Source organism: Streptomyces sp. NPDC047079 (assembly GCF_040643755.1).
Classification (GTDB): domain Bacteria; phylum Actinomycetota; class Actinomycetes; order Streptomycetales; family Streptomycetaceae; genus Streptomyces.
The window spans coordinates 1-112,451 of record NZ_JBEYUZ010000015.1 but is presented as its reverse complement, the minus strand read 5'-3'; the positions used below and the strand labels follow the sequence as shown (position 1 = coordinate 112,451).

General features: G+C 71.4%; 104 protein-coding genes, 2 tRNA genes, 7 pseudogenes and 1 riboswitch (1 of these 114 running past the window's edge). Of the genes and pseudogenes, 58 read left to right on the top strand and 55 right to left on the bottom strand.

Annotated elements, in window-relative coordinates:
* Window positions 1–375, top strand: partial view of a MarR family transcriptional regulator gene (locus ABZ823_RS20620; protein ID WP_361662045.1) — the 3' portion only. Its footprint begins 96 nt before the window's first position; the window shows 375 of its 471 coding nt (coding positions 97–471); its start codon lies off the left edge, out of view; the stop codon is at window positions 373–375.
* A 90-nt stretch (window positions 376–465) separates the two neighbouring features.
* On the opposite strand, the gene ABZ823_RS20615 is transcribed toward ABZ823_RS20620, so the two are convergent.
* Window positions 466–2,073 (bottom strand): peptide-N4-asparagine amidase, encoded by a 1,608-nt coding sequence (locus tag ABZ823_RS20615; protein ID WP_361662042.1) that lies wholly within the window; start codon window positions 2,071–2,073, stop codon window positions 466–468.
* Between the two features lie 174 nt (window positions 2,074–2,247).
* On the opposite strand from ABZ823_RS20615, the gene ABZ823_RS20610 reads away from it, so the two are divergent.
* Window positions 2,248–2,817, top strand: a complete 570-nt coding sequence (locus ABZ823_RS20610) for a DinB family protein (RefSeq protein WP_361662039.1) — start codon at window positions 2,248–2,250, stop codon at window positions 2,815–2,817.
* Between the two features lie 131 nt (window positions 2,818–2,948).
* Here the strand turns inward: ABZ823_RS20610 and ABZ823_RS20605 are convergent, their stop codons facing one another.
* Window positions 2,949–3,650: a L,D-transpeptidase family protein gene (locus ABZ823_RS20605; protein WP_361662219.1), complete on the bottom strand. Its 702-nt coding sequence runs from the start codon at window positions 3,648–3,650 to the stop codon at window positions 2,949–2,951.
* 468 nt (window positions 3,651–4,118) lie between these two features.
* Here ABZ823_RS20605 and ABZ823_RS20600 point away from each other — a divergent pair, with 468 nt between their 5' ends.
* From ABZ823_RS20600 to ABZ823_RS20585, 4 genes are all read left to right on the top strand, one after another.
* A complete protein-coding gene (locus tag ABZ823_RS20600) occupies window positions 4,119–5,924 on the top strand; it encodes an ABC transporter ATP-binding protein (protein WP_361662036.1) in 1,806 nt (601 codons plus the stop codon).
* Window positions 5,921–7,702, top strand: coding sequence for an ABC transporter ATP-binding protein (locus ABZ823_RS20595; RefSeq protein WP_361662033.1), 1,782 nt, complete (start codon window positions 5,921–5,923; stop codon window positions 7,700–7,702). Before ABZ823_RS20600 ends, ABZ823_RS20595 begins: the two co-directional genes overlap by 4 nt.
* Before the next feature lie 262 nt (window positions 7,703–7,964).
* Complete coding sequence (locus ABZ823_RS20590; RefSeq protein ID WP_361662030.1) at window positions 7,965–8,435, top strand: DUF5709 domain-containing protein; 471 nt, start codon at window positions 7,965–7,967, stop codon at window positions 8,433–8,435.
* A 34-nt stretch (window positions 8,436–8,469) separates the two neighbouring features.
* Window positions 8,470–8,745 carry a type B 50S ribosomal protein L31 gene (locus tag ABZ823_RS20585; RefSeq protein WP_361662028.1) on the top strand — a complete coding sequence of 92 codons (276 nt, stop codon included), beginning with the start codon at window positions 8,470–8,472 and terminating at the stop codon, window positions 8,743–8,745.
* A gap of 207 nt (window positions 8,746–8,952) precedes the next feature.
* Here the strand turns inward: ABZ823_RS20585 and ABZ823_RS20580 are convergent, their stop codons facing one another.
* Window positions 8,953–9,747 carry a metal-dependent hydrolase gene (locus ABZ823_RS20580; protein ID WP_361662025.1) on the bottom strand — a complete coding sequence of 265 codons (795 nt, stop codon included), beginning with the start codon at window positions 9,745–9,747 and terminating at the stop codon, window positions 8,953–8,955.
* Window positions 9,748–9,892: 145 nt separating this feature from the next.
* Between ABZ823_RS20580 and ABZ823_RS20575 the strand changes: the two genes are divergently transcribed.
* Window positions 9,893–12,406: a DUF3516 domain-containing protein gene (locus tag ABZ823_RS20575; RefSeq protein ID WP_361662023.1), complete on the top strand. Its 2,514-nt coding sequence runs from the start codon at window positions 9,893–9,895 to the stop codon at window positions 12,404–12,406.
* A 19-nt stretch (window positions 12,407–12,425) separates the two neighbouring features.
* Window positions 12,426–13,298 carry an acyl-CoA thioesterase II gene (locus ABZ823_RS20570; RefSeq protein WP_361662020.1) on the top strand — a complete coding sequence of 291 codons (873 nt, stop codon included), beginning with the start codon at window positions 12,426–12,428 and terminating at the stop codon, window positions 13,296–13,298.
* Between the two features lie 50 nt (window positions 13,299–13,348).
* Here the strand turns inward: ABZ823_RS20570 and ABZ823_RS20565 are convergent, their stop codons facing one another.
* Together ABZ823_RS20565 and ABZ823_RS20560 are read right to left on the bottom strand one after the other, a co-directional pair.
* Complete coding sequence (locus ABZ823_RS20565; protein WP_361662017.1) at window positions 13,349–14,338, bottom strand: DUF6397 family protein; 990 nt, start codon at window positions 14,336–14,338, stop codon at window positions 13,349–13,351.
* A gap of 188 nt (window positions 14,339–14,526) precedes the next feature.
* On the bottom strand, window positions 14,527–14,940 hold the full coding sequence (locus ABZ823_RS20560) for a roadblock/LC7 domain-containing protein (RefSeq protein ID WP_361662014.1): 414 nt from the start codon (window positions 14,938–14,940) through the stop codon (window positions 14,527–14,529).
* Between the two features lie 95 nt (window positions 14,941–15,035).
* Here ABZ823_RS20560 and ABZ823_RS20555 point away from each other — a divergent pair, with 95 nt between their 5' ends.
* A complete protein-coding gene (locus ABZ823_RS20555; protein ID WP_361662012.1) occupies window positions 15,036–15,464 on the top strand; it encodes a PPOX class F420-dependent oxidoreductase in 429 nt (142 codons plus the stop codon).
* 4 nt (window positions 15,465–15,468) lie between these two features.
* Here ABZ823_RS20555 and ABZ823_RS20550 read toward each other — a convergent pair whose 3' ends face one another.
* The 5 genes from ABZ823_RS20550 to ABZ823_RS20530 form a co-directional block, all read right to left on the bottom strand.
* On the bottom strand, window positions 15,469–16,074 hold the full coding sequence (locus ABZ823_RS20550) for an ATP/GTP-binding protein (RefSeq protein ID WP_361662009.1): 606 nt from the start codon (window positions 16,072–16,074) through the stop codon (window positions 15,469–15,471).
* Window positions 16,075–16,269: 195 nt separating this feature from the next.
* Complete coding sequence (locus ABZ823_RS20545; protein ID WP_361662006.1) at window positions 16,270–16,683, bottom strand: DUF742 domain-containing protein; 414 nt, start codon at window positions 16,681–16,683, stop codon at window positions 16,270–16,272.
* 19 nt (window positions 16,684–16,702) lie between these two features.
* On the bottom strand, window positions 16,703–17,140 hold the full coding sequence (locus ABZ823_RS20540) for a roadblock/LC7 domain-containing protein (protein WP_361662003.1): 438 nt from the start codon (window positions 17,138–17,140) through the stop codon (window positions 16,703–16,705).
* Window positions 17,137–19,641 carry a nitrate- and nitrite sensing domain-containing protein gene (locus ABZ823_RS20535; protein ID WP_361662000.1) on the bottom strand — a complete coding sequence of 835 codons (2,505 nt, stop codon included), beginning with the start codon at window positions 19,639–19,641 and terminating at the stop codon, window positions 17,137–17,139. Before ABZ823_RS20535 ends, ABZ823_RS20540 begins: the two co-directional genes overlap by 4 nt.
* A gap of 47 nt (window positions 19,642–19,688) precedes the next feature.
* Window positions 19,689–20,462 carry an MHYT domain-containing protein gene (locus ABZ823_RS20530; protein WP_361661997.1) on the bottom strand — a complete coding sequence of 258 codons (774 nt, stop codon included), beginning with the start codon at window positions 20,460–20,462 and terminating at the stop codon, window positions 19,689–19,691.
* A gap of 152 nt (window positions 20,463–20,614) precedes the next feature.
* On the opposite strand from ABZ823_RS20530, the gene ABZ823_RS20525 reads away from it, so the two are divergent.
* Window positions 20,615–21,214, top strand: coding sequence for a class I SAM-dependent methyltransferase (locus ABZ823_RS20525; protein WP_361661994.1), 600 nt, complete (start codon window positions 20,615–20,617; stop codon window positions 21,212–21,214).
* A gap of 40 nt (window positions 21,215–21,254) precedes the next feature.
* Here ABZ823_RS20525 and ABZ823_RS20520 read toward each other — a convergent pair whose 3' ends face one another.
* Window positions 21,255–22,160 carry an oxygenase MpaB family protein gene (locus ABZ823_RS20520; protein ID WP_361661991.1) on the bottom strand — a complete coding sequence of 302 codons (906 nt, stop codon included), beginning with the start codon at window positions 22,158–22,160 and terminating at the stop codon, window positions 21,255–21,257.
* A gap of 299 nt (window positions 22,161–22,459) precedes the next feature.
* Here ABZ823_RS20520 and ABZ823_RS20515 point away from each other — a divergent pair, with 299 nt between their 5' ends.
* Window positions 22,460–23,302: a hypothetical protein gene (locus ABZ823_RS20515; RefSeq protein WP_361661988.1), complete on the top strand. Its 843-nt coding sequence runs from the start codon at window positions 22,460–22,462 to the stop codon at window positions 23,300–23,302.
* Window positions 23,303–23,633: 331 nt separating this feature from the next.
* Window positions 23,634–25,010 (top strand): tannase/feruloyl esterase family alpha/beta hydrolase, encoded by a 1,377-nt coding sequence (locus ABZ823_RS20510; protein WP_361661985.1) that lies wholly within the window; start codon window positions 23,634–23,636, stop codon window positions 25,008–25,010.
* A 4-nt stretch (window positions 25,011–25,014) separates the two neighbouring features.
* On the opposite strand, the gene ABZ823_RS20505 is transcribed toward ABZ823_RS20510, so the two are convergent.
* Window positions 25,015–25,197: a hypothetical protein gene (locus ABZ823_RS20505; RefSeq protein WP_361661982.1), complete on the bottom strand. Its 183-nt coding sequence runs from the start codon at window positions 25,195–25,197 to the stop codon at window positions 25,015–25,017.
* 376 nt (window positions 25,198–25,573) lie between these two features.
* Between ABZ823_RS20505 and ABZ823_RS20500 the strand changes: the two genes are divergently transcribed.
* Entirely contained in the window at window positions 25,574–26,911 is a 1,338-nt protein-coding gene (locus tag ABZ823_RS20500; protein ID WP_361661979.1) for an esterase-like activity of phytase family protein, read from the top strand.
* A gap of 360 nt (window positions 26,912–27,271) precedes the next feature.
* Here ABZ823_RS20500 and xylA read toward each other — a convergent pair whose 3' ends face one another.
* Complete coding sequence (gene xylA / locus ABZ823_RS20495; protein ID WP_361661976.1) at window positions 27,272–28,438, bottom strand: xylose isomerase; 1,167 nt, start codon at window positions 28,436–28,438, stop codon at window positions 27,272–27,274.
* A gap of 197 nt (window positions 28,439–28,635) precedes the next feature.
* On the opposite strand from xylA, the gene xylB reads away from it, so the two are divergent.
* From xylB to ABZ823_RS20460, 7 genes and pseudogenes are all read left to right on the top strand, one after another.
* The gene (xylB, locus tag ABZ823_RS20490; RefSeq protein WP_361661973.1) at window positions 28,636–30,081 is read left to right on the top strand and encodes a xylulokinase; all 1,446 of its coding nucleotides are present in this window, start codon (window positions 28,636–28,638) and stop codon (window positions 30,079–30,081) included.
* A gap of 17 nt (window positions 30,082–30,098) precedes the next feature.
* A complete protein-coding gene (locus ABZ823_RS20485; RefSeq protein ID WP_361661970.1) occupies window positions 30,099–31,307 on the top strand; it encodes an ROK family transcriptional regulator in 1,209 nt (402 codons plus the stop codon).
* 482 nt (window positions 31,308–31,789) lie between these two features.
* Window positions 31,790–32,353 (top strand): N-acetylmuramoyl-L-alanine amidase, encoded by a 564-nt coding sequence (locus ABZ823_RS20480; RefSeq protein ID WP_361661967.1) that lies wholly within the window; start codon window positions 31,790–31,792, stop codon window positions 32,351–32,353.
* A 160-nt stretch (window positions 32,354–32,513) separates the two neighbouring features.
* Window positions 32,514–33,830: a GAF domain-containing protein gene (locus ABZ823_RS20475; RefSeq protein WP_361661964.1), complete on the top strand. Its 1,317-nt coding sequence runs from the start codon at window positions 32,514–32,516 to the stop codon at window positions 33,828–33,830.
* 194 nt (window positions 33,831–34,024) lie between these two features.
* Window positions 34,025–35,548 (top strand): aldehyde dehydrogenase, encoded by a 1,524-nt coding sequence (gene adh, locus ABZ823_RS20470; RefSeq protein WP_361661961.1) that lies wholly within the window; start codon window positions 34,025–34,027, stop codon window positions 35,546–35,548.
* Between the two features lie 977 nt (window positions 35,549–36,525).
* Complete coding sequence (locus ABZ823_RS20465) at window positions 36,526–37,746, top strand: cytochrome P450 (protein WP_361661959.1); 1,221 nt, start codon at window positions 36,526–36,528, stop codon at window positions 37,744–37,746.
* A gap of 143 nt (window positions 37,747–37,889) precedes the next feature.
* Window positions 37,890–38,267, top strand: a pseudogene (locus ABZ823_RS20460) (ABC transporter transmembrane domain-containing protein); the annotation flags it as partial.
* A gap of 284 nt (window positions 38,268–38,551) precedes the next feature.
* Here the strand turns inward: ABZ823_RS20460 and ABZ823_RS20455 are convergent.
* Window positions 38,552–38,804 (bottom strand): annotated as a pseudogene (locus ABZ823_RS20455) (transposase); the annotation flags it as partial.
* Here ABZ823_RS20455 and ABZ823_RS20450 point away from each other — a divergent pair.
* Window positions 38,796–38,981, top strand: a pseudogene (locus ABZ823_RS20450) (transposase); the annotation flags it as partial. The pseudogenes ABZ823_RS20455 and ABZ823_RS20450 overlap by 9 nt on opposite strands.
* A 9-nt stretch (window positions 38,982–38,990) precedes the next feature.
* On the opposite strand, the gene ABZ823_RS20445 reads toward ABZ823_RS20450, so the two are convergent.
* From ABZ823_RS20445 to ABZ823_RS20430, 4 genes and pseudogenes are all read right to left on the bottom strand, one after another.
* Window positions 38,991–40,376, bottom strand: a complete 1,386-nt coding sequence (locus tag ABZ823_RS20445; protein WP_361661956.1) for an MFS transporter — start codon at window positions 40,374–40,376, stop codon at window positions 38,991–38,993.
* Between the two features lie 205 nt (window positions 40,377–40,581).
* Window positions 40,582–41,037 carry an RpiB/LacA/LacB family sugar-phosphate isomerase gene (locus ABZ823_RS20440; RefSeq protein WP_361661954.1) on the bottom strand — a complete coding sequence of 152 codons (456 nt, stop codon included), beginning with the start codon at window positions 41,035–41,037 and terminating at the stop codon, window positions 40,582–40,584.
* A 343-nt stretch (window positions 41,038–41,380) separates the two neighbouring features.
* Entirely contained in the window at window positions 41,381–42,376 is a 996-nt protein-coding gene (locus ABZ823_RS20435) for a LacI family DNA-binding transcriptional regulator (RefSeq protein WP_361661951.1), read from the bottom strand.
* 1,077 nt (window positions 42,377–43,453) lie between these two features.
* Window positions 43,454–43,569, bottom strand: a pseudogene (locus ABZ823_RS20430) (transcriptional regulator); the annotation flags it as partial.
* A gap of 613 nt (window positions 43,570–44,182) precedes the next feature.
* On the opposite strand from ABZ823_RS20430, the gene ABZ823_RS20425 reads away from it, so the two are divergent.
* From ABZ823_RS20425 to ABZ823_RS20415, 3 genes are all read left to right on the top strand, one after another.
* Entirely contained in the window at window positions 44,183–45,394 is a 1,212-nt protein-coding gene (locus tag ABZ823_RS20425; RefSeq protein ID WP_361661948.1) for a S8 family peptidase, read from the top strand.
* Window positions 45,395–45,534: 140 nt separating this feature from the next.
* The gene (locus ABZ823_RS20420) at window positions 45,535–45,738 is read left to right on the top strand and encodes a hypothetical protein (RefSeq protein ID WP_361661945.1); all 204 of its coding nucleotides are present in this window, start codon (window positions 45,535–45,537) and stop codon (window positions 45,736–45,738) included.
* Between the two features lie 114 nt (window positions 45,739–45,852).
* Window positions 45,853–46,086, top strand: coding sequence for a hypothetical protein (locus ABZ823_RS20415; protein WP_361661942.1), 234 nt, complete (start codon window positions 45,853–45,855; stop codon window positions 46,084–46,086).
* A 4-nt stretch (window positions 46,087–46,090) separates the two neighbouring features.
* On the opposite strand, the gene ABZ823_RS20410 is transcribed toward ABZ823_RS20415, so the two are convergent.
* From ABZ823_RS20410 to ABZ823_RS20400, 3 genes and pseudogenes are all read right to left on the bottom strand, one after another.
* Window positions 46,091–46,528 carry a pyridoxamine 5'-phosphate oxidase family protein gene (locus tag ABZ823_RS20410; protein WP_361661939.1) on the bottom strand — a complete coding sequence of 146 codons (438 nt, stop codon included), beginning with the start codon at window positions 46,526–46,528 and terminating at the stop codon, window positions 46,091–46,093.
* Window positions 46,529–46,626: 98 nt separating this feature from the next.
* A pseudogene (locus tag ABZ823_RS20405) lies at window positions 46,627–46,812 on the bottom strand (CbtA family protein); the annotation flags it as partial.
* Between the two features lie 10 nt (window positions 46,813–46,822).
* On the bottom strand, window positions 46,823–46,948 hold the full coding sequence (locus ABZ823_RS20400) for a hypothetical protein (RefSeq protein ID WP_361661936.1): 126 nt from the start codon (window positions 46,946–46,948) through the stop codon (window positions 46,823–46,825).
* A 483-nt stretch (window positions 46,949–47,431) separates the two neighbouring features.
* Between ABZ823_RS20400 and ABZ823_RS20395 the strand changes: the two genes are divergently transcribed.
* Window positions 47,432–47,569, top strand: a complete 138-nt coding sequence (locus tag ABZ823_RS20395; protein ID WP_361661933.1) for a hypothetical protein — start codon at window positions 47,432–47,434, stop codon at window positions 47,567–47,569.
* A gap of 113 nt (window positions 47,570–47,682) precedes the next feature.
* On the opposite strand, the gene ABZ823_RS20390 is transcribed toward ABZ823_RS20395, so the two are convergent.
* A complete protein-coding gene (locus ABZ823_RS20390; RefSeq protein ID WP_361661930.1) occupies window positions 47,683–48,069 on the bottom strand; it encodes a hypothetical protein in 387 nt (128 codons plus the stop codon).
* 150 nt (window positions 48,070–48,219) lie between these two features.
* Between ABZ823_RS20390 and ABZ823_RS20385 the strand changes: the two genes are divergently transcribed.
* The gene (locus ABZ823_RS20385) at window positions 48,220–52,623 is read left to right on the top strand and encodes an HAD-IC family P-type ATPase (RefSeq protein ID WP_361661927.1); all 4,404 of its coding nucleotides are present in this window, start codon (window positions 48,220–48,222) and stop codon (window positions 52,621–52,623) included.
* Between the two features lie 68 nt (window positions 52,624–52,691).
* Here ABZ823_RS20385 and ABZ823_RS20380 read toward each other — a convergent pair whose 3' ends face one another.
* Window positions 52,692–53,696 (bottom strand): hypothetical protein, encoded by a 1,005-nt coding sequence (locus ABZ823_RS20380; RefSeq protein WP_361662216.1) that lies wholly within the window; start codon window positions 53,694–53,696, stop codon window positions 52,692–52,694.
* A gap of 605 nt (window positions 53,697–54,301) precedes the next feature.
* Between ABZ823_RS20380 and ABZ823_RS20375 the strand changes: the two genes are divergently transcribed.
* From ABZ823_RS20375 to ABZ823_RS20350, 6 genes are all read left to right on the top strand, one after another.
* Window positions 54,302–55,192: an LLM class F420-dependent oxidoreductase gene (locus ABZ823_RS20375; protein WP_361661924.1), complete on the top strand. Its 891-nt coding sequence runs from the start codon at window positions 54,302–54,304 to the stop codon at window positions 55,190–55,192.
* Window positions 55,193–55,269: 77 nt separating this feature from the next.
* Window positions 55,270–55,836, top strand: a complete 567-nt coding sequence (locus ABZ823_RS20370; protein ID WP_361661921.1) for a cysteine hydrolase family protein — start codon at window positions 55,270–55,272, stop codon at window positions 55,834–55,836.
* 122 nt (window positions 55,837–55,958) lie between these two features.
* Window positions 55,959–56,315: a hypothetical protein gene (locus tag ABZ823_RS20365; protein WP_361661919.1), complete on the top strand. Its 357-nt coding sequence runs from the start codon at window positions 55,959–55,961 to the stop codon at window positions 56,313–56,315.
* 219 nt (window positions 56,316–56,534) lie between these two features.
* Window positions 56,535–58,298, top strand: coding sequence for an NAD-dependent malic enzyme (locus ABZ823_RS20360; protein ID WP_361661916.1), 1,764 nt, complete (start codon window positions 56,535–56,537; stop codon window positions 58,296–58,298).
* Between the two features lie 89 nt (window positions 58,299–58,387).
* Window positions 58,388–60,235: an FUSC family protein gene (locus ABZ823_RS20355; protein ID WP_361661913.1), complete on the top strand. Its 1,848-nt coding sequence runs from the start codon at window positions 58,388–58,390 to the stop codon at window positions 60,233–60,235.
* A gap of 4 nt (window positions 60,236–60,239) precedes the next feature.
* Window positions 60,240–61,166 carry a LysR family transcriptional regulator gene (locus tag ABZ823_RS20350; protein ID WP_361661911.1) on the top strand — a complete coding sequence of 309 codons (927 nt, stop codon included), beginning with the start codon at window positions 60,240–60,242 and terminating at the stop codon, window positions 61,164–61,166.
* 229 nt (window positions 61,167–61,395) lie between these two features.
* On the opposite strand, the gene ABZ823_RS20345 is transcribed toward ABZ823_RS20350, so the two are convergent.
* Window positions 61,396–61,469, bottom strand: a tRNA-Pro gene (locus tag ABZ823_RS20345).
* A gap of 98 nt (window positions 61,470–61,567) precedes the next feature.
* Between ABZ823_RS20345 and ABZ823_RS20340 the strand changes: the two genes are divergently transcribed.
* Window positions 61,568–62,092 carry a DUF309 domain-containing protein gene (locus tag ABZ823_RS20340; RefSeq protein ID WP_361661908.1) on the top strand — a complete coding sequence of 175 codons (525 nt, stop codon included), beginning with the start codon at window positions 61,568–61,570 and terminating at the stop codon, window positions 62,090–62,092.
* Window positions 62,093–62,148: 56 nt separating this feature from the next.
* A complete protein-coding gene (gene cobF / locus ABZ823_RS20335) occupies window positions 62,149–62,919 on the top strand; it encodes a precorrin-6A synthase (deacetylating) (protein ID WP_361661905.1) in 771 nt (256 codons plus the stop codon).
* Here the strand turns inward: cobF and ABZ823_RS20330 are convergent.
* Window positions 62,879–63,682 (bottom strand): cobalt-precorrin-6A reductase, encoded by an 804-nt coding sequence (locus tag ABZ823_RS20330; RefSeq protein WP_361661902.1) that lies wholly within the window; start codon window positions 63,680–63,682, stop codon window positions 62,879–62,881. The genes cobF and ABZ823_RS20330 overlap by 41 nt on opposite strands.
* An 82-nt stretch (window positions 63,683–63,764) precedes the next feature.
* Here ABZ823_RS20330 and ABZ823_RS20325 point away from each other — a divergent pair, with 82 nt between their 5' ends.
* Window positions 63,765–64,547, top strand: a complete 783-nt coding sequence (locus tag ABZ823_RS20325) for an HAD-IIA family hydrolase (RefSeq protein WP_361661899.1) — start codon at window positions 63,765–63,767, stop codon at window positions 64,545–64,547.
* Window positions 64,548–64,732: 185 nt separating this feature from the next.
* Here ABZ823_RS20325 and ABZ823_RS20320 read toward each other — a convergent pair whose 3' ends face one another.
* The 4 genes from ABZ823_RS20320 to ABZ823_RS20305 form a co-directional block, all read right to left on the bottom strand.
* Entirely contained in the window at window positions 64,733–65,791 is a 1,059-nt protein-coding gene (locus ABZ823_RS20320; RefSeq protein ID WP_361661897.1) for an LLM class flavin-dependent oxidoreductase, read from the bottom strand.
* On the bottom strand, window positions 65,791–66,297 hold the full coding sequence (locus ABZ823_RS20315) for an SRPBCC family protein (RefSeq protein WP_361661894.1): 507 nt from the start codon (window positions 66,295–66,297) through the stop codon (window positions 65,791–65,793). The genes ABZ823_RS20320 and ABZ823_RS20315 overlap by 1 nt, the downstream gene beginning before the upstream one ends.
* Window positions 66,298–66,385: 88 nt before the next feature.
* A complete protein-coding gene (locus tag ABZ823_RS20310; protein WP_361661891.1) occupies window positions 66,386–66,886 on the bottom strand; it encodes a helix-turn-helix domain-containing protein in 501 nt (166 codons plus the stop codon).
* A 192-nt stretch (window positions 66,887–67,078) separates the two neighbouring features.
* A complete protein-coding gene (locus ABZ823_RS20305) occupies window positions 67,079–68,266 on the bottom strand; it encodes a thiolase family protein (protein WP_361662213.1) in 1,188 nt (395 codons plus the stop codon).
* Window positions 68,267–68,412: 146 nt separating this feature from the next.
* Between ABZ823_RS20305 and ABZ823_RS20300 the strand changes: the two genes are divergently transcribed.
* From ABZ823_RS20300 to ABZ823_RS20245, 12 genes are all read left to right on the top strand, one after another.
* Window positions 68,413–68,694: a WhiB family transcriptional regulator gene (locus ABZ823_RS20300; protein ID WP_361661888.1), complete on the top strand. Its 282-nt coding sequence runs from the start codon at window positions 68,413–68,415 to the stop codon at window positions 68,692–68,694.
* Window positions 68,691–69,173, top strand: a complete 483-nt coding sequence (locus ABZ823_RS20295; RefSeq protein WP_361661885.1) for a DNA starvation/stationary phase protection protein — start codon at window positions 68,691–68,693, stop codon at window positions 69,171–69,173. The genes ABZ823_RS20300 and ABZ823_RS20295 overlap by 4 nt, the downstream gene beginning before the upstream one ends.
* A gap of 51 nt (window positions 69,174–69,224) precedes the next feature.
* Window positions 69,225–69,563: a DUF3140 domain-containing protein gene (locus ABZ823_RS20290; protein ID WP_361661882.1), complete on the top strand. Its 339-nt coding sequence runs from the start codon at window positions 69,225–69,227 to the stop codon at window positions 69,561–69,563.
* A gap of 7 nt (window positions 69,564–69,570) precedes the next feature.
* Complete coding sequence (locus ABZ823_RS20285; protein ID WP_361661879.1) at window positions 69,571–70,227, top strand: endonuclease; 657 nt, start codon at window positions 69,571–69,573, stop codon at window positions 70,225–70,227.
* 114 nt (window positions 70,228–70,341) lie between these two features.
* Window positions 70,342–70,435: riboswitch (TPP riboswitch) on the top strand.
* Window positions 70,427–71,893, top strand: a complete 1,467-nt coding sequence (locus ABZ823_RS20280; RefSeq protein WP_361661876.1) for a cytosine permease — start codon at window positions 70,427–70,429, stop codon at window positions 71,891–71,893. (Overlaps the previous riboswitch by 9 nt.)
* A complete protein-coding gene (thiD, locus tag ABZ823_RS20275; RefSeq protein ID WP_361661873.1) occupies window positions 71,890–72,687 on the top strand; it encodes a bifunctional hydroxymethylpyrimidine kinase/phosphomethylpyrimidine kinase in 798 nt (265 codons plus the stop codon). Before ABZ823_RS20280 ends, thiD begins: the two co-directional genes overlap by 4 nt.
* Before the next feature lie 105 nt (window positions 72,688–72,792).
* Window positions 72,793–74,049 (top strand): arsenic transporter, encoded by a 1,257-nt coding sequence (locus ABZ823_RS20270; RefSeq protein WP_361662210.1) that lies wholly within the window; start codon window positions 72,793–72,795, stop codon window positions 74,047–74,049.
* A 189-nt stretch (window positions 74,050–74,238) separates the two neighbouring features.
* Window positions 74,239–75,678 (top strand): NADP-dependent phosphogluconate dehydrogenase, encoded by a 1,440-nt coding sequence (gene gndA, locus ABZ823_RS20265; protein ID WP_361661870.1) that lies wholly within the window; start codon window positions 74,239–74,241, stop codon window positions 75,676–75,678.
* Window positions 75,679–75,874: 196 nt separating this feature from the next.
* Window positions 75,875–76,801 carry an NmrA family NAD(P)-binding protein gene (locus tag ABZ823_RS20260; RefSeq protein ID WP_361661867.1) on the top strand — a complete coding sequence of 309 codons (927 nt, stop codon included), beginning with the start codon at window positions 75,875–75,877 and terminating at the stop codon, window positions 76,799–76,801.
* On the top strand, window positions 76,798–77,550 hold the full coding sequence (locus ABZ823_RS20255; RefSeq protein ID WP_361661864.1) for a hypothetical protein: 753 nt from the start codon (window positions 76,798–76,800) through the stop codon (window positions 77,548–77,550). The genes ABZ823_RS20260 and ABZ823_RS20255 overlap by 4 nt, the downstream gene beginning before the upstream one ends.
* A gap of 283 nt (window positions 77,551–77,833) precedes the next feature.
* A complete protein-coding gene (locus tag ABZ823_RS20250; protein WP_361661861.1) occupies window positions 77,834–78,352 on the top strand; it encodes a GAF domain-containing protein in 519 nt (172 codons plus the stop codon).
* Window positions 78,313–79,050, top strand: a complete 738-nt coding sequence (locus ABZ823_RS20245; protein WP_361661858.1) for a PP2C family protein-serine/threonine phosphatase — start codon at window positions 78,313–78,315, stop codon at window positions 79,048–79,050. Before ABZ823_RS20250 ends, ABZ823_RS20245 begins: the two co-directional genes overlap by 40 nt.
* A gap of 25 nt (window positions 79,051–79,075) precedes the next feature.
* Here the strand turns inward: ABZ823_RS20245 and ABZ823_RS20240 are convergent.
* The 12 genes from ABZ823_RS20240 to ABZ823_RS20185 form a co-directional block, all read right to left on the bottom strand.
* Window positions 79,076–79,149: transfer RNA gene (locus ABZ823_RS20240), tRNA-Pro, on the bottom strand.
* Between the two features lie 103 nt (window positions 79,150–79,252).
* Window positions 79,253–79,612, bottom strand: a complete 360-nt coding sequence (locus ABZ823_RS20235; RefSeq protein WP_361661855.1) for an MmcQ/YjbR family DNA-binding protein — start codon at window positions 79,610–79,612, stop codon at window positions 79,253–79,255.
* Between the two features lie 41 nt (window positions 79,613–79,653).
* Window positions 79,654–80,184: a GNAT family N-acetyltransferase gene (locus ABZ823_RS20230; RefSeq protein ID WP_361661852.1), complete on the bottom strand. Its 531-nt coding sequence runs from the start codon at window positions 80,182–80,184 to the stop codon at window positions 79,654–79,656.
* Window positions 80,181–80,753 (bottom strand): XRE family transcriptional regulator, encoded by a 573-nt coding sequence (locus ABZ823_RS20225; protein WP_361661849.1) that lies wholly within the window; start codon window positions 80,751–80,753, stop codon window positions 80,181–80,183. Before ABZ823_RS20225 ends, ABZ823_RS20230 begins: the two co-directional genes overlap by 4 nt.
* A gap of 229 nt (window positions 80,754–80,982) precedes the next feature.
* Window positions 80,983–81,888 carry a LysR family transcriptional regulator gene (locus ABZ823_RS20220; protein ID WP_361661846.1) on the bottom strand — a complete coding sequence of 302 codons (906 nt, stop codon included), beginning with the start codon at window positions 81,886–81,888 and terminating at the stop codon, window positions 80,983–80,985.
* Between the two features lie 31 nt (window positions 81,889–81,919).
* Window positions 81,920–83,119, bottom strand: coding sequence for a glycine C-acetyltransferase (locus tag ABZ823_RS20215; RefSeq protein WP_361661843.1), 1,200 nt, complete (start codon window positions 83,117–83,119; stop codon window positions 81,920–81,922).
* A gap of 67 nt (window positions 83,120–83,186) precedes the next feature.
* Window positions 83,187–84,215 carry an L-threonine 3-dehydrogenase gene (tdh, locus tag ABZ823_RS20210; RefSeq protein WP_361661841.1) on the bottom strand — a complete coding sequence of 343 codons (1,029 nt, stop codon included), beginning with the start codon at window positions 84,213–84,215 and terminating at the stop codon, window positions 83,187–83,189.
* Between the two features lie 260 nt (window positions 84,216–84,475).
* Window positions 84,476–85,057: a GAF domain-containing protein gene (locus tag ABZ823_RS20205; protein ID WP_361661838.1), complete on the bottom strand. Its 582-nt coding sequence runs from the start codon at window positions 85,055–85,057 to the stop codon at window positions 84,476–84,478.
* The gene (locus tag ABZ823_RS20200; protein WP_361661835.1) at window positions 85,054–85,656 is read right to left on the bottom strand and encodes an ATP/GTP-binding protein; all 603 of its coding nucleotides are present in this window, start codon (window positions 85,654–85,656) and stop codon (window positions 85,054–85,056) included. Before ABZ823_RS20200 ends, ABZ823_RS20205 begins: the two co-directional genes overlap by 4 nt.
* The gene (locus tag ABZ823_RS20195; protein WP_361661832.1) at window positions 85,634–86,005 is read right to left on the bottom strand and encodes a DUF742 domain-containing protein; all 372 of its coding nucleotides are present in this window, start codon (window positions 86,003–86,005) and stop codon (window positions 85,634–85,636) included. The genes ABZ823_RS20200 and ABZ823_RS20195 overlap by 23 nt, the downstream gene beginning before the upstream one ends.
* A gap of 2 nt (window positions 86,006–86,007) precedes the next feature.
* Complete coding sequence (locus ABZ823_RS20190) at window positions 86,008–86,442, bottom strand: roadblock/LC7 domain-containing protein (protein WP_361661829.1); 435 nt, start codon at window positions 86,440–86,442, stop codon at window positions 86,008–86,010.
* A gap of 56 nt (window positions 86,443–86,498) precedes the next feature.
* Complete coding sequence (locus tag ABZ823_RS20185) at window positions 86,499–88,571, bottom strand: ATP-binding protein (RefSeq protein ID WP_361661826.1); 2,073 nt, start codon at window positions 88,569–88,571, stop codon at window positions 86,499–86,501.
* A gap of 515 nt (window positions 88,572–89,086) precedes the next feature.
* Here ABZ823_RS20185 and ABZ823_RS20180 point away from each other — a divergent pair.
* Both ABZ823_RS20180 and ABZ823_RS20175 read left to right on the top strand, forming a co-directional pair.
* Window positions 89,087–89,473, top strand: coding sequence for a MarR family transcriptional regulator (locus ABZ823_RS20180; RefSeq protein ID WP_361662207.1), 387 nt, complete (start codon window positions 89,087–89,089; stop codon window positions 89,471–89,473).
* A 76-nt stretch (window positions 89,474–89,549) separates the two neighbouring features.
* On the top strand, window positions 89,550–91,271 hold the full coding sequence (locus ABZ823_RS20175) for an MFS transporter (RefSeq protein ID WP_361661823.1): 1,722 nt from the start codon (window positions 89,550–89,552) through the stop codon (window positions 91,269–91,271).
* Between the two features lie 44 nt (window positions 91,272–91,315).
* Here ABZ823_RS20175 and ABZ823_RS20170 read toward each other — a convergent pair whose 3' ends face one another.
* Window positions 91,316–91,483 carry a hypothetical protein gene (locus ABZ823_RS20170; RefSeq protein WP_361661820.1) on the bottom strand — a complete coding sequence of 56 codons (168 nt, stop codon included), beginning with the start codon at window positions 91,481–91,483 and terminating at the stop codon, window positions 91,316–91,318.
* A gap of 149 nt (window positions 91,484–91,632) precedes the next feature.
* Here ABZ823_RS20170 and ABZ823_RS20165 point away from each other — a divergent pair, with 149 nt between their 5' ends.
* From ABZ823_RS20165 to ABZ823_RS20145, 5 genes and pseudogenes are all read left to right on the top strand, one after another.
* A complete protein-coding gene (locus tag ABZ823_RS20165; protein ID WP_361661817.1) occupies window positions 91,633–92,331 on the top strand; it encodes a hypothetical protein in 699 nt (232 codons plus the stop codon).
* Window positions 92,312–92,599, top strand: a pseudogene (locus tag ABZ823_RS20160) (hypothetical protein); the annotation flags it as partial. The gene ABZ823_RS20165 and the pseudogene ABZ823_RS20160, both read left to right, overlap by 20 nt.
* Window positions 92,600–92,779, top strand: coding sequence for a hypothetical protein (locus ABZ823_RS20155; protein WP_361662229.1), 180 nt, complete (start codon window positions 92,600–92,602; stop codon window positions 92,777–92,779).
* A 29-nt stretch (window positions 92,780–92,808) separates the two neighbouring features.
* Window positions 92,809–93,201 (top strand): (2Fe-2S) ferredoxin domain-containing protein, encoded by a 393-nt coding sequence (locus tag ABZ823_RS20150; RefSeq protein ID WP_361662204.1) that lies wholly within the window; start codon window positions 92,809–92,811, stop codon window positions 93,199–93,201.
* A gap of 4 nt (window positions 93,202–93,205) precedes the next feature.
* Complete coding sequence (locus ABZ823_RS20145) at window positions 93,206–93,565, top strand: metalloregulator ArsR/SmtB family transcription factor (protein WP_361662201.1); 360 nt, start codon at window positions 93,206–93,208, stop codon at window positions 93,563–93,565.
* Window positions 93,566–93,704: 139 nt separating this feature from the next.
* On the opposite strand, the pseudogene ABZ823_RS20140 reads toward ABZ823_RS20145, so the two are convergent.
* Window positions 93,705–93,800: pseudogene (locus tag ABZ823_RS20140) on the bottom strand (L28 family ribosomal protein); the annotation flags it as partial.
* A gap of 84 nt (window positions 93,801–93,884) precedes the next feature.
* Here ABZ823_RS20140 and ABZ823_RS20135 point away from each other — a divergent pair.
* Window positions 93,885–94,445, top strand: a complete 561-nt coding sequence (locus ABZ823_RS20135; protein ID WP_361661814.1) for a GNAT family N-acetyltransferase — start codon at window positions 93,885–93,887, stop codon at window positions 94,443–94,445.
* Between the two features lie 63 nt (window positions 94,446–94,508).
* Here the strand turns inward: ABZ823_RS20135 and ABZ823_RS20130 are convergent, their stop codons facing one another.
* The 5 genes from ABZ823_RS20130 to ABZ823_RS20110 all read right to left on the bottom strand — a co-directional run bounded on the left by ABZ823_RS20130 (window position 94,509) and on the right by ABZ823_RS20110 (window position 101,323).
* Complete coding sequence (locus tag ABZ823_RS20130; RefSeq protein WP_361661811.1) at window positions 94,509–95,276, bottom strand: class I SAM-dependent methyltransferase; 768 nt, start codon at window positions 95,274–95,276, stop codon at window positions 94,509–94,511.
* An 85-nt stretch (window positions 95,277–95,361) separates the two neighbouring features.
* Window positions 95,362–96,588: an aminotransferase class V-fold PLP-dependent enzyme gene (locus ABZ823_RS20125; protein ID WP_361661808.1), complete on the bottom strand. Its 1,227-nt coding sequence runs from the start codon at window positions 96,586–96,588 to the stop codon at window positions 95,362–95,364.
* Complete coding sequence (locus tag ABZ823_RS20120) at window positions 96,585–97,922, bottom strand: pyridoxal-phosphate dependent enzyme (RefSeq protein WP_361661806.1); 1,338 nt, start codon at window positions 97,920–97,922, stop codon at window positions 96,585–96,587. The genes ABZ823_RS20125 and ABZ823_RS20120 overlap by 4 nt, the downstream gene beginning before the upstream one ends.
* On the bottom strand, window positions 97,919–99,418 hold the full coding sequence (locus ABZ823_RS20115; RefSeq protein ID WP_361661804.1) for a Y4yA family PLP-dependent enzyme: 1,500 nt from the start codon (window positions 99,416–99,418) through the stop codon (window positions 97,919–97,921). The genes ABZ823_RS20120 and ABZ823_RS20115 overlap by 4 nt, the downstream gene beginning before the upstream one ends.
* Before the next feature lie 669 nt (window positions 99,419–100,087).
* The gene (locus tag ABZ823_RS20110) at window positions 100,088–101,323 is read right to left on the bottom strand and encodes an MBL fold metallo-hydrolase (protein WP_361661801.1); all 1,236 of its coding nucleotides are present in this window, start codon (window positions 101,321–101,323) and stop codon (window positions 100,088–100,090) included.
* A gap of 384 nt (window positions 101,324–101,707) precedes the next feature.
* Here ABZ823_RS20110 and ABZ823_RS20105 point away from each other — a divergent pair, with 384 nt between their 5' ends.
* Window positions 101,708–102,871: a Glu/Leu/Phe/Val dehydrogenase dimerization domain-containing protein gene (locus ABZ823_RS20105; protein WP_361661798.1), complete on the top strand. Its 1,164-nt coding sequence runs from the start codon at window positions 101,708–101,710 to the stop codon at window positions 102,869–102,871.
* Between the two features lie 14 nt (window positions 102,872–102,885).
* Window positions 102,886–103,503, top strand: a complete 618-nt coding sequence (locus ABZ823_RS20100) for a TetR family transcriptional regulator C-terminal domain-containing protein (protein WP_361661795.1) — start codon at window positions 102,886–102,888, stop codon at window positions 103,501–103,503.
* 346 nt (window positions 103,504–103,849) lie between these two features.
* Here the strand turns inward: ABZ823_RS20100 and ABZ823_RS20095 are convergent, their stop codons facing one another.
* Window positions 103,850–104,635 (bottom strand): SGNH/GDSL hydrolase family protein, encoded by a 786-nt coding sequence (locus tag ABZ823_RS20095; protein ID WP_361662198.1) that lies wholly within the window; start codon window positions 104,633–104,635, stop codon window positions 103,850–103,852.
* Between the two features lie 181 nt (window positions 104,636–104,816).
* A complete protein-coding gene (locus ABZ823_RS20090) occupies window positions 104,817–106,889 on the bottom strand; it encodes an alpha-galactosidase (protein ID WP_361661792.1) in 2,073 nt (690 codons plus the stop codon).
* Window positions 106,890–107,103: 214 nt separating this feature from the next.
* Between ABZ823_RS20090 and ABZ823_RS20085 the strand changes: the two genes are divergently transcribed.
* Complete coding sequence (locus ABZ823_RS20085) at window positions 107,104–107,901, top strand: tyrosine-protein phosphatase (RefSeq protein ID WP_361661789.1); 798 nt, start codon at window positions 107,104–107,106, stop codon at window positions 107,899–107,901.
* A gap of 38 nt (window positions 107,902–107,939) precedes the next feature.
* Here the strand turns inward: ABZ823_RS20085 and ABZ823_RS20080 are convergent, their stop codons facing one another.
* From ABZ823_RS20080 to ABZ823_RS20060, 5 genes are all read right to left on the bottom strand, one after another.
* On the bottom strand, window positions 107,940–108,059 hold the full coding sequence (locus ABZ823_RS20080; RefSeq protein ID WP_361661786.1) for a DUF6126 family protein: 120 nt from the start codon (window positions 108,057–108,059) through the stop codon (window positions 107,940–107,942).
* Window positions 108,056–108,673, bottom strand: coding sequence for an XRE family transcriptional regulator (locus ABZ823_RS20075; RefSeq protein WP_361661782.1), 618 nt, complete (start codon window positions 108,671–108,673; stop codon window positions 108,056–108,058). Before ABZ823_RS20075 ends, ABZ823_RS20080 begins: the two co-directional genes overlap by 4 nt.
* Window positions 108,674–108,745: 72 nt before the next feature.
* Complete coding sequence (locus ABZ823_RS20070; RefSeq protein ID WP_361661779.1) at window positions 108,746–110,143, bottom strand: aspartate aminotransferase family protein; 1,398 nt, start codon at window positions 110,141–110,143, stop codon at window positions 108,746–108,748.
* Window positions 110,140–112,035, bottom strand: a complete 1,896-nt coding sequence (gene dxs, locus ABZ823_RS20065) for a 1-deoxy-D-xylulose-5-phosphate synthase (protein ID WP_361661775.1) — start codon at window positions 112,033–112,035, stop codon at window positions 110,140–110,142. Before dxs ends, ABZ823_RS20070 begins: the two co-directional genes overlap by 4 nt.
* 29 nt (window positions 112,036–112,064) lie before the next feature.
* Window positions 112,065–112,451 (bottom strand): flavodoxin-dependent (E)-4-hydroxy-3-methylbut-2-enyl-diphosphate synthase (locus tag ABZ823_RS20060; protein WP_361661772.1); only part of this gene is annotated, 387 nt, incomplete at its 5' end.

The following is a 112,451-nucleotide window of genomic DNA, read 5'->3' as shown; positions in this document are numbered from 1 at the left end:
GATCTGGGTATCACTCCGGCCCAGTCCCGGCTGCTGCGCACGCTCGCCCACTTCGGCTCGCCGCCGCGCATGGCGGACCTGGCCGAGCGTCTGGAAGTGGTACCGCGGGCGGTGACCACACTGGTCGACGGCCTGGAGGCGAGCGGCAGGGTGCGCCGGGTGCCCGACCCCAGCAACCGGCGGGTGATCCGGATCGAGGTCACGGACAAGGGCAGAGAGGCGCTGCGCGCACTGCGAGGCGCGCGCAGATCCGCGGCCGAGGAGATCCTGGCTCCCCTGACGGGCGATCAGCGCAAGGTGCTCGGAGGTCTGCTCAACACGCTGATCGACGGCGGCGAGGCTCCCTTCGCCCCCGGAGGGGAGCATCGCTGCTGACCGTCCACGCAGACGCCTGAAGCTCCGGCGGCGCATGCCACGGGCGGTGCCCCCGCTCCGTACCGCCGAAAGCGGGAGCACCGGACTCCCTCAGCAGCCGTCGCGGTCCTCGGTGAGCATGCCCTGAACCGTCGTCAGCCGGCGGTCGTAGCAGCCCTGCGAGCCGTACAGCCGGTAGCGCTCGCTCGTCGTGCCGACCGCGTGCCGCTGGTCACGCGGCACATCGGCCGTGTAGGTGGCATCACCGGTGTAGGTGTCGTCGAGCCGGGACCACGCGCCGCGCCGGCCGTCCCGGGTCTCGACGACCGCGGCCCGGTCCCCGAGCGTCAGGACGGTACGCAGCCGGCCGTTCGCACCAAGGGTCGTGGTGCCCTCCATCGTGTACGCACGGTCGGTGCGCGTCACACGGGCCGGGCCGGGTCCGTCGACGGTGACCGCCTGGTCGTCCGTCCAGATGGCGTCGAGACTGTCCCGGTTCTCCCCGTCGGTCCAGCGGTGCACGGAGGTGTTCGCCACCGTCCGGCTGACCGTGGTGGTCACCCGGCCGTGCGAGGTGTCGACGTATCCCGCGACCGTGAGCCGGTGACCGCCCTCTGTATCCAGCCGGTGCTCCGTGCCCGGGGTGTAGACCGGTGAGCCGGCGGGCTCGCCCGCCTGGTGCGCGGTGAGCTTCCCCGTGACGCGGGCGCTCTTCGCGTCCTGCCAGACCAGGACGTTCACGGGCGTGCTCCAGCCGGTCTGCCCGGCGGGCACGCCCGCGACAGAGACCTCGATTCGGTGCGGTCGGCCGTCGTCGAGTATCCCGGCGAAAGGCGTGAGGTCATAGGTGATCGGCTTGATGTCGAAGGCACGCGGCCCCGGGATCACGTACCAGAGGAAGGGGTTGGACCAGCCTCCGGTCCACACGGTCGGGAACGGCGCCGCGATACCGGCGAGCCGGCCGTCGACCGTGATCTGCACCTCCCGGTAGTGGCCGCCCGCCGCCTTGCAGGAGTACGGCGCCGAATCGGGCACGGTGAGGTACCAGTACTCCTCGCAGCCACCGCCCGAGCCGGTGGCGTAGACCTCGGCGACGAGGCGTTCGCTGTTGGGGGGCGTGGTCAGCGTGCCGTCCTTGAGGGTGAGGACACGGTCGGGGGTGCGGGCGGAGCCGCCCGTGTAGAACGTCAGCGTCACCTTGACGTCGATGACTCCTGTGTAGGTGTCGTCGACGACGTTCCCGATGAGCATCTCCACGTCACGGTTCTGCCGGAACGTCTCGCTGTAACGGGTGACGTCCTTCTCGACGGACCACTGGACGCCGTCCGGTGACGGCTCCGGCGTGGACGTGCGAAAGATCTCGACCCCGCCGACGTGCAGATAGCCGAGGCGGTCGAACTGCCGTCCTCCGACCTTGCCGTCGAGGCGCAGCACGACCTTGCTCCAGCGGTCGCCGCACGCGCTCGGCGGGGTGTACGCGCCCCGGTACGGAGTGAAGTCACGGAACTGCGCCTCGGCGAGGGTGACCTCGCAGGACCGGGAGTCCGGCCGCGAGACCGGCGGGGCCGCGGTCAGCGGGTCGTGCCAGTCGGTGCCGAACTCGGAGGGCGGGACCACAGCGGCCGAGGGAGTGGCGGCCGAGACGGGGCCCGCTCCGAGGAGGAGACTCACCGCCAGCGCCAGTGCGGTGAGCATGGACATGATTATCCGACTTCTCATATCCAGTGTCTCTACGGGGAGTCGACGCGGCCCGCAATGAGTACTCCGGACCACCAGTACCGGACTGGCCTGCTGGACGGCCTCGTCGCGGAGACCGGCACCTCGTCCTGCTGCCGCCATGGCGTCACCTAGAAGCGAGAACTCGGTGGCGAACTCGGGCCGTTACAGGCGAACATGCAACGCATGAGTGGCCAACCCGCGCGATGGAGCCAGGCGACCGTCTACCCCGACATGTGGGCCGATCCGGACGACGACCCCCGCAACAGCAAAGGTCCCAGTCCGGACGGCGAGCTTGCGACGCTGCAGGACTTTCTGACGAACTACCGCATGACCCTGCGGATGAAGTGCGAGGGCCTGGACGCGGCGCAACTGGCCCGTCGGTCGGTTCCGCCGTCGACGATGTCGCTGCTCGGCCTGGTTCGGCACCTCGCCGAGGTGGAACGGGACTGGCGCGGCTGGATCAGCGACGGTGACCCGCTGCCGAAGCTGTACGGCGAGGGTGGCGCGGACTTCGACGGAGCTGTCGGCGAGCAGGCCGTGGTCGACGCTGCGTACTTCGATCTGGAGCGTGAGCAGGCCGCGACCGACGCCGCACTGGCCGAGCACCCCGACCTGGGCGAGCGTGTGGGGAAGGACAGGATCTCAGTTCGGGAGCTGATGGTGCACAGGATCGAAGAGTATGCCCGTCACTGCGGGCACGCCGACCTGTTGCGCGAGCGCATCGACGGAAGGGTGGGCCAGTGACGAGAAACCGGAGCTCACACCCGGCCCCACCAGACGGCATCTGCCCAGCCAGGGCGGCGTGACGGCCGTTGGAGCGATCACCGCACCGTCGTCACCGACACCCGCTTGCCGCCTTCTGCCGAACAGCCCACCTAGGCCTTCAGGACCTCCCTGTTCCCCATCACCACCACGGGATACTGATCCGGGTCGAGCGTCCGCAGCAGGTACTCCATACCGGCCTCGGGCAAGGTGACACACGCCGACGTACCGTCACCGTGGTCCAGGTGCAGCCAGATGCCGCCACCCTTTTCATCACCGTTGGGCCGGGTCGGGTCGTTCGGCGGAGTGCCCCTGACCCGGTTGTAGTCGACGGCGATGACGTAGTCGAAGTCGTGCCGGTGCGCCTCGCCCCAGGCCTTCGGCACTTCATAGGACTTGCCCTGGTCGTACGGAAGCAGGGTGCCCGGGTCGTCGAGGACCCCACCGGCGTCGCTGAGTGTGAAGACGCCCACGGGGGTGCGCAGATCGCCTTCATGGTGATCCACCGTCCAGCCCTCCCTGCCGTTGTGTCCCCGCCACCGCCCCGCCTTCTTCCAGGCGTCGTCTTCGTCCTTCTCATAGAGCACGATGGTGGAGTCCGGCGAGTCCTCGCCGTCCCCGTAGACCGCCAGAACCTGGCGCGACGTCTCGGGGATGAGCTGGTGCAGCCGGTTGCCGACGCCCGGGACGCGCCACGGTTCGGCCATGGGAGTGGACTTCGTCGGGGGGCTCGGATCCGACGGGTCCTGCGGCGTACGCCCGGCGGTTCCCGCGTCCGACGACGGCGCGGCTCCCCCGGGAGCTCCCGGCTCCACTGACGGCGCGGCTTGCCCCGCAGACCCCGGATCCGCCGACGGCGCGGCTTGCCCGCTGCGCCCCGGCTCCGCCGTGGGGGCGGACGCTCTGCCGGCACTGCTTCCCGGGCCGCCGCCCTTCACTCCGTGGCCGCCCGTCTCCCAACCGCCGCACGCCGACAGGGACATCACCAGTACGCCGCAGGCCGCCGCCACGGCTGTCGTACGCACCGCACCGCACACCTCACCCGTACCCATGCGACATATAGTCACATTATCTTCCTAATAAGTGTGTTCCCGTCCCCGCTTTTCACCCGCCTGCCGCACGGACCGGATCTCGCCGTCTGAGCCCGAAAACCGTTTGCCTTCACCCACCCTCCGACGCGACCCTGTCACCGCTTGTTACGGACCGGCGTTGACGTGGGGGACATGCGCCGGCCCGTGCACCGCAGCCCCCGTCCATGCCCTGACACGAGCCACTGGGACGCCATGCAGATTCAAGACCTTCCGTATCCGGACCCAGGGGTGCCGGACGCCCGCTCGGGTCCCCGATTCCTGTGGTGGCTCGGCCGGAACCAACTGGGCGGACAGCTCAAGTCCCTCGCCTGGGGGCTGCTGCACTTCCTGTCCGTCTCCGGAATGCCGTTCTGCGTCGGTCTCGCCGTCCAGTCTGTCGTCGAACGCTCGGGCGTCCGGCTCGCGATGACCGGAGGGCTGCTCCTGCTGTGCGGCGCGGGCATCGCGCTGGGCGACACCATGCTGCACCGCACCGCGGTCACCAACTGGATCACCGCCGCGGCACGGGTCCAGCAGCTTCTGGCCCGCCGGACCGCCGAGCTCGGCGCCACCCTGACCCGACGCGTCGCGGCCGGTGAGGTCGTCGCCGTGTCCACGGGCGACGTCGAGAAGATCGGCTGGTTCGTGGAGGCCCTCTCCCGCTTCACCGCGGCGGCGCTCACCGTCGTGGCCGTCTGCGTCGGGCTCGTCGTGTACCAGCCCGCGCTCGGTGTCGTCGTGGCCGTGGGCATGCCGGTACTGGCGCTCGCCGTGCTGCCGCTGCTGCCCCGGGCGACCCGCCGGGCCGACACCCAGCGCGAGAAGGCGGGCCGGGCCACCGAACTGGCCTCGGACACCGTCGCGGGCCTCAGGGTGCTGCGAGGCATCGGCGGCGAGGAACTGTTCCTGGAGCGCTACCGCAGGGCCTCCCAGGAGGTCCGGACCGCGGCCGTGCGAAGCGCGCGCATGTGGTCGCTGATCTCGGCTATCCAGGTACTGCTCCCGGGACTGCTGATGATCACGGTCGTCTGGCGCGGTGTACAGCTGGCACACGAGGGCCGGATCGCCGTGGGTGAGCTGGTCACCGTGTACAGCGCCGTCATGCTGCTCACCTACCCCCTGCGGCATTTCGAGGAGATCGCCATGGCGTACTCCTTCTCACAGCCCTCCGCCCGGCGTGCGGCCCGGGTGCTGTCGCTGGAGCGCGCCACGGAAGTGGGCGGTTCCCACGAGGCCGGCGTGCCGGACGGGGACCTGTACGACCCGCGGACCGGGCTGCTCGCGCCCGCGGGGCGGCTCACGGCCGTGGTCTGCGGCGACCCGGACGCGGCGGGCGTGCTGGCCGAACGGCTCGGCGGACACCCCGCGGAGAAAACGGAAGGAGTCTCGGTGCTCCTGGGCGGTGTGCCGTTGGACGAGCTGCCGCTCGACTCCGCCCGGACCGCGGTCCTCGTCCAGGACAAGGACCCGGTGCTGTTGTCGGGCTCCCTGCGGGAACTCTTCGATGTGCCGGCCTCGGGCGCGGTCGACGCCCGGGAGGCGCTCGCCGCCGCGCAGTGCGGAGATGTCCTGGACGCACTCGTGCAGGGGTCACCGGCCGCCGAGGACCCGATGGACGCGCGAATCACCGAGCGCGGCCGGTCGCTGTCCGGCGGCCAGCGCCAGAGGCTCGCCCTGGCCCGGTCGCTGATCACCGACCCGCGGGTTCTCGTCCTGGACGAGCCGACGTCGGCCGTCGACTCGCACACGGAGGCGCGGATCGCCGAGGGGGTCCGGAGGCTGCGGACAGGCCGTACGACGGTCGTGTTCACCTCGTCGCCGCTGCTCCTGGACCGTGCGGACCGCGTCGTGCTGGTGCAGGAGGGCCAGGTCGCGGCGGTCGGTCTGCACCGTGACCTGGTGCACAGCGAGCCCCGCTACCGCGCGGTCGTGACCCGGGAGACAGACGCCGAGGCCGCCGCGCACGGCGACGTCCTGGCGGAACTGGAAGAGCTGGAAGGGATCGAGGAGAGCGCATGATCGGTGTGGCGCCACCGGCGTACGACCCGGCGGCTCCGACGGCGGCGACCACGCTGCCCGTCGGCGCCCCCACGACCGTACGCGCCTATGTGGCCGAACTGTTCCGCCGGCACCGCCGGGCCTTCCTGCTCCTGATCGCTGTCAACACGGTCTCCGTCGTCGCGTCGATGGCGGGCCCGTATCTGCTCGGCGCTCTCGTGGAACGCCTGTCGGACGGCGCGCGGGAACTCCACCTGGAGCGCACCGCCGCGCTCTTCGTCCTCGCCCTGGTGATCCAGGCCGTGTTCGTACGGCTGGTACGGCTCCACGGGGCCGTTCTCGGTGAGCGGATGCTCGCCGATCTGCGTGAGGACTTCCTGGTGCGCGCGGTGGGGCTGCCGCCGGGTGTCCTGGAGCGGGCCGGAACCGGCGATCTGCTGTCCCGGATCACCACCGACATCGACCGGCTGGCCAACGCGATGCGCGAGGCCGTGCCGCAACTGGCCATCGGTGTGGTGTGGGCGGCGCTGCTCCTCGGCGGCCTGACCGTGACGGCTCCCCCGCTCGCCCCGGCCGTGCTCGTCGCGGTGCCCCTGCTGGTGGTCGGCTGCCGCTGGTACTTCAGGCGTGCCCCCTCCGCCTACCGCTCCGAGGCCGCCGGGTACGCCGCCGTGGCCGCCGTTCTCGCCGAGACCGTGGAGGCGGGGCGCACCGTGGAGGCCCACCGGCTCGGCACCCGGCGGATCGAACTGTCGAACCGGCGGACCAGGGAGTGGACCGCCTGGGAGCGGTACACCCTGTGGCTGCGGTCTGTGCTGTTTCCCGTCGTCAGCGTGACGCATGTGACGGTCTTGTGCTCGGTCCTGATGATCGGCGGGGTGTTCGTCCTTCAGAGCTGGATCGGCATCGGCCAGCTGACGACGGGCGCGCTCATCGCGCAGATGCTCGTCGACCCGGTCGGCCTGATCCTTCGCTGGTACGACGAGCTCCAGGTCGCCCAGGTTTCGCTGGCCAGGCTGGTCGGGGTGCGCGACATCGAACCGGAGGCGGGCGATGCGTCGGTGGCCCCCGACGGGCGCGACGTCGAGGCCGACGAGGTGCGCTTCGGCTATCTCCAGGGCGTCGACGTACTGCACCGCGTCTCCCTGGAGGTCGCGCCCGGTACCCGGCTCGCGCTGGTAGGCCCCTCCGGCGCGGGCAAGTCCACGCTGGGCCGGCTGCTGGCCGGAATCTACGCGCCCCGGGAGGGCCGGATCACCCTTGGCGGCGCCGAACTGTCCAGGATGCCGGCGGAGCGGGTGCGCGCACATGTGGCCCTCGTGAACCAGGAGCACCACGTCTTCGTGGGCTCCCTACGCGACAATCTGCTGCTGGCGCGCACGCACGCCGTCGACGCCGAGCTGTGGGCCGCGCTGGGCGCGGTGGACGCGGACGGCTGGGCACGTGCACTGGAAGACGGTCTGGACGCCGAGGTGGGCTCGGGCGGTGTGGCACTCACCCCGGCACAGGCCCAGCAGATCGCGCTGGCCCGCCTGGTGCTCGCCGACCCTCACACTCTGGTCCTGGACGAGGCGACCTCTCTCTTGGACCCGCGCGCGGCTCGCCACCTGGAGCGCTCCCTGGCCCGTGTCCTGGACGGCCGCACGGTCGTCGCGATCGCCCACCGGCTGCACACGGCTCACGACGCCGACATGATCGCTGTCGTAGAGGACGGACGGATCAGCGAGCTGGGCAGCCACGACGATCTAGTCGCCGCGGACGGGGCATACGCGGCGCTGTGGCGGTCCTGGCACAGCTGATCCGGCCCACCGCACCGCGTGGGAGGCGCACCGGGTGCCGGTCGGGCACGACCGGCCGTCCCGCGCTGTCTTCCACGCCCCTGGCCGCCGTGTCGCCCCTGCCGTTGCGCGGTGGCGAAGGGCAGTGGAAGGCTGGATCTCGGTAGCGGCGAGGGGGCCGAGCCCACCGTCCGGTTCGTGTGGCGCGGCCACAGCCCAGCAGTCCCCCGTGTCCGCCGCCGTGTGGCGGCGCTCGGTCCGTGCCAACACCTGGAGGTGACCCGTGGACAGCACCGACGGTTGGGGAGACGACGTCTACCAGCCCGACGGATCCGAGGTGCAAGACGACGCGGGGCTGCTCGACGCCGAGGACACCCTGGAGAACGACGGAGTGAACAACCCCATCGAGCGTGGCTGGTCACCACCGGAGCGGCCGTGGGCGGTGGACCACGTCGGCGTGACCGCGGCCGAGGGGCACGACGGCGAGACGCTGGACCAGCGCCTCGCCGAGGAAGTCCCGGACATCACGGTCCCGGACGGCGACGGCATCGGGGACTGGCCCGATGGTGAAGGCGAGCCCTTGGACGACGAGGTCGGCGGCCCCCGCTCCGGCCGCCTCGTCGCCCCTGACGAAGGGGCGCACGAGGACGAGGAGAGCGGGCTGATCGCCACCGATGTCGGCATCGACGGCGCCGCGGCCTCGGCGGAGGAGGCGGCCGTGCATGTCGTGGACGAGGAAACCTGGTCCGGCTGATCCCGCCGGCGCCCGCCCTACGCGAGGAGCAGCCATGCAGCAGGACAAGCACCCCGACTACCACCCCGTAGTCTTCCGCGACCGCTCCGCCGGATACGCCTTCCTCACCCGGTCCACCGCGACCAGCGATCAGACCATCGAGTGGGACGACGGCGAGACCTATCCGGTCGTGGATGTCGAGATCTCCTCCGAGAGCCATCCCTTCTACACGGGCAAGGCACGGACGGTGGACTCGGAGGGGCGCGTCGCGCGATTCGAGCGGCGGTACGGCGGCTCGGAAGGGGCGGCCGGCGGGGAGGGGACGGGCTGAGTCCAAGCCGGGTGCGTCGGAGCTCTGCTGCGGGCCGGTGAGCCGAGCCGGTGAATCGGGCCGGTCAGCCGGGCCGGTGAGCCTGCCGAAGGCACCGGCTCGGCCGCCCGTGACCCTGCGGTTCCACGCGTCTGCGCCCCTCGGAAGGCCGGGCAGGAGCGACAGGTCGCCGTGACAGGGCGGGCGCCCGCCATGGCGGGGCCGTTCTCAGATGACGTTGAGCGCCGCCGCGCAGCCCACCCCGCCGAGAAGCATGAACGCCGGCATCAGCACCTTCAGCTCGACCCAGCTGCCCGCCCGGAACCGCATCGCCTTCGGCGGGCCCACCGGGTACCAGCGCTTGCGGCCCACCGGTATCGGCCAGAGGATCGGGCAGCCGGAGACTGTCAGCGCATCCCCGATGTCGTGCACCAGGGCGCCCAGGACGATCGGCAGGCCGAGCCAGAGGTACTGCTGGCCAGGCGCGGTGAACAACCAGTCGGAACCATTGCCCGGTTTGTCGAGTATGCCCGCGAGGATCCAGGCGCTCGTCGCAGCCAGCAGCCACACCAGCACATCGCTGCTCGAACCACGCGCCGCCCGCCACAGCAGTCCCTCGATGGCCAGCACCATGTGCACGAAGAGAATCCCCAGCACCGCCCACCGGCCGCCGGTGATGGCCGCGACCGAGGTGCCCCCACCTATCAGCACCGCCCACAGCCAGGTGTGGGTCAGCGTGCGATGTCCGCCCGACCGGCGGGCGTCGCCCGGTTTCCTGGTCGCCCTGTACACGGCGTAGGACAGCTTGTCGACGATCTCGCACACCCAGCGGGAGACGGGGCCGAAGGCCCGCGAGATGGTGGCCGCCTTGTGGTCCAGGTCCGGGGCAAGTGCGGCACCGGCGCAGAGCAGCGCGCCGACGAGGAGGACCGGCCAGGGCATCGGGTGACCAGCAGCGGCGGCCGCCGCCCCCGCCCCGAGCCAGGCTGCGGCCCCCGACAGTGAGTGTGCTGGTCCCATCATGGCCGCTTCCCGCCCCATTCCTCTTGCAGCGCTGGCCGGTTGCCCCCGTGCGCTGACGCGTCATCGGCGCCACAGCGTAGCGTTCGTGATCTTCGGGAGAACATCCGATTCCCCCATCGGGTGGGAGGCCAGGCAAGATGGGGGCGTGACCCTCATCGATCAGCTCCCGCAGACCGCAGACCCCGACGCCCTCTACGAAGCCTTCGAGTCGTGGGCCGGGGAGCGCGGCCTCACCCTCTATCCGCACCAGGAGGAGGCGCTGATCGAGGTGGTCTCGGGAGCGAACGTGATCGTGTCGACTCCCACCGGCTCCGGCAAGAGCATGATCGCCGCGGGCGCTCACTTCGCGGCACTCGCCCGGGACGAGGTCACCTTCTACACCGCGCCGATCAAGGCGCTCGTCTCGGAGAAGTTCTTCGAGCTGTGCAAGCTCTTCGGCACCGAGAACGTCGGCATGCTCACCGGTGACGCCTCCGTCAACGCCGACGCCCCTGTGATCTGCTGCACGGCCGAGGTCCTCGCTTCCATCGCGCTCCGTGACGGCAGGCAGGCCGACGTGGGCCAGGTCGTCATGGACGAGTTCCACTTCTACGCCGAGGGCGACCGCGGCTGGGCCTGGCAGATTCCGATCCTCGAACTTCCCCAGGCACAGTTCATCCTCATGTCGGCGACGCTCGGCGATGTGTCGATGTTCGAGAAGGACCTGACCCGCCGCACCGGCCGCCCCACGGCGGTGGTCCGCTCGGCGACCCGTCCGGTGCCTCTGTCGTACGAGTACCGGCACACCCCGCTGACCGAGACGCTCACCGAACTCCTTCAGACCCGGCAGGCTCCGGTCTATATCGTCCACTTCACCCAGGCCCAGGCGGTTGAGCGGGCCCAGGCGCTGATGAGCATCAACATGTGCTCGCGCGAGGAGAAGGAAGAGATCGCCGAGCTGATCGGCAACTTCCGCTTCACCACCAAGTTCGGCCGGAACCTCTCCCGTTACGTGCGGCACGGCATCGGCGTGCATCACGCCGGCATGCTGCCCAAGTACCGCCGCCTGGTGGAGAAGCTGGCCCAGGCCGGTCTGCTGAAGGTCATCTGCGGCACGGACACCCTGGGCGTCGGCGTCAACGTCCCCATCCGGACCGTGCTGTTCACGGCGCTGACCAAGTACGACGGTAACCGCGTCCGCACCCTGCGCGCCCGTGAGTTCCACCAGATCGCGGGCCGCGCCGGGCGCGCGGGCTTCGACACGGCCGGCCTCGTCGTGGCCCAGGCGCCGGAGCACGTCATCGAGAACGAGAAGGCGCTCGCCAAGGCCGGCGACGACCCGAAGAAGCGCCGCAAGGTGGTGCGCAAGAAGGCCCCGGAGGGCTTCGTCGGCTGGACGGAGAACACCTTCGAGAAGCTGATCCAGTCCGAGCCGGAGCCGCTCACCTCCCGCTTCCGGGTCACCCACACCATGCTGCTGTCGGTGATCGCCCGGCCCGGCAACGCCTTCGAGGCGATGCGCCATCTGCTGGAGGACAACCACGAGCCGCGCAAGCAGCAGCTGCGGCACATCCGGCGGGCGATCGCGATCTACCGCTCGCTGCTGGACGGCGGCATCGTCGAGAAGCTCGACGAGCCGGACGCCACCGGCCGCATCGTGCGCCTCACCGTCGATCTCCAGCAGGACTTCGCGCTCAACCAGCCGCTGTCGACCTTCGCCCTGGCCGCGTTCGAACTCCTCGACCCGGAGTCTCCCTCCTACGCCCTCGACATGGTGTCCGTGATCGAGTCCACGCTGGACGACCCGCGGCAGATCCTGGCCGCCCAGCAGAACAAGGCGCGCGGTGAGGCCGTGGCCGCGATGAAGGCGGACGGCGTCGAGTACGAGGAGCGCATGGAGCGGCTCCAGGACGTGACATACCCCAAACCGCTGGAGGAGCTGCTCTTCCAGGCGTACAACACGTACCGCAAGAGCCACCCGTGGGTCGGTGACCATCCGCTGTCGCCGAAGTCGGTCATCCGCGACATGTACGAACGGGCACTGTCCTTCACGGAGTTCGTCTCCTTCTACGAGCTCGCCCGCACCGAGGGCATCGTGCTGCGCTACCTGGCCAGCGCCTACAAGGCCCTCGACCACACCGTCCCGGACGACCTGAAGTCGGACGACCTGGAGGATCTGATCGCCTGGCTCGGCGAGATGGTGCGCCAGGTCGACTCCAGCCTCCTGGACGAGTGGGAACAGCTCGCCAATCCGGAGGAGTTGACGGCCGAGGAGGCGCAGGAGAAGGCCGACCAGGTCAAGCCGGTCACCGCGAACGCGCGCGCCTTCCGCGTCCTGGTCCGCAACGCCATGTTCCGCCGTGTGGAGCTCGCCGCGCTCGACCAGATCGAGCAGCTCGGCGAGATGGACGCCGAGGCCGGCTGGGACGCCGAGGCGTGGGGCGCGGCCATGGACAAGTACTGGGACGAGTACGACGAACTCGGCACCGGCCCCGACGCCCGCGGCCCGAAGCTGCTGATGATCGAGGAGGAGCCGCAGAACCGGCTGTGGCGGGTCCGCCAGATCTTCGCCGACCCTAACGGCGATCACGACTGGGGCATCAGCGCCGAGATCGACCTCGCGGCCTCCGACGCGGAGGGCCGTGCCGTGGTCCGCGTCACCGACGTCGGCCAGCTGTGAGCACAGGAGAAGCCCACTCATGACGAACCCGGCCGAGAGGCTCGTCGATCTGCTCGACCTCGAGCAGATCGAGGTCAACATCTTCCGTGGGCGCAGCCCAGAGGAGTCCTTGCAACGGGTCTTCGGCGGCCAGGTGGCCGGCCAGGCGCTGGTCGCGGCCGGCCGCACGACGGACGGCGAACGGCCCGTGCACTCCCTGCACGCGTACTTCCTGCGCCCGGGCATACCGGGCGTACCCATCGTGTACCAGGTCGAACGGGTCCGTGACGGAAGGTCCTTCACGACCCGCCGGGTCACGGCCGTACAGCAGGGCCGCACGATCTTCAATCTGACCGCTTCCTTCCACAAGCCTGAAGAGGGGAGTTTCGAGCACCAGTTGCCGCCGGCCCGCAAGGTCCCTGATCCTGAGTCGCTGCCGACGGTGGTGCAGGAGGTGAAGGAGCATCTGGGCGGTCTGCCCGAGACGCTGGAGCGAATGGCCCGGCGTCAGCCCTTCGACATCCGCTATGTGGACCGGCTGCGCTGGAGCGCCGAGGAGATCAAGGACGCCGAGCCGCGCAGCGCCGTCTGGATGCGAGCCGTGGGTCCGCTGGGGGACGACCCGCTGGTGCACACCTGCGCGCTGACGTACGCGAGCGACATGACGCTCCTGGACGCCGTACGCATCCCCGTCGAGCCCCTGTGGGGGCCGCGTGGCTTCGACATGGCGTCGCTGGACCATGCCATGTGGTTCCATCGGCCGTTCCGCGCGGACGAGTGGTTCCTGTACGACCAGGAATCCCCGATCGCGGTGGGTGGCCGCGGTCTGGCCCGTGGTCGCATCTATGACCTCAAGGGGGGCCTGCTCGTCTCGGTCGTTCAGGAGGGGCTGTTCCGCAGACTCGAGCGCTGAGGTGACGGACGCGCCCACTGGTGCGCGGCAGACCGTCCGCGCCGTACCGGTCAGGTGTCTCCGCGGCGCAGCCACCCGAGCATGCCTCGCGACCGCGTCGGTTCCCCTCCGGTGGCCGGGGCTTGAGCAGACAGGACCGTCCGGGGAAGGCTCACGGCCTCGCCGATGGCCGCGGGTGGGTGGGAGGGCAGGGTGAACTGCCCGTCCGGCAGCGCCGACGTCGGCCTCGGCGCGGGCCGGTGTCGGCGGGCCTCGATGAGCGCCTGCGCCAGTTCCGCCTGGAGCCAGTCGATCTCGTCGGCGTCTTGTGCGGTCGTGATCCGTGCGGCGATCAGGGCCGCGGGCGAGTCGGGCGCCGGGTGCTCGGGCCGGGTGGGCCGGAGACGGCTCAGATGGGCCCGCTCGTGCGGGTCACGGACGATCTCGGCGATCCGGGCCGGGTCCAGCAGGGACGCCAGGACGGCGGCCTTCGCCCATGGGTCCTCCAACTGGCGCAGCTCGAATCCGATGTGGCGTCCACGCCAGTTGCGGGGCCGCAGATCCACTCCCGCCTCCAGTTGGCCGCGCAGTCCCTCGGGAGTCCGGCCGGTGAGCAGCCGGGCGTTCTCCCGCGCCGCTGCGAACTGCCGTACCTCCTCCGCGAGATAGAGCCAGACCACCGCACGGTAGCGGTTCACGTACCAGTTCACCGGGGTCATCAGGCCCAGGCGGGCGAACCGGGTGAACCTGCCGGGGGTCACCCCCATCAGGCCCGCCCCGTCCCTGGTGCCCACTGTCTCGACCCGCCCCCGCAGCGCCTCGGGGAACCCGTCCTCCGCACGCACGCGGTCGATCTCCGCGCGTGTGACGCGGCGTCCCCCTCCTCCCTCGTCCGGAACGGTCCGCACGCATCCGAGCCGGATGGCGAGGTCGAACTCGCCTCGCCTGAGGTCCAGTTCCCGTGCCGCGCGGCTCAGCGCCAGCGAAGACCGGCGGGAGGTGCGCCCTGCGCAGGTGCTGGCAGCTTCGGCGCGAGCGGGTGTGATCGTGTTTGCGGACATGGCGGTCTCTCCCCCATGGAATCCCTCGCGGACACCGTGTGCATCCGCTTCGGAAAAACCGTAGCCGGATCGCCCGATCTCGGAGACTGCCTGTGGATAACTCCGCCCCGTGCTTGTTTCGCAGGTCAAAGCACATCAGGACGTCGGTCGCAGGCATCGGCTGCTCAAGGCCCGGTCGGCGTGTGCGGTCAGAGATCCACGGTCGGCGTCTGGTCCCGCTGCCTCTCGTCCACGGCCAAGTGCTCGCCGACCTGGTTCACGAGAAGCGTCATCTCGTAGGCGATCTGCCCGATGTCGGCCTCGGCGGCGCTGAGCACGCACAGACAGCTTCCGGTACCGGCCGCGGTGACGAACAGGATCGCGTCGTCGAATTCGATCATGGTCTGGCGGACCTGGCCCGCACCGAAGTGGCGCCCCGAGCCTTTGGCCAGGCTGTGCAGCCCGGACGACACCGCGGCGAGATGCTCGGCGTCCTCGCGCCGCAGTCCGGTGCTTGTGCCGGTCACCAGTCCGTCGTTGGACAGCACCATCGCGTGCCGTATGGGTTCCACACGTTCGGTCAGGTCGTCCAGGAGCCAGCCGAGTCCGGTGTTCTGCGCCATGGTCCTCTCTCCCCGTGATGTCGCTCCCCCCTGGCCGGAGGATCCGGTCAGCCAGCCTTCACCACAGCCGCCCTCGCGGCAAGCAGGATGGACGCATGGCACAGAAGATGACCGACGAACAGTGGCGGGCCTTCGTCTCGCAGGGCACCCGCACCGGGAAGCTTTCCACGGTCCGTTCCGACGGCAGTCCGCACGTGGCACCGATCTGGTTCCTGCTGGACGGTGACGATGTGGTCTTCAACACGGGAAAGGAGACGGTGAAAGGACGGAATCTGGCCAGGGACGGCAGGGTCGCCCTCTGCGTGGACGACGACCGTCCCCCGTACGGCTTCGTCGTGTTGCAGGGGACGGCCCGGCTGTCGGAGGACCTGGACGAGGTGAGGCACTGGGCGACCCGGCTCGGCGCCCGGTACATGGGCGAGGAGCGGGCAGAGGAGTTCGGTGCCCGCAACGGCGTCCCGGGCGAACTCCTCGTCCGCGTGCGGATCGAGAAGGTGCTGGCGTACTCGGCGGTCGCCGAGTAGCCGGTCAGCTCACGGAGTCGAGCAGTCGGGCGGTGTGCATCCGCCCGGCGTACTCGACGAGGCGGATCAGCACCTCTTTCCCGGAGTCGCGGTCCCGCGCGTCGCAGAGCACCACGGGCGTCCCGCGGTCGAGGTCGAGGGCGCGCGACACGTCGTGGGCGCCGTAGGAGCGGGCTCCCGCGAAGCAGTTGACGGCCACCACGAACGGGATGTGCCGGTGCTCGAAATAGTCGACCGCGGGGAAGCAGTCCTCGAGTCTCCGGGTGTCCGCGAGGACGACGGCACCTAGGGCGCCCTGGGAGAGTTCGTCCCACAGGAACCAGAAGCGGTCCTGGCCCGGTGTGCCGAAGAGGTACAGCGAGAGCCCGGACCGGATGGTGATGCGTCCGAAGTCCATGGCGACCGTCGTCGTGACCTTCTGGTCCACGCCGTCGGTGTCGTCCACGGACTGTCCGGCTTCGCTCAGCAACTCCTCGGTGCGCAACGGCCTGATCTCGCTGACCGCGCCCACCAGGGTCGTCTTGCCCACGCCGAATCCGCCGGCGACCAGTATCTTCAACGCCAGGGCGGCCGTCTCGGCCTCGGGGGCGTCGGGAAGCTCGGAGACCATCGATCACTTCTCTCGGGAGTGCCGACAACGGTCGACATCAGTACATCTGTGCGGGGTTCAGCATCATGGCAACTGCGGCCGGTCTTCGAGGGGTTGGACCGCTAATTCACCGATCTGACCAGTTCTCGTCCATTCGGTGCCCGAACGGGTGCACAACGCGGCACGCGACCGGCCCGTGCGGTTGCGGCTCATCGTCTACAGCGCCCTCAGACCCGCGATGACCTCGCGCAGAATCCGTTCGTCGGGCAGTTGGGCCGGGGGTACGGGGCGGCTGACCCTGACGCAGCCCAGTTCCAGCAGGTCCCCGACGAGCACCCTGACGACACCCACGGGCAGATCGGCGCCCGTCGCGAGCTCGGCCACGGACTGTGTCTCGATGCGGCACAGGTCCAGCAGAGCGCGGTGCTCAGGGCCCAGTGAGGTGTCGTCGTCGATGTCGGGGGCGCCTGTCTCCAGCGAGACGAGGGCGATGAGGTCGAACCGCACGCCCGTGGGCCCCGGCCTGGTGCGGCCACCGGTCATCGCATAGGGGCGGACGAGCGGCCCCGCCTCGTGGTCGTACCAGTGGCTGTCCGGCCGGTGCTCGATGCCTGTCCTGTCCTCGGTCATTGCCGACCGCCTTCGGCCCTCATCCGGCGGCCGGCGGATGCACGACCGCCCGCGGCGGTGTGTAGAGGTGCTCGCCGACCCGCTTGACCAACCGGGCCATCTCGTAGGCCACCAGACCGATGTCCGCCGTGGCGGCGGTGAGAAGGGCCAGGCAGGAGCCGTCGCCCGCGGCGGCGACGAAGAGGAACCCCTCGTCCATCTCCACCAGGGTCTGGCGCACTCCGCCGACACCGAAGTGGCGTCCCGCCCCCTTGGCGAGGCTGTGGAACCCGGACGCGACGGCGGCCAGATGCTCCGCGTCCTCGCGGCTGAGATCGCTGGACGCGCCAACCGCCAGCCCGTCGTTCGAGAGCACCACGGCGTGCCGCACCTCGGCCACGCGCAGCACCAAATCATCCAGCAGCCAGTCGAGTTCACCCGACGGCTGGGCCGCCCTCATGCTCGGGTCCTGGATCATGCGGGGTCTCCTTCACTGCTGTCACCGAGGGAGCCGGTCTTGCGGCCGGGGGCGCGGCCGCCGCCACGTGCCCATCCGTCGCGGTAGGCCGCCATGCGGTCCCGTACCAGTTCGGGGGTGCGCTCGTCGTCGTGACGTGTGCCCGAAACACCCGCGGTCTGCTCCTGGGGGCGCTCTCCGCGCAGTTGAGGGGCGAGGCTCGCCTGCCGTACGCGGCGTGGGAGGTCCTCGGAGGTGCCGGAGACGTCCGGGGCCCGGTGCAGCCGCAGGGGCGCGACCCCGGGCGGGGTGCCGGCAGGCGCTTGCGTCCCGGCCCGCGCCGGAGCGGGCCGTTCCGCGGCCTGTTCGACGGGCTCCTTGGGTTCCGCGCTCGCGGCCACGCGCGCGTACTCGCGTTCCTCGTGCCGTTCGGCATCGGCTGGACGCGGGGCGTGTTCGGTGGCGCCGCTGTCCAGCAGGGCGGTCGGCAGGAGGACGACGGCGGTCGTGCCGCCATAGGGCGAGGTCCGCAGATGCACCTTGATGCCGTGCCGGGCGGCGAGCCTGCTGACGACGAAGAGGCCCAGCCGGTCACTGTCGAACAGATCGAGGGCCTCGGACTGCTCGATGCGCCGGTTGGCCTCGGCGAGCGTCTCCTGGCCCATACCGAGTCCCCGGTCCTCTACCTCGACGGCGTACCCGTTGCCGACGGGCTCTCCGCTGACGCGCACGCGCGTGTGGGGCGGCGAGAACTGGGCGGCGTTCTCGATGATCTCGGCAAGAAGGTGGGTGAGGTCGGCGACCGCGGCGCCGGTGACCGAGGCCTCGGGGAGCTGTCGTACTTCCACGCGCGCGTAGTCCTCGACTTCGGAGACGGCCGCGCGGACGACGTTGGTCAGTGAGACGGGCATGCGCCAGGCCCGGCCCGGCGCCGACCCGGAGAGGATGATGAGGCTCTCGGCGTGACGGCGCATGCGCGTGGTCAGATGGTCGAGCCGGAACAGGTCGCTCAACTCGCTCGGGTCCTCGGAGCGGCGCTCCATGCTGTCGAGGAGACTGAGCTGGCGGTGCACCAGGACCTGGCTGCGCCGGGCAAGGTTGACGAAGACGCCGGAGATGCCGCTGGCCAGTTCCGCGCGTTCGGCGGCGGCCCGCAGGGCGGCGCGGTGCACGGTACCCAGGGCCTCGGCGACCTGTCCGGTCTCGTCCTCGGCGGGCGGACCGGGTGGTGCCTCGGCGTCGAGGTCGATCTCCTCGCCCGAGCGCAGCTTCCTCATGGCGTGCGGGAGTTTGTGCCGGGCGATCTCAAGGGCGCTGTTGCGCAGACTGACCAGTTCGACGACGAGTCCGCGTCCGATGCGCACGGAGATGACGAGCGACGCGGCGACGGCGAGGAGCCCCAGGAGAACGGCGGCGCCGGCCGGGGTGAGAAGCCCGCGGGTGAACGGGTCGGCTCGGCGCGCCACGCCCCGCCCCGCGTCCGCCTCGATGGTCCGCATGCCGTCCTGCACGCGCGCGTGCGCCGGGTTCCATACGCCTTCCAGAGCAGCGTCGGCGGCCGCCGCGCCCGGCCGGGCGGCCAGGATCTTGTCCTCGGCGGCGCCGACCTCGGCGTAGGCGCCGCCCGTCGCGAGCCGGTGCCAGGCGGCCCGTTCGCCGCCGCGCAGGTCGGCGACGGCGGAGGCGGTCAGGGCGCGGCGCGTGTCGACTGCGCCGGTGAACAGGCGGAGGCGTTCGCCGTCCAGCTTGCGCGCGAGACGGGCGCTGGAGAGCACCGCGTCCTCTTGGGCGAGCGACTCTCCCGCGCGGGAGAACTCGAGCAGTACGCGCGCGTCGGAGCCGAGACCGGCGTACGGGACGCCGGTGAGGGCGCCGCTCACCGAGAAGGCCGAGGCGATGGTGCCCGTGTACTGTCCGTACGTCTCGTCCCAGCCGACCCGTCGGGCGAGTACGTCGCCGCGCAGGGAGCGCAGTCGTCCGGCCCTGGTGACGAAGTCTTCGAGACGGTCGGGCACCCCGGAGGGGAGGCCGGTGCCGTCGGCGACGGTGTTGTGGCGGCCGAGCCGCAGTCTGTCCACGGCCCGGTCGGTCCGGGCCGCCAGGTTCTTGAGGTCGCTCTGCGGTTCGGCCGCGGGGTCGGTCGCGTAGCGCACCGCGGCCGCGCGTTCGCTCTGGAGGGCGGTGACGGCGTCCGCGAGCGGGGCGCGCACGGCGGAGTCCACCTGTTGCACACGACGCAGCCCGGCGACGTCCTGGGCGGTGCTGACGGTGGCGTACGCCCAGAGGGCCAGCAAAGAGATCACGGGCACCATCAGCAGGCAGACGATCTTCGCCCGGACGGTGCGGGGACGCACGTGCCACCGCCGGGCGCGTACGGGGGTGGGGGACGGCTCGGGGCCACCGGCCTCATGGGGCTGGACGCGCTCGGCGGCCGGCCGGCCGGCGTGTGCGCGCCGGCCACGGACCGGATGCCGGGGCGGCGCCTCGGCGGCGGCCGCGGGGATCCTTCGGGGTGTACGCATGGCCTCCTCGCTCGGAGTGGGTCGGAACGTGCCGTAGGGGGCCGGTGTCAGCGGGCGACGCGGTCGACCGGTCGCTGCACCGACGCGGAGGCCTCGCGCTCGCCCGCGGTCGGCGACAGTGCGACGAACGCGGAGGTCAGAAAGAGATAGGAACCGAGACCGACGGCGAGGGGGAAGATGAACTGCATCGCCGTGGCCCCCGCGAGGGCCTGCCTGGACGGGGCGACATGAACGCTCACCGCGAACATCCCGGTGTAGTGCATGCTGCTGACCGCCGCCCCCATGACGAGCGAGGCGACGCCGACCGCGACAGGTGAGGTGATGTTGAGGCCCGCCCACAGAGCCGCGGTCGCCGCGACCACCGCGATCAGGACGGAGGCCGCGACCAGCGCCGGTTCGTAGCGCACGGACCCGTGCAGGCGCAGCGCCGCCATACCCAGGTAGTGCATGCTCGCCACACCCAGGCCGGTGGTGAGTCCGCCGAGGAGCAGTGCCCGGGTCCGGTCCCGGCTGTAGCCCACGGCGAAGACGCCCACTCCGACGACGACCACGGCGACGAGCAGACTGAGGATGGTCAGCGGTACGTCGTAGCGGATCTCGGTGCCGCTGACGCCGAATCCGAGCATGGCCACGAAGTGCATGGTCCAGATGCCGGTGCCGATCGCGGAGGCGGCGGTGAGGAGCCAGTTGCGGCGCGATCTGCCGGTGGCGCCGAGCGCTCTGACGGTGCAGCGCAGCCCGAGGGCCGCGCCTATGCACGCCATCACGTACGACAGCACGGGGGGCAGCCAGCCGAATGTGGCGTGGTCCAGGTGTCCCATGGCTCGGGGACGCTAGTCCCGGCGAGGGAGCGCACAGGGGGTGCATTTCGAAAGGTGTTGGAATCTGATTCGGACAGGCCCTGGAACGATCGCCTCACGCTCGTACATGTGCGCAGGGGCATCCCTCGTGGAGGTGAGGAATCATGCGGAACATGAGCGACGACCACACACACGTCCAGGCCTTCTTCACCGCGCGGGCAGCCGCCTGGGACACGCGGTTCCCCGACGACGGCCCGGCCTACGCCGCAGCGGTCGCCGCTCTCGGGCTGCACGAGGGTGACCGCGTGCTCGATGCCGGGTGCGGCACGGGCCGGGCCCTGCCGCCACTGCGCGCGGCCGTGGGGCCCTCGGGAGTGGTCCTGGGGGCCGATCTCACTCCCGCGATGCTGGAGGCCGCCACCGCGGCCGGACGGGACCGTGACGGACGGCTGCTGCTCGCCGACGTGGCCGCGCTGCCGTTGCGCACGGAATCCCTCGACGCGGTGTTCGCGGCGGGTCTGATCGCCCATCTTCCCGACCCGGGCGGGAATCTGAGGGAGTTGGCCCGCGTGGTGCGGCCCGGCGGTCTGCTGGCGCTCTTCCATCCGATCGGCCGGGCGGCCCTCGCGGCCCGTCAGGGCCGGCAGATCTCGCCCGACGATCTGCGCGCCGAGTCCAACCTCGGCTCTCTCCTCGCGGGTTCCGGCTGGCGCATGACGTCGTACGTCGACGAGGACGCCCGCTTCCTCGCCCTGGCCCAGCGGGAGGGCTGAGCCCGGTCGCCTCCCGCCCACTGGACGGACGACGCCGGAATCACTCGGCGGGGGTGGTCGCCGAGCCGCCTTCCCGTCGCACCGGGCAGCCCTTCACACCCGGGACTGGATGTGTGCCGAGGTCGGCGATGCGATAGCCGTCGGGATAACCCTTGATTTCCCAGTTCTGCCGTGCGAAGTGCGGAGAGCGGCGCGGGGGCATGAGACGGACGAGACGGCCTCGGGCGCGGACCGCTCGGCGCACCAACGCACGCGTGGCCGCGCTCGGCGGCTCGTACCGGAAGGCGCGCAGGAGTGAGTCGTCCAGCAGCGCGAGCGTCGCACGGCGGAGCAGGGGTGCGAGCGGGCTCGGATACCAGGAGGCCATGAGCTTCAACGTCGCGTCCGACACGCGCCGGGCCGCGGGATCCCAGGCGAAGTGGGCCTCCTCGTAGGCGTCGAGGCAGGCTTCGAACTCCTCGAACGTCTCCGGGAGGTCCTTGATGCCCATGTGTCTGCCCAGTGTTCGGAAGTGCACGGCGGAGGCGATGGCCTCGTGCCGGGACAGTCCGCGCCATCCGTAGGCGTCGATCCACCGCTTGGGCATCACCACGAAGGTGCAGAGCACGTACCGCATGTCGTCGTTGCTGATGTCGTAGCTCCGGTGCATCCGGTTGATGCGGCGGATCGCGGTCCGGCCCTCGTCGCTGTCGAAGCCGTACTCGACGACGGCGTCGAGGAGCAGTGAGGTGTCGTCGTAGCGCTTCTGCGTACGATCGGTGAGTTCCGCGGTCTCGGCGAGCAGCCGGCCGATGGAGGGGACGGCGTAGGTGCGGTAGAGGGCCAGCTCGAGGGCGCGGGTGTAGTCCCAGGGGAACTCGTAGGCGGCGCTGAGCCGATAGATCTCCAGGGCGTCCTTCTCGGGGTCCAGGCGCCGGATCCGTTCGAGCCGCTCGAAGCGCTTCACTGTCCCCTCCCCCTTCGCAGCCGCGGCTCCAACTCTACGGGGGAGCGCAAGAGCACGTCGGCGAAAATCGCCCGGAAAGGTGGCGGGGGTCATCGCCCCGGCACGGGAGCGCGGCCGGTCGCCGTCGAGGGTCGCGCTCACGCCGCCGGGTCCGCCCACCCTCCGAAGCCGGGTCCCACTCGGCCGTTTCGCCCCGTTCCGGCCGGAGAACCGCACTTCCTCGTGTGATTCGCACTCGTGACAACCGGCCGACGGGCGCATTAGGGTGCGCCGACGAACGAACCCAGAGGGAGGACGGCATGGCCGGGACGGACGAGGACGCCGTCGCCGCCGAGGACGACGCGCTGTACGTGCTGACGGCGGCTCTGCTGACACCCGCGCAGTTCCCGAGCGTGCTGGGCGACGACTATCCGGCGGCCTGTGCGGCGCTCGACCTGCCGCCCGCGGCCGACGGGTACGGCCTCGTTCTGGGCCAGGACGGCGACGGCGCGCGCTGGACCGTGGTCATCGACGATGTGTCGCTGGTGGCCGTGGCGATCGCGTCCTGGGACTGCGGCATGGAGTACGAGCTGTCCCCGGACGAGCGGACGGTCGTCGCCGCACTGCCGGGGTGGCCACTGGCGGTGGCGGTCGCGGCACCGGGTCTGCCCACGCCGCACGACCCTGCTCCCGGACTCGCCGACCGCGAGCCGCTCTCCCCGCCGGACACCAGTGTCTGGGGTCCCGCGCAACGGCGCCTGGGAGCCGACGAGATCGCGCTCCAGTGGTCGGTGTGGCGCGGGCAGCTCGGGGACGACTTCTTCGCATCCGCAGTCAGCGAAGCATCGGCCGGGGAAGAGGGACAGAACGCCGAGGGCAGCGCCGGGCAGAAGTTCCGCGTAGACATAGGCCGCGTCCTCGCGGAGGCACACGCGTATGTGGACACTCCCCCGCCGCTGGGCCGTGTCCGCTCCTCGTTCGCACCGGGCAACGCCCGCACCCTGCGCGCCGACGGACCCGGCTGGTCCATGGTGGCCAGGACCGACGACATCGCGTTCCTGCTGCTCGACGAGAAGCCCGGCGAGGTTGTACCTGTCGGCCGCGGCGATAGGTTGCCCGGGCTGCTCGAGGCGCTGGACAAGTTGGCGGTCCGCCCCGCCTGAGGCGGGCCGGCCGCGGAGCGTCGCGGGCCGGTGGAAGCGCCGTAGGCCCGTCGCAGCGTCGTGGGTCGGTCGCGGCGCCGTAGGCCCGTCGCAGCGTCGTGGGTCGGTCGCGGCGCCGTGGGGTCGGTCGCGGCGTTCGCAGTCTCGCGGACCAGGCCATGTGTCATGCACCCGGTGCGGCGCTGGGGGCCGGGCGCAGTGCGACTGGCGGGAGGTGCGTCTTCCGACCCCACACTCCCTTCGGTCCCCATGTGGCCCGCGCCTATGGTCGGCGGGCTTCAGCGGTCGCAGCATGGGCAGCCGTCCCGCTCCCGTCATCTCGGAGGCCCCCGTGCGCTTGTCCCGAAGCATCGCGCTCTTCGCAGCCGCCCTGCTGACCTCGGCCCTCACCGGCCCCGTGGCGGCCGCCGACGGTGATCACTGCGGGCGGCAGGAGAAGGTACGGGTACCTGGTGCGGCGCTCCAGCGGAGCGCCTGTCTGGGCGATCTGACCACGTCCGGGCTCGCGGGGACGCCCTATACGGACCTGGCCGACCAGGCCGGACTGACCGCCAAGGCGACCCGCAATCCATCGGGCGTTCCGGGACTTCAGATCGACGGGTACTTCCCGGACGACTCGTACGCCAACACCACGCACGGCTGGCGGCACGACGCCCAGTTCGTGATCCGGCTGCCCGACCGGTGGAACGGCGGCCTCGTCGTGACGGGAGCCCCCGGTACGCGCAAGCAGTACGCGACCGACACGGCGATTTCCGATCGGGTGCTCGCCCAGGGCTACGCGTACGCGGCGACCGACAAGGGCAACAGCGGGCCGGACTTCTACCTCGACGGGGCCCGGCCCGGTGATGCCGTCGCCGAATGGAACCGCCGCACGACCCAGCTCACGCTCGCCGCGAAGAGTGTGGTGGCCGAGCGCTACGGGAGCGCTCCCCGGCGCACGTACATGACCGGCATCAGCAACGGCGGCTACCTCACGCGCTGGCAGCTGGAGCACCACCCGGAGCTGTACGACGGCGGCGTGGACTGGGAGGGCGCGCTGTGGACGGCCGAAGGGCCCAGCCTCCTGACGTCGCTGCCGGTGGCCGTGGCCCGGATGCTGGGCTCGGCCCGAGACGAGGACCTGTACGCCGCGGGCTTTCCGCGCGGGTCGGAATTCCTGTGGCCGTACCACGAGAAGGCCTACTGGGGTGTCACCCAGAAGATCTACCGCGCCGAGTTCGATCCCTCGTACGACACCGCGTGTCCCGGTCCGTCCGCCGGGTCGACGGCGGAGCAGATCCTTGCTCCCTGCTCCTCGGACGCGGCGTACGCCTATGCCGCGCGGCCCGCATCCGTGCACCGCGCGGTGGCCCGTGTCGCGCTCACCGGGCGGATCGGCAAACCGCTGATCACGCTGCACGGCGATCTGGACGTGCTGTTGCCCAAGGCCACGGACTCGGACGTGTACGCGCGCATGGTGCGCAAGAGCGGGCGAGGGCCTCTGCACCGCTTCTACACCATCCAGGGCGGCACCCACGTGGACGGGCTGTACGACTCCTATCCCGATCGGCTGCGACCTATCCTGCCCTGCTACCGGGCTGCTTTCGACGCGCTCACGGCGTGGGTGGAGCGCGGCGAGCGACCGCCCGCGGACCGAACCGTCGGCAGGCCCGCGGGTGGCGACGTGGTCGACTCCTGCGCACTGGGGGCGCAAGCGGTGGCTCGCTGACCCCTCAGCGGCCGAGCTCCTTCCGTGTCACTCGGCGCAGCCTGCGCCGCTGGGAAGGGTCCAGGGTGAGGTAAGCGGCCGTGGGGACCCCAAGGATGATCAGGAGGACGGCCCACCAGGGGAGCCATATCCACAGGACGAGCCCGACCAGCACTCCCCCCGTGGCGATCTTCGCGTTCTTCGACATGTGTCGCCTCCTTCGCGGCCAGTGCCGCTCTTTGTTGTGAGAACGGGTGAGTCCTGCGCACGGTTCCGCGCCCTGCCCCTGAGAAGACCCTGAGCCGCGCCCCTCACTCGCCCCTGAGAGGCGGCCCGCTCGGCCCTCCCGACGGAACCGCTCAGCCCCGTCAGGAACGCCCGATCATTCAGACCCCGCCAGGCCGCCCGATCATTCCGTGGCCGTTCCGCTCGGCGCGCGTTCGCACGGGTTTCCGGGGCGGCTCCCGGGCGGGGCGCCGACACGATCCGTGGCCGACTCCTCGAGTTCACCCGGCCGTCGCGCGGCGTACCGGCCCGGGGCCAACTCTGGCCGCTGTCAACGAACTTGCGCCTCAGGAGGCCCGATGTCCCCGCATACAGCCGGTCGACGCCGTGTGCACCGCTTCGTCGCCGCGGGCGTACCGCTCGCGGTCCTGGCCGCCCTCGCGGTCTCCGGCACCGCCAGCGCGCACAGCGACCAGCCGGAGGTGACGCGCACCGCCACGCTCGGGGAGATCCCGTTGGGCGCGTTCAACAACGCCTTGCTGCCCGGCACGGTGGACGACGACCACGGCGTCGACCTCGGCGGGATCGGCAGCGACATCTACCCCGCCGGCGGCAAGGGCGAGTTCTGGACCGTGACGGACCGGGGTCCCAACGGCCAGATCAAGGTGGACGGCAAGAAGCGCCGGACCTTCGCCGTGCCCGGTTTCGATCCGGCGATCGTGAAGATCCGCGTCTGCGGTGACACCGTGAAGGTACTCGACGCGATCCCGCTCACCACCTCCTCCGGCAAGCCCGTCACCGGGCTGCCCAACCAGCAGGGCCGGGACGAGGCGCCGTACTCCTACGACGCGCAGACGGCGCTCGCGTACAACCCGAACGGCCTCGACACCGAGGGCATTGTGCGGGCAGAGGACGGCGGTTTCTGGCTCGTCGACGAGTACGCGCCGTCGCTGATCCACGTCTCCGCGCGTGGGAAGGTTCTCACGAGGTACGTGCCCAAGGGCCTCAATCTGACAGGCACCGACTACCCGGTCGTCGAGGCGCTGCCGTCCGTCCTGCTGCACCGGAAGATCAACCGGGGCTTCGAGGGACTCGCGCTGCTCCCTGACGGCGATCTGGTGATGGCCCTGCAGAGCCCGCTGTCTCTGCCGGACGGCGACGCGGGTGGCGCCTCGCGCACCACACGTCTGCTGCGGTTCTCCCCGAAGAAGCGGGCTGTGACCGCGGAGTACGCGTACCGGTTCGACCCGGTGGACGTGGTGGACCCCGGCGAGGAGGACACGTCCGAGCTGAAGATCTCGTCGGTGGTGGCCGTCGGAGGCGACCGGCTGCTTGTCGAGGAGCGCACCGACAAGGCGGCTCGACTCCAGCTGGTCCGGCTCACGCGGAGTGCGAACATCCTGGGCGGACGCTACGACGACGACACCACCTCCCCGTCCCTGGAGCAGTTGGACGACCCGGCCGCCTCCGGCGTTCCGGTGCTGGACAAGCGGCTGGTCGTCGATCTCGGCAAGGTGGAGGGGGTGCCCGGGAAGATCGAGGGCATCGCCCGGGTGGACCACAACACCCTCGCGGTCATCAACGACAACGACTTCGGGATGACGGACGGTTCGGGAGCGTTCGACGCGCAGGGCCGGCTGGTCGACAGCGGAATCGAGACGATGGTGGTGTACGTGCGGCTGCCGAAGGGGATCTGAGCCGCTTCGTCGTCCGCCACGCGCGTGTGCTCCGCGCATCGGGATGCACGCGTGCGTGGCGCACACGGCCCCGACGACCCGGACCCGCTACCCGGCACCTGCGGCCCTCAGCGGGCGGCGGACCGCAGCCCTTGGGTCGCCCCTCCGACGGCGCTCCCGATTCCCACGGAGGCGCACCGTAGCCCCGGGAGGGAGGCCACGGCCCCGGTGGGAGCAGCCCCCGGAGCGGGACCGTGGCCTCGGGGCGACGGGCCGAACCGTCACCGTCCGAAGGTGGCGCCGCCATGCCACCCCGGCCGGCCGGTGGCCCGCGCCGCCCCTTGCGCGCGGGGCCCGACAAGCGGCGAAGGGCCGCGGTGATCAGCCGCGGGCGCCGAGCAGATGGTCCATGGCCAGCTGGTCCAGGCGCTCGAAGGCCATTCCGCGCGCGGCGGCCGCCTCCACGTCGAACTCCTCGAAGGCACCGCGGTCCGCGAGCAGCGCCTGGAGCCCGTCCGCGGCGGTCGGCTGAGCCAGCTGGTCCAGACGGGAGGCGCGCAGGGCCTGCTGGACCTCGGGGTCCGCGCGGAAGGCGGACGAACGCTCCTTGAGGATGAGGTAGTTGCGCATGCACCCCGCCGCCGACGCCCACACTCCGTCCAGGTCCTCGGTGCGCGGCGGCTTGAAGTCGAAGTGGCGCGGCCCGCTGTAACCGGCGCTCTCCAGGAGGTCGACCAGCCAGAAAGCCGCTCGGAGATCGCCCGCCCCGAAGCGCAGGTCCTGGTCGTACTTGATGCCGGACTGGCCGTTGAGGTCGATGTGGAAGAGCTTGCCCGCCCACAGTGCCTGGGCGATGCCGTGCGGGAAGTTGAGCCCGGCCATCTGCTCGTGCCCCACCTCGGGGTTGACGCCGTACAGCTCCGGGCGCTCCAGCCGCTCGATGAAGGCGAGGGCATGACCGACCGTCGGCAGCAGGATGTCACCGCGCGGCTCGTTCGGCTTGGGCTCGATGGCGAAGCGCAGGTCGTACCCCTGGGAGGTGACGTACTCACCGAGGAGGTCGAAGGCCTCCTTCATACGGTCGAGTGCGGCGCGCACGTCCTTGGCCGCCCCGGACTCGGCACCTTCCCGGCCGCCCCAGGCGACGTACGTCCGGGCGCCGAGCTCCACCGCCAGGTCGATGTTGCGAATGGTCTTGCGCAAGGCGTAGCGGCGGACGTCCCGGTCGTTGGCGGTGAAGGCGCCGTCCTTGAAGACGGGGTGGGTGAAGAGGTTGGTCGTGGCCATCGGCACGGTCATCCCGGTCGTGTCGAGCGCCTGACGGAAGCGCTTGATGTGCGCCTCGCGCTCGCTGTCCGAGGAGCCGAAGGGGATCAGGTCGTCGTCGTGGAAGGTCACGCCGTAGGCCCCGAGCTCGGCGAGGCGCTGGACCGTCTCGACCGGGTCCAGGGCGCGCCGGGTGGCGTCACCGAACGGATCCCTTCCCTGCCAGCCGACGGTCCACAGGCCGAAGGTGAACCTGTCTTCGGGGGTGGGCTGGTAGCTCATGCCGCGGCTCCTCGTTCGCTGGACTATTTCGTCATGGCGCTTAACAAATTAGTATGCGGAGGCGTCTCTGGGAAGAGACGGTGTGTCCTCGTACGGAGACTGCGTACGGTGACCAGGGGCGGATCCCGGGCCACGTCGGCCCCGGCACGCTCCGCCAACAGGCCAGATCCCGCGAGCCGCGGAAGAGGGAGAGCCCGATGTCAGCAGCCGAGGGTCCGCTCGTCGTCGGGGTGGACTCATCCACCCAGTCCACCAAGGCCCTGGTCGTCGACGCGTCGACCGGACGGGTGGTGGCGAGCGGCCAGGCACCGCACACCGTCTCGTCGGGGGCGGGCCGCGAAAGCGATCCCCGTCAGTGGTGGGACGCCCTGTGCGAGGCGCTGCACCAGTGCGGTGAGGCGGCTCGTGAGGCCGCCGCGGTGTCGATCGGCGGCCAGCAGCACGGTCTGGTCACCCTGGACGCACAGGGCGATCCGGTGCGTCCGGCCCTGCTGTGGAACGACGTACGGTCCGCCCCGCAGGCCCGCCGGCTGGTGGAGGAGCTGGGCGGCCCCAAGGTCTGGGCGGAACGCACCGGAAGCGTGCCGGGACCGTCCTTCACGGTCACGAAGTGGGCCTGGCTTGCCGAGCACGAGCCGGAGGCCGTCCGCGCGACGGCGGCCGTGCGGCTGCCCCACGACTACCTGACCGAACGCCTCACCGGTCAGGGCACGACCGACCGCGGTGACGCGTCCGGCACCGGCTGGTGGGCGTCCGCGACCGAGTCGTACGACGAGGAGATCCTCGCGCATGTGGGCCTGGATCCGGCCCTGCTGCCGCGCGTGGTCCGGCCCGGCGAGGTCGCGGGCACCGTACGCGACGCCCATGACCTGCCCTTCTCGAAGGGCACCCTGGTCGCTCCGGGCACCGGTGACAACGCCGCGGCGGCGCTGGGCCTCGGGCTGCGCCCCGGGACCGCGGTCATCAGCCTCGGCACCTCCGGCACGGTGTACGCCGTCTCCAAACGACGCCCCACCGACCCGACCGGGACCGTGGCGGGCTTCGCGGACGCGCACGGCGACTGGTTGCCGCTGGCATGCACCCTGAACTGCACGCTCGCCGTCGACCGGATCGCCGCCCTGCTGGGCCTGGACCGCGAGGCCGTGGAGCCGGGTACGGGAGTGACGCTGCTCCCCTACCTCGACGGTGAGCGCACCCCCGCCTTCCCGCACGCCTCGGGCCTGCTCCACGGCCTGCGCCACGACACGACGGCGGGGCAGCTGCTCCAGGCCGCCTACGACGGCGCGGTGCACTCGCTGCTCGGCGCCCTCGACCTGGTGCTCGACGCGGACGCGGACCGCACGGCTTCGCTGCTGCTCATCGGCGGCGGCGCGCGGGGGACGGCGTGGCAGGAGACCGTACGACGGCTTTCCGGGCGTCCGGTGCAGGTGCCCGAGGCCAGGGAACTCGTCGCCCTGGGCGCCGCCGCGCAGGCCGCCGGACTGCTGACCGGTGAGGACCCTGCCGCCGTCGCCCGGCGCTGGGACACCGCCCGTGGCCCGGTGCTGGAGGCCGCGGAGCGCGACGAGGCGGCCCTGGCCCGGATCGCCGGGGTACTCTCCGACGCGGCCCCGCTGCTGGAGCGGGAGCCGGACGGGAACTGACGGGATCCGAGGGAGGCATGACCGCACCGCTGCACGAAGCCCATCCGTCCAGCCCCGGCCGCCGGCTGCCCGACACCCAGCAGGGCATGCGCCGCCGGAATCTGGCACGCGTCATGCACACCGTGAGCGCCGAGGGGCCGCTGTCGCGCGCCGCGGTCGCCTCACGGATCGGACTGACCCGGGCGGCGGTCTCCACCCTGGTCGACGAGCTGATCCGGTCGGGACTGCTCGAAGAGCTGGGGCCTGAGCGACCCGGCCGGGTGGGGCGCCCGGGGTCCGCCCTGGCCGTCAGCGGACACGGTCCGGCGGGGATCGGCGCGGAGATCGGGGTGGACCACCTGGCGGTGTGCGCGGTAGATCTGCGCGGGGTCATACGGGCGCGGGCGGTGCGCCACGGCATGAACCGAGGCCGTTCCCCGCAGCCGGTGCTCGGCGAACTGACCGACCTGGTGGGGCAGGTCGTCGCCGAGGCGGAGCGGGACGGCCTGTGGCCCGCGGGCCTCGCGGTCGCGGTGCCGGGTCTGGTGGCACGCGACGCCCGGACCGTGGTCCGCGCACCCAACCTGGACTGGCACGACGTCGACCTGGGCCCGCTCCTGCCGCCCGTACTGCCCCTGACCGTGGACAACGAGGCCAACTTCGGTTCGCTCGCGGAACTCTGGCTCGGCGACGACACACCACGCGACTTCCTGCATGTCTCGGCGGAGATCGGCATCGGTGGCGCCGTCGTGGTGGACGGGCGGCTGCTGAGGGGCACACGCGGTTTCGCGGGCGAGCTGGGCCATGTGCCCGTGCGGCCGGAGGGGCCGCCATGCGCGTGCGGCGGGCGCGGCTGTCTGGAGCAGTACGCCGGCGAGGAGGCCGTGCTGCGTGCGGCCGGGCTGCCGCCAGGCAAGGGCGGCGTGGAACTGCTGGCCGAGCGTGCCACGCAGGGCGACAGGGACGTACGCCGTGCGCTGCGCGGTGCCGGGACCGCGCTCGGTATCGCGCTGACCGGTGCGGTGAATCTGCTGGACCCTCAGGCCGTCGTGCTCGGCGGAGCGCTGGCCGCGCTCGCGCCCTGGCTCCTGCCGGCGCTGCAACGGGAGTTGGCGCGCCGTACGGCCGGCCCGGCGTGCGCCGTGACCGTCTCACGGCTGGGACCGGAGGGGCCGCTGCTCGGTGCCGCGCACTCGGTGGTGCGGGCGGTGCTCGACGATCCGGCGGCGGTGGCCGGGCGGAGCTGAGGCGATCACCCGACCGGTGCCACTCGGGCCTCGACCGGGTCGCTTTCCCCTCTCGACTTCGGCGGGAGGGATCGCCGTCCCTCCTACGGGTGGCGGAGTTATCCACAGTTCCGCCTTTGTCCACCGCGGACACCGGGCTCCCCCTGCGCGACCGCCCGGCACCGTAACGTGATGCACACAAGACGCGGCCGCCCGACGGCGGTTGTGCACGAGTGTCAGCGGGGGTTCACATGACGAACGAGACGGGTCACGTCCACGACGGCGATGGCACGTGCGAGAGCCGCTCCGGTCGGGGGACGGCTCGGCGCACACACGACGCAACGCGAGAGCCACACCCGGTCGCGCGAAACGACGGCCGCGCTGAGGCGTTGAGTACACGAGACACGAAACCGGTACATTTCGAAACCTCTGGTACGGAAGGCGTCCCCTTCGTGAAGCGAGCCAAGTCACAGGGAGCAAGCTCATGCACCAGCAGACGAGGGTTGCTGAAGGGCGCGGTTCTCGCCGCGGTGCCCTATGTCCTGCTCCCGTCGGCTCCGGCTCGTGCCCGGCCCCGGACCGTCGACCACCCCAACGCCGACTGGCTCTCGGCGCACCCCGCCAACTACACGGCCGGGGACCGGCCCGCAAGCCAGTCGCTGGACTACGTCGTCATCCATGTCACGCAGGCGACGTACACCAACACGCTGGGCATCTTTCACAACCCGCGGAAGAAGGTGTCCGCGCACTACGTCGTCCGGTCGGCGGACGGGCACATCGCGCAGTGCGTCCGCGAGCACGACATCGCCTGGCACGCGGGCAACTGGGACTACAACACACGCAGCGTCGGCATCGAGCACGAAGGGTGGGTGGATCAGCCCGGGTACTTCACGGACGCCTTGTACGAGGAGTCGGCCAGGCTCACGGCGTCCATCTGCGCGCGGTACGGAATCCCGAACGACCGGGCGCACATCATCGGGCACTACGAGGTCCCCGGGACGGACCACACCGATCCGGGGCCGAACTGGGACTGGGAGCGCTATATGAGAATCGTCAACCGCAACTGAACCTCCCGGTCCGGAAGGCAGCGCCGCGGGGCCGGCGTAGCGCGTGGTCACGAGTGCGGGTCCGAGACGGGTCGCCGGGACTCGCGGGGATAGACGGCTGTGGTCCCGATCGGATGGATGGCTGTCGAGACGGTTGTCGGCGCCCCCCTCCCGAGTGACGATGTCCCCGACCGCATCGCCGTCCCGGGAGGCCCCATTGACCGATCCGTGGGTGGCCCTGGAGCCGGGGGCCGATCCCGTCCAGCGGGTGCAGGAGCTGCGTCGCGCCCACGAGTCGTTCACGGCGGCGGGCACGGTCGCGCGGAGGGTACGTCCCGTGGTGGCCGACTCGTGGCGGCGTTCGGCTCGGGCGGGCGTGGGGCCGGACGGCACGGCGCGCGTGGAGCTGACGGACGGCGACCTCGGCTCCTACCGTGCGGAGCATCCGTTGGCACGCGTGATGCCGCTGATCCGCGAGCTGATGGGCCCGTTCGCGGCGGACGGCGAGCATCTGCTGGCGGTGTGCGACGCGCAGGGAAGGCTGCTCTGGGTCGAGGGCGACCCGGCGACACGACGGCGGGCGGACCGGATGAACTTCGTGCCGGGAGCGCGCTGGGCGGAGTCGGCGGTGGGGACGAACGCACCGGGGACGGCCGTCGCGGTGGACCGGCCGGTGCAGGTGTTCGCGGCCGAGCACTTCACTCGGCGGGTCCAGCCGTGGACGTGCGCGGCGGCGCCGGTGCACGATCCGCGCACCGGACGGGTGCTCGGCGCGCTGGACATCACCGGCGGGGACGGGCTCGCGCATCCGCACAGTCTGGGGTTCGTCCAGGCGGTGGCGCGAGCGGCCGAGTCCCACCTGGCGCTGCTCGCACCGGCCGAGGCTCCGGCTGACACGCTGGAGCTGACCGCGCTGGGCCGCGACGAGGCGCGGCTGCGCACACGCGGCCGGCGGATCCGGCTCAGTCGCCGCCACAGCGAGATCGTGGTGCTGCTGGCCCGGCATCCGGAGGGGCTGAGCGGGGACGAGCTGCTGTGCGCGCTGTACGAGGACGAGTCGGTGACACCGGTGACGCTCCGCGCCGAGCTCGCGCGGCTGCGCCGGATACTCGGCCCCGGTCTGCTGGCTTCGCGTCCCTACCGGCTGACGGCCCCAATCGAGTCCGATGTCGCGGTCGTGGAGCGCCGACTGGCGGCGGGGGCGGTCGCGGAGGCGGCGGCCGCGTATCCGGGGCCGCTGCTGCCGGGTTCGCTGGCACCGGCGGTGGCGCTGCTGCGGCGCAGGCTGGCCGACGGGCTGCGGACGGCGCTCATCGCCCGCCGCGACCCCGACCTGCTGGCCGACTGGGCTCACGCACCGTGGGGGGAGGACGACCTCGACGTCTGGCGGGCGCTCGCGGCGGTCCGGCCGACGGCGACCGTGCGGGCGCGCCTCGACGAGCTGGAGTCGGAACTCGCGGCACCGGCGGGGTGGGCACGGCAGGCGGCAACTCGCTGAGGCGTCGGGCGACAGGCCCGTCCGTCGTCAGCCTCGCCGCGCGATGGCGGCGAACTCGGCGAACTCGGCGAACTCGGCGAACTCGGCGAACTCGGCGAACTCGGCGACGCAACGTACTCGCAACGTCCGCGTGCCTAGCCTCGCGCCGAGAGCTGCCCAACGGCGGGCAGCGCTTTCCCGGGAGGCAGACCCGTATGACCCGTTACGCAGCGCCCGGCACCGATGGCGCGATCGTCTCCTACCAGGCGCGCTACGACCACTTCATCGGCGGTGAGTACGTACCGCCGGCCCGCGGCCAGTACTTCGAGAATCCGACTCCGGTCAACGGCCAGCCGTTCACGGAGATCGCGCGGGGTACGGCCGAGGACGTGGAGCGCGCGCTGGACGCGGCACACGCCGCCGCGCCCGCCTGGGGCCGTACGTCGGTGACCGAACGCTCCGACATCCTCCGAAAGATCGCCGACCGGATGGAGGCCAACCTGGAGCGGCTGGCGGTGGCCGAGAGCTGGGAGAACGGCAAGCCCATCCGGGAGACCCTGGCCGCGGACATCCCGCTCGCCATCGACCACTTCCGCTACTTCGCGGGCGCGATCCGGGCGCAGGAGGGCTCGCTGGGCGAGGTCGACGACGACACGGTGGCCTACCACTTCCATGAGCCGCTCGGTGTGGTCGCGCAGATCATCCCCTGGAACTTCCCCATCCTCATGGCGACATGGAAGCTGGCTCCGGCCCTGGCGGCCGGCAACGCGGTCGTCCTCAAGCCGGCCGAGCAGACCCCGGCGTCCATCCACTACTGGCTGAGCCTGGTCGCCGACCTGCTGCCGCCGGGCGTGGTGAACATCGTGAACGGGTTCGGTGTGGAGGCGGGCAAGCCACTGGCCTCCAGCCCGCGCGTCGCCAAGGTCGCGTTCACGGGTGAGACGACGACGGGCCGGCTCATCATGCAGTACGCCTCCGAGAACATCACCCCGGTCACCCTGGAGCTCGGCGGCAAGTCCCCGAACATCTTCTTCGACGACGTCTGGTCGGCGAACGACGACTTCCGCGACAAGGCGCTGGAAGGCTTCACGATGTTCGCCCTCAACCAGGGCGAGGTGTGCACGTGTCCGTCTCGGGCGCTGGTGCAGCGAGGGCAGTACGCGGAGTTCATGGAGGCGGCCGTCGCCCGCACCGAGCTGATCAAGACCGGGCATCCGCTGGACACGGACACGATGATCGGCGCCCAGGCCTCGAACGACCAGCTGGAGAAGATCCTCTCGTACCTGGACATCGGCCGGCAGGAAGGTGCGAAGGTCCTCGCGGGCGGGGAACGCATCGAGCACGACGGCGAGTTGAAGGGCGGTTACTACGTCCAGCCGACGATCTTCGAGGGCGACAACCGGATGCGGATCTTCCAGGAGGAGATCTTCGGCCCGGTGGTATCGGTGACGTCGTTCCACGACTTCGACGACGCCATCAAGATCGCCAACGACACCCTGTACGGGCTCGGGGCCGGTGTGTGGACCCGGGACGTCAACACCGCGTACCGCGCGGGACGCGCCATCCAGGCGGGCCGCGTCTGGACCAACTGCTACCACGCGTACCCGGCACACGCCGCGTTCGGCGGCTACAAGGGCTCGGGCATCGGCCGGGAGACCCACAAGATGATGCTGGAGCACTACCAGCAGACGAAGAATCTGCTGGTGTCATACTCGCCGAAGAAGCTCGGCTTCTTCTAGAGGCACGAGGAAAGGCGCCTGACCTGGGTTTTCACCCGTCAGGCGCCCTTCGTGCAACCCGCTCTCGACCGGGCCCGACTTGCGCGCTAACTCCCAATTCCTCCCACGACTGCACCCCTCCTGACCAGTGCTTCCGGACCAGTCACGGACCAAACCCCCGGTTCAGCCCTCGGGTACGTCACCGCGGATCGGAATACGTTGCGCCGGGGCCGGGCCTCGATGACCCAGCCGTCGGCCAGTGCCCGGATCAGTGCGGTCTCGCTCAAACCCGTCGGCCTATCTCGCATGCCTCGGCATTCTGCCTCCTCGCGCGGCAGGGCCGCAGATCATTTACGGCACAGGAGGATCGGGTCTCCGTGAAGAGTGGTTCAACAGCGGTACAGGGGCGCGGTCCGGGCCGTCGGGCCGGGCGTGTCGACCTCCGGCATCCGCTATGCGCCGCGTGCCCAAGGGACGACGTAACCCCAGCCGTTAAGGGTCTCCAGCGGACGAAACACAGGGGCCGGCCGACGCGATCGGAGAACGAGGCCGCGCCGTCCGTCACGAACACCCCGAGCCCGTTGTCACTTAGCCGGTTCAGATCGCGTGCAACGACACGCTCGGAGATGGCGCCCCGCGTGATGGTGTAGGCGATCACCGTGCGGGTGTGCGCGGGCGGATGCCCGGGGCGTGCATCCGGTGACGGTCTCCGCTCCCTGCGCATGGGGCAGCCACTGTGCAACTCTCCATGATGAACAAGCAGTCCGACGCAGGAGGTGCGCGGTGGCCTTGTCCCAGGCCACTTCACCTGGGGAGCCGGCCCGCACAGCTGCCCGGCCAGATCGCACGCGTACCTCATCGCCGAAGGCGCCATCCTCCACGTCCTCGACGCTCTGCCCGAGATGGACCCCGACGGCCACCGGGACGACGTCGTCTGGCGCCCCGCTCCCTGTTCGCACTGCCCGTCACCTTCGCCACGAGCTGAAAGAGACCCAACCGTGTCCGAACAGCAGATACTCGTCCTCGACCCGACCGGATCCGACCCGGATGCCGAACACCAGGCCCTGCGCGAGCGCGGCCCGGCGACGCTGGTGGACATCCTCGGCGTGCGCGCCTGGTCCGTCTCCGACCCGGCCCTCCTCAAACAGCTCCTGACCAGCAAGGACGTCTCCAAGGACGGCCGCGCCCACTGGCCGGCCTTCGCCGAGACCGTCGCCACCTGGCCGCTGGCCCTGTGGGTCGCGGTGGAGAACATGTTCACCGCCTACGGCAAGGATCACAGCCGCCTGCGCCGCATGGTTGCCCCCGCCCTCTCCGCCCGCCGCACCGCCGCCCTCCAGGCGGACATCGAGGCCCTCGTCGACGGCATCCTCGACGCCCTCCCGGTCGGCGAGACGGTCGACCTGCGCGAGCACCTCGCCTACCCGCTCCCGATCGCTGTCATCGGCACGCTCATGGGCGTCCCTGCCGACCAGCGCACCGAATTCCGCACCGTGGTGGACAACGTGTTCGCCACCCACCTCTCCGCCGAGGAACAGGCCGCGAACACCGCCGCCCTCTACGGCCTGCTTGACGCCCTGATCGAGACCAAGCGCACTGAGCCCGGTGAGGACATGACCTCGCTGCTGATCGCCACCCGCGACGAGGAAGACGGCTCCGCCCTCCGCCACGCCGAGCTACGCGACACGCTCCTGCTGATGATCAGCGCCGGATACGAGACCACCGTCAACGTCATCGACCAGGCCATCACCACCCTGCTGACCGATCCCCAGCAGCTCGCCCACATCCGGGAAGGCCGCTGCACCTGGCAGGACGTCGTCGAGGAGACCCTGCGCCACCAGCCCGCGGTCAAGCACCTTCCCCTGCGCTACGCCCGCACCGACATCCCTCTCCCCGACGGGCAGACGATCAAGGCCGGCGAGGCGATCCTCGCCTCCTACGCCGCCGCCAACCGCCACCCCGACTGGCACAAGGAGGCCGACCGTTTCGACGCCACCCGCCCCAGCAAGGAACACCTCGCCTTCGGACACGGCGTTCACTTCTGTCTCGGTGCCCCGCTCGCCCGACTCGAAGTCGCCACCGCGCTGCGCCTGCTCTTCGAACGCTTTCCCGACGCCCAACTCGCCACGGAGCGAACCGCGCTGAAGAGGCTGCCGAGCCTCATCAGCAACGGACACGCCTCCGTCCCCGTGCGCCTGCGCCCGATGTCGAGCCACTGACCGATACCGACCAGGAAGACCACCATGACTGCCCCCGCTCCGACCACGCCGCTCACCCGGCCGAGAGGCGCATCGCCCAGCACGCGGTGAACTGCCTGCTGGCACGCCAGATCGCCGACGCCCAGACGTTGTCGCACCACACGGTCCGCGCATCCGAACAGATGCAGGACTCGGTTGGCGCCATTGCCGCCGACCTGGAACGCGCCCTCGGCGCCCTGCCGATGGTCCGGGTGCACCGCGCCGAGGAGCGCGAGGCGGCTTGCATCGGCGCACGCGTCGAGGCGGCCTACGGCGCGGGGGTACGCACCGCGAAGCTTGCTTCTGTCATGAGCCTCGCCGTCGAACTCGCCGTTCAGGGCTCCTTCCTCTTCGTCCTGGTCGTCGGCGGCCTGCGCGTCAACGGCCGGGCCGGCTCCCTCGGCGACCTGGTCGCCTTCCTGCTGTACGCCTCGTACCTCGTCCTGCCGCTGTCCTCCGTCTTCCGTGCCGTGGGCCTCATCCAACGCGGGATGGACGCCTACCGAACACCTGCAGCAGCGACTCTGACCTGCATGTCGAACCCGCCAGGCAGTCCTTCAACCCGGCTCGCGTCCAACGCGGTTGCGACCCGACGGCAAGTCGAGCTTGTCGAGAGCCGCCTGCTCAGCCTCGACGTTTCATGACGGTCCGCCGACGGAGTCGGTGGACTGTTGTCGTGCCGTCGGCAAAGGCTGTGCAGGCCGAGGGCACGAGTGTCGCCTCGTGGTGGCGCCAGGTTCCACTGCTCCCGCTGTTGAACTGCTGTCGTAGGGACGGGAAAACCTGGTCAGCCGGGGTTCGGCAGGATTCGCGGACTGTTCGAGAGCGGCGGTGATGTGGCTGGTCCAGGGCCGGTGCCGGGCCAGGCGGAGGATCCGGCGGCGGCCGGTGGTGACGAGCTGTCCGGCCGTGGTGAACAGGCGGAGCCGCAGGCGGCGGGGTTCCCAGAGCCTGGCCTTGCCGGTCAGCGCGAGCATCGGCATCCAGGCCAGCAGGTCCAGCGCGATCTGCACGATCTCCAGCCGGATCCGGTTCTGCGCTTGCTGGACGCCGGGGTGGAGGCGCCGTGGGTGACCGGCGACGAAGCCTACGGGCAGGACCCTCGGCTTCGTGCCGGCCTGGAAGCGCGCGGCATCGGCTACGTGATGGCGGTCGCCTGCTCCACACGGGTGCGGATCAACTCAGGCCGCACCCCCATCCGCGCGGACACCGTCGCCGCGACGAGTTCACCGAGAGCCAGGCGAGGGCGGCAGGACGGCATTCACCGGAGTGCCGGCCGCGGTCTGAGCATGGCCTTCTTCTGCAACGAGGCGGAGCACGCGCTCCCGCTCCTGGCGGCCCCAGGTCTCCTTGGTCGCGAGGATGCCGACGAGACCGATCAAGGCCGCGCCGAGGTAGAGCAGCGCCGCGCCCGGCCACCCGAAGGCGCCTACCAGGGCGGCGGCGAGCAGTGGTGCGAAGCCGCCGATGGCCGCGGCGACTTGGTAGCCGAGCGAGGCGCCCGAGGTACGAGTGGCGGTGCGGAACTGCTCGGTGAGCAGAGAGCCCTGGGTTCCTGTAAGCGATGCGTGGATGAGGCCGATGCCGATGATGAACACCGTCACCACCAGGGCGGGTTGGGCGGAGTTGGTGAGCAGATACATGGGGAAGGCGAAGAGGATCGCCGCCGTACAGGCCGTTATGTAGATCGGGCGGCGTCCGATGCGGTCGGTGAGTGCGCCGGCGAGGAAGGTGACTGCCATGGCGAGGACGCTGGCGGCGGTGATCGCACTGAGGGCCACGGGCCTGAGGTCGGGGTGGCGTTCGGTGATGTAGTTGAGCAGGTAGGTCGCGGTGGAGTAGTAGGCGAAGGATTCCACGACCCGCAAGGCGATGACACGCAGGATGCCGCGCCAATCGCCGGCCAGGGTCGCGAGAAGCGGGTTCTTCTCGGTCTTGCCGCTTGCCTGGGCCTCCTGGAATTCGGGGGATTCCGTGAGACGGGAACGTACGATCAGCGCGGCGATCACAAGGACGGCGCTGAGCAGGAAGGGCGTCCGCCACTGCCAGTTGCCGTCGAGGGTGTCACTCCACGCGAACACGCCGCTGGCCAGAGCAATGCCCAGAGGGTTGCCGGACTGGGGGATCGCGGCGAACATGCCGCGGCGGTGCCACGGCGCGTGCTCGTAGGCCATGGTGATCGCACCGCCCCATTCGGCACCGAATGCCAGGCCCTGCAGCATGCGGAGGGCCACGAGCAGGATCGGTGCGAGCACGCCGGCCTGTTCGTAGGTCGGCAGCGCGCCGATGAGGAAGGTGGCGGCACCCATGACGAGCATCGCCGTGACGAGGACGGGTTTGCGGCCGACCTTGTCGGCGAAGTAGCCGCCGATGGCTCCTCCGAGCGGTCGCATGACGAAACCGACGGCGAGGGTGGCGAAGGAGAGCAAGGTGCCGACGAACCGGTCGCTCTCGGGGAAGAAGACCGCTCCGAAGTAGAGCGCGGAGGCGGTGCCGTATGCGATGAAGTCGTAGTTCTCGACGCTGGTGCCGAGGCCCGCGGCGACTGCTGTCTTGACGCGGTCCTTGGAGCCGAGCACGCTTCGCCGTCCGGCGGGGGCGCTGGTGGACATGGGGGATCTCCTTGGTGGGTCGCCGGAGAGAAGCCGGCGTCTGCGCAGTGAGGAGGATGGGGCCGCACGAGGAGGAGGCCGGATCCTTTGACTGGGTGCTTCTGGGCATGACGAACAGGCGCCCGGCGCAGTCGTTCGCGGGCGGGGCACATCGGTGTCAGCGGAAGAGGGAGTTCACCCTCTCAAGGGGTGTGTGGGCGGCTTGTCAGGAGGCCGAGGTCAGGGCGTCGAGCGCGTTGAGCTTGGCGACCCGGCGGCGGGTTTCTTCGTGGTCGTCGAAGACGGCACCGAGGAACTCACGGACGATGTCGGGCACGAGTGCGTGCGGGACCAGCCAGGCCCCGATGGCGATGGCGTTGGCGTCGTCGTGCTCGACTGCTTGGTGGGCGGAGTAGGGCTCGTGGGCGAGACCGCAACGGACGCCGGGCAGTTTGTTGGCGGCCATGACGGCGCCCTGGCCGGTGCCGCATACGAGCACCGCCCGATCGGCGGAGCCAGAGAGCACCACCTCGCAGGTGCTGCGGGTGATGTCCGGGAAGTCGACAGGGTCGCGGCTGTGGGTGCCGCAATCGATCACCTCGTGACCGAGAGCCTCAATGGCCTGGCGGACGGCATCTTTGAGCGGATATCCGGCGTGGTCCGCGCCGAGGGCGACCTTCATCGGTGGTTCCTTTCAGGACGGGCGCACTGCCTGCCGTCGGACTGGGGACGGAGGTTGTGGTGCTGGGTCTGGTGTGACAGCGACGGTGAGTGCGTGGTGTGCGTGTTGGTCGCACGCTGCGCGATCCGTAAGCGCAGGCGATGGCCTTGCCGGGCATTGCACGCTCGGCGCCGGGCCCCGAGGGGTGCTCTCCACCTGGTCGCGGGCGAGGAAAGCGGCCAGGGCGGCATCACCGTCGACGGCGTCGGCCTCGAGGTGGACTGCACAGTTACGCCTTGACGACGCGGATGGCCGAGGAAGCCGGCGTCCTCGGTGGGGGCGGCGCCGAGGGCGACCCGCATGCTCATCGGATGTCCTGCGCGGACCTGTCGGCGAACGTGGTGGGGACACGCTGTCCGAGCGCGGCGCGGCCGGCGATGAGGTCGACGAGCCCGCGTACACCGAGCCGGCCGATCGACGACGCGTCGTTGCGGACCGCGCTGATGGGCGGAGAGGCGAACTCGAACCAGTCGAGGTCGTCGAAGGAGACCACTTCGATACGGGCGGCCTGCTCTGCGCCGAGCCGCTCACGCAGGGCGCGCACGGCTCCCAGGGTGGTCAGACCGTTCGCACCGAACACGGCCGTGAACGTGACGCCACGTTCGAGGATGCGGGACATGGCCTCGGCCGCTCCGCCGGCCAGGAAGTCACCGGCGTCGAGCAGCCTGTCGTCGGTGCTGATGCCGTGTGCCTGGCGCCCGGCGAGGTAGGCGGCGCGGCGCTCGGCGCCGGTGGAGATCGAGTCCGGGCCTCCGATGAAGGCGACGTCGCGGTGGCCCCGGCGCTGCAGCCAGGCAAGCACCTGCTGCACGCCCTGAGCGTTGTCCGTGCCGTACAGCGGGGCGTCGACGCCCTCGATCGTGCGGTTGAGGAACACAACCGGCAGCCCGGACGCGAGCATGGCGGCAACCTGCGGCGAGACGGTGCTCTGCGGTGAGAACAGCAGGCCGTCGATGCGCTGAGCGGCGAAGGTCCGAAGGTATGCGTCGGCCTGCTCGGCGTCCTCGTTCGCGTTGGCCAGCAGCACGGTGTATCCGTGGCGGCGCGCCTCCTGCTCTGCGGCGTGAGCCAGCTCGGAGAAGAACGGGTTACGGATGTCCGAGACGAGCAACCCCAGCACATCCGTACGGGCACGCCGCAGCGAACGGGCGGGGCCGTTGGCGATGTATCCCAGCTCGGCGGCGGCCGCGAGCACACGGGCACGGGAGTCGGCCGAAGTCTGACTGCTGCCGCTGAGCACACGGGATGCGGTACCCAGCGCGACGCCGGCTCGTGCCGCGACATCCTTGATCGTGGCCATCCACCCCACCTCCTTATGGAAACGTTTCCATGAACGGAATGAGACTAAGATCGCACATCGATCGCGAGATGAGCAAGGGTCGAAACAAATGCAGCAACGAGCTGCTGCCCCTGCTCGACAGGGCGCCGGCGGTGGACCGCGTCGTCGGACGACCCCGGCGATGACCCTGGCGAGGGTCGGCGAGGGCTTCGATGGTGTCCGTGTCGTGTGCGCGCACAGCTCGAGAGCCCGCTTGCCGAGCATGTCCCTTCTCGAAGCGGACGAGGCGCTTCGTCCCGTTCCGTCATAGAACCTGTGTGCGTGCGCCGGTCACACGGGTCGGCGTGGTGTTCAGTTGGCCGGGGTACCGACCCGCTCCGTCAGAAGGGTGGGGGCGTCAATGCCTGCGGGCAGCAGCGGGTCTGGCTCCAGGTCGTCCCCCGTGACGCGCAGCGGCAGAACGCCTGCCCCAGGCCGAGGCGAGCGTCCGCGTCGGCGCCGTCGTCCGGGGCTCCGGTACGTATCCTGACGAACGCCTCGTCCAGGGGGAGAGCGAGCAGCGCCGTTACGGCGAGTTCCGCATGGCTGGGACGGCGGGCGTAGTCACACTGGCCGGGCGTGGCTTGCTCGGTCAGGCGGCGCAGGCCGGCGAGTTCCCCGTCGGGGTTGCTTGATGCGGACGGCTCCGGGGGTGACGCCGTGTGGCCAAACGCACCGGCGTCGCACCGGGCCGTCAGCTACGGGTTCCCGTCTCACTGGACCGGTATCGGCAGGTGGCCACCGCGCATAAAAGAGTGAGCGATTGCAGCAGGTCGCCTTTCTTCCCACCTCCTGGTCGATGCGGGTCCGGGCGGCCACACAGTCCGAGGAACCGCATCTTCCAAGATCCGGGCCGTTCCCGGGCCGGCGAACCCGCCAAAGCTCAGAGCGGCACCGTCCGCGCTGGTCAGCGACGTGTAACCCCTGTACCACCAGCAGACGAAGAACCTCCTGGTGTCGTACTCGCCGAAGAAGCTGGGCTTCTTCTAGAGGCACGAGAAAAGGCGCCTGATCTGCGTGTTCACCCGTCAGGCTCCTTTCGCTCAGCCGCATTTCGCGGGAGACGTTGCGGACTCGGCCGCGTTCCGGACGCGTGTAGTGGTCCATGCTCACCCCGGCGAGCTGTGCCAGTTCCTTCCGGCGCAGACGGGCAGCCCGACCTCGGCAGGCTTGATCCTGGCCTGCCGAGACTGCGGGGCACCGCTCGTCGAAAACCGTGACGAAGGCCGAGCAACAAGGGCGACAGCGGCGGCGTCGCGCGAGCCGGTTGACGCAGGACATCCCGCACGGTGGTCCCCGGCAACTCGATCAGCGCCTGGGTCAGACGTATCCGCGTGAGCCACGGCTTCGCCTACGCCGATCACCGTAGAGGGCGCCGGCAGTGGTACGGCCGGTGATCGCCGCCTTCCAGGTGCCGACCGTCTCAGGGAACGCAGTCCCGAACGGCGTCAGCCGACGGTGCGGCGACTGAGGCCTCGGTCGACGCGAGGCCGCGGCCAACTCAACGTCTCTTGATCCGACTCGGCCTGCTCCCCATCGCGTGCTGTACCTGATGCACGGCCAGGCACGCCAAGGATCTTGCCTCTTCGCGCACACTACCTCCACCCGCACAGTCACCCCTGACCGCACGCTCACGTTTTGGAGCTCCCTGACTTGGACATGCCATGGTGCAAGGCAAGTACCTGGAGTAACGCCCGGCGGAGCCCAGCGCACTGCGACCGCGTTGAGCCGCGGGAAACACCCACCCTGCCTGCATGCCCCGGTCAACGAAAGGTCACGGTGCATCGTATGAGATCAACCTCCCGTCGACTCCTCGCTCTTCTGCCTACTGCCGCGCTACTCGCGGCCGGACTTCAGTTCGTCGCCACGCCCGCACAGGGCGCCCCGCTCGCCGACCTGCGTCTCGCCCCGCAGGCAACGGCCGTTCCGAACAGCTGGATCGTCGTCCTCAAGGACGGTTCCACCACCAAGGCGGCAACGCCCGCCACGGCCCGCGAGATGGTCGCGGAACATGACGGCAGCCTCGGCCACCTCTACAGCAGCGCTCTCAAGGGGTTCTCGGCGAAACTGACCAAGACCGAGGCGGCGGAGCTGGCGCGGGATCCGAAGGTCGCGTACGTCCAGCAGAACCAGACGATGCGGATCAACGACACACAGTCCGGCGCAACCTGGGGCATCGACCGCATCGACCAGCGGGACCTGCCGCTCAACCAGACCTACACGTACAACACGACGGCCTCGAACGTCACCGCATACATCATCGACACCGGGATCCGCACCTCCCACAGCGAGTTCGCGGGTCGCGCGAGCGTCGGCACCGACACGGTGGGCGGCGGTCAGAACGGGCAAGACTGCAACGGGCACGGCACGCATGTCGCGGGGACCGTGGGCGGTAAGACGTACGGCGTGGCCAAGGGCGTCAAGCTGGTCGCCGTGCGGGTACTCGACTGCCAGGGCTCCGGCACCACCGCGGGCGTGGTCGCGGGCATCGACTGGGTCACCGCGAACGCCGTCAAGCCGGCCGTGGCCAACATGAGCCTTGGCGGCGGCGCCGACACCACGCTCGACAACGCCGTGAAGAGGTCCATAGCCTCCGGCGTCAGTTATTCGATCGCTGCCGGCAATGGCAACATCCTCGGCATGCCGCAGAACGCCTGCAGCACCTCCCCCGCCCGTGTCCCCGAAGCGATCACGGTCGGCGCCACCGACTCCTCCGATCAGCGGGCATCGTGGTCCAACTACGGCACGTGCCTGGACCTGTTCGCGCCGGGCGTCAATATCACCTCGGCGTGGCGCGACAGCGACACCGCCACCAACACCATCAGCGGTACATCGATGGCGACGCCGCACACCGTGGGTGCCGCGGCGCTCTATCTGGCCACGCACCCCACCGCGACGCCCGCACAGGTGCGGGACGCACTGGTGAACGCCGCCACCACCGGCAAGGTGACGAATCCGCTCACCGGCTCCCCCAACAAGCTCCTCTACTCGCTCTTCTGAGCGGGAACAACGACTGGACAAGACCTTGCACCTGGCCGGCCGGAGCTCGAAGGGCCCCGGCCGGTGGTCTTCCTTGTGATCCTCAGGAAACCGACGACACCACGCCCCTTACGGCGCCCACCACCTACGCCTACGACACCTTGGGCCGGAACATCGCCGCAGGCTCCACCTCCCTCGCCTACTACGGCACGGACAACGTCGTTGCCTCCGACGGCACCACGAGCTACAGCCATGATGCCTCTGGCGCCCTGACCACAGAGTCCTCGGCGACCGGCACCACCCTCGCGCTGACCGACCTGCACGGCGACCTCATCGGCCAGTTCCCGGCCCCGGCACGACGCTGACCGGCTCCGCGAGCTACGACCCGTGGGGCGCCACCGCCACACGCTTCCTCCTCCGCCGCGGGTCACTCCAGCGCCACGACGAGGCGTTACGGCATATGTGCCGAGGTCTGGTCGATGTCCTGCCAGCGGCGCTACGACAGGACCGACACCGGCAGCAGGAGCGGCGGCAGCCCGCCGCGCAGCGATCGGCGCCCACGCCATCAAGATCACGGCGTCGATCGACAACCCAGTGACAAGCAGGCCGAACTGGTCGAGAGCAGCCTCACCGAGGCCGGGGTGGACGTGCGGACCGGCGTGCGATCCTGCCGGGCCCGCACCAAGGCGCAGAAGAACGACGAGACGCAGTAGACGATTACGGTCCGACGGAATAACTGAGGTCCTTCGCGGTGAGCGAGGCAGGCGCCAAACGCAGCCATGCAGTGCCTCGTTCGCCCGGATCGTCGTACAGGTAGTGCACGAAGCGTGCGTCCCACAGAGTTTCGTTCGCCCCCAAGTAGCGGGCAAGCTTACGCCGCCCCCTCGGCACGTCGAAGGGCACAAGCTCGGCCTGCCCACGGGCGATCACCTGCCGGACACGGCCCGTCGCGAGATCGCATTCGTCCACCACGAGGGCGATGCTCGGGTCCTCCTGCACACGGTCGAACAACCGCGCCCATGGACCCGTCACGGTCCAGAAGGCGCCCTCTTCCCAGAGAAACCAGACAGGGCGCACCGTCGGCCCGCTCGTCGCGATGCGAGCGGTGAGCGGCTGCTGAAGGAAAGAGTCCACGTCGAAATCGAGAGATGCCACAGCGCCAATCTTCTGGCGCAGCAAGTCACTTGACCACCGACCTACGACCTACGACCGGAGCCCCATACGCCCTCGTCCCCTCAGGGCGTTTGCAGGGTGGCCGGGTACTTCAGGAACGGCACGACGTACACGGCGAGCAGCGCGCAGCCGGACAACGTCAGTGCCGTGGCCCGCGGGCTGAAGCGGCCGACGCGACCGAGGGCGAAGCAGGAGGCGAGCGAGGCGGCAACGCCGCCGAAGGCGACCCCTCAGACCAGGACACCGCCGGCCCGGCCGGCGGTGGTTCCCCGTCGGCTATTCCGCCACCGGTATGGATCGCAGGGTGAGCGGGGTCTCGGACTCGACGCGGGTCAGTGACGGTCCGGCCGGACGTCGTACCGGCGAGCGGTGTTTGCCGAGCCACCGGGCGCGTATCGTCATCGATTCTTCTCCTGTCCTGGACGCATTACGGACCGGTCTCTTTCTCCAGGAGCGTCACATCCAGGGTACGAAGGTGCGAAACACCGCTTCGCGCCAGCGCCCGGCCCGGTCGGAGGCGGACAGCGACTGGGTGGACAGGACGATGGGCACGGGGTCCTCCACGGTCAGCGTGATCAACCGGCGGTGGGAGCCGGTACCGTCATGGCAGCAGCTCCGAAGCCGCAGAACTTCCCCGCCGAACGTCACGGGGTCCGGGCGGTGTCCCCTGCCCCGCTACCGTGGCCTGCGGGCACGACGTCCGCCGGAACGTCCTCATCGCCAGGGCCGTCGCCCTCGGTACGCCCGCGCGGCCCTGGCCGACCTTGACGCTCTTTGTTCACCAAAGCGACATCGAACGTACGGGCGCACGGCACCCATCAACGAGGAAACGGCTGCATGGTCGGATATCGGACATCCGCAACCGAGCACAGAAAGTCAGCCGACATGGGCGAAATTCTTGTAGCCGTGGCCGCGAAGATCGGTCTCGCGCTGGCCGAGACGATCATCCTGCGCCTCGCGTGGCAGCTGTGGGCCGCGTACTCCCGTCACCTGCGCGCGACCGCCGCCCCGGCCACCGCCTGACGCACCGAAGCGTCGATGGATCGAGGCGTGAACGCCTCGATGCCCGACGCGCGACGTGCGGCACCCGGCACACATCGACGTCGCGCGCCGTCAAGTGACAGCGGCCGCCGGCCTCAGCCACCGCTGCCGGTCATGCCATGGCCTTCGCCGTACCTTTCGGTTCTCGATTCGGCATCCTCGCGCCGCTTCCTGCCGCCGCGCAGCAGCCAGGTGGCTCCGCCGACGGCCAGAGCGACCGGCCATTCCAGAGCCCCCGCCACGGCCATCGCGCCGAGACCCCCGTAGAACACGATGTCCTTGGTCGACGGCATGCCGGGCACCCGTGACGTCGCCGCCCTCGCCGTGCTCGCCACGTCGTCCCTGGTGATGTAGGGAAGCTTCAGCGACGGGTGCAGCGTGCGCGTATGGAGGTGCAGGCCGCCACCCTCGTGCGCCTGGGTTTCCCTGGGCTGGTTCTGGGACGTTTCCTGCTGGGAGGTGGTCCCCACTGTCTCGACCATCCCACTGCCCTCCTCTCAGAGAGAGATGTGCGTTAATTCCATTCTCACCCTCTTGGGGCAGTATGAGGATTTCGCCCGATTGAAACCTACGATCTGTGGCTACTCGTGCTACCGGAGTCAACCGCCGGGCCCGGGAGCAGGTGATACGTGGTGGCACTGCCGGGAGGCGCGCTGCTGCGGGCCGTCGTGTCCTCCGCCGTCGCCGTGGTGCGGGGCGACACGCAACAACGCGTACGGCACTTCGACGGGCGCGCGCACGTGGCCGTACGCGGGCTGCGGGAAGGTGACCTCCCCCCGGCCAGGGCCAGGAGGCTCGCCGAGGACGTCGAGCGGCGGCTCGCCGAGGTGCAGGGGGTGGCCTGGGCGGCGGCCAACACGGTGCTCGGGCACGTCGTCATCGCCACCGAGGGCGGGTCCGACGTCGAGGACATCGTCGAGGCCCTGACGGAGACGGTCGAGACGGTCGAGGAGGCCCACGACGTCGATCTTCCTCTGCCCGACCACCCCCTCTCCGGCAGGAGAACACGGCGCGCGTACGCGGCCATGACGCTGCACCTGGCGGCCGCACCGCTGGCCGCCGTGGCGGGCCTGGTGCGTCGCGCTCCCGTCCCGTCCTCGGTCGCGGCACTCGTCCCGCTCGTCGACACGCACCCGCGGCTGCGATCCCTGGTGGACCGGGCGGTCGGCACCGACAACGCCGGACTGCTCCTGGCCGCCCTCACGGCACTGGGCCAAGCGGGCTCCGGCGGAGTCATCGGCGTCGCCGTGGACACCGTCCGGCATGCCCTGCGGGTGCTGGAGGCGACCGCCGAGTGCGATGCCTGGGCCGCGGCCGAGCCGCGCCTTGCGGGCAGCCCCGAGGCTTGCGCCCATCGCGGCGAGCCCCCGCTCCCCCGCGAGACCCCGCTGAGGCACGGACCCGTCGAGCGCTACGCCGACCGGGCGCCCCTCGTGGGGGCGGCGTCCTTCACCGGATCGCTCCTCGTCACCCGGCGGCCCCGCAAGGCGGCCGGCGGCGCGCTGGCGGCCATCCCCAAGGCGCCGCTGCTGGCCCGCGAAGGCTTCGCCTGCGCACTGGGCCGGGGCCTGGCGCACCGGGGGGTCCTCGTCGCCGACTTCCGCGCCCTGCGCCGACTGGACCGGATCGGCACGGTGCTCCTCGACACGGATGTCCTGGCCACGGGATCCCACGTCCTGGCCGATCTGGCGACCCTCGACGGCGACGCGCCCGCGGGAGAACTCGCCGCGCGGGCCCACCGGCTCTTCGACGGTTCCGCACCCGAGCGCCTGTCCCGGGAGGACGAGTGGACGCTCGGGCCCCTCGAGCACCTGCCGCTGGACGGGCGTGCGGACGCGCGGGCCCGGGAGCGACTGGAACGCGAGGGCGCGCGGCTCGTGCTCGGACTGGCCCACGGGCGGCAACTGCGCGCCCTGGTCAGCGTGGTGCCGCAGATGCACCAAGCCGCCGGGGCCTTTGTGCCTGCCGCCCACGCCGCCGGACTCACCGTCGTGGCCACGGGCGGGTACACCCGCGACCCGGCGGTGCGGGAGGCCGACGCGGTGCGCGACACGGACGAGAAGGTGGCCGACGCCGTACGGGCCCTCCAGCGCGACGGCACCGGCGTGCTGCTGGTGTCCGACGACTCGACCGCGCTGCGGGCCGCCGACGTGGGGGTGGGTGTCGCGGGACCCAAGGACTGCCCGCCCTGGGGTGCGGACGTCCATGTGGACGGCAATCCGGCGGCGGCCCTCCTCCTGGTGCAGGCCTGCCGCGGCGCACGCGACAGCGCCCAGCGCGGAGTGCGGCTTGCGCAGGCGTCCGCCGCGGTCGGCGCGACGGCGGCGGTGGCCGGGCAGTCGCGGCGGGCCGCGACACACGGCACGACGGCGTTCAACGCGGCCGCCGCCCTCGGAACGGCGGTCGGCGTCTGGTCGGCGACACGGCTGCTGCGGCGGCCGCTGCCGGTGACCGCCGAGTCCCCGCACCCCTGGCACGCCATGGACCCGGCCACTGTGCTCGTGAGGACCGGCAGCAGGGACGAGGGGCTGACCGCGGAAGAGGTACGGGAGCGGGGCACCGCCCCCGACGAGGAGACGGGGACGGTATCGCTCGGCAAGGCCTACCTGACCGAGATGGCCAACCCGCTCACGCCCGTCCTGGGTGCCGGCGCGGCCATGTCCGCGTCCGTGGGCGCCGTCCTCGACGCCGTCGTCATCGTCGCCGTCACCGGGCTGTCCGGGCTCTTCGGCGGGTTCCAGCGCCACCGGACCGACCGGGCGGTGGCCCGGCTGCGGCGCGAGTCGGCCGTCATGGCGAAGGTGCTGCGCAACGGCACGAGCACCACCGTCCCCGCGCAGAACCTGGCCGTGGGCGACGTGGTGCAACTGAACGCCGGCGACGTCGTGCCCGCCGACGCGCGACTGCTGGAGGCGCACCACCTGGAGACGGACGAGTCGGCGCTCACCGGCGAGTCGCTTCCGGTGGCCAAGGATGTCGCGCCGGTGCTGGCCTCGGACCTCGCGGACCGTACGTCGATGGTCTACGAGGGCACCACGGTCGCGGCCGGCCGTGGCCGCGCGATCGTGGTCGCGACCGGCGGCGCGACCGAGGCGAGCCGGGCCGCGGCGGTCGGCCGGGGTGCCGCCCCCGCCGTCGGGGTCGAGCGCAGGCTGGCCCGGATCACCCGCAGCACGCTGCCGGTGGCGCTCGGTTCGGCCGCGGCGGTGATGGCGGTCGGCACGCTGCGCGGACGCCCGGCCCGGGACACCGTCGGCGCCGGGGTGGGGCTCGCTGTGGCGAGCGTTCCCGAAGGTCTGCCTTTCCTGGTGTCAGCGGCCCAACTGGCCTCCGCCAGAAGGCTTTCCGCGAGGGGTGCCCTCGTCAGGGACCCCCGCACCATCGAGGCGGCCGGCCGCACCGACGTGCTGTGCTTCGACAAGACCGGAACCCTCACACACGGGCGTATCTCCCTCGTGGCCGTCGCGGCGGACGGCGCCAGCAGGCGCCTCGACGCGCTCGGCGACGAGCAGCGCTCCGTCCTCGCCGCCGCGCTGCGGGCGACACCGCGCCCGCACGGCCCGAACGGGCTCGAACACGCCACCGACGGCGCGGTCACCTCGGGGGCGGAGGAGGCGGGGGTGCGGCGGACGACGGGTGCACCGGGCTGGCAGCGCCTGTCCGGTCTGCCGTTCGAGCCGAGCCGCGGCTTCCACGCCACCCTGTGCCAGTCCGAGGGCCACCGGATCCTGTCGGTGAAGGGAGCCCCGGAGGAGATCGTCGGGCGCTGTGCCACCCGCGGCGGCCGACCGCTGGACGCCGAGGGCCGGGCGGACATCCTCGCCGCCGGAGAGAGGCTGGCGGCGGAGGGCCACCGTGTGCTCGCGGTCGCGGAACTCCGGGACGCTCCCGAGGGTGACCTCACGGACGAGGCCGTGCAGGGGCTCGACTTCGCCGGTTTCCTGGCGTTCGCCGACCGCGTGCGCAAGACCGCCGCTGCCGCGGTGCGTCAACTCGCCGACGCCGGCGTGCACATCGTGATGATCACCGGCGACCACCCGGGGACCGCCGGCTCGACGGCCGCCGAACTGGGCGTCCTGAACGGCAGGCGCGTGGTGACGGGCGCAGAGCTCGACGACCTCGACGACCCCTCGCTCGACGCGCTGCTGCCCGACGTCGGCGTCGTCGCGCGGGGCACCCCGGTGCACAAGGTGCGCGTCGTGCAGGCGTTCCAGCGCCTCGGCCGCACGGTCGCGATGACCGGCGACGGCGCCAATGACGCGCCGGCCATCCGGCTCGCCGACATCGGGATCGCGTTCGGCAGGCGGGCCACCCCGGCCGCACGGGCGGCGGCCGACCTGGTGGTCACCGACGACCGGCTGGAGACGGTACTGGCCACCCTGGTGGAGGGACGCGCCATGTGGGCCTCGGTACGCCGGGCACTCGCGATCCTGGTCGGCGGCAATCTCGGAGAGATCGCCTTCACTCTGCTCGGTGCGGCCGCCACCGGCACCTCGCCACTGACGGCCCGTCAACTACTGCTGGTCAACCTGTTCACGGACCTCGCGCCGGCCATGGCCGTGGCCCTGCGGCCTCCCCCTCCCGAGGCCGCCGAACGCATGCTCCACGAAGGCCCCGAGGTCTCGCTCGGTACCGCGCTGACCGAGGAGACCGTGTGCCGCGCCGTGGCCACCACCCTCGGCGCGACCGCCGCGTGGCTCCCCGCGCGGCTCACCGGGCGCGGCGCCCGCGCCCGCACCGTCGCCCTGATCGGGCTGGTGTGCTCCCAGCTCGGCCAGACGCTGTTGGCCGGGGGCCTGAGCAGGTCGATCGTCGTCTCCTCCGTGGGCTCCCTGGCGGCGCTGGCGGCAGTCGTCCAGACCCCGGTGCTCAGCCAGTTCTTCGGCTGTACGCCCCTCGGCCCCGTCGCCTGGGCGATCGCCCTGTCCGCGGCGGCCGCGGCGACGGCGGTCTCACCGTTCCTTCCGGCCCTGGTGCACCGCCTCCGCACCTTGGCGGCGCGACCGCAACCGCGTCCGGCCACCGCAGTCGGGTAGCCGACGGCCGTGGGCGTCCCTCCCGCGGCCGAGGGAAACCCGGACCGTCGCGGCGGCCGTCCCACGCCTCACGGCTGCTCCGGGGCCGCCCTGCGGAGCGCCGCGATACAGGTACCGATGGCCGTCTGCAACTGCTCCAGACGCTGGAGCATGTCGTCCTCGTACAGCTCGTCGAGGTCCTCCGCGTCGTCCAGGGTGAGTTCCTCGAAGACCTTCGTCGCCCGCTGGAGGCTGCCGTAGAACTTCGTACGGCGTTCCTGTCGGCGCAGTTCCGGGTCGGCCTCGACGGCCTGGACCACGAGTTCCTTCACCGTGTCGTACGCCTCGGCGGCCCACTGTCCGGCATCCTCGCCGTCGTCCAGCTCATCGATGAGGGACAGATGGCGCTCGGCCTCCGCACGGAGTCCGACGGGCGCGTCGATCGTCTGCCCGGCAGGCGTCCTGACCTGCCCGTTCTCCACGATCTGCCGGACGTAGCCAATGCGGTCCGCGGCCCGGCTCTCGGTGGCCACCGCCTTCTTCAACTCGTCGGTGCGGGCGACGTCACGGGCCAGTTCCGTCTGGAGGACCGGGTCTTCCCTGAGCCGGTCGAGAAGCGCGGCCCGGGCGGTCCGCGCGGTGGCGGGGTCGGCGAGGATGGCGGCCCGCAGCGCGGTGGGGTTCTCGGCGACCTCCAGCGCCTTGGTCGGCCGGATGCCCTCGGCCTCGGCCGCCGCGGCGATCGCGGTCCCCCGCTCGGAAAACGCGCTGGAGCGCGGCGTGTAGTACGCGTGCCACACGTCGGAGTCCGGCAGTTCGATGTCCTGGCCCGGGACCAGGATCTCGAAGTGCGGGACCAGGCCGTCGTCGGCGGCCTTGTCCCACGCCTTGTAGTAGCGCATGATCCGCTCCGGGGAGCACCCCGCCAGCTCGGCGAACCTCTTGGCGGAGATCTTGGGTGTCTCGCCCGCCGGCTCTCCGCCGGGCCGCACGCTGCGCGCCACCTTCAACGCGAAGGCCCAGCCGCCGGTCCGGGCGTACACGCCGAATTCGCGGGCGTCCCGGGCCACCGCCTCGGCCACCTCGGGCTCCACCGGGACGGAGGCCGCGTCACCGGCCGCCGCGGGCTCCGACGGGACAGGGGCCGCGTCACCGGCCGCCGCGGGCTCCGGCGGGACAGGGGCCGCGTCACCGGCCGCCGCGGGCTCCACCCAGTACCCGTCGCCGTCGGGCTCCGGCGCGATGACGGGCGCGTCCCCGGGCGATGCCCCGGGTGCGGGCCGCTCGTCGGGCGAACCGGCCGTGTCGTACGGGGGGATCGCTACGGTCACAGGGACTCTCCCGGGCGCTCGCGGACTGTGGGGACCGAGGCGAGCAGCCTATATGAACCCCTTGCCATGGCTTTGCACCTCCGCGCCCCCACCCCTGCACCCTCGCTGCGGCGCTCCGGTAGCACCAGGCGACCTGATGCGGCGTCAGGGACGGTGCCGCGCGGTTCTTGCGAAGTCAAGGGGCACGCCGTGCGGGGACGGGACGCGGCGGATGCCAGGGGGCCGAGACTCCCTGTGAGGTACCTCCGGCGTGGAATACGCCGCAAATCCCGGCCGTTGGGCTCTCCTGTAATCCAGGTGATCACCGATCCAGGTGATCCTGGACAGGACGCAGTACCGAATACCGGAGTACGGAGGAACCGCAACTCATGGGCGACGTCACGGGCATCGACCGCGCAGGCTCCCTGAAGGAAGCCGTCGGGCGGTACGGCATCTGGAGTATCGGGCTGCGTGCGGAGGATGCGGCCAGGCGCGGGGAACTCGCAGAGGCCGCCGCCGAGCTGGAGGAACTCGGCTTCGGAGCGGTCTGGCTGGGCGGCAGCAGCACGGTACGCCACGCGGTGCCGCTGATCGAGGCGACCTCGCACCTGATCGTGGCGACCGGCATCCAGAGCATCTGGCAGTACGAGGCGGCGGAGACCGCGGCACACTTCGCCGAGCTGGAGAAGACCCACCCGGGGCGCTTCCTCCTCGGACTCGGCGTGAGCCACGCCAAGATGGCCCAGGAGTACCGCCGCCCGTACTCGGCCATGGTCCGATATCTGGACGCCCTGGACGCGGCGGGTGTGCCGGCCGGGCGCCGCGTCCTCGCCGCGCTCGGTCCAAGGATGCTGGAACTGTCCCGGGACCGCGCGGCCGGCTCGCACCCCTACCTGGTCACGACCGAGCACACGGCCAGGGCCCGCGGCATCCTGGGGGACGCGCCGCTCCTCGCGCCGGAGACCAAGGTGGTGCTGGACAGGGACCCGGACAGCGCCCGGGCGACGGCGCGCGAGACCCTCGCCTTCTACCTGGAGCTGCCGAACTACACCAGGGCCCTCGCGCAGTTCGGCTTCACCGAGGACGACTTCGCCGACGGCGGCAGCGACCGCCTGGTCGACGCGCTGTTCGCCTGGGGCGATGACGACCGCATCCGGGAACGGCTGGAGTCCTTCCATGCGGCGGGCGCGGACCATGTGGCCGTCCAGGTGGTCCACGGCGGGCCCCGCGACGCCCTCCCCCGTGACGCCTGGCGCCGCCTGGCGGAGCTGCTGCGCTGAAATCCCCTCCGCGTTGTCGGTGGCCGCCCGTACGGTGGGGTTCGATGTGGCCCCACCGAGAGGAAAGCCGAGTCCCCATGACAACCCTGCCCGACCGGCCGAACACCGCGCTGCTCGTCATCGACGTCCAGCACGGGGTGGTGGCCGGCGCCCACAACCGTGACAGCGTGATCGAGAACATCAACACCCTGATCGGCAAGGCGCGGGCGGAGGACGTGCCCGTGGTCTGGGTGCAGCACTCCGACGAGGACCTCGAACGGGGGAGCGAGAGCTGGCAGTACGTGCCGGAGCTGGTCCGCCACGACACGGAGCCGCTCGTCCACAAGCGGTACGGCGACTCGTTCGAGGACACGGAGCTGGAGGCGCTGCTCGCCGGGCGCGGAGTGGGCAGCCTCGTCGTCACGGGCGCCCAGACCGACGCATGCATCCGCTCGACCCTCCACGGGGCCCTCGTACGCGGGTACGACGTGACGCTCGTGGGCGACGCGCACACCACGGAGGACCTCACCGCCTACGGCGCGCCGTCCCCGGAACAGGTGATCGCGCACACCAATCTGTACTGGAAGTACCAGAACGCCCCCGGCCGCCGCGGGGGCACCGTGGACACGGCGGACGTGAGCTTCACGCCGGCCGAGGCGGGCTGAGCGACGACGGGCCCGTAATCGGGGATCTCGAGCGCGATCTCGCGCACCGGCTGTTCGATCGCGACACGCACCACGTCACGCTCGCCCCGGCCGGATCGGCACTGCCGCCGATCGCGCGAGACGTGCTCGAGCAGGTCCACTCCATACCCTGGCGGCTGTGCGAGGCGATCCGCCCCCGGCGCAGCACCGCGCTCATCGGCATGCCCCCCGGCGTGCACCTACGGCTGCGGGCGGGCGCCGAAGCGCTCGCCGAGCGGGTCCGCGAGCGGTACGAGCTCAAGCGCCGGCCCGGCGTCACCCCCGCTCTGGTCCCCGCCGTACGCGAGGGCAAGGTCGCCCTGACACTGGCGCGGCTCCCGGTCAGCGGCCGGGCACTGGGCCAGGTGCTCCTCATGTCGGAGCGACTCGGCGCGGTCGTGCCGGCCGACCGGTTCGCCAGCCGTTCACGGATTTCCACCCCCATCTGGACACCGCCCTGATGTGGCTCCGCGACCGCGCCGAGGGCGGCGACCTGCAAGAACTCATCGAGGCCGCCCGCGAGGTCTTCGCCGAACCTCTCCGAACCCGACACCTGGCGATGGAGAGCCGCCGGTCAAGATCGCGCGGTCTGCGCCGCCAGGCCGCCTCCGCGAAAAGCGCAGGTCAGACACTCTCATTCTCTGCAGTCATGGATTCCACAGTTCTCAGGCATTGGACGCATGCCGCGTGTTCGCCGACCCTGGTTGTCATCCGGTTCCAAGGCCGACAGGGAGTCGATCGTGAGCACGAAGTGGAACGCGGCGGAAGGCCGCCTCGAGACCACCGCCCGTGGGCGTGCGGTGCTGAACGACCCCCGTCTGAACCGGGGCACCGCCTTCACCGAGCAGGAGCGCCGGGAGCTGGGCCTCGTGGGACTGATCCCGCCGCAGGTGCTGACCCAGGACCAGCAGGCGGCACGCGCGTACGAGCAATACCGAGCGCAGCCGACCGACCTCGCCAAGAACGTCTACCTCACGGCATTGCACGACCGTAACGAGGGACTGTTCTACCGCCTCATCGGTGATCACCTGGCGGAGATGCTGCCGATCGTCTACACCCCGACGGTCGGCACGGCGATCGAGCGCTACAGCTACGAGTACCGCCGCCCCCGCGGCGTGTACCTGTCGGTCGACGCGCCGGAGGACATCGAGCGGTCTCTGCGCGCCACCGGTCTGGGCCCGGACGACCTCGACCTGATCGTGGCCACCGACGGCGAGGCCATCCTCGGCATCGGCGACTGGGGCGTGGGCGGCATCGACATCGCGGTCGGCAAACTCGCCGTCTACACCGCCGCCGCCGGGGTGCACCCCCAGCGGGCGCTGGGCGTGATGCTCGACGTCGGCACCAACCGCAAGGAACTGCTGGAGGACCCGCTGTACCTCGGCAGCCGGCACCCACGTGTGGACCGGGACACGTACGACGCTTTCATCGACGCCTATGTCACCGCCGCGACGAAGCTGTTCCCGAACGCCATGCTCCACTGGGAGGACTTCGGCCCGGCCAACGCCCGCCGCATCCTGGATCGTTACCGCGAGAACGTCTTCACCTTCAACGACGACATCCAGGGCACCGGCGCCGTCAACCTCGCCGCCGTGCTCGCCGGTGTCAAGGCCAGCGGCGTCCCCCTGCCCGAGCACCGCATCGTCGTCTTCGGCGCCGGCACCGCCGGCATCGGCGTCGCCGACCAGCTCCGAGACGCCCTCGTCGGGAACGGCCTGTCACCGCAGCAGGCCACCGCCCGCATCTGGGCCGTCGACCGCCAAGGCCTGCTCACTCAGGACCAGGACGGCCTGCGCGACTTCCAGGTCCCCTACGCCCGCCGCACCGCCGAGGTCGCCGACTGGCGGCACGACGAGGAACTCGGCGGCATCCCGCTCGCCGAAGTCGTCCGCAGGGCCCGGCCCACCGTCCTGATCGGAACCTCAGGCCAGGGCGGCGCCTTCACCGAGGACATCGTCCGCACCATGGCCGCGCACGCCCGGCGCCCGATCATCCTGCCGATGTCCAATCCGACCCGGCTGGCCGAGGCCGTCCCCGCCGATCTGCTCGCCTGGACCGAGGGCCGTGCCCTGATCGCCACCGGCAGCCCCTTCGCGCCCGTCCAGTTGGAAGGCACCACCTACGAGATCGGGCAGGCCAACAACGCCCTCGTCTTCCCCGGTCTGGGCCTGGGCGCCATCGTCGCCAAGGCGGATCGCGTCACCGACCGCATGCTCGTCGCCGCCGCCCACGCGGTCGCCCGGCGGACCCGGCCCACCGAGCCAGGCGCAGCGATCCTGCCCCGCATCGACCGGCTGCACGACACGTCCGTCGCCGTCGCGGTCGCCGTGGCCCACGCCGCCGCGCACGACGGCGTCTCCCACGCCCCCGTCGACGACGACATCGAACAGCGCGTCCGCGCCGCCGTGTGGCAGCCGGACTACCCGCCCGTCAAGGCCGTCTGACCCTCCCCTCCATCAGCTTCCTCTCATCACTTTGCCGCCGATCACGAATCTGATCGCTGGCCCCGCCCGCCCCGAAAGGACACGGCCGGATGGCCCAAGCAGCGAACACGCCTCGGGGACGCGCACCGCACACGACCCCGAGGGCACGGCTGCGCCACCGCCTGATCAGCACCGTCGGCGCCTTCCCGGTCGCGGCGGCGCTGCGGGGGGCTGTCGCCCTCGCCCTCCCGCTGCTCGCCGGGGTGGCGACGGGACGCACGACTCTCGCGGTGATCGCGGCGATCGGCACCCTGTGGGGAGTCAGCCAGGACGGCTCCGACCCCTACCGGACACGGGCGCGACGACTGTGCTGGATGGGGCTGGCCAGCGCCCTCGGGCTCCTCGCCGGTGAACTCGCCCTGCGCACCGGCCAGACGGCGGCCGTGACCGTCTGCCTGGTCGTCTGCGCCCTGGTCGGCGGCGCGATCAGCCTGCGGGAACGGACCGCCTCCGTGGCCGGCATGCACCTCCTGCTAGGCGCCACGATCGGCGGCGGCATCCCGGTGCCCGGACCGTGGTGGCAGGCCCCGATCGCCCTGCTCACCGGTGTCGGCCTCATGCTCGTGCTGTCCGCGACCCCCTGGCTGTGGCGGCGCCACCTTGTCGAGCGGGCCGCCGTACAGGCCGTCTACCGGGCCGCCTCAGAGGCGCTCGCGGCGGCCGGAACCGGGGCCGCCGAGGACGCCCGGCGACGGCTCACGGACGCCCTGGACGACGCCCACCACATGATGGGCCGTTACCTGACATCCGCTGGCCCGCGCCGCCTGGACCCGGAGGCCGACCGGCTCCTCAGGGCGTTCCGCGTCGCCGCGCGGCTGGGAGAGGCGGTGACCACGCTGTTGTGGGAAAGGCGTCCGCTCCCGGCGACCGTGGTGAACATGCCCCTGCTGATCGCCCGGCGGCTGCTGCCGGACGACAGGGACGCGGCCGTACAGCAGCTGCTCCCGGACGACAGGGACACGGCCGTACGGACGCTGCCTGACGCCCCGCGCCCGGCTGCACCTGTGCCGCCGGCCGCCGATCCGGACTCCCCGGGCCTGCGCGCCCTCGCCGATCTGCGCACCGCCGCCGACGCCGAACGGATCGACGACGTGGCCCTGTCACTTCCGGCGCGTCCCCGGCAGAGCCGGTCGGTACACCTGCGCTACGCCGTCCTGTTGGCGACGTGCGTCCTGGCCGCACAGCTGTGCGCCCTGCTGCTGGACGGTCCACGCGGCTACTGGCTGCCGATGACCGTCGCCTTCGTCTACCAGCCGGACTTCGGCCCCCTCTTCCGCCGGGCACTGCACCGCTGCATCGGCACCGTCGTGGGCGTGGCCGCCATCGGCACGGTGTCCCTGCTGACCGAGAGCACCTACGCATTCATCGGCGGGGTGGCCCTCTTCGGCGCCCTCATGGCCGTCGGTGTGCGCCATCACTACGCCGTGGCCACGACGGGCCTGACCGCGATCGTGTTCGTCCTCGTCGACCTGCTCGGCGACCACCGGGCGCTGTACGGGCCGCGCATCCTGGACACCGCTGTCGCGTCCGCCATCGTGCTCGTCGCGCACTTCGCCCTGTGGCCGCGCTCCACTGCCGGCCGCGCCGACGCCCTGACCGAGGCCGCTGTGGCCGCGGCCCGCCGCTACCAGGACCTCGCCCCGACTGCCGCGCCGACCCAGCGGCACGCTCTGCGCCGCGCCGCCTACCACCAGCTGGCCGAGGCGCGACGGGCGGCCGCGAACGCACGTCGTGAACCGGTCCGGCCCGGGCATCGGCTCCCCGACTGGGAGCAGACCGTCACCGAGGCCGAACAGCTCTGCGACACCGTGACCGCCCGGTCCCTGTCCGTGCGCTCCCACCCGCGGTCCCTGTGTGGAACGCCTGGAGATCCGGTGACCGATACGGCGGCAGAATGAGGTAATGGATCTGCAAGTGCTGCGCTCCTTCCAGGCCGTGGCCGAGGGCGCGACGGTCACCGACGCCGCGGCGGAAGCCCGCGTCACCCAGCCCGCCCTTTCCCGCGCCCTGAACCGGCTCGAGGACGAGGTGGGTGCGGAGCTGTTGCAGCGCGTCGGCCGGGTGCTGCGCCTCACCCCGGCCGGACGGGTGTTCAAGGAGTACGTCGACGCCGTACTGGACAGCTACGACCGCGGGTGCCGGGCGGTGGCCGAGGTCGTCGACCCGGAAGGCGGCGTGATCTCGCTGGCCTTTCTGCACACGCTGGGGACCTGGCTCGTGCCGAGGCTGGTGACCGGCTTCCGGGAGGCTTCCCCCCAGGTCCGGTTCGAACTGCACCAGGCCGACGAGAAGGGCCTCACCCAGCGTCTCCTCGACTCCACCGCGGACGTGATCATCACCAGCAGGGACCCGGGCCACCCCCTCATCAGATGGCGGCGGCTGCTGGTCGAAAGCCTGTGGCTCGCCGTCCCCCTCCGGCACCGCCTGGCCCAGCGGCAGCGGATCCGGCTCGCCGAGGCGGCCGCGGAACAGTTCATCATGCTCAAGCCCGGCTACGGGCTGCGGAGCGTCACGGAAACGCTGTGCCGGCAGGCCGGCTTCAGCCCGCTCGTCGGCTTCGAGGGCGAGGAGGTCGAGACCCTGCGCGGCCTGGTCGCCGCCGGCCTGGGGGTGTCCCTGATCCCCTTGTCCCGCGAAGCCGCAGGCGCCCAGGAGACCAACCCGGACCTGCCCATCCGCTACCTCGAGGTCACGGATGTGCACTCCGCCCGCGACATCGGCATCGCCTGGCTGGCCGCGCGCACCCTACCGCCGGCCCCTCAGCGGTTCGTCGACCACGCGCTGAGCGTGACGGCCGACGCGAACCCGGCGGGTGCGGCCCCGGGCTGACGGCAGCCTCGTCGGCCGTGCCGTTGCGGGGGCACGAGGCGCAGCCGCGGTGTGTGTCCGGTGCCGGGGTGTGGCCGGCCAGGCATACCCCTGGCCGGCCACTGCCTCACGACGACGTCGGCTGATGTTCGTGGCTTCCGTAGGACGACGGCCTCCGAAAACGATCGAGGGCCCCGTCTCATCGAAGTGAAACAAGGCCCTGACCTGGGCTCGAAGCCCTCTTGCACCGTCGGGACGACAGGATTTGAACCTGCGACCCCTTGACCCCCAGTCAAGTGCGCTACCAAGCTGCGCCACGTCCCGGTGCGTCTCCCGCGGTGGCCCGCGTGATCGCGCTTACAGAACTCTACCCCACGCCGGGAACTGCCTCGAAGGGGCGGGCGGCGGGGGACAATCGGGGTATGAACGACGCATCGGAACCCGGACCGGGCCGGAAGCGCGACCGGGACGCGGAGGGACGGGCCCGCAACGCCCGGCCGCGGGACGGACTGGGGCGGCCGCTGCCGTACGGTTCGCCGGGCGTGGCGCGCCAGCCGGAAGGCCTCACACGGACCCCGCAGGACACCGTCGACGAGGCACAGGCGCTGCTGGACGGGGGGCGGCCCTTCCATGCCCACGAGGTGTTCGAGGACGCCTGGAAGACGGGGCCCGTCGAGGAGCGTGCCCTGTGGCGGGGGCTCGCCCAGCTGGCGGTCGGCCTCACCCATGCGGCCCGCGGCAACGCGTCGGGCGGTGCCCGGCTGCTGCGGCGCGGTGCCGGGGCCCTCGAGGAGTGGGCGAGGGAGGTCGGCCAGGAACGGCCGTACGGTATGGAGGTGGCGCAACTGATCGCCTGGGCACGGGAGTCGGCGGCGGTCGTGGAACGGGAGGCGACCCCGCTCGACGCGCGGGCCTGGGCGCCCCGGCTGCGCGGGGAGCGGCGATAGGCGGACCGGGGCAGGGGTGTGCGCGGGCTGTCGGTGGCGTACGGCAGACTCGGGGCGTGCGAAAGATTCATGTCATCGGCATAGGGGCGGGCGACCCCGACCAGCTGACCCTGCAGGCGGTCAAGGCGCTGAAGAGCACGGACGTGTTCTTCGTGCTCGACAAGGGCGAGGTGAAGTCGGACCTCGTGCGGCTGCGCCGTGAGATCCTCGACGCACATCTACCGGACGGCACATACCGCCTGGCCGAGGCGCGCGACCCCGAGCGGGACCGGGCCGCGGGTGGCGCCGCCTACTCCCCCGCCGTCGGCGACTGGCGCTCGGCGCGCGCCGACATCTACGAGCGGCTCATCACCGAGGAGCTGGGTCAGGACGACACCGGCGCCTTCCTGGTCTGGGGGGACCCCGCGCTCTACGACAGCACGCTCGGCATCCTGGAGGAGGTCCTGGCGCGCGGCACGGTGACGTTCTCGTACGACGTGGTGCCCGGGATCAGCAGCGTCTCGGCACTCGTCGCCAGGCACCGCACGGGCCTCAACCGGGTGGCCCGGCCCGTGCAGATCACCACGGGACGCCGCCTGTCGGAGGGTTTCCCGGAAGGGGTCGACGACGTGGTCGTCATGCTCGACGCCCACCAGGCCTTCCGGCAGTACGCCGACCAGGACATCGACATCTACTGGGGCGCGTACATCGGCACCCCGGACGAGATACTCGTCTCCGGCCCCTTGGCCGAGACGGCGGAGCGCATCGAGCGGCTGCGTGCGGAGGCCAGGGAACGCAAGGGCTGGATCATGGACACGTATCTGCTGCGCCGGCATCCACCGGCTTAGGCTGCGGCCGGCCGTTGCCGCCGGGGCCGAGCCCCAGCCGGGCGAGTGCTTCCGAGACGTCCGGCACCGCGGTGACCCCCTCGGGCAGGGGCGGACGACGTACGACGACCACCGGGAGCCCCCGTTCCCGCGCCGCCGTGAGCTTGGCCGCCGTCGCCGCTCCCCCGCTGTCCTTCGTCACCAGCACCTCGATGCCGTGCGCACGCAGCAGCGCGGTCTCGCCCTCGACCGTGAAGGGCCCCCGGGCGAGCACCACTTCCATGTCCGGCGGCAGGGGCGGCTCGGGCGGCTCCACCGACCGTACGACGAAGTGAAGGTCCGTCAGATGGGCGAAGGCCGCGAGGCCCAGCCTGCCGGTGGTGAGGAACACCCGTCGGCCGAGTGGCGGCAGCAGCGCCGCCGCGTCGGCCATCGAGGCCGCCTCGTGCCAGCGGTCGCCGGGGCCCGCGCACCAGCCGGGCCGGCGCAGTACCACGGCGGGGACACCGGCGGCCGCCGCGGCCCGCGCCGCGTTCGCCGTGATACGGGCGGCGAACGGGTGCGTGGCGTCGGCCAGCGCGTCCACCTGGTGCGTGCGGATCCAGGCGGCCAGCCCCTCCGCGCCGCCGAACCCGCCGACCCGTACGTCCCCGTCGGGCGTCTTCGGCCGGGACACCCGCCCGGCCAGGGAGGTGGTCACCCGCACGCCGGGACGGGCCGCGAGCGAGGCGGCCAGTTCGCGTGCCTCGGCGGTGCCGCCGAGGACCAGGACGTGGCGGGACATGGCCATGAGGGTACGGGCTGCCCCGGCTCCCTCCTCCCGCGGCCTCACGGCGGTCGGGCCCTTCGCTCGCTAGGGTCCTGGTATGGATGCTGTGCGCGCCGTCCTCATCGACATCGACGGGGTCCTCACCGTCTCGTGGCAGCCCCTGCCGGGCGCGGTCCGGGCGCTGCGGGAGATCCGCGCGGCGGGCATCGCCGTCGCCCTGGTCACCAACACGACGTCCCGCACCCGCGCGTCGGTCGCCGAGACCCTCTCAGGGGCCGGTTTCCCGGTGTCCGCCGAGGATGTCCTGACCGCGCCCGCCGTCACCGCCGGGTATCTCGCCGACCGCTGTCCGGGCGCGCGCTGCTCGCTGCTCAACAGCGGTGACATCCGGGAGGACCTGGTCGGCGTCTCGGTCGTGAACGACGAGGAGACCGTCCCGGACGTCGTGCTCCTCGGCGGGGCCGGACCCGAGTTCGACTACGCGGCGCTCAACCGCGCCTTCGGCCATCTCCAGCGCGGTGCGCGGCTGGTCGCCATGCACCGCAACCTGTACTGGCGCACCGACGAGGGGCTGCAGCTCGACTCGGGGGCGTTTCTGGTCGGCCTGGAGCGGGCCGCCCGGGTGGAGGCCGAGGTGACGGGCAAGCCGTCGCCCGCGTTCTTCGAGGCGGCGCTGACCCGTCTCGGGGTCGGCGCGAACCAGGCGCTCATGGTCGGCGACGACATCGAGAACGACGTGCTCGCGGCCCAGCGCGCCGGGATCACCGGGGTGCTCGTCAGGACCGGCAAATACCAGCCGGAGACCCACCGGGCCGCGAGCGGCGAGCCCGACCACGTCCTCGACTCGTTCGCGGACCTCCCCGCGCTGCTGCGCCGGTGAGGGCGCATCCCGCGCATCCCATGGCCGGTGACCCGCACACCACGGGTCGGGGTGTGCGGTAACCGTGGAGTGCAGCGCACACCGGCCCCGCTCCGGCACCTTGCATTTGGGAAGTGGACGAGCTGTTCGGGCGGGACGAGGGGCGCGATCGGCTGAGGGCAGCCCGCGTCGACCGTCTTGGATCGTCAAGACGCGCCGTCCACCTCTCGTACCAGTTCGATCGCCCTGGCCAGGGTGGCGAGCCGTGCTTGCAGGGTCTCCCCGGCCGGGTACAGGCGCACGGTGTCGACGCCGGCGTCGCGCCACACCCGGAGCCGCTCGCGCACCATGGTCTCGGTGCCGATCAGCGTCGTACCCAGTACCATCTCGTCGGTCACCAGCTCTGTCGCGCCGTCCCGGTCACCGGCCCGCCACCGCTCGCGCACCTCCGCTGCGACCTCGGCCCATCCCTGGCGGCTGTAGGCGTTGTTGTAGTAGTTGGTGGACGCCGAGCCCATGCCGCCCAGGCTGAAGGCCAGTTCCTTCCTGCGCCCAGCGATCATCGCGCCGAGGGCCTCCTCATCCGCCGCGAAGGCGACCTCTGCGCCCTGGCAGACGTCCAGGGCGGCGCGGGCCCGGCCGCTGCGGGCCAGACCGTCGTCGAGGTGGGTGAAGTAGGCGTCCTCCGCACCCTCGGGTACGAAGCTGGTTCCCAGCCAGCCGTCGGCTACTTCGCCTGTGAGCCGCAACATGGCCGGCGACAACGCGGCCAGATACACAGGGACTCGGTGCTCGGCCCGCATCGACAGCCGCATCGGGACTGCTTCACCGCCGGGCAGCGGGATGGTGAACTCCGTGCCGGAGTAGGAAAGTTTGCCGCCGCCGAGCAGCCGCTGGACAATTTCGACGGTTTCCCGCATACGGCGCAGCGGCCGGGCGAACGGCACTCCGTGCAGCCCTTCGATCACCTGCGGGCCCGAGGCGCCCAGGCCGAGCAGGAAGCGTCCGCCGGAGAGATTGGACAGCGTGATGGCGGTCTGCGCGACGGCGGCCGGCGTGCGTGTGCCGAGCTGTATGACGCCGGACCCCAGGAGCATCCGGTCGGTGAGCGCCGCGTAGTAGCCCAGCGCGGAGGGAGCGTCGGAGCCCCAGGCCTCGGCGACCCAGCAGATGTCCAGGCCCAGTTTCTCCGCCTCGACGACGAAGTCCGCCGTCTCGGCCCAGTGCTCGCCGCCCGAGGCCTCGATCGTGGTGGCCGTGCGCATTACGCCTCCGCCCGCTTCTTGATCTGCTCGAGGGTCAAGGCGATGTTCCGCTCGAACTCGCGCAGCCGCACGAACACGATCTTCTGTTCCTTGTCCGGCATCCTGTCGATCGCGAAGGACAGCCCGGAACGACCCGGGCCGAGCTGCACGCACTCCGACAGTTCCGTCCCGCCGTTCTCGGCCCGAAGGCGGAAACGCCAGATCGCGGAGGGGGCGGCGGGGTCTTCCACGGCCCAGGCGAGAAGCCGTTGCGGTTCGCACTCGATCACATGTGAGGTCGTCGACCACTCGCCGAACGCCTCGTGCCTGCTGTGGCCGACGAACCTGGCGCCCACGGTAGGTGCGTCGGCGCCGTCGAGCCAAGCGACCGACTGGAGTTCCTCACTCATGGCCGGCATCAAGGCGATGTCGGCCACCAGGGCCCACACCCTTTCCGGCGGGGCGTCGATCCAGGTCCGCACCTCGACCGTGGGTTTGTCCGCGTAGCGCGCGCCCGTCCACTCCACGTCCACCGGCCTCCTCGTCTCAAGGATGTGGCCATAAGAGTTGCTTTATGAGACTTACCTGTCAAGACGCTGTGCTCGGGGGCCGCGCTCAGGCCGTACCGAACCGCCGCCGCACATCCGGCCGGCGCTTGAGCCGTTCCGGGTAACCGGGCCCCATCCGCATCGACGTCTCCTGGGCCACCAGGGGCTTGCGACAGGCGGAGCACACCACCTCGGCCGTGGTGTCGTGGTCGCACGCGTCGTGGTGGAGCACCACCGGGACGCCCTCCTCGCCGGCCAGCCATCGGTCGCCCCACCGGGACATCGTGGCCAGCACGGTGAAGAGGTCACGTCCCTTCTCCGTGAGGACGTAGTCGTAGCGCGGCGGCTCGGTCTCGTAGAGCCGCTTTTCCAGCACCCCCTCGTCCACCAGGCGGTGCAGCCGATCGGTCAACGTGTTGCGGGCGATGCCCAGTTCCTGCTGGAACTCGTCGAAGCGGCGGATGCCGTAGAACGCCTCGCGCACGACGAGAGGCGTCCAGTGGTCACCCAACAGATCAAGGGTCCGCGCGATGGAGCACGGCCAGTTGGCGAACGACGTCCGTTTCATACTGCTGATGATAGATAGTCTCGCAAAGAAACTCAGCAGCTGAAGAGGGGATGAGCGCCGGGCCAAGAGCTTACGCGGGCTCTTGCGCGACACTCGTGGCCGCGCGCGTGCGGAAGTCGGCGCGCAGCTGGGTTCGCCGCTGACCGAGCGGGGGCCACCGTGGACTGTCGCCGGGGCGTGGGAAGCATTCGGCTAGGGCCGTTCCACGAGCACCGTGCTGCCCTGCCCGACCCCCACGCACATCGTGGCGAGCCCGCGTGACGCCCCGGTGCGGCGCATGCGGTGCAGCAGGGTCGTCAGGATGCGGGCACCCGAGCAGCCGAGCGGATGCCCGAGTGCGATGGCGCCGCCGTCGGGGTTGACCAGATCCGGGTCGATGCCGAGACGGTCGACGCAGGCGAGGGTCTGGGCGGCGAAGGCCTCGTTGAGTTCGGCTTCCTCGATGGCGCCGATCGTCCAGCCGACGCGGGCGAGGGCCTTCTCGGTGGCGGGGACGGGTCCGATGCCCATGACGTCCGGGTGGACTCCGGCCGAGGCGCCCGCGACATAGCGGCCGAGGGACTCGAGGCCCAGCTCGTCGAGGGCCTCCTCGCTGACGAGAAGAAGTCCCGCGGCGCCGTCGTTCATGGGCGAGGCGTTGCCCGCGGTGACGGTGCCGCCTTCGCGGAAGACGGGCTTGAGTCGGGCGAGCTTCTCGTACGAGGTGTCCTCGCGCACGCTTTCGTCGGCGGCGACCAGGACCCCGTCCGGCCTGGCGACGGGCAGCAGTTCGCCGTCGAACCACCCGTTCTTGCGGGCGTCCGCGGCACGCCGGTGACTGCGCAGGGCGAACTCGTCCTGGCGCACGCGTCCGACGCCGTACCGCTGCGCGACCTCCTCCGCGGTCTCCCCCATGGAGAGCAGTCCGTGGAGGTCCTTCATCGCGGGGTTGACCAGTCGCCAGCCCAGGCGGGTGTCGGCGGTCTCGATGCGGCGCGGGAGCGCCTCGTCGGGGCGGGGCAGCACGAAGGGGGCACGGCTCATGGACTCGGAGCCGCCCGCGAGCACGATGTCGGCCTCCCCGGCGGCGATCGTGCGGGCGGCCGTGGTCACCGCCTCCAGACCGGAGGCGCACAGCCGGTTGACCGTGGCGCCCGGGACGGATTCGGGCAGGCCGGCGAGGAGGGCGGCCATGCGGGCGACGTTGCGGTTGTCCTCGCCGGCCTGATTGGCCGCGCCCCAGTAGACGTCGTCGATGCGCGCCGGGTCCAGGCCGGGCGCATCCGCGACCAGAGCTCGGATCACCGCGGCGGCGAGGTCGTCGGGGCGTACGGAGGACAGGGCGCCGCGCAGCTTGCCGATGGGGGTGCGGCGGGCTGCCGCGAAGTGGACGGTACGCACCACGGGACTCCTGATCGGCCTCAACCATTAATTAGCACCGCTAGTTTTGAACTATAGACCGCGGACGGCCCACCGGGAAGCTCCCGCCCCGCTCCCGGACTTCCCCACCGGGTTTTACCGCATGCGTCCCGGGCACCCGGGCGGCCATGGAGTGGTTGCGGCACGCGGCATGCGAGGGCGAGGACCCCGACCTGTTCTTCCCGGTGGGATCGACGGGGCCCGCGGCGGAGGAGACCGCCGCCGCCAAACGCGTCTGCCGCCGCTGCCCGGTGATCGGCGAGTGCCTTGACTGGGCGCTGCGCAGCGGGCAGACGGCGGGCGTGTGGGGTGGCACCGGTGAGAGAGAGCGTGCCGAGCTGCTCCGGACCTCGAAGGACCGACAGACACACCGACAGACACACCGACCGACAAGGAGTAGCGCGCGATGACCGTGGTGCGCAGCACCCTGCCCGAGCCCGCACGTCGAATCACGGGGGACGCCCTGCAAGAGACCCTGGTGGATCTGCTCGGGCTGTCACTCGTCGGCAAGCAGGCCCACTGGAACATCGTCGGACCGAGGTTCCGGTCGATCCACCTCCAGCTGGACGAAGTGGTGGCCACAGCACGCTCGTACGCCGACACGGTGGCCGAGCGTGCCGCCGCGCTCGGCGTCGCGCCGGACGGGCGGCCGGAGACCATCGCGTCCACCTTCGGGCTGCCGGGTACGAAGGAGGGCTGGCTGCGCGACACGGACGTCGTGCGGCTGATGGTGGAGTCGCTGGAGGCGGCGATCGGAAGGCTGCGCGCTCGGATCGACGCCACGGAGAAGGCCGATCCGGTCACCCAGGACCTGCTGATCGGACTCACCGCGGAGCTGGAGAAGCAGCGCTGGATGTTCGAGGCCGAGAACTGGCCGCGGGAGGACTGAATCCCCAAGGGCAGGGCCTGCCGGGCCACCGAGGGCGAAAAGGAGTACGCGATGACCGACGCCCTGGAGATGGACGCGCTGTGGGACGAGTTCCACAGCGTGGTCAACATGACCTCCCAGGAACTCGCGGCCTGGCTGCGGGTCCGGGACGCCGACGAGGACACCGAGCCGCTGCCCGAGCAGGCGGGTCCGCCGACCGGGCGGCACGTCCTCGCGATACTGCAGAAGCGGCGCATGGATCTGACCGACGACGACATCCGGGTGATGCGTCAGGTCGTGGAGACCGTGACCGCCCAGCAGGACCTCTACAACGAGCCGGAGGCCGAGGACGACGACCGGCGCCACCGGTTGATGTCGATCGGCCACGACCCGCTCAAAGCGGGGAAGTGAGGCCGCCGTGTCCCGCAGCGAGAGGGCGGACCGTGTCGTCGGGGAACTCGTCCACGAGCACGGTCGCACCTACGCGGAGGAGGCGGGCATCCCGCTCAAGGACGCCCCGCAGCCGCTGTACCGGCTGCTGCTGATGGCCCTGCTGCTCAGTGCCCGCATCCGCACCTCGATCGCCCTCGAAACGGTGCGGGCGCTTCAGGAGGCGGGTCTGCGGGATCCGCGGCGCATGGCCGGGGCCGACTGGCAGGAGCGCGTGGACGCGCTGGGGCGGGGCGGCTACCGGCGCTACGACGAGCGCACGGCGACCCAGCTCGGCGACGGCGCCGAGCTGCTGATGGAGCGTTGGGGAGGCGATCTGCGGCGGCTGCGGAAGGAGGCGCACGGAGACGTTCCGACGCTGCGCGGGTTGCTTCAGGAGATACCGGGGATCGGGCCGGCCGGTGCCGACATCTTCCTGCGGGAGGTGCAGCGGGTGTGGCCGGAGGTGGCCCCTTACCTGGACGCCAAGGCCCTGTCCGGAGCGGAGCGGCTCGGGCTGCCCAAGGACCCGGGGAAGCTGGTGAGGCTCGCCGGGGACAGCGAACCTGCGGTGCTGTCCGCCGCGTTGGTGCGGGCGGCCCTGGACAAGAAGGTGGCGCAGGGAGTCCTGGAGCACGCGGCGTAGGGCCGCCGGGCGCTGAGCGCTGACACCGCGCGGCCACAGGAGCAGGGCTGCTGCCGGATCCGGCAGCAGCCCTTCCGTATGGCACATCCCAGGGCTCGGGTTAGTCTTGCCGCCGTACCGGACACGGGGTGCCCCGCCGAGGGCTGAGATCACACCCGTCGAACCTGAACCAGTTCGTACTGGCGGAGGGATGTCTTCCATGCCTTGGGCGCATGTTTCCGGCGGGCTGTCCGCCGACAGCCGGCAAGCCGTCTTCGACGGACGGATGCCCACCGCTCCCGGCGATCTCCGCATCGAGGGGCACGGCATCGAGCCGGTCCCCGAGGAGCATCGCTACGGAGGCGCGGGCCGCCTGTTCACGGTCTGGTTCGCGCCCAATCTGACCATGACCGGCGTGTTCACCGGCACCATCGGCATCGCGCTCGGCCTCGACTTCACCACCGCGCTCGCCGCGGTCGTCCTCGGCACGGTGCTCGGGGCGGTGCCGACCGCGTATCTGAGCACCTGGGGCAGCCGCACGGGCGCCGGTCAGCTCCCGCTCGCCCGACTCGCGTTCGGGCGCGCGGTGGCACTGCCCGGGGTGCTTCAGTGGCTGTCGTCGGTCGCCTGGGACGCGCTGATCGGGCTGTTCGGCGGGGACGCGCTGGCCCGGCTGTGCGGCTGGCCGTTCTGGCTCGGTGTCCTTGTCGTGATGCTCGCGCAGGGAGCCCTGGGGGTCCTCGGCTACGAGGCGATCCACCGTCTCCAGATCGTCATGACCTTCGTCCTCGCGGCCGCCTTCGCGCTGATCACCCTGCGCATGTCCGGCAGCGTGCATCCGGCCGCGACGGGCAGCGCGCACGGCGCCGACCGCGCGGGCGCGTTCGTGCTGACCAGCACCATCGCGCTCAGCCTGGCCCTGTCGTGGGCCCCGTACGCCAGTGACTTCAGCCGCTATCTGCCGCGTGCCACCTCCCGCTCCCGGATGTTCTGGTGCACGCTGCTCGGGCTCGTGGTGTCCTTCGTGGCCGTGCAGGTCCTCGGGCTGTGGGGCGCCTCCGCGCTCACCGATCAGACGGCGGCGGGGGTCGAGGCGCTGCTGGGCGGGGGCACGGCGGGTGCCTTCGGGCTGCTGGCCGTGGCGCTGGCGGCACTGTGCAGCAACGCGATGAACGACTACAGCGGCTCCCTGGCGCTCCAGACCGTGGGCGTGCGCGTGCCGCGTCCGGTGGCGGCCGCGCTTGCCGTGGTGCTCGGCTTCCCGCTGGTGCTGTGGATGCACGCGGCCGACACCACGGCCCGTTTCCAGAACGTCCTGCTGTTCGTGAGCTACTGGATCCCCGGGTTCGTGGCGATCGTGGTCGTCGACTGGCTGGCCCGGCGCGGCACCCATATCGATCTCACCGCCGAGACGGCCCGGCCGCGGCCGGCGTGGCCCCCACTGCTGGCGTTCGTCGTCGCCTTCGCGGCCGCGGTGCCGTTCATGGACACCGGCCTGTACGTGGGCCCGGTCGCCCGCGCGCTGCACGGCGCCGACGTCTCGTACTACGTGGCGTTCACGGTGGCACTCGCGGTGTACGCGCCGCTGCGTGCCCGAGAAGCCGGAAGGAACCGGAAGACCGAAGTGCCGCAAGGGACCGGACGGGCCCAAGGGAGCGGAGAGACCCGAGAGGAGGGTCGCGCATGACCGCGCCGCCCCGTGTGCTGACCATCGCCGGATCCGACTCCGGCGGTGGTGCGGGCATCCAGGCCGACCTGAAGACCATGCTGGCGCTCGGCGCCCACGGGATGAGCGTGGTCACCGCGGTCACGGCGCAGAACTCCGTCGGGGTGCAGGGCGCCTGGGAGCTGCCCGTGGAGGCGGTGCGCGCCCAGTACCGCAGCGTCGTCGACGACATCGGTGTACAGGCCGTCAAGACGGGGATGCTCGCTTCGCCCGCCCTGGTCACGGCGGTGGCCGACCTGCTCGCGGACGGGGCGGCCCCGGTCGTCGTGGACCCGGTGAGCGTCTCCAAGCACGGGGACCGGCTGCTCGCCGACGACGCGCTGGACGCCGTGCGCACTCGGCTGCTGCCGCTCGCCACGGTCACCACGCCCAATCTCGACGAGGTCGCGGAGCTGACGGGTCTGGAAGTGACCGACGAGCCGGGCATGCGCCGCGCGGCCGCACGGCTGCTGTCGTACGGGCCCCGGTGGGTCCTCGTGAAGGGCGGGCATCTGCCCGGGGCGGCCGTGGACCTGCTGACGGACGGCCACGAGGAGCACTGGCTGCGCGCCGCGCGCCACGACAACCGGCACACCCACGGCACGGGCTGCACCCTCGCCTCGGCCGTCGCGGTCGGGCTCGCGCAGGGACTCGCGGTGCCCGAGGCGGTACGACGGGCCAAGGAGTACGTCACGGCGGCCATCGCGGCGGGGTTCGCGCTGGGCGCAGGCATCGGGCCGGTGGACCACGGCTGGCGGCTGCGGGAGCGTGGCTGACGGTGGTGGGGGGCATCGGTGCCCGGGGCACCTCGCGTCGAGGGACGCTGACCGGCCTGGTGTGATGGAAGGGCAGCACCGACCCCGCCTGAGGAAGGACACTCCCTGAACACCCCGCTCGCCGAGGCCCTCTCCGTCCTTCTGCTCGTCGCCGTCCTGGCCGGTGCGGTGGTCCGTCCCTTCGGGCTTCCGGAGGCGGTCGTGGCGGTGCCCGCCGCCGGGATCGTGGTCGCGACCGGCGCGATCTCGCTGGACCACGCGCGAGCCGAGGCGGAGCGGCTGGGGCCTGTGGTCGGCTTTCTGGCCGCCGTCCTGGTGGTGGCGCGCTTCTGCGACGCGGAAGGCGTGTTCCGGGCCTGCGGGGCATGGATGGCACGCTGGGCGGCGGGCCGTCCCGGACGACTGCTGACCGCCGTCTTCGCGCTCGCGTCGGTGATCACCGCCGTGCTCAGCCTGGACGCCACGGTCGTTCTCCTGACCCCCGTGGTGTTCGCCACGGCGGCCCGGATGGGCGTACGCCCGAAGCCGCATCTGTACGCCTGCACGCATCTGTCGAACACGGCCTCGCTGCTGCTGCCGGTCTCCAACCTGACCAACCTGCTCGCGTTCGGCGCGGCCGGGCTGAGCTTCACCCGGTTCGCCGCCCTGATGGCCCTGCCGTGGCTGGTGGCCATCGGCGCCGAGTACCTCGTCTTCCGGCGTTTCTTCCGCCGTGACCTGGCCGCCGGTGCCCTGGCCGTGGACGCCGGGGAACCGCCTCGGCTGCCGCTGTTCGCGCTGGTGACCGTCGCCTGCACGCTCGCCGGGTTCGTGGTCGCCTCCACGGTGGGCCTCGATCCGGCGTGGTCGGCGCTGGGCGGGGCGCTGGTCCTCGCCGGCCGTGCGCTCGTCCGGCGCCGGGCCACTCCGCTGACGGTGCTTCGGGCCGCGGCGCCGTCCTTCCTGGCATTCGTCCTGGCCCTGGGCATCGTGGTGCGCGCCGTCGTCGACAACGGGCTCGCGGACGCCCTCGGCCGGCTGATCCCGGACGGGACGGGGCTGCCCGCCCTGCTGGGGATCGCGGCCCTGGCGGCCCTGCTGGCCAATGTGATCAACAACCTGCCGGCGGTCCTGGTCCTCCTGCCGCTGGCCGTCCCGTCCGGGCCCGGCGCGGTGCTCGCCGTCGTGCTCGGTGTGAACATCGGCCCCAATCTCACCTACGCGGGATCCCTGGCCACGCTGCTGTGGCGGCGGATCGTCCACCAGCACAGCCACGGCGTCGACCTCGGGGAGTTCACCCGGCTCGGGGCGATCGCGGTACCGACCGCGCTGGCGGGCGCGGTGGTGGCGCTGTGGGTGTCCCTCCACGTCGTCGGGCTGTGAGCACCGGCCCCCGGGCCACCGCACGGCCGCACCGGGCGGAGCCCTCGCGGATCGCGCTCCCCGAGGTGAGCAACCCGCGCCCCGCCGTCCGTACTTGACCGGTACAGCGGTACGAGCCGTACCGAGCGACATCCGCCGCACCCGCCGAACGCGCGGGCCCGGGGCGGATCCGGACCCGAGGAGCACAGCATGCAGGCGACCGCGCAGATCGGCGTCACCGGACTCGCGGTGATGGGCCGCAATCTGGCCCGGAACTTCGCCCGGCACGGGTACACCGTCGCCGTGCACAACCGCACCCCGGCCAGGACCAAGGCGCTGGTCGAGGAGTTCGGACACGAGGGCGCGTTCGTGGCCGCCGAGACGGCCAAGGAGTTCGTGGCGGCGCTGGAGCGTCCCCGCCGCCTCATGATCATGGTGCAGGCGGGGGCGGCCACCGACGCGGTGATCGAGGAGTTCGCCCCGCTCCTGGAGCCCGGCGACATGATCATCGACGGAGGCAACGCGCACTTCGCGGACACCCGGCGCCGTGAGCGGTCCCTGCGCGAGCGCGGCATCCACTTCGTCGGTGCGGGCGTCTCCGGAGGCGAGGAGGGCGCGCTGCACGGACCGAGCATCATGCCCGGCGGTTCACCGGAGTCGTACGCCGCGCTCGGCCCGATGTTCGAGAAGATCAGCGCGAAGGTCGACGGCGAGCCCTGTACGACGCATGTCGGTACGGACGGCGCGGGGCACTTCGTGAAGATGGTGCACAACGGTATCGAGTACGCCGACATGCAGCTGATCGGCGAGGCGTACGACCTGCTGCGCCAGGTGGCCGGATTCTCCCCCGCCGTGATCGCGGAGATCTTCCGCGAGTGGCACAAGGGACGCCTCGACTCCTATCTGATCGAGATCACGGCCGAGGTGCTGTCCCACGTCGACGCGGCTACCGGCACGCCCTTCGTGGACGTGGTCGCCGACGCCGCCGGGCAGAAGGGCACCGGGCGCTGGACCGTGCAGACCGCGCTGGAGCTGGGCTCGCCGGTGACCGCCATCGCCCAGGCCACCTTCGCCCGCGCCGCCTCCGGCCAGTCGGCGCTGCGCGGCGCGTACCGCGGACTGCCCGGGGGCACCAGCTGGGACCTGACCCCGTACGAGGCCGAGCGCTTCACCGCGCAGGTGGAGCAGGCCCTGTACGCCTCGAAGCTGATCGCCTACGACCAGGGTTGGAAGATGATCCTGGACGCCGCCGAGGAGTTCGGCTGGACCATCGACCTCGGCGCGGTCGCCCGGATCTGGCGCGGCGGCTGCATCATCCGGGCCGCCTTCCTCGACCGTATCCGCGCCGCCTACGCCGCGGACCCCGGTCTGGTCAGCCTGCTGTCCGACGCGGGTTTCGCGGCCGAGATCGCGGACGCGCAGGTGCCGTGGCGCGAGGTGATCGCCACCGCGGCGCGCCGGGGGGTGCCGGTACCCGCCTTCTCGGCGGCGCTGTCGTACTACGACTCGCTGCGCGCCGAGCGTCTGCCGGCCGCGCTCACCCAGGGCCAGCGCGACTACTTCGGCGCCCACACCTACCGGCGCGTCGACCGCGAGGGCAGCTTCCACACGCTGTGGGGCACGGCCGACCGCGTCGAGACGCGGGCCTGAGCGGACGGCGGCGGGCACACGACCGGGCTGCCGCGGCGGGGCGCGCGGGAGCCGGGTCGCCGTCTCGTCGTTCGGCCCGTTCGTCCGGTGCGGCATGTCGCCGGTTCGTCGCCGAAGTGCCGTGCAGCCGGGTCGAGCTTAGGCTGACCAGGTCCGGCACCGGCCGGCCGGTCGACCGACTGAGTCAGGAGCCATCGTGGTCGACAGTCCACTGATTCTCGTGACCGGCGCGGCCGGGAGTGTGGGGTCGGTGGGGCGCCGGGTGGTCGACCACCTGCGGCGCCGGGGGTATGCGGTGCGCGCGCTCGTGCACCGGGAGGACGAGCGCGCCGATGCGCTCCGCGCCATGGGCGCGGAGGTGGTGGCGGGAGACCTGACGCGCCCGGCGGACGTGGTGGGAGCTCTGGACGGCTGCCACCGCATGTATTTCGGCATGGGCGTGTCGTCGCAGTACCTGGAGGCGGCACTCGTCACCGCCGCCGCGGCGCGCGCCCACGGCCGTCTGGAGGTGTTCGTCGACATGTCGCAGATGACCGTCACCCAGATGGACCTCACCAGCACGGAGGAATCGACACAGCAGCGTCAGCACTGGCTCACCGAGCAGGTGCTCGACTGGTCCGGTCTTCCCGTCACCCATGTGCGGCCGACGGTCTTCATGGAGAATCCGTTGTTCCGGCTGTTCTGCTTCGCCTCGATCGCGCGGGACGGGACGATCCGGCTTCCTTTCGGGCAGGCCCGCACCTCCCCCGTGGCGGCCGAGGACGCCGCGCGTGTCGTCGCCGCCGTCCTCGCCGACCCCGCCCCGCACATCGGCCATGTGTACGAGCTGACCGGGCCGGTCTCGCAGGACATGGGGGCCATGGCAGAGGAGTTCTCCTCCGCTCTGGGCCGTCCCGTGACCTACGTCGACCCGCCCTTCGAGCAGTTCGAGGACGAGGTGCGCCGACAGGGCCTTCCGGACCATGTCGTCGAGCACCTGACCACCATGGCCCGGTTGCACGCGCGAAACCGCTATGACCGCGAGACCCACGGCGTGGAGGAGGTCACCGGCCGGCCGGCGGCGGGCGTACGGGAGTTCGTCGAGGACAATCCGGAACTGTTCCGGTCCGCAGAAGCGTCATGAACGACTTGGCGGCCGACGTCCTCGACTCTCATGGCGGACTCAAGTGCTGGCACCGGTGGAGCACCGTGACCGCCACGATCGTGAGCGGCGGTGAGCTGTTCCTCGCCAAGGGACTGCCGCAGGATCCCACACCTCGTCAGATGACCGTTTCCCTGCACGAGGAACACGCCTCCGTCCGGCCCTTCGGCGCCGACGACCAGCGGACGGACTTCACTCCCGACCGCATCGCGGTGGAGAAGCTCGACGGCACCGTGGTCGCCGAGCGCAGAAATCCACGAGACGCCTTTCGAGGGCACATTCTCGAGACTCCCTGGGACCCCCTCGACCGTGCCTACTTCAACGGCTACGCCCTGTGGACGTATCTGACCACCCCGTTCCTGATCAGCATGCCGGGGTTCGCGGCCGAGGAGGCCGAGCCGTGGCAGGAGGGCACCGAACGGTGGCGGCATCTGCGGGTCACCTTTCCGGACGGCATCGCGAGCCACTGCGGGACTCAGGACTTCTACTTCGGCGAGGACGGGCTGCTGCGGCGTCACGACTACCACGTGGACATCGCCGGAGGGTTCGCGGCCGCCCAGTATGTTCACGACTTCGTCCGCGTGCAGGGGATCTCGCTGCCGACAAAGCGCCGCGCCTATCTGCGCGACGTCGCGGGGCGTCCCGTGCACGAGCATCTGATGGTGTCCATCGACCTGAGCGACGTGCGCTTCTTCGCTTCGACTTCGCGCGGCCGTGGGGCCCGGTCTTGACTTCCGGGCCCTTGCCGTCGGGGCCACCTGAGTCACAAGCCCTCCGTGGATACACGGTTCGGTGGGCTCGGCCGGCCGGTCGTGCGGGAGGCACCGTTCCGTGGGGGCGTGTTCGGAGTGATGCAACCTGTGTGTTACCCACGCCGACGCGCGGTGTGCTTAGGGTGGTGAACGTGGCGGGAGGGTTCGAGTCGTTTCCCAGACCGGCGATGGCGGAGCCGCCGCGTCTGGTGGCGTACCTGCGCCGGGCAGCGGCGTCCCTTCCCGGCTGAGTGCGCTGCGCTTGGCAGCGGCGCGGATCGGCACCACGCTCGATGAGGACACCACCTGCGCGGAACTGGTCCGGGAGGTCGCCGGGCAGGTGGGAGGCGCGGCTGCCGTGCTGCGCGGCGGCGGAGAGGGGCGCCCGCGGTACCAGGGCGTCGCCGGTAACTCGGCCGTGCTGCCCGGCCCCTGGTCGGCTGCGGCCGCGGTTCAGGAGGCGTCGGGCCCGCGAGAGAGCGGACTCGCGTATCCGGTACCCGGGCATGCCGGGGTGGCGCTCTGCGTGCCGCTGGCCGCGAACGGTCACTGCTACGGCGTGCTGGTGAGCGCCCGGGAGGGGACACCGTTGACCTACGAGGAGACGGAAGTCCTGGCGCTCCTCGCCGAACGTGCCGCCTCCCACATCCGACACGCCCGGGAACATGACGCGGGGAGCGGCATCGTCGGAAAGCTCGTGCTCTGCTGTCGGAACCCGGACGGCCGCATCCCAATCTTGACGTGGCCATCCGCTACCTCCCCGTCGGGCAGAGCGCGCTGATCGGCGGAGACTGGTGCGAGACCATCCGGCTGCACTTCGGCCGCACGCTGCTCGTGGTCGGCGACGTCATGGGGCACGGTCTGGAGGCCGCCGTCGACATGACCGCCTATCGCTCGTCCCTGCGCTACATGGCCTCCGCGGAGCTGCCGCCGCACCGCGTGCTGCGCCAGCTCGACGACCTCGCCGCCAGGGAGCCGGACCGCAGGCCCGCGACCTGCCTCATCGCCCAGATCGATCCCAATCGCGGCCAGGTGACGATCACCAGCGCGGGCCATCTGCCCCCGGCCGTGATCGACGGCCAGGGCCGCACCTCCCTGTTACCCATATCGGTCGGCCCGCCTCTCGGCACCGGCCTGGGCGGCTACGAGCCGGTCACCTACCGGCTGGATCCGTCCCAGACGCTGGTCCTGTTCACCGACGGGCTCGTCGAGCGCCGGGGCCAGGACATCGACCAGTCCCTGCGCCGACTCGCCGGGGTCGGCTTCGAGGCCGGCTCGGGTGTCGAGGACGTCCTTGACACGGTGCTGGCCCGCCTCGACGCCCGGCACGCGGAGGACGACGTCGCGGTACTGGGCGCCCGGCTGCATCATCGCTCCGTGCAGCACACGGCATGCACGCCTGAACCGTCGGCCTCGCATCGGGAAGGGCGCGGACTGCGCCCACCAACGCGGCAGGGGCCCTCCGAAGAGAGCCCCTGATCCGCGGAAACTTCCGACCTCACAGTCGGGACGACAGGATTTGAACCTGCGACCCCTTGACCCCCAGTCAAGTGCGCTACCAAGCTGCGCCACGTCCCGTTGCCCGCTTGACCTGGGGTTTCCCCCGGCCGAACGTGCACAGAAACAATACCGCACTCGGGGCGGTGGTCGCGCACCCGTTGATGCGCCGTTCCCTGGGTGGTCACCCTCCGGCCGGCAGGCCCAGCTCCGGGTGGTGGTCGAGGAGCCGGGGCGGGGCCGCCTGGCGCCAGGAGTCGGCCAGGATGTCCCGCAGCTCCGCCTCGTTCTCCAGGGCGGCGAGGCGCACCCGGATCCAGGCGAACTGTGCCTCGTGCCCGGCGACCCAGAACTTGCCGGGCTCGGCGAGCACCAGCTCGTCCCGCTCCTCCTTCGGGCAGCGGACCGCCATGGATGTCTCGTCCTCGGGCAGCGTGGCGAACATCTTCCCCGCGACCCGGAACGTGGGCATGCTCCAGGCGGTCTTCTCGGCCGTCTCGGGCAGGGACAGGGCGATACGGCGTACGTCTTCGGCGTCCGGCATGCTCCGCACCGTAGCCAATGCCACTGACAGTCCGTCCGCGCTCAGGGTGAGGAAGTCCCGACCCGCTTGTAGAACAGCGTGGTCGGACGCAGCTCTCCGGCCGGTGTGGTCGCGTAGTCGGGTATCACTCCTGCCCGGGTCCAGCCCGCGGAGCGGTACAGGGACTCGGCCGGGCTGCCGGTCTCCGTGTCCAGGTGGAGCAGGGTGATCCCGGCCTCGGCCGCGGCCCGCTCCGCCGTGGTCAGCAGCCCGCGCGCAAGGCCCCGGCCGCGGGCGTCGCGGTGCACCATGAGCTTGACGAGTTCGGCACGGTGGCGGCTGTTGGCCTTGTCCGGGAAGGCGAGGCTCACGGTGCCCGCCACCCGGTCCTCCACCGACGCCACCCACACCGCGAGACCCCCCGCGTCGACCGCGGCCGCCTGCTTACGCCACCAGGCCAGTGCCTCGGCACGTTCGAGCGGGGCGAGGAATCCGACGGAGGCCCCGCCCCGGACGGTGTCGGTCAGCAGGTCGGCCAGTTCCTTGGCGCGGGCGAGCACGTCAGAGCCGCCGAGCCGGGTGATCGCGGTCATGGGAGCACCACCACGAGGGCGTAGCGGACATCGCCCGGGCCCGGGCAGTGGAACCGCGTGGGGCCCCACACCCGCAGCCTCAGGCAGTCACCGGCGGCGAGCCGGTGCTCGACGTCCTGGGCGGTCACCTCCAGCGTTCCGTCGACGACCCAGATGTGCTGTTCGAGTCCGGGCACGGGCGGCCGGTCGTAGGCGATGTCGGCGCCTGCCGTGAGCCGCCCCTCGACGAGTTCGCCGCGCAGCCCGGGGTGCGGAGGGGACACGGACCGCCGTACGAAGCCGGAGGCCGCGTCCTGCCATACGGCCTGACCGGCGGCGCGTACCACCTGGGCGGGCTCCGCCTCGACCTCGCTCAGCAGCTGCGACATGGTGCGGCCGTAGACGCCGCACAGCCGGTTCAGCATCGAGGCGGTGGGGCTGATCTCGGCGCGTTCGGCCCGGGAGAGGGTGGAGCGGCTGACTCCGCTGCGGTCCGCCAGCTCGCCCAGCGACCAGCCGCGCTCCGCCCGCAGCTGGGCGAGGCGCGCGGCGAGCCGGGCGTCGACGGGGTCCATGGCGTCATTTCCCATGACGGAGACCCTATATCCCAGATGAGGGATCGCATCCCGAATCAGGGACGCTGGCGGCGTCGGCCGGCTCCGACCGTTCGGCCCCCGGACCCCGGACCCCGGACCGGCCTGCGGAACAGCCCCCGATGGCGTTCGACGGCCGCGCGCCGCCGACCTCATCGAGAAGATGCAGGCCTGGGCCTTGCCCGCCGCAGCCGGGGGGCAGGCAACACCGTCCGGGGCCGGGCCGTCAGTCCACCGTCGCGGCCTCCGCCAGCGCGTCCAGCACCGGACGTATCAGCGGGTGCCCCTCCGCCCCACGGCGCACGGCCGCGAAGACCCGGCGGGTCGGCGCGACCCCGTCGACGGGGCGCACGACCACACCGGTGAGGTCCATCCCGCGCAGGGCCGAGCGGGGCACGAGAGCCACCCCCGCGCCGGCCGAGGCGAGCGCCACGACCGCGCGGAAGTCGTCCGAGGAGTGCTCGAGGCGGGGCTGGAACCCGGCGTGCTCACAGGCCAGGACGACGACGTCGTGGCAGGGGTTGCCCGGGTACGGTCCGATCCACGGGTCCTTGGCCAGCCCGGCCAGCGGGACCTCGGGCGCGTCGGCGAGGCCGTGGGTGACCGGAACCACCGCGTCGAAGGGTTCGGCGTAGAGCGACACGGGTGTGAGCCGGGGGTCGTCCGCGTCGGGCGCGCCCCGGTACTCAACGGCGACCGCGACGTCGACCTGCCGGTCCAGGACCATCGGCAGGCTCTCGTCGCCCTCGGCGTCCTGGACCCGGACCCTGATACCGGGATCGGTGCGCGTGAGCCGGGCCAGCGCGGGGGCCACCACCAGGCCGATACCGGTGGCGAAGGAGGCGAGGGTCACCGTGCCCGCCGATCCCGCGTCATAGGCGGCCAGCTCGGCCTCGGCACGCTCCAGCTGGGCGAGGACCGCGTGGGTGTGGCCGAGCAGGATCTCGCCGGCGGGGGTCAGTCGTACGCCCCTGGCGCTCCGCTCGACCAGCCGGTGGCCGGTCTCCTGTTCCAGCGCGGTGAGCTGCTGGGACACGGCGGAGGGCGTGAGGTAGAGCGCGGCGGCAGCGGCCGTGACGGTGCGGTGGTCGGCCACCGCACGGAGGATGTGCAGCCGCCGCGCTTCGATCATGCGAACGATTATCGCAAGACGTACGGGTCCGTCAGCCCTCCAGCTCCGCCCGGGCCGCCACGAACGCGTCGACAGCGCGGTTGACGTCGTCCGTGGAGTGCGCGGCGGACAGCTGCACCCGGATGCGGGCCTGCCCCTGCGGGACCACCGGGTAGGAGAAGCCGATGACGTACACGCCGCGCTCCAGCAGCAGCTCGGCCATGCGTCCGGCCTTCGTCGCGTCGCCGATCATCACCGGGGCGATCGCGTGGTCGCCGGGCAGGACGTCGAAGCCCTCCTCGGTCATCCGGCCACGGAAGAGAGCGGTGTTCTCGGCCAGCTTCTCGCGCAGGTCGCCCGCCGACTCCAGCAGGTCCAGCACCTTGAGCGAGGCCGCCGCGATCACCGGGGCGAGCGTGTTCGAGAAGAGGTACGGCCGTGAGCGCTGGCGCAGCAGGGCGACGATCTCGGCGCGGGCGGCGACATAGCCGCCGGAGGCGCCGCCGAGCGCCTTGCCGAGGGTGCCGGTGATGATGTCGACGCGGTCCATGACACCGTGCAGCTCGGGGGTGCCGCGACCGCCCGGGCCGACGAAGCCGACGGCGTGCGAGTCGTCGACCATGACCATGGCGTCGTACCGGTCGGCGAGGTCGCAGATCTCCCGCAGTGGCGCCACATAGCCGTCCATGGAGAACACACCGTCGGTGACGACCAGCTTGCGGCGGGCGCCGCCCTCGGACGCCTCCTTCAGCTGCCGCTCCAGATCCGCCATGTCGCGGTTGGCGTAACGGAAGCGGCGCGCCTTGGACAGGCGGATGCCGTCGATGATCGAGGCATGGTTGAGGGCGTCGGAGATCACCGCGTCCTCCGGGCCGAGGAGCGTCTCGAAGACACCGCCGTTGGCGTCGAAGCAGGAGGAGTACAGGATCGTGTCCTCCTGGCCGAGGAACGCGGACAGCCGCGCCTCCAGCTCCTTGTGCACCTCCTGGGTACCGCAGATGAAGCGCACGGACGCCATGCCGTAGCCCCAGCGGTCCAGCGCCTCGTGGGCGGCGGCGATCACCTCGGGGTGGTCGGCGAGGCCGAGGTAGTTGTTGGCGCAGAAGTTGAGCACCTCGCCGGGACGGCCGCCCGCTACGACGTTCACCGTCGCGGACTGCGGGGTGTCGATGACGCGCTCGGGCTTGTGCAGCCCGGCGGCCCGGATGTCGTCGAGGGCGGCGCTCAGGTCGGCGCGCACGGAGTCGAACATGGTGAAGCTCCTCAAAGTGCTGACGCGGGAAAGCGGGATATACGGGGGGCGAGACGCGGGACGGGGGCTACGCGGTCCAGTCCAGGATGATCTTGCCGCCCCGGCCGCTCGCCGCGTCCTCGAACGCCGCCTCGTGGTCGCGGTAGTCGTAGCGGCCCGTGATCACGGGAGAGAGGTCGAGCCCGCCCTCGAGCAGGACCGACATGGCGTACCACGTCTCGAACATCTCCCGGCCGTAGATGCCCTTGATCGTGATCATGGAGGTGACGATCCGGGCCCAGTCGACGGCGAACTCCTGGGACGGCAGCCCGAGCATGGCGATCCGTCCGCCGTGCGTCATGTTGGCGATCATGTCGCGCATCGCCTCGGGGCGGCCGGACATCTCCAGGCCGATGTCGAAGCCCTCACGCAGACCGAGTTCGCGCTGGCCGTCGGCGATCGTCGCGTCGGAGACGTTCAGCGCGAGGCTGACACCGATCTTGCGCGCCAGCTCCAGGCGCTCCTCGCTCACATCGGTCACGACGACGTTGCGGGCGCCCGCGTGCCGGGCCACGGCCGCGGCCATCAGACCGATCGGGCCGGCGCCGGTGATCAGGACGTCCTCGCCCACCAGCGGGAACGACAGGGCGGTGTGCACCGCGTTGCCGAACGGGTCGAAGATCGCGGCGACATCGAGGTCCACGGGGACGCGGTGCACCCAGACATTGCCCGCGGGCAGGGCCACGTACTCGGCGAACGCGCCGTCGCGCCCCACACCGAGCCCGACCGTCGCCCGGCACAGATGGCGGCGCCCGGCCAGGCAGTTACGGCACTTCCCGCACACCAGATGACCCTCGCCGCTGACCCGGTCGCCCACCTTGACGTCCGTGACGTCACGGCCGGTTGCGACGACCTCGCCGACGAACTCGTGCCCGATCACGAGGGGAGTGCGGATCGCCTGCTGCGCCCAGCCGTCCCAAGCCCGGATGTGCAGATCGGTGCCGCAGATCCCGGTCCGCAGGACCTTGATCAGGACGTCGCCGGACCCGATGACGGGTTCCGGGACGTCCGCGAGGCGGAGTCCGGGCTCCGCCTTCTCCTTGACCAGCGCCTTCAACGCTACGGCTCCTGTGAGTGAGGTCCCGGTTCCGGGCACGCCGAAGGAGCCCGCACCGGGGAGAGGAGTGGAATCGCGTAGCAATCTGCCGTACGGCGAGCCGCCGGTCCATCGAGGATTTCTTAAGCGCCGCCACAGCTTTCCTTCACACCTCCTCCGTCACCTGCGGGTTCGTCCCCGCCCGCCTCGCGTGACCGGCGCCGGCTCACACGGGGAACACCCCTCCTACGACACTCGTGCGACGTGGACACGACGTGGCCTCAGCTTTCGTCGTCCGGCCGTCGTTCGATCCTCTCCTGCCGTCGTTCGATCCCCTCCGCCAGCTCCGCCGCCAGCGCCTTGATGGTCTCCAGACCCGCCCGGCCCCAGGGGCGCGGTTGCACATCGGCGGCGCAGACCGTGCCGAGGGCGGTGCCCGTGCGGTCGACGAGCGGCGCGCCCAGGTAGGAGCGGATGCCCACCTCGTCGACCACGGGATTGCCGGCGAAACGCGGATAGTCGCGGACGTCCTCGAGGACGAGCGCCTTGCGCCGGAGCACCACATGCGGGCAGAAGCCGTACTCGCGGCCCAGGTGACGGGTGGTCGGCGCCCCCGCGCCCTCCGGGCCGGCGGCTGCGGTCAGGGGGCGGTCGTCGGGCTGGTGGAGCCCCGCGAAGAACTGCCGGTGCTCGCCGACGAAGGTGACCATCGCGTACGGCGCCGCGGCGAGTTCCGCCACCCGGTCCGCGAAGGCGTCGAACTCGGGTTCGGCGCGCTCGCCGAGACCGAGCCGGCGCAACCGGCGTACGCGCTCGGGAGCGTCCCGGTCCTCGGGGGTCAGCAGCAGTCGCCTCAGGGTCATGTGCGGGCTCCGGGCCTCGGGGCCGGTGTCGCGGGGGCGTGCGCGAGGAGGTGGCGGACGAGCGTGAGCAGGGTCTGCACCCCCGAGCTGGAGATACGGGCGTCGCAGCGCACCACGGGGATCCGCGGGTCGAGGTCGAGGGCACCGCGCACCTCCTCGGGGTCGTAGCGGTGGGCGCCGTCGAACTCGTTGACGGCGACGATGAAACCGAGTCCGCGCTGCTCGAAGAAGTCGACGGCGGCGAAGCAGTCCTCCAGACGGCGGGTGTCGGCGAGGACGACCGCTCCGAGCGCGCCCTCGGAGAGCTCGTCCCACATGAACCAGAACCGTTCCTGTCCGGGCGTGCCGAAGAGGTACAGCACATGCTGCGGATCGAGGGTGATACGGCCGAAGTCCATCGCCACGGTCGTCTCGACCTTGTTCTCGATCCCGTCGAGGCTGTCGGTCGCGGCGCTGACCGTGGTCAGCAGTTCCTCCGTGCTCAGCGGCGCGATCTCGCTCACCGCGCCCACGAAGGTCGTCTTGCCTACTCCGAAACCTCCCGCCACCAGGATCTTCAGCGCGGTGGGAAAGGGGTCAGAGCTGTCGTCGTAGTCCATCGAGCACTGCCTCCAGAAGAGACCGGTCAGTGGGGTTGTGGTGGAAAGCGGGGGGTCTGGTGGTGAGCGCCCCGCAGTCGACGAGGTCGGACAGCAGCACCTTGGTCACCACCGCGGGCAGCTTCAGGTGCGCTGCCACCTCGGCGACCGAGACGGGGGCCAGGCACAGGCCGAGGGCCTGGGCGTGCTCGGGGCCGAGATGGCCGAGGGGCGTGGTCCCGGTGGCCCTCACCTGGGAGAGCAGATCGAGGGCGGTACTCGGTCGGGTGCGGCCGTTGCTGACCGTGTAGGGGCGGATCAGTCGTCCGGCCGCGTCATCGAGCCAGGGGCCGTCGCCGGCCGCGGTCACGCTCAAGGCCTGGTCGCCGACGGCTGCGTGGCGCTCCGTCGGGGCGCGGTGGCCAGATAGGGCCGCACGCTTTTGACCAGCATGGCCATCTCATAACCGAGGACGGCCGCGTCGGCCTCGCGGTCGGCAAGGACGGCGAGACAGGTGCCGGAACCGGCGGTGGTGACGAAGAGCAGGGTCGCATCGAGTTCGACGACGACCTGCCGTACGTCGCCGCCGTCCCCGAAGCGGGCGCCCGCGCTGCGGCCGAGCGAGTAGAGGCCGGAGGCCAGGGCGGCCATATGGTCGGCGCTGTCCGTGTCGAGGCCGTGCACGGACTTCACCAGCCCGTCGCACGAGAGGAGGACCGCGCTCCTGGTGTGGGGTACGCGCTGCACGAGGCCGCTCATCAGCCAGTCGAGATCGGAAACTTGGGCGGTCGGCACGTCGCTCGCCATGGTGGATCGACTCCTTGGGGTACGCAGGTCCTCGAGAGCGGGTGGGGTGGGGGCGGTCATCCGGCGGCCGGGTTCCCCTGGTGACGCCCCGTCAGGTCTCGGTCGAGCGAGCGCGGGTCGGCGGCGCTCCCCTGATGACGCGCCGTCAGGTCGCGGTCGGGCGTGCGCGGCTCGGCGGGCTCCGGGCGGGCGGCCGTCTCGGCGGGGCCCGGCTCCGACTGCTGCCGCGCCTCCGCGAGGAGGATGCCCCGCTGGAATGCGGCCATCAGGCCCGGGTCATGGCCGGCGAGCTGGTCGGTCCCCTGACGGACGGGCACGGCGGGGCCCCCGCGGAGCTGGGGCGCGATGTGTTCCTGGGCGCGTCTGCGGGGCAGTTGCGGCTTGCTGACGGTGCCGCGCACGACGCCCGTCCGCGGCGCCGGATGTCCGCCCGTGGTCTCGAAGTGCCCGCCGGCGAGCTCCACATGTCTGCCGGTGTTCTCCACAACGGCCGGACGGTCGCCGGGGCGGACGCCGGGCCGTGCCTCGGCGGGGTTGGAACGCGGGGCGTCGGCGTCGCGCACGGGCAGCGGCGACCGCGCCCCGCCGGCCGGGACCGCCCGCTCCCGTGACTGCCGGAGTTCGGGTGGCACGGGATGCTCCGACGCGCCGGGCGAAGGGCGCAAGGCCCGGCTGTCCCATGGCGGCGGTGCCGGGGCATGCGTGGCCGCGGCATCCCCTTCCCCCGCGCTGGTGACGCCGGAGGGCGCGAGCGGTGCCCTCCCGGTGCGCGTCCCTGACGACACGACCGGTGCCGTGCCCGTATGCGTCCCTGACGACACGACCGGTGCCGTGCCCGTATGCGTCTCGTGCCCACCGGGCGCTGCCGGCCTCAGGTCCGTCCTCGGCGGCACGGCCGGCGTCATGGCTCCGGCCGCGCCGGGAGCCGTTCCGAGCAGGCCCTGCGGCAGCACGAGGACCGCTTGGACACCGCCGTAGATGTTGGTCTGCAACCGGACGTGGATGCCATGGCGGCGGGCCAGCTGGGAGACCACGAACATGCCGATGCGGCCGTCCGCCAGCAGGCCGGCGACGTTGACCTGATCGGGGTCGGTGAGCAGGGCGTTCATCCTGTGCAGCTCGGCCGGTGGCATGCCGAGCCCGCGGTCCTCGACCTCCACGGCGAGCCCCGAGGTGACAAGGCCCGCCCGCAGCAGCACCTGGGTGTGCGGCGCCGAGAACACCGTGGCGTTCTCGACGAGTTCCGCGAGCAGGTGGATCACGTCGGCGACGGCGTGCCCGCGCAGGGTGCCCTCGATCGGCGGCACGAGTCTGACCCGCGCGTACTGCTCGACCTCCGCGGTCGCCGAACGCAGCACCTCGGTCATGGGCACGGGGGTGGTCCACTGGCGGCGGGAGACGGCGCCGCCGAGCACCGCGAGGTTCTCGGCGTGACGCCGGACGCGGGTGGCGAGGTGGTCGACGTGGAAGAGGCCCTTGAGCAGGTCGGGGTCCTCGATCTCGTTCTCCAGCTCGTCGAGGATCGAGATCTCCCGGTGCACCAGGGACTGGAGACGCCGGGCGAGGTTGACGAACACCTCCAGTTTCTGTTCGCTCCCGGTCCGGCTGGAGAGCTGTGCGGCCTGCACGACCGCGGCGACGGCGCCTTCGCGGGCGCGCGCCAGCTCGGCGGCGAGCAGCTCGAAGTCGTCGGCGTCCTCGGCGGGTCTGCCGTGTGTCCTGCGCTCGGGCGGCACCTCCCCGCGGCGGAGTGTCTCGACGAGGGCGTGCAGGTCGGCCTCGCCGCGGGCGCTGGCGCCGCGCAGCGCGTCGAGCCGTTCCCGCACGGAGGCGGCGGTACGTCCGGCGGCCACGGCGGCGGTCACGATGGCCGCGAGGGTCACGGCGAGGGCGCCCGCGAGTACGGCCCAGAGGGTGGGGCTGGGCCGTGCGCCGGTGGTGCGGACGGTGAAGAGCACGACGGCACAGGCGCTGAGGGTCACGGCGACGGGCGGCAGGACGGCCAGGCGCAGCAACTGGGGCCGCATTGCGGCCTCTCCGGGCGGCGGGGTGGTGTGGGGGGCCGGTCGCCCGTGCCGCCCGCCCTCACGGCGGTCTGCGCGTGCGGCCGGTGCGCGGAGGTGAGACATCGGCGTCCTCGTACTGGGTGCGTCGGGGCGTGGGGCTCCCGCGGGTCTGCGCGACTCGGGCGTGCGGCATCGCGGTGCCGGTCGAGAGAGCCGTGAATTACGGCGCTGCGTCGACTGACGGCAACTCAGAGTAGTCGCCCTGCGGGCACGTGCGGTGGGCTGTTGATAAGTCCTCCGCAGAGCTTCCCGCCCTGGTATGAGGCCTCGTACGACAGGCCGATAACCGCGCCAGAGATTCGCTCGCAACCGCTCTGGAGGCGATCAGAGCCGGTCACAAGCGGTCGTAAGCAAAGGAGGGGCCAGCGAGCCCCAGGGACCCTCCAGCACGCCCCAGACCTATTGATTCGCCCTACATCCAGATGCATAATGCGCTTATGCATAAGCGAGTTATGGACTCTGCTCGGCCCGAGGCCTCGTCGGAGGCCTCACAGGAGGCCTCGCCCGAGGTTCCGCAGGTTCCGTCCGATGTCTCGCCCGAGGTCTCGTCCGAAGCCCTGATCATCGCCGTGGAGCGGATGGTCCGCTACGTCCGTCACAGCGCCACCACCGGCGGCCTGAGCACCGCCGCCTCGTCCGCCCTGGCCCGCCTGGGGCGGGAAGGTCCGTACCGGCTGACCGACCTGGCCCGGGCCGAGGGCGTGTCCCAGCCCAACATGACCCAGCTCGTCACGCGCATGGAACGCGCGGGCCTGGTACGGCGGATAACCGACAGCACCGACGGACGGGGCGTCCTGGTGGAGGTCACCGAGACCGGGCTGACCGTCTTCCGGCAGCGGCGCGCCGAGCGCGCAGACGCCCTGGAGCAGCTGATCGGGGAGCTGACCGAGCCGGAACAGCGCGCGGTGAAGGTGGCACTGCCGGCCCTCGCCCGCGCGATCCAGGACCGCCAAAGGCGCTCCTGACCGCCCCCGTCGCGACTGACTCCTCGTCACGCCCCCCACCACCCCTGTCACACCTCACTCGGGAGGAAAAGCGCGCATGAGCGCTCCGCACGGAGGAGCCACGAGCCCCTTCAAGCAGCCCAAGGCCGTCTGGGCAGTCGCCTTCGCCTGTGTCATCTCGTTCATGGGCATCGGCCTGGTGGACCCGATCCTGCCCGCCCTGGCCGAGAGCCTGCACGCCTCGCCCAGCCAGGTCTCCCTGCTGTTCAGCAGCTATCTCATCGTCACCGCGGTGGCGATGCTGATCGTCGGCTGGGTCTCGAGCCGCATCGGCGCCAAACGCACCCTCGTCGCCGGGCTCGCGGTCATCGTCGTCTTCTCCGCCCTCGCAGGCACCTCCGGATCCATCAACGGGATCGTCGGTTTCCGCGCGGGATGGGGCCTGGGGAACGCCCTGTTCATCGCCACCTCCCTGGCCGTCATCGTGGCCTCCGCCAGCGGCGGCTTCGGCGGCGCGATCATCCTCTACGAGTCCGCGCTCGGACTCGGCATAGCCGTGGGGCCGCTGCTGGGCGGGGAGTTGGGGGCCATCAGCTGGCGCGGGCCGTTCTTCGGCGTCGCCGTGCTGATGGCCATCGCCCTGGTCGCTACTCTCGCCTTCGTCCCCGCCCCGCCCAAGCCGGAGCGCCCCACCTCGCCGATCGCCCCGCTCAAGGCACTGCGCCACCGTGGCCTGCTGACCATGGGCATCATGGCCCTGCTGTACAACTGGGGCTTCTTCACGATGCTCGGCTACGCCCCCTACCCCATGAAGCTGAGTGCCCATCAGCTGGGTCTGGTGTTCACGGGCTGGGGCCTGCTCGTGGCCGCGTTCAGCGTCTTCTTCGCCCCGCGCCTGCAAGCCCGTTACGGCACCGCTCCGGTGCTGTACGCCAACCTGCTGGGCCTTGGCATCGTGATGGCCGTCATCGCCGCCGGAGTGAGCACCCCGGCGGTGGTCGTCGTGGCGGTCATCGTCAGCGGCGCCTTCATCGGCATCAACAACACCCTGACCACCCAGGCCGTCATGCTGGTCTCCCCCGTCGAGCGCCCCGTGGCCTCCTCCGCCTACGGCTTCCTGCGCTTCATCGGTGGCGGCCTGGCCCCGTATGTCGCCGGCAAGCTGGCCGACGCCACCGACCTGAGCGTCCCCTTCTACCTGGGCGCCGCCACGTTCCTCCTGGCCATCCCCGTGCTGGCCGGCGGCCACCGTCTGCTCCGCCGGGCCGAACAGCACACCGGTGAAGGACGGCCTGTCACCCCCACCCTGACCCCCGTCGGCATCCCGGTCACGGCCGACGCGTCTCCTGTCGTGGTCGCCGTCGGGGACCACGACAGGGCCGCCGTGACCGTCGACACGGCGGCACGGCTCGCCCTCGGCACCGGCGGCCCCTTGGAGGTCGTCCACGTTCTGCAAACCGCCGTCGTCGAGGAACAGGCCGTCGACACCGAGGACTTCGACCAGGCCCGCACCGCCGTCACCGCTCATCTCGACCGGCTCGCCGCACAGGGCATATCCGCCACGGGCCAGATACTGGCCTCCGTCGGCGACCACGCCGCGGCCGGCCGAGCCCTCGCCCGGCACGCCGCCGAGATCCACGCATCGACGGTCGCCGTGGGACGCTCGCCGCGCGGACCGCTCGCCCAGTTCGCCGACGGCAGCTTCACCACCGCCCTCACCCACGCCGCCGACTGCACCGTGCTGCTCGTCGACCCGGACCACGCCCCTCGCCCGCTGACCGCGTCGGCCCTGGCGGAGCTGCGCAACAGCCCGGCCTGAAGGGGCTGACCCGTGGTCATCACCCGGGGGCGGCCGGGCAGGGCTCAGCAGCCTTGCGAGGCGGAGGCGCGATCCGCTGCCGCGTGTACGGCGGGGAGAAGGTTCGCGAGCCGTTCGAGCTGGTCGCGCTGGGAGCGCAGGTCCACAGCGGCGAGGCGGGCGACGATGCGCCGGGCGCCGGCGGCGACGTACCGTCCCAGGCGCTCGAGCACCTGGCCGGAACACCGGGCTGAGGCCGCTGAGTCGATCGCGTCGGCCTTGCGGCCGATGGCTCGCAGGGCGGCGGGGAGCAGACCGCGCAGGGTGAGGACTGTGGCTTACGCCACAGCGGACGGGGCGTGCACCTGATGGGGTGATCCGCATGACCGACGGAATCACCTGGCTCGCCGAACCCAAGTCGATCGACTGGGGCGGATACAGCGTCGTCATCGCCCTGGACCTCGCCGGAGAGGAACTGGCAGCGCGTGTCGCCGCCGGCCGGTACGGCCGGAACAAGCAGCTGCCGCGGTTTCTCGGGAGCCTCACCGGATGGCAGGCCGATGACGTGATGAGCGGCCTGTTCGGGGACACCCACGACGCCATAGCCCTCCGCTACGGAGAGATCGACGAGTGGTCCTATGTCGTCCAGCACGGTTTCTGGTACGGGGAGTTCGGCCCGGAGCCGCCCGTCTCGCGAGGCGGCGCCCACGTCTACCGCCTGTGGTACGAGGAAGAGAACGGCAAGCCCGTCCCCCCGTACTTCTCCTACGAGCACGACGGCCGCACCATGTGCACGTTCAACCTCCACCTCGACGGCTCATGGGGACCTGGCAGAGTCGACGGCGACGCGGACGTCGTGTCCGCGCTCGAAGCGGAACTCACGGCCGCGGGACTGCCCCTCGACGACCCCGACAGGCACGGGGACGACCGCCGCGCGGTGCACCGCACATGTCTGGGCGTCATCGAACGACACTTCGGCCTCACCCTGCCCCGCGACGAGATCCTCGACAGCCCGCTGCCCACCCTGCTGATGAAGGCGAACGTCGCCAAGTGTCCCTTCTGTGGCGCTCGGCCCTCCTGAGAACCACACCCTGACGGCTCGAAGCCGGCGCCGGGTGCGACACCGGCGCCGGCTTCCGTCCGCAAGGCGTCGGCCACGCGCTTCAGCCTGTCCGCCGCGCCTGACACCGCATTCGGTAGAGCACACCGTCGAACTGACCGGCCTGTGCGCCGACTGCCGACCGGCGGGCACCGCGCCGCGTTCCCTGCGCTGTCACGAGACGGTCACCGCGCTGGCGTGGCGTCCCGGGGGTGCGGGTCATCTGGCCAGCGGAGGCCACGACGGAACCGTGGCGCTGTGGCACGCCACGGCCTGGCCGCCCCAGGCGCGGCTGTCACCGGCGCGCACGTTGGAGGGCGTCGGCGCGGCCGTGGCGGCGCTCGCCTGGGCCGGCCTGCGTCTGCTGATCGCCGCTCACCGGGACGGCCGGGTCCGGGCGTACGGCGTATCCTCCAGGACCGCCCTGTGAGCCCCCGTACGCCGGGGACACCCCGCACGGTGACGATCGGCGCCGCTCGGGGCAGGCCCTGCACGCTGGTCGTCTGCCGGGGCTGCTGCTGCGGCAACGCCCGCAAGCACCCCGGCAGCGACCACGCCTGGCAGCTGGAGCGGCTGCGCGCCGCAGCGGCCGAAAACGGCTTCGCCGTCCGTACGACGGACTGCCTCGGGCCCTGCGACCAGGCCAATGTCATCGTTGTGCAGCCCTCCGCGGCCGGCCGGCGGGCCGGGGGCAGAGCCACCTGGATCGGCTTCGCCATGGACGACGACTGCACGGAGGACGTACTGCGCTGGGCGGCCGCGGGCGGGCCGGGAGTGGTGGCACCTCCGGCCACGCTGGAGCTGCAGTTCGTCCGTCCGCCCCGTGAGGCCCGGAACCGTGCACGCCGGTGATCCGGTGCGAGTGGTGGAGGCGGGCGGCGTCGCGGCGGCCGCCCGCCTGGACGAGGGCACGGCGGCATCCGTGGCCACCACGCTCCAGGCCCTGGCCGCGCCCTCCCGGCTGCTGATTCTCAGCGCCTTGCGGCAGGCGGACGCCTCGGGCCTCTCCGTGACCGAACTCGCCGCCGTGATCGGCATGGAACAGTCCGCCGTCTCCCACCAGCTGCGCTTGCTGCGGGCGCTGGGCCTGGTCACCGGACGGCGCGACGGCCGGCGCGTCGTCTACCGCCTCTACGACGACCACGTCGCCCAGCTCCTGGACCAGGCCGTCCACCACGTCGAGCACCTGCGGCTCGGCATCCGCGCCCCCCGCTGAGCCTGCGGTCGGACCGGCACGCGGCCCTCGCGCGGACGAACGGCGACGACCGCGGACGCGTACCCCTCGACGGGCACACCTCCAGCCGCCTCCACCCGCTCAGTGCCCGAAGTTCCCCGAGCCGGCGATAGCCGGACCATGATGGGCTGAAGCGGCGGGAGGTGCGCCGGTGCGAAGGGGAGATGCGCTTGCCGAACCCCGGCTGGGCGCCGGTCAGTTGGCAGTGGGCCAACACAGGATGACCTGCCTCTCGCCGAAGAGGCAACGAACACCCGATGGCCCAGCCCGCGGACGGGGACCGTCTGGCAGGCTGATCGTCATGGCAGCACACAAGGCGGCGAGGGCACCTGAGTTCACACAGATCACCCGGCCCCATGAGCTGACCTGCGACCTGAGGCGAGAGTTGGTCGACTGCTGGGTGACGGTGAGCAATGCCGGCGGGGCGGTCATCCCGCACGGGTTCTCATTGCCGCCGGTGAGTCCGCGGGAGGTAGGGCCGGTGCTCGACCAGATCGTCCACACACTCGATCCGCAACGGAGCAGGCTGCTCGTGGCCACCGTGGAGGGCGTGCTGGCGGGGTGGCTGCTCCTTCGCCGTGATCCGCACCCGCTCGTCGCGCACTGCGGCGTGGTCAACCACGTGCAGACGCACACCAGGTTCCGTGGCCTGGGGATCGGTGCCGCGCTGATGCGCCGCGTCCCTGTCGTCGCCCGCGACGAGATGGGCGTGGAACGGCTGGCGCTCGCCGCGCGCTCCGGCCTGGGGCTCGAGGACTTCTACCGCAAGCTGGGCTGGGTGGAGGTCGGCCGATGGCCGGGGGCGCTGCGGGTGGCCCCCGGTGACGACCGCGACGAGATCCTGATGAGCCTCGCCCTCTGACAGCCGTCCGCACCCCAGCCCGGGAGTCGTCCCCATCGGCTCGGGACGCGCAGGCCGTGCGGATCAGTCCTTGACCGCCACGAGGACTCGACTGTCGCCGAACTGCCAGACCGACGTGACATGGTGAAAGCCCGCCTTCCGCAGAAGTTCGGCATGCCGGGCCGCGGTCAGGTGGTGGCCGCCGCTGCCACGTTCCTGGGCGGCCCGACGCTGCTCTCGCTGGGCGAACAGGTCGGTGAGTTCCGGGTCCTGGGCCGCCTCGGCCCACCAGGACTGCCAGTCCTCGTGCGTGTGCGCGCGTGATCGCTCAGCCCTTCGGCGACCCACATGCGCGGTGATCTCCGAGTTGGGCGAGCCGCTCTCGGGGAAGTGGTCGCCGTTGATGAGGGCGCCGCCGGGCCCGAGAAGCCCGGCGAGGCGGCGATATGTGTGCAGGAGGGCCGGCTCGGCCAGGTAGTGCAGGGCTGTTGTCGAGACGGCCGCGTCGAGAGGGCGGTCCAGGCCGAGTGCGTCGGTCCAGTCGTCGTCGCCGATGACGGCGTCGACGTAGCGGGCGGCGTCCGCGTAGTGGGTGCGGCCGAGTTCCAGGAGGACCGGGTCCATGTCGACGGCGACGATCTCCGCTCCCGGCAAGCGTCCGGCGAGCCGCGCCGCCAGCGAGCCCGGCCCGCAGCCCAGGTCGAGCAGGAGCGGCCGCCCGCAGTCGGCGGTCACGTGCTCGACCACATCGGCGATCACGGTGAACCGCTCCTCACGGTCGACGGCGTAACGCTGCTGTTGCCGTTCCCAGCGCTCCACCCACATTTTGGCCGTCGCCATGCTCACGCCCATCTGGTCGCGCACCCCTTCCGTCTCTCACCTGTCGCGGTCACCGTCGAATCTACAGGTGGAAACGGTTTTCGATTCTATTTGGAACTCAATCGAGTGACGCCAGGACCGCCAGCAGACGGTCGACTTCGTCCACGGTGTTGTAGACGTGGAGGCTGACCCGCACCGAGCCGTCCTTCTTCTCCTCGGCGCCGGCCTGGCAGAGGCTGTCGGCCCGAACCATGAAACCCTCGCTGAACAGGATGAAGCCCAGGTCGTCGGATGGAATGCCGCGATGGCGGAAGGTGACGATGCCGTGGCGCCGTTGCCGGACGGGCAGCGCGGAGTCGGCGGCCAGGCTGGACTGGCAGCCCAGGATCTCGTAGGAGGCGAGGTGCCGGAGTCCGTCGGTCAGCCGGGTCGCGAGGGTGACCGTCCATCGCGCGATCCGCTCGATGTCCGCCGTCTCCAGCCAGTCGAGTGCCGCCTCCAGCGAGGCGATGCCCACCGTGTTGGGGGTGCCCTGCCAGCCGCCGGGCTCGAAGGCCGGCCCGCGTGCGTTGCGCGCCCAGACCGCCCCCGTACCGGGCAGCGCCAGCGCCTTGTGTCCCGAGAAGACCACGAAGTCCACATCGAGCGCCGCCTCGGCGACGGAGACCGGCAGATGGCCGACGCTCTGGGCGGCGTCCAGACAGATCGGTACCTCGGGGCCGACAACCTCTCGGATGCGGTGCACGTTCATGTCGCCGCCGTACACGTGGTGGAGGTGCGTGGCGGCGACGAAACGGGTACGGGGGCCGACGACCTGGCCCATCACCCGGTGGTCGTAGTCTCCCGACTCGGCCTGGTACGGCAGCCCCCGCACGCGTACGTCGATTCCCCGGTCGGCCAGCAGCCTCTGGGCTTCCAGCCAGGGGTCCAGATTGGCCCGGTGGTCGGCGAAGGGGACCAGGATCTCGTCGCCGTCGGAGAGAAACGAGGTGAGCCAGTCCCGGGCGATGGTGCGCAGTCCCTCGCTGGTGCCGCTGGTGAAGTGGACGGCGGACCGCTGCGGATCCGGGTCTTCGAGGAACTCCTTGACCCGCCGGCGGGTGCGCTCCACCAACTCCGTGGTCCGGTTGGCCCACGGGTAGGTACCTCGCCCCGCGTTGGCGTTCGACGTCGTCAGGTATGACTGAACCGCTTCCAGTACCGCCCGGGGCTTCTGTGCGGTGGCCGCGCTGTCGAGGTACGCCAGGTCGGGGTGAGCGGTGATGATGGGGAACTGCTCCCGCACCTCGCGCTGCCAGGCCGCGTCGGCCTGCTCTTCCCCGTGGCGGGGATGCACGGCGCTCATTCCCGTACCAGCGGCGCGCCCGCGTCCCGCCAGGCGATGATGCCGCCCGCCAGGCTGCGCACGTCGGGATGGCCCATCCGGGTCAGCAGCGCGGCAAACCGGGCGGACTTCTCACCGACCGGGCAGGCCAGCAGCACGGGCTTCCGCTTGCTGAAGGGCAGCCCGTCGCGCACGAGTTCCTCGAAGAGCTCGTCGACGATGTTGACCGAACCCTCGATGTGCAGCGCGGCGTACGCGTGCGGGCCCCGCAGGTCGACGACGAGCGGGCGCGGCTCTCCGTCGGCGATCCACCGCCGGGCGGCGTCGGTGTCGATGATCCGGGCCTCGGCTCGAACCTCGGCCTCGGTGAGGGCCGCGGCGGAGTGCCCTCGGCGGGGTGTGCCCAGAAGCTCGGGCCTGCGTTGTCGTACGTAGCTCAAGTAGCTCTCAGCACGGTCGCAGACGATGAAGACCGCTGTCCGGCGTCGCTCCGACTCGGGCAACGCCGCGTCCACCGCTCGCAGATGACGTATCGCACCTTGGTAGGCGGCACCGCCCGTGGGTCCGGAGAGCAGTCCGCAGCGGCGGACGAGGGTGAGCATTCCGTCGATGGCCTCCTGCGACGTAACCGACTCGATGGTGTCGTAGGTCGCCGGGTCGAACAGGCCCACCTGGTGTACCTCGTCGATGGTGCGGATGCCGGGGATGAAGTCCGACTTGTGGGCGACCAGGCCAAGGACCCGTACCTCTGGGTCGTGTTCGCGCAGCACCCTGGCCACGCCGGTCGACGAACCCGCCGTGCCCACGCAGGCGATGAACCAGTCCGGTGCCCGCCCGTCCAGGTCCTTGACGATCTCCGGGCCGGTGCCGGACGCGTGTGCCTCGGTGTTGCGCGGGTTGAAGTACTGGTCGGTGTGCAGATACGTGCTTCCCGGCTCGGCGAGCGCCTGGTGGAAGCGGGTCAGTGGATCGTCCGTGTCGGTGGGGTCCAGGCACTCGCTCTGCCCGGGCAGCTCCTCGATCTCGGCGCCCAGCAGCAGGAGCAGCTCCTTGATCTCCGGCACCCGCATCCGGTTGGTCACGCTCTTGAAGTGCAGCCCGTGCATCCCGGCCAGGAGGGCGAGTGCCTTGGCCGTGTTGCCGCTGGAGAGTTCCACGACCGTCTCCCCGCCGTCGGCGGCGGCCTCGAGAAGCGGGCGCGTCATGTTCCAGGCGGGCCGGTCCTTGACCGAGCCGAAGGGGTTGAGCATCTCCAGCTTCGCGTACAGGTCGATGTGGCGCAGGCCGTGCACGGCCGGGTCGATGCGGACCAGCGGCGTGTTGCCGATGGCCTCCGTGATGCTGTCGTACCTCATGCCAACGCTCCCCCGGAGTGTGGGATCGGCCAGTACTCGTCGTCCAGGCACCAGCGCCAGGAGCCCCCCTCGTCCACGACCGCGACCGTGCGGGCGAGCGGCTGCCGCTGTGCGTGGTGGGCGTGGAAGTCCATCGCGTAGCCCGCGGTGTTGGCGAAGGCCAACAGATCACCGGGGTGCGGGCGCCGGGGAAGGAAGACCATGCGGCGTGTGATCAGATCCGCCTCCAGGCAGAGATTGCCGACGAGATATACCCCCACCGGGCCCTCACCGCTCTCCCCTGCCGCCCCAGTGCGCGGGAGCAGGACGGGGTCGACGAGTACGCCGTGTTCCTCCAGGCTCATGTCCCCGGCGTTCATGCCCAGCCGCACCAGATACTCCCCGGTCCCCTCCCCCGTTCGCCGTACGTCGAGGACCCTCGCCAGCGAGAGTCCGCACTGGTCGACGAGAGCGCGGCCCGGTTCGGCGCACAGGTCGTACATGTGCTCAAGGAGCAGGGTGGCGGGCGGGCGGCCCAGGGAGGGCGCGGGCAGTGAGAGCAACTCGGCGAGGTAGTCGGGCCCGGCGGTGGGGCGGTACGCCGGGTACAGGGCCGCGGTCCCGCGCACCGTGCCGCCCTCGTTGCGCAGCCCGTAGCCGTGCCCGCGCCAGGTCAGGGCCGGACGGGTGCCGAGCACGGCCTCGGTCAGCGCGGTGGTGTAGCGGTCCCATTCTGCCGCGTCGGCGACGTAACCGACTCCGAAGCCGCCGCCGATGTCGACGACGCGCGGCGCCAGGCCCCTGGCACGGCACTCGTCCATGACCATCACACAGCGTTCCAGCGCACGGACCTTCTCCGCGAGGCCGGTGGTGTCCAGGTGGTACGCGATGCCGGTCAACTCCACCGCGTCACAGTGCCGTTCGACCGCCGACAGCAGTTCCCCCACCTCGCCCGCCGGCGAGCCGAAGCGGCTGCGCCGTGAGAGCACCCGCACACCGGACTCGTCCGGGCCTCCCGCCGACTCGAACCCGGAGAGCCGCAGCAGGACATCGACCCGGGGAAGGGCGTACTTCCGCACCAGCTCGGCCAGTTGCTCGAGCTCGCGGCGCGAGTCCAGGTTCACCGTCACCCCGAGGCGAGCCGCCAGCCACAGGAAATCCGGGTCCTTGGGGCCGGTGGCCATGATCCGGTCCGGTGTGAATCCGCAGCCCAGGGCGTGGCGCAGCTCCCCGAGTGAGGCGACGTCGACACCGACGGCAGCCGGGTCCTCCGCCGCCAATCGCCGCACCAGGGAACTGGACTGGTTCGCCTTGTGCGCGAAGTACACCCGTCCGGACAGGTGGTGTGCGCGGTAGACGTCATGGAACCGTCGTGCGTTCTCGGCTGTCCGTTCCGGCAGCAGCACGTTGAGCGGGGAGCCGAGCGCATCGACAAGCGAGTGGAGGAATGGTCCGGCATCCAGCAGCGAGGTGAGCGGGGGTTCGAGTCGTGGCCGCAGACACAGGGGCTCACCCACGACAGATCCTCCCCCTCGGCACCGGTCGACCGTCACTCCGCCCACCGTTCGGGCGTAATCATTTCCGCCTACAAACGCGTTAAAGCCCCGGCGCGCGACCTGACGTCATTCGTACGGACGGGCCCGGACCACCCAGTGGTCCGGGCCCGCTCGTGGCGCAGGCGAGAGGCGTCAGCCGTCGGCATACCTGGGATGGGGAGCCACGCTTCGAAGCTTCTCGCACGTCTCTTCGATCTCTCGCTCGGGGAGGAACTGCCCGGTGACACCGGCTCCCGCGCGCAGCCAGACCTCGTCTCCCTGAGACCGCGTAGCCCGCTGCGCAGCGAGTGCTAGGCGGCGGAGCGGCACCGGTCGGCCGTCAACGTCGAGGCTCCCGACGGCCGGACGCCCCCGGCCGGAGAGCGGGTGCACCGCCCGACGGGAATTGCCCTCGCGATCGGCCGTCTACGGGACTCCGATGCATAGGCACAGCTCGGCAACCCACGATATGTGTGCGGATGACAACCCGGAACGGCCCCTTCGGGGTCGGCGAGGGCCTGAACTGCTAGGCGCCCGCCGAACACTCCTGGCGGGGCGCCCCGTCGAACGCGCGCACCACACGGTCGCGCTCTTGAGGCGGGAGACGATCCAGCAGGCGCACGATCCTGCTGAGGTCGTCCTCACTCGCCGTCACCGATCACCCGCAAGGTCAAGATCGTCCACTCGGGCCTCGGCAGGAGCCTGCACCAGCTGGGGCCGACGCCACGGGTGGGCGATGGGCCGGGACACCGCGCGCCACCAGGGGTCCGTGGGAAGGTGGCCAGCGGGCTCGAAGGGCTCGCCGGGCCTGGGGAAGGCTACGGTCTGCCCGGCCTCCTCTGCGGCGTCCTGGATCCACTCCCCCGGCTCAGCCCACGCATGGAAGGCCAGGTTGAACGTCCCCCAGTGGATCGGCAGCAGCACCCCGTGCGGCTTGCCTCCCTGCAGGTCAAGGTGGCTCTGGACCCCTTGCGAGGGGTTCATGTGGATGTCCGGCCACGGGCCCGGCAGCGGCGTCGAATCCGTGTGGTTCCTGGGCCAGAACTCGGAATAGGCGCCGATCTGGATCATCGTGGCGTCGAAGGGGCCGTGCGCGGCACCGATGTCCTTGAAGCCGTCGAAGTAGCCGGTGTCACCGCTGTGGTAGATCCGGTGCAGGTCGCCTGCCACGGACCACGACGCCCACAGCGTGTGCTGGGCGTTGCGCAGGCCGCGACCGCAGAAGTGACGGGCCGGCGTGGCGGTCAGGGTGATGCCGCCGACCTTGGTCGACTCGTGCCAGTCCAGCTCGCGCAGCCGGTCCGCGGACACGCCCCAGTGCTCGAGGTGGGCGCCGACGCCGAGGGGTATCGCGAAGACGGTGTCCGTACCGGCCAGGGCCTTGATGGTGGGCAGGTCGAGGTGGTCGTAGTGGTCGTGGGAGATGACGACGACGTCGACCGGGCCGAGCGCGGCCAGCGGCAGGGGCACCGGGTGCAGGCGCCTCGGGCCGGCGAAGTCGAAGGGGGAGCAGCGCTCGCCCCACACCGGGTCGAAGAGCACCCGGTGCCCGTCGATCTCGGCGAGCACACTGGAGTGCCCCATCCAGGTCAGCCGCAGGCCGCTCGCCGGGGGCTTCGCCAGGTCGGCGTACGTCGTCGGGTACACGGGGACCGTGCCGGTCGGGACGCGGCGTGCCCGGGAGTCCTTGCGGAGGAAAACCTTCGCCAGCTCCAGCGTGGAGTTCCCGGACGGGCGGATCCGGGTGCCTTCCGGGTTCACGAAGACGCCGTCCGCGAAATGCGGCGATTTGCGGATACGCGCCAGGCGCTCCCCGCTCGGATCCGCGCCGAAGGCGGCGGGCCGCAGCGCGCGGAGCCCAGAGCTCAGGGAACCGGAACCGGTCACGGGACCTCCAGTGGAGTCGGTGAGGCTTTCCATTATGGGTGGGCCCTCTGACAGTGCCGGGTCGGCCGGGGCACAGCGCGAGGTACCCGGCTTCCGGCGCGATGCGCGGGCGCGGATGTCACATCCGCCTCGAGGTGCTCCACGCCCGTAGCACCCAACCTCGCGCCGCGCGTTCTTCTTCCGCGCTGCACGTCCCTCTTCCGCGCCGCGCGTCCCTCTTCCGCGCCGCGCGTCCCTCTTCCGCGCCGCGCGTCCCTCTTCCGCCTGGCGGGAGCGGCGTGCCACCGCCCGCGTACGCCCCGGACCTCCCCCGGGACCGCCGCATGCAACTGAACAGTGGTTCAGTAGAGTCTGCGTGTGAACAGTGATAGGGACGCTCCCCTCATGACGCTCGTCTGGACCGACCACGTCACCGGTCGGCGCGGGTACCTCGTCGTCGACCGGCTTGTACGGGGGGTCGCGAGCGGTGGTCTGCGGATGCGGCCGGGCTGCACGCTGGACGAGGTCGCCGGGCTGGCCCGGGGCATGACCATGAAGGAGGCGCTGCACTACAACCCCGAGGGCCGGTATGTCCCGCTCGGCGGCGCCAAGGGCGGCATCGACTGCGATCCCCGGGCCCCGGAGGCGTACGACGTCCTCGTGCGCTATCTGCGCGCCATGAAGCCGTACATCGAGAGCGTCTGGACCACCGGCGAGGACTTGGGGCTCACCCAGGACCTGGTGGACCGGGCGGCCGCCGAGGCGGGGCTCGTGTCGTCGGTGCAGGCGGTGTATCCGCTGCTCGACGACGAGGCGGAGGCGCGCCGGCGGCTCGCGGACGCGTTCGCGGTCGAGGTGGACGGGATCGGCCTGGACGAGCTGGTCGGCGGGTGTGGAGTCGCCGAGTCCGTCCTCACCGCCCTGGACCGGGCCGGCGTCCCGTACGCGGGATGCCGTGTCGCCGTGCAGGGGCTCGGCACCATGGGCGGGGCCACGGCACGCTTCCTGGCACGCGCGGGGCTCACGGTCGTCGCCGTCGCCGACGTCAAGGGCACGATCGCCAACCCGGACGGACTGGATGTGGAGGCGCTGCTCGCCGCACGCGACGCGTACGGAACGGTGGACCGCGCGGCGTTGCGTCCCGTCGACCGGGAACTGCCGGGCGAGGCCTGGCTGTCGGCGGAGGCGGAGGTGCTCGTGCCGGCGGCGGTGTCGTACGCGGTCGACCCGGTCAACCAGGAGGCCATCGGTGCCCGGTGGATCGTGGAGGCGGCCAACATGCCCGTGGTACCCGAGGCGGAGGAGCTGCTCGCGGCGCGCGGGGTGAGCGTACTGCCGGACGTGGTGGTCAACTCCGGGACCAACGCCTGGTGGTGGTGGACGCTGTTCGGCGACATAGGTGCGGATGCCGACGAGGCGTTCACGTACACGCGGCGCGCGATGCGGGCCCTGGTCGGCCGGATGCTCGACCGCGCGGAGGCCGACGGGACGAGTCCGCGGGCGGCCGCGCACGCGCTGGTGGCGGAACGGCTGCCGGTCATCGCGGAGCGGTTCGGGTGCTACCGGTGACGTAGTGTTGCCGCGTGACGAGGGTGCGGTTGAGCGTGGCCCAGCGGCGCGAGGAGCTGCTCCGGGCCGCCGTCGGGCAGATCGAGGCGCGGGGCGTGGCGGCGGTGCGGATCGCCGATGTGGCCTCGGCTCTCGGGGTGAGCAACGCGCTGGTGCTGTATCACTTCTCGACCAAGGAGAAGCTGGTCGCGGAGGCCTTCGCATACGCCGCCGAGGACGATCTCGCCCATCTGCGCAAGCTGCTGGGCCGGCGCTCCTCTGCGCTGCGCCGGCTCCGGGCGGCGGTGCGTTGGTACGCGCCGACCGGTCAGGCCAAGGGCTGGCGGCTGTGGATCGAGGGCTGGGCGGCGGCGCTGCGCGAACCCGCGCTGCGGGAGGTCACGCGGGACCTCGACCGGCAGTGGAAGGCCGCGATCACCGAGGTCGTGGCGGAGGGGGTGGCTGCGGGCGAGTTTCACTGCCCCGACCCGGCGGCCGCGGCACTGCGGCTGACCGCGCTGCTCGACGGGCTGGCCGTGCAGATGACGGCCTACGAGGGCACGGTCTCACGCACACGCGCCCAGGAGTGGGTGGACGAAGCGCTCGCCCGCGAACTGGGCGTGGAGCGCGCGGAGTTGACGACTAGGAGCTGATCGACCCGCATCGCCCGCGCCTCGCGGGGAGGCCGGGGCCGACGTGCGCCCTTCGCGAAGGCCGGAGCTCACGCCCGCGGCCCGGGCTCGGGGCCCGGGCCGCAGCCGAAGCGGCGATCCGAATCGGACCATCGCGCGAGCCGGTCGTCCCGCCGCCCGCGCGACCCGGCTCGGACCGCCGCGCGACCCGCATCCGACCACCCGCACGACCCGGCTCAGACCGCCCACGCGACCCGGCTCAGACCACCCAGGCGACCCGGCTCAGACCGCCCACGCGACCCGGCTCAGACCACCCACGGGACCCACATCCGACCGTCCCGCCCACGCGGTCCGCCGGACGATCGCTTCAGACGGCCTGCGCGATCCGCACCTTGATGTCGTCCGGCGACAGGGCACCCTTCGCCACCACACGATCCCCGGAGGACTCACCGCGCAGTCGGCGCCCGATCCACGGGACCAGGTGCTCGCGCGCCCAGTGGATGTCGTCGCGCCGTACCTCGAACGTGCCGCGCGGCGGCAGCGGTGGCCACGGCTGATCCGGATCGGCCGGCACCTCGACGCCGAGCACCTGGCCCGCCCGCAGGGCGACCCGGGTGTGCCCCTCGGGTGAGAGGTGGAGTCGGTCGCCGTCCCAGGCGCGCCGGTCCTGGATGGTCTTCAGGGACCACAGGTCCAGCACCGGGCAACCGTACCGGTCGGCGATGGCCCGTACATGCCCGTTGTACGTGGCGATCTTGCCGCGCAGATGCCTGAGCACGGGCACGCCACGGGTGTCGAAGCCGGTGGTGACCATGACCGTGCCGACGGCGGAGGTGAGGTGGGCGACGGCGCGCTCGAAGCGCTCTGCGACCTCGTCGGGGTCGGTGCCGGGCCGGATGATGTCGTTGCCGCCGGCACAGAAGGAGACCAGGTCCGGGGCCAGTTCAAGGGCCTTGGGGACCTGGTCCGCGATGATCTGGTCGAGCAGTTTGCCGCGTACGGCGAGGTTCGTGTACCGGAAGTCGCCCTCGGGACACCGGTCGGCGAGGAGCACCGCGAACCGGTCCGCCCACCCCACGAACTGTCCGTCGGGGCCGGGGTCGCCCACGCCCTCGGTGAAGCTGTCCCCCACCGCCACGTACGACCCGATCACTGATCTGTTGTCATTCTTCGAATCGTCTGCCACGTCGGATCATGATTCACCTTCGGATGTGAGCTACGCGACCGTAGGCAAGGGTTGACGGACGGTGAGATAGACCACTCGACGCATTCGGGCCGATCCGGAATAAGCACCTGAGCGGGGGTGTTGGGCGGCCTTACACGCCCCGGAGAACTCAGAGGCGGCGCAGCCGGATGAGCGTCGCGTCGAAGTCGCCGTGCAGTTCCGGCCGCAGACCGTGGTGCGCCAGTACGGCACCGCGATGCAGTTCGCCCGTTTCGCGGCATTCGTACGTCGCCGCGGGGTCGAGGCCGCGCAGCCGCAGCGGCGGGACCGGCTCGCCGTAGTGCTGCGCCTGGAGCAGGGCGAGGACGACGGTCTCGTCACCCAGGACGTACTGGACCGCACTGAGGCCTCCCTCCGGCGGCCGCAGCCGGTAGAGGTCGCCCCGCTGCACAACGGGGCGGATCTCTTTGTAGAGACCCACCCAGTCCCGGGCCTCGGCCAGTTCCCCTTCCGTCCACTCCGTCAGGTCGCCGCCGACACCGAGCACCCCGGCCATGGCGCTCACGAACCGGAAGCGCAGTGAGCTGACCCGGCCGTTGAGCTGGGTGTTGGGGCTGTCGGTGACCCAGGCGGCCATGACCCGGGCCGGGTGGATCTGGCTGAAGCCGTGCTGGATGGCGAGCCGGTCGAGCGGGTCGGTGTTGTCGGAGGCCCACACCTGGTCCGTACGACTCATGATGCCGAGGTCGACGCGTCCCCCGCCGCCCGAGCAGGACTCGAAGGCGACCTGGGGGTGCGCGGCCCGCAGCCGGTCCAACAGGCCGTAGAGAGCGCGCACATGATCGACCCACAACCGCTGCGGATACGCCTCGCCGGGCCAGCCCGCGTCGGTGAAGCAGCGGTTGAAGTCCCACTTCACATAGTCGATCGGGGCGCTGGAGAGCAGCCCGTCCAGCTGCTCCCACAGGTATTCCTGGACGTCCGGGCGCGCCACGTTGAGTACGAGCTGATTGCGGAACTCCGTCCGCTGTCGCCCGGCTTGATACTGGATCCAGTCGGGGTGGGCGCGGTAGAGATCGCTGTCCGCGTTGACCATTTCGGGCTCGACCCAGATGCCGAACTGCATTCCCAGGGCGTGCACATCGTCGGCGAGGGGCTTCAGTCCGCCCGGGAAGCGGTCGGGGTTGGGGGCCCAGTCGCCGAGCCCGGCCCGGTCGCTGGTGCGCGCTCCGAACCAGCCGTCGTCGACCACGAACAGCTCGACGCCCATCGCCGCGGCCCGCCGCGCCAGCGCCCGCTGCTGCTCCTCGGAGATGCCGAAGCCGGTCGCCTCCCAGGAGTTGTAGAGCACGGGCCGGTCCTGGTCGGCATCCGGGATGACATGCTCGCGCTGGTACCCGTGCCAGGCGCGGCTCGCGCCGCCGAAACCGCCGTCGCTCCACAGTCCGGCGAAGACGGGGGTGGTGTACGTCTCCCCCTCGGCCAGGCGCAGCAGGCCCGAGTCGTCGTATCCGGCTCCGCCGGTGATCTGCACCCGGGCGTCGGGAAGCTGGGCGACGGCGATCCGCCAGCTGCCCGACCAGGCCAGCGCGCAGCCGTAGACCTCGCCGTGCTCCTCGGTGGCGTCCGTGTCGAGCGCGACCCACGGAAGGTGCTGGTGCCCGGTGTGGCCGCGCCGACTGCCGATGACCTTGTCGCCGTAGGCGAGGTGGGACCGTACGAGCCGGGACTCGGCCGCCCAGCGGCCGTGCAGCTGCGACAGCCGCCAGCCCTCACGCTCGGGCAGGGTCCAGGTGGCCGAGTCGGCGCGCAGGAGTTCCACCGGGGCGGGGCCGTCGTTGGCGAGAGTCACCCAGCGCTCGACGACATCGCCGCGCATCCGGTAGTGGAGGGTGATCAGCAGTCCGGCGTCGGTGAACCGCAACCGCAGTTCCTCGCCGTGGGCCTCGTAGGCGTCGAACGCCCACTCGGTGCCGCGGCGCTCTTCGGTGCGGACGGACAGGGCGGGACGTACGAACCGGGGGCCGCCCTCGACCGGGTACTCCTCGCGGCCGTCCAGCGGGGACTCGAAGGGCCAGTACCGGGGTGCGGGCAGTGCGGCGAGGGCCTCCGCGTCGGCGAGGGCGATGCGGGGGCCCCAGTGCAGATGGAGCAGCTCGTCGCCATCGGTGAGCCGCAACGCGTAGCTGCTCCCGGGCCCCGACAGCAGCCAGGTACGACCGTCAGCGCCGATCTCCAACATGCGACCCCCCACAGATCCGAACAGGTGCGATCAGGCCTCAACATCATCGGCCCTGAGAGGGCTCACGGGCAACGGCTTCGCGCGGGTTCCGGCCCGGCAGCCGTCGGATCCCATCCGTGGTGGTCGCCTGGTGATTGCCTGATGAACCGATGTCGTATCGTCGAAGCGCGGCCCGTCGGCGAGCAGCGTCGACGGACGGATGGGAGGAGCCCCCGTGACGCAGCAGGTCCCGTCTACCGAGCCCGAGCTGACCGGAGTGCGCAACTTCCGCGACGTGGGCGGCCTGCCGACCGTGGACGGGCGGCGCGTACGGAACGGCGTGCTGTTCCGCAGCGGCCACCTCGCGCATGCGACGGAAAAGGACGCGGCGTTCCTCTCCTCCCTCGGCCTGCACACGGTCTTCGACTTCCGCAACGCGGCCGACAAGAAGCTGGAGGGGCCGGACGTCGAACTGCCGGGTGTGCGGAACGTCAACCTTCCGCTGACCGACCCGGCGGACGGGGCCGAGTTCTGGAAGATGGTCCGCAACGGCGACCTGGAGCAGTTGCGCGGGCTGCTCTCCGACGGCAAGGCCGCGAACCGCATGATCGCCTCGTACCGCACGATCGTCCGGGAGCGCACGGCCGAGCACTCCCAGGTGCTGCACGCTCTGGCCGAGGACAGCGTGCCCGCGCTGATGCACTGTGCCGCGGGCAAGGACCGCGCGGGCCTGTCGATCGCGGTGACGCTCCTCGCCCTCGGGGTGGAGCGGGAGGCGATCGTCGCGGACTATCTGGAGTCCAACGCCAAGCACCGCCGGTACAAGGTGTATCGCAACGGCTCGTCGCCCGACGCGTACTCGCCCGAGGTGATGGAGCTGCTCAGCCCCCTGTTCGACGCGCGGGTCGAGTACCTGGCGGCGGCGCTCGAGACCGTGGAGGAGACCTGGGGCGGCGTGGACGCCTATCTGGAGCGGGGGCTCGGTGTGACTCCGCAGGTGCGGGAGCGGCTGCGCGGGCGGCTGCTGGACTGAGCGGCCCGGCCGCCGGACCGGGCGGCGCCGGCCCGGTCCTACTTCGCGCCCACCTGGAACAGCAGGTAGATGAAGGCGGCGAAGAGATGGCCGACCGCGATGTAGATGATCAGACGCACCCACAGGGCGCGGGGGAACTTCTCTTCCATGTCGCTCATGGCGTTTCTCCTGGGTGAGGGCCGAGGCAGAGCGCGGAGGCCGGGCTCTGCAGCAGGGTGTGGACGAAGAGCAGCTCGGTCCCGCCTTGGTCGGCGGCCGCCAGGCGGTGCGGGGTCAGCGAGTCGAAGTGGGCGCTGTCCCCCGGCGCGAGCACCTGGGCGGTGTCACCGAGGCGCAGGCGCAGGCGTCCCTTGAGGACATACAGCCACTCCTCGCCGGGGTGGACGCGCACGATGTCGCCCTGGGTGCCGTACGGGACGTGGACACGGAGGGCCTGCATCGCGCGTCCGGGCGCGCCGGCCTGCCAGTACGTCCAGCCGCCCGCCCGGGTCGGCTCCATGGCGGGGGCGCGTACGACGGCGTCCCGGTCGGCGACGGTCTCGCCCAGCAATTCGGAGACGGTCGTACCGTAGATACGGGCCAGTGCGAGCAGCATCGGCAGCGAGGGCTGGCGCTGTCCGGTCTCCAGCCGGGACAGGTGCGCGGGCGACAGCCCGGCGGCGCGGGCCGCCGCCTCCAGGGTGAGGGAGGCTCGGCGGCGCAGCGCACGCAGCTGTGGTGCCACGACAGGCAGGTCCTCGGCCGGCCCGGGCTCGGTGTCGGGAGAGCTCATGCCCTCCATTCAGCCGGAGCTTTGCCCCAGGGGCAAATTCCTTGCCTGAGAGGCAAAACCTTCCCGGCCGGGTCAGCGGTTCGCCACCGCCTGCTTGATCAGGGTCTTTCCGAAGTCCCACATCAGCCCGCCGCCGTGCGCGTCGTCCATCACCGCGGTGAAGGCATCCACGAACCGGTCGACCTCCTGCTCGCCGATGATCAGCGGCGGAATCAGCTTGATCACCTCCAGGTGGTCACCGGAGACCTGGGTGAGGACCCGGTGCCGTTGCAGCAGCGGCACGACGACCATCTGCGCGAACAGGCCCTTGCGGGCGGCCTGGAGCATGGTCCACCGTCCGCGCAGCCTGAGGGAGCTGGGCCGGCCGAACTCGATGCCGATCATCAGACCCCGGCCGCGTACGTCGCTGAGCAGCTCGTACTTGTCCACGAGCGCGGTGAGCCGGGACTTCAGCTGCTCTCCGACGGCCCGGACGTTGGCGACGATCTGCTCGTTCTCCATGACGGAGAGGACGGCGAGCCCGGCCGCCATCGCCTGGGCGTTGGACCCGAAGCTCGCCGAGTGCACGAGCACCCGGTCCATGGACGAGTAGACCTTCTTGAAGATCCACTCCTTGCCGAGGGTGGCGCCGACCGGCACGTAGCCGCCGGAGAGCGCCTTCGCCACGCACACCAGGTCCGGTTCGACGCCGTCCTCGTGCTGGTAGGCGTAGAAGTCCCCGGTCCGGCCGAGTCCGGTCTGCACCTCGTCGGCGATCAGCAGCGCCTTGTGCCGGTGCAGCAGTTCCTGGGCGGCGCGCAGGTAGCCGGGCGGGGACTCGTGGACGCCCTTGCCCTGGATCGGCTCGACGATGAGGGCCGCCACGTCCCCCTTGGCCAGCTCCCGGGCCAGGGCGTCGAGGTCGCCGAGCGGGACGGCCGTGTCGGGCAGCAGGGGGGCGAAGCCGTCACGGAAGCCGGATTCGCCGTTCACGGACAGGGACCCGGTGGTCAGCCCGTGGAAGGCGTGGGTGCAGTACAGGATCCGCGGCCTGCCGGTGGCGTACCGGGCGAACTTCAGCGCGGTCTCCACCGCCTCCGTCCCGCTGTTGCCGAAGAACACCCGGTCCAGGTGGGGGCTGTGCGCGAGCAGCTTCTCCGCCAGCAGCCCGGGCAGAGGCTGGCAGTCGAAGCGGGTGAGGTCGGCGAGCTGCGCGTCCAGGACGTCGTGCAGCGCCTTGCGCACCACGGGGTGGTGGCGGCCCAGGCCCATCACCCCGAAGCCGGCGAGCATGTCCAGGTAGTCGTTGCCGTCCGCGTCCCAGAAATGGGCGCCCTCGGCCCGCTCGTAGACCTTGTCGAAGCCGATGGTGTGCAGCATGCGCGGGAGCTGGTGGTTGAGGTACCTCGCGTGCAGCTCGTAGCGCTCGGCCCCGCGCTCGGCCAGGAGCGCGCCGAGGTCGAACTCCCCGTTGCCGGAAGGCGTGGTCATTGCTGTTTCTCCTTGGACAGCTCATCCTTGACGGCCAGGCAGGCGCTGATCCGCCCCGCGATCTCGACGGGCGTGAGGCCGATGTCGGCGAGCACCTCGCCGCGCTTGGCGTGCGCGAGGAACTGCTCCGGGATCCCGAACCGCCTCACGGGTACGTCGACGTCGGCGTCGCCGAGCGCCAGCGCGACGGCGGATCCCACACCGGCGGAGCGGCTGTTGTCCTCGACGACCGCGACCAGCCGGTGGTCGGCGGCCAGGTCCGGCACGGACGGGTCGACGGGCTTGACCCAGCGCGGGTCGACGACCGTGCAGCCGATGCCGCGGGCCTCGAGCAGCTCGGCGGTCTGAAGGCAGACGGGCGCCATGACTCCGACGGCGACCAGCAGCACCTCGGGCCGCTCGGCGCGGTGCAGCACGTCCACGCCGCCCACCCGGTCCACCGCCGGGATCGCCGGGCCCGCCGACTCCTTCGGGAAGCGGATCAGGGTCGGCGCGTCGTCGACCGCTACCGCCTCCCGCAGCTGCGCCCGCAGCTGGTCGGCGTCGCGCGGTGCGGCGATCCTCAGGCCCGGCACGACCTGGAGGACCGACATGTCCCACATGCCGTTGTGCGACGGTCCGTCGACGCCCGTGACCCCGGCCCGGTCGAGGACGAAGGTGACGCCGCAGCGGTGCAGGGCGACATCCATGAGCAGCTGGTCGAAGGCGCGGTTGAGGAAGGTCGCGTAGACGGCGACGACGGGGTGCAGCCCGCCGGTCGCGAGCCCGGCCGCGGACACCGCCGCGTGCTGCTCGGCTATGCCGACGTCCCACACCCGGTCGGGGAAACGCTCCGCGAACTTGGCGAGGCCCACCGGGTGCAGCATGGCCGCCGTGATGGCCACGACGTCCTCGCGCTCCTCGCCGATGCGCGCGATCTCGTCGCCGAACACCGACGTCCACGAGGGGCCGGCGGGAGGCTTCAGGGGCGCGCAGGTCAGCGGGTCCATCACACCGACGCTGTGGAAGCGGTCTTCCTCGTGGGCGAGCGCGGGCTCGTAGCCGCGTCCCTTCTCGGTCAGGCAGTGGATCACCACCGGTCCATGGAAGCGTTTCGCACGGCGCAGCGCCGCCTCGACGGCCCGGATGTCGTGTCCGTCGATGGGTCCCACGTACTTCAGGCCCAGGTCCTCGAACAGCCCCTGGGGGGCGAACGCGTCCTTGAAGCCCTTCTTCGCGCCGTGCAGGGCCTCGTAGACGGTGTTGCCGACGACGGGCGTGCGCTGGAGCACGTCCTTGCCCCAGGCCAGCACCTTCTCGTAGCCGTCGGTCGTGCGCAGGGCGGCGAGGTGGTTGGCGAGACCGCCGATGGTGGGCGCGTACGAGCGCTCGTTGTCGTTGACGACGATGATCAGCGGGCGGTCCTTGGCGGCGGCGATGTTGTTGAGCGCCTCCCAGGCCATGCCGCCGGTGAGCGCGCCGTCCCCGATGACCGCGACGACATGGCCCTTCTCCCCCTGGACCTGGCGGGCCTTGGCGAGCCCGTCGGCCCAGCCGAGCGCGGTGGAGGCATGGCTGTTCTCGATGATGTCGTGCTCGGACTCCTCGCGCGACGGGTAGCCGGACAGCCCGCCCTTCCCGCGCAGTTTGGAAAAGTCCTGACGGCCGGTCAGAAGTTTGTGTACGTAGCTCTGGTGGCCGGTGTCCCACAGGATGCGGTCCACCGGTGACTCGAAGGCCCGGTGGAGCGCGATGGAGAGTTCCACCACCCCCAGATTGGGCCCCAGGTGACCACCCGTCCTGGCGACCGCGTGGATCAGGAACTCCCTGATCTCCTCGGCCAGTCGACTCAAGTCCGCCTCGGACAGCGCCTTCAGGTCACGTGGTCCCCGGATGCTCTCCAGAATCGTCACGCTCGGGCCCCCTCTCACGTCCGTGCTGTTCAGCTCACGGTGACGGCCGGTCCTCCGGCCCCGGCGCCGTCCTTCTCCATCTGCTCGGCCAGCTTCACGGCCTCCTCGATCAGGGTCTCCACGATCTTCGACTCGGGCACGGTCTTGATGACCTCGCCCTTGACGAAGATCTGACCCTTGCCGTTGCCGGAGGCCACACCGAGATCCGCCTCACGGGCCTCACCCGGACCGTTGACGACACAGCCCATGACCGCCACCCGCAGCGGAACCTCCATACCCGTCAGCCCCGCCGTGACCTCCTCGGCCAGCTTGTACACATCGACCTGCGCACGCCCGCACGACGGACAGGAGACGATCTCCAGACCCCGCTCCCGCAGGCCCAGGGACTCCAGGATCTGGGTGCCGACCTTGACCTC

Excerpts from the sequence above, each read along its gene's own strand:
- ABZ823_RS20515 (WP_361661988.1), top strand. The coding sequence starts at position 22,460 with ATGGCCGGGACGGACGAGGACGCCGTCGCCGCCGAGGACGACGCGCTG.
- ABZ823_RS20325 (WP_361661899.1), top strand. The coding sequence starts at position 63,765 with ATGGATGCTGTGCGCGCCGTCCTCATCGACATCGACGGGGTCCTCACC.
- ABZ823_RS20555 (WP_361662012.1), top strand. The coding sequence starts at position 15,036 with ATGGCACAGAAGATGACCGACGAACAGTGGCGGGCCTTCGTCTCGCAG.
- ABZ823_RS20570 (WP_361662020.1), top strand. The coding sequence starts at position 12,426 with ATGACGAACCCGGCCGAGAGGCTCGTCGATCTGCTCGACCTCGAGCAG.
- ABZ823_RS20445 (WP_361661956.1), bottom strand. The coding sequence starts at position 40,376 with ATGTCCACCAGCGCCCCCGCCGGACGGCGAAGCGTGCTCGGCTCCAAG.
- ABZ823_RS20135 (WP_361661814.1), top strand. The coding sequence starts at position 93,885 with ATGGCAGCACACAAGGCGGCGAGGGCACCTGAGTTCACACAGATCACC.
- ABZ823_RS20610 (WP_361662039.1), top strand. The coding sequence starts at position 2,248 with ATGCAACGCATGAGTGGCCAACCCGCGCGATGGAGCCAGGCGACCGTC.
- gndA (WP_361661870.1), top strand. The coding sequence starts at position 74,239 with ATGCAGGCGACCGCGCAGATCGGCGTCACCGGACTCGCGGTGATGGGC.
- ABZ823_RS20255 (WP_361661864.1), top strand. The coding sequence starts at position 76,798 with ATGAACGACTTGGCGGCCGACGTCCTCGACTCTCATGGCGGACTCAAG.
- ABZ823_RS20565 (WP_361662017.1), bottom strand. The coding sequence starts at position 14,338 with ATGTCCGCAAACACGATCACACCCGCTCGCGCCGAAGCTGCCAGCACC.
- ABZ823_RS20415 (WP_361661942.1), top strand. The coding sequence starts at position 45,853 with ATGTCCTGCCAGCGGCGCTACGACAGGACCGACACCGGCAGCAGGAGC.
- ABZ823_RS20075 (WP_361661782.1), bottom strand. The coding sequence starts at position 108,673 with ATGAGCTCTCCCGACACCGAGCCCGGGCCGGCCGAGGACCTGCCTGTC.
- ABZ823_RS20295 (WP_361661885.1), top strand. The coding sequence starts at position 68,691 with ATGACCGTGGTGCGCAGCACCCTGCCCGAGCCCGCACGTCGAATCACG.
- ABZ823_RS20200 (WP_361661835.1), bottom strand. The coding sequence starts at position 85,656 with ATGGACTACGACGACAGCTCTGACCCCTTTCCCACCGCGCTGAAGATC.
- ABZ823_RS20440 (WP_361661954.1), bottom strand. The coding sequence starts at position 41,037 with ATGAAGGTCGCCCTCGGCGCGGACCACGCCGGATATCCGCTCAAAGAT.
- ABZ823_RS20505 (WP_361661982.1), bottom strand. The coding sequence starts at position 25,197 with ATGTCGAAGAACGCGAAGATCGCCACGGGGGGAGTGCTGGTCGGGCTC.
- ABZ823_RS20600 (WP_361662036.1), top strand. The coding sequence starts at position 4,119 with ATGCAGATTCAAGACCTTCCGTATCCGGACCCAGGGGTGCCGGACGCC.
- ABZ823_RS20215 (WP_361661843.1), bottom strand. The coding sequence starts at position 83,119 with ATGTTCGACTCCGTGCGCGCCGACCTGAGCGCCGCCCTCGACGACATC.
- ABZ823_RS20375 (WP_361661924.1), top strand. The coding sequence starts at position 54,302 with ATGGGCGACGTCACGGGCATCGACCGCGCAGGCTCCCTGAAGGAAGCC.
- ABZ823_RS20280 (WP_361661876.1), top strand. The coding sequence starts at position 70,427 with ATGCCTTGGGCGCATGTTTCCGGCGGGCTGTCCGCCGACAGCCGGCAA.
- adh (WP_361661961.1), top strand. The coding sequence starts at position 34,025 with ATGACCCGTTACGCAGCGCCCGGCACCGATGGCGCGATCGTCTCCTAC.
- xylA (WP_361661976.1), bottom strand. The coding sequence starts at position 28,438 with ATGAGCTACCAGCCCACCCCCGAAGACAGGTTCACCTTCGGCCTGTGG.
- ABZ823_RS20300 (WP_361661888.1), top strand. The coding sequence starts at position 68,413 with ATGGAGTGGTTGCGGCACGCGGCATGCGAGGGCGAGGACCCCGACCTG.
- ABZ823_RS20370 (WP_361661921.1), top strand. The coding sequence starts at position 55,270 with ATGACAACCCTGCCCGACCGGCCGAACACCGCGCTGCTCGTCATCGAC.
- ABZ823_RS20185 (WP_361661826.1), bottom strand. The coding sequence starts at position 88,571 with ATGTCTCACCTCCGCGCACCGGCCGCACGCGCAGACCGCCGTGAGGGC.
- ABZ823_RS20225 (WP_361661849.1), bottom strand. The coding sequence starts at position 80,753 with ATGGGAAATGACGCCATGGACCCCGTCGACGCCCGGCTCGCCGCGCGC.
- ABZ823_RS20560 (WP_361662014.1), bottom strand. The coding sequence starts at position 14,940 with ATGGCGCAGAACACCGGACTCGGCTGGCTCCTGGACGACCTGACCGAA.
- ABZ823_RS20530 (WP_361661997.1), bottom strand. The coding sequence starts at position 20,462 with ATGGGACACCTGGACCACGCCACATTCGGCTGGCTGCCCCCCGTGCTG.
- ABZ823_RS20205 (WP_361661838.1), bottom strand. The coding sequence starts at position 85,057 with ATGACCCTGAGGCGACTGCTGCTGACCCCCGAGGACCGGGACGCTCCC.
- ABZ823_RS20180 (WP_361662207.1), top strand. The coding sequence starts at position 89,087 with ATGGTCCGCTACGTCCGTCACAGCGCCACCACCGGCGGCCTGAGCACC.
- ABZ823_RS20235 (WP_361661855.1), bottom strand. The coding sequence starts at position 79,612 with ATGCCGGACGCCGAAGACGTACGCCGTATCGCCCTGTCCCTGCCCGAG.
- ABZ823_RS20125 (WP_361661808.1), bottom strand. The coding sequence starts at position 96,588 with ATGAGCGCCGTGCATCCCCGCCACGGGGAAGAGCAGGCCGACGCGGCC.
- ABZ823_RS20525 (WP_361661994.1), top strand. The coding sequence starts at position 20,615 with ATGAGCGACGACCACACACACGTCCAGGCCTTCTTCACCGCGCGGGCA.
- ABZ823_RS20595 (WP_361662033.1), top strand. The coding sequence starts at position 5,921 with ATGATCGGTGTGGCGCCACCGGCGTACGACCCGGCGGCTCCGACGGCG.
- ABZ823_RS20080 (WP_361661786.1), bottom strand. The coding sequence starts at position 108,059 with ATGAGCGACATGGAAGAGAAGTTCCCCCGCGCCCTGTGGGTGCGTCTG.
- ABZ823_RS20615 (WP_361662042.1), bottom strand. The coding sequence starts at position 2,073 with ATGAGAAGTCGGATAATCATGTCCATGCTCACCGCACTGGCGCTGGCG.
- ABZ823_RS20165 (WP_361661817.1), top strand. The coding sequence starts at position 91,633 with ATGACCGACGGAATCACCTGGCTCGCCGAACCCAAGTCGATCGACTGG.
- ABZ823_RS20585 (WP_361662028.1), top strand. The coding sequence starts at position 8,470 with ATGCAGCAGGACAAGCACCCCGACTACCACCCCGTAGTCTTCCGCGAC.
- ABZ823_RS20390 (WP_361661930.1), bottom strand. The coding sequence starts at position 48,069 with ATGGTCGAGACAGTGGGGACCACCTCCCAGCAGGAAACGTCCCAGAAC.
- ABZ823_RS20580 (WP_361662025.1), bottom strand. The coding sequence starts at position 9,747 with ATGATGGGACCAGCACACTCACTGTCGGGGGCCGCAGCCTGGCTCGGG.
- ABZ823_RS20290 (WP_361661882.1), top strand. The coding sequence starts at position 69,225 with ATGACCGACGCCCTGGAGATGGACGCGCTGTGGGACGAGTTCCACAGC.
- ABZ823_RS20395 (WP_361661933.1), top strand. The coding sequence starts at position 47,432 with ATGGGCGAAATTCTTGTAGCCGTGGCCGCGAAGATCGGTCTCGCGCTG.
- ABZ823_RS20550 (WP_361662009.1), bottom strand. The coding sequence starts at position 16,074 with ATGGTCTCCGAGCTTCCCGACGCCCCCGAGGCCGAGACGGCCGCCCTG.
- ABZ823_RS20545 (WP_361662006.1), bottom strand. The coding sequence starts at position 16,683 with ATGACCGAGGACAGGACAGGCATCGAGCACCGGCCGGACAGCCACTGG.
- ABZ823_RS20320 (WP_361661897.1), bottom strand. The coding sequence starts at position 65,791 with ATGCGCACGGCCACCACGATCGAGGCCTCGGGCGGCGAGCACTGGGCC.
- ABZ823_RS20500 (WP_361661979.1), top strand. The coding sequence starts at position 25,574 with ATGTCCCCGCATACAGCCGGTCGACGCCGTGTGCACCGCTTCGTCGCC.
- ABZ823_RS20340 (WP_361661908.1), top strand. The coding sequence starts at position 61,568 with ATGAACGACGCATCGGAACCCGGACCGGGCCGGAAGCGCGACCGGGAC.
- ABZ823_RS20105 (WP_361661798.1), top strand. The coding sequence starts at position 101,708 with ATGACGCTCGTCTGGACCGACCACGTCACCGGTCGGCGCGGGTACCTC.
- ABZ823_RS20090 (WP_361661792.1), bottom strand. The coding sequence starts at position 106,889 with ATGTTGGAGATCGGCGCTGACGGTCGTACCTGGCTGCTGTCGGGGCCC.
- ABZ823_RS20190 (WP_361661829.1), bottom strand. The coding sequence starts at position 86,442 with ATGGCGAGCGACGTGCCGACCGCCCAAGTTTCCGATCTCGACTGGCTG.
- ABZ823_RS20540 (WP_361662003.1), bottom strand. The coding sequence starts at position 17,140 with ATGATCCAGGACCCGAGCATGAGGGCGGCCCAGCCGTCGGGTGAACTC.
- ABZ823_RS20400 (WP_361661936.1), bottom strand. The coding sequence starts at position 46,948 with ATGACGATACGCGCCCGGTGGCTCGGCAAACACCGCTCGCCGGTACGA.
- ABZ823_RS20120 (WP_361661806.1), bottom strand. The coding sequence starts at position 97,922 with ATGAGGTACGACAGCATCACGGAGGCCATCGGCAACACGCCGCTGGTC.
- ABZ823_RS20230 (WP_361661852.1), bottom strand. The coding sequence starts at position 80,184 with ATGACCGCGATCACCCGGCTCGGCGGCTCTGACGTGCTCGCCCGCGCC.
- ABZ823_RS20435 (WP_361661951.1), bottom strand. The coding sequence starts at position 42,376 with ATGGCCACGATCAAGGATGTCGCGGCACGAGCCGGCGTCGCGCTGGGT.
- ABZ823_RS20175 (WP_361661823.1), top strand. The coding sequence starts at position 89,550 with ATGAGCGCTCCGCACGGAGGAGCCACGAGCCCCTTCAAGCAGCCCAAG.
- xylB (WP_361661973.1), top strand. The coding sequence starts at position 28,636 with ATGTCAGCAGCCGAGGGTCCGCTCGTCGTCGGGGTGGACTCATCCACC.
- ABZ823_RS20350 (WP_361661911.1), top strand. The coding sequence starts at position 60,240 with ATGGATCTGCAAGTGCTGCGCTCCTTCCAGGCCGTGGCCGAGGGCGCG.
- ABZ823_RS20425 (WP_361661948.1), top strand. The coding sequence starts at position 44,183 with ATGAGATCAACCTCCCGTCGACTCCTCGCTCTTCTGCCTACTGCCGCG.
- ABZ823_RS20130 (WP_361661811.1), bottom strand. The coding sequence starts at position 95,276 with ATGGGCGTGAGCATGGCGACGGCCAAAATGTGGGTGGAGCGCTGGGAA.
- ABZ823_RS20330 (WP_361661902.1), bottom strand. The coding sequence starts at position 63,682 with ATGTCCCGCCACGTCCTGGTCCTCGGCGGCACCGCCGAGGCACGCGAA.
- ABZ823_RS20220 (WP_361661846.1), bottom strand. The coding sequence starts at position 81,888 with ATGATCGAAGCGCGGCGGCTGCACATCCTCCGTGCGGTGGCCGACCAC.
- ABZ823_RS20475 (WP_361661964.1), top strand. The coding sequence starts at position 32,514 with ATGTCCCCGACCGCATCGCCGTCCCGGGAGGCCCCATTGACCGATCCG.
- ABZ823_RS20485 (WP_361661970.1), top strand. The coding sequence starts at position 30,099 with ATGACCGCACCGCTGCACGAAGCCCATCCGTCCAGCCCCGGCCGCCGG.
- ABZ823_RS20535 (WP_361662000.1), bottom strand. The coding sequence starts at position 19,641 with ATGCGTACACCCCGAAGGATCCCCGCGGCCGCCGCCGAGGCGCCGCCC.
- ABZ823_RS20310 (WP_361661891.1), bottom strand. The coding sequence starts at position 66,886 with ATGAAACGGACGTCGTTCGCCAACTGGCCGTGCTCCATCGCGCGGACC.
- ABZ823_RS20360 (WP_361661916.1), top strand. The coding sequence starts at position 56,535 with ATGCCGCGTGTTCGCCGACCCTGGTTGTCATCCGGTTCCAAGGCCGAC.
- thiD (WP_361661873.1), top strand. The coding sequence starts at position 71,890 with ATGACCGCGCCGCCCCGTGTGCTGACCATCGCCGGATCCGACTCCGGC.
- ABZ823_RS20070 (WP_361661779.1), bottom strand. The coding sequence starts at position 110,143 with ATGACCACGCCTTCCGGCAACGGGGAGTTCGACCTCGGCGCGCTCCTG.
- ABZ823_RS20355 (WP_361661913.1), top strand. The coding sequence starts at position 58,388 with ATGGCCCAAGCAGCGAACACGCCTCGGGGACGCGCACCGCACACGACC.